This is a genomic window from Catellatospora sichuanensis (assembly GCF_007483665.1).
Lineage (GTDB): Bacteria > Actinomycetota > Actinomycetes > Mycobacteriales > Micromonosporaceae > Catellatospora > Catellatospora sichuanensis.
The window spans coordinates 1-102,921 of record NZ_ML660184.1 but is presented as its reverse complement, the minus strand read 5'-3'; the positions used below and the strand labels follow the sequence as shown (position 1 = coordinate 102,921).

The window sequence follows — 102,921 nt, the reverse complement described above, 5'->3', positions numbered from 1 at the left end:
CACCCCCGCCCCCACTTCCCCCCCCCCCCTGCCCCGGGGGGGGGGGGGCCCCCCCCCCCCCCCCACCCCGGCCATGGCAGTCGCAACCATCTGGGTCGCCCGCTACCGCAGTCCCTTGACGGCGGCCCTCCCGCTCGCTGCGGGGGTCACCGAACGGACGGCGACCGCGGACTCCGCCGGCCGGCAAGCACAGGAGTGGTCATGACAGTGCAATCCTCCACGCGACCTGAGGTCGCGCCGGGGCATCGCAGGGGTGGGTCGAAGCCGCCCACGGAACCGCAGCGGAGCAAGGGAGTGCTCGGGCGGCTCGACATCAAATACTCCCCGTACCTCTACATCGCGCCGTTCTTCGTGGTGTTCGGGATCTTCGGCCTCTGGCCCCTGATCTACACACTGCGGATGTCGCTCTACGACTGGGATCTCGGCTCCACCGTCGAGACCGCGAAGTTCGTCGGATTCGAGAACTTCGAGATGTTCCTCGGCGACGAGGACTTCTGGAACTCGGTCGTCAACACGATCGCGATGTTCCTCATGTCCACGATCCCGCAGCTGATCCTCGCGCTGATCCTGGCGAACGCGCTGAACAAGCGCCTGCGCGGCCGGACGCTGCTGCGGATGGGCGTGCTGATCCCGAACATCACCTCGGTCGCCGCGGTCTCCATCGTCTTCGCCCAGCTGTACAACCGCGACTTCGGTCTGATCAACTGGGTCCTCGGCCTGGTCGGCGTCGATCCGATCGACTGGACGGCGCACAGCTGGTCGTCGTGGGTGGCGATCTCCTCGATGGTGGACTGGCGCTGGACCGGCTACAACGCGCTGATCTTCCTGGCCGCGATGCAGTCCATCCCGCGTGACATCTACGAGTCGGCGTCGATCGACGGCGCGTCGGCCTGGCGGCAGTTCTGGACCATGACGGTGCCCATGCTGCGGCCCACGATCATCTTCGTGACCATCATCTCGACCATCGGCGGCCTGCAGCTCTACGGTGAGCCGCTGCTGTTCACCGGTGGCGGCAACCCGCTGCTCGGCGGCTCGGACCGCCAGTCGCAGACGGTGACCATGTTCCTGATGGAGCAGTTCTACATGAAGTTCGAGCTGGGCCGCGCCGCCACGGTCGCCTGGCTGCTCTTCATCATGATCATGATATTCAGCATCGTCAACTTCCTGTTCACCCGGAGTCTCCGGTCGGCGGACGGGAAGATCGCGAAGAGGAAGGGCGTGAAAGCATGACCGCCACCGCAGTCCGGACCGGCAGCACCACGCCCGCCCCGAACCGGCGTCGCCGCCGCAAGGGCGGGGGCGCCGCCGAGCGGCTCTGGCAGGCCAGCCCGCTCACGTACATCACGCTGCTGGCCGCGGTGGCGCTGTCGATCTTCCCGCTGTACTACATGTTCGTCATCGCGACGCGCACCAACGACGCGATCGGGCAGACCCCGCCCCCGGTGACCCCGGGTGGCGAGATCGGCGGCAACATCGACCGCCTGGTCAACAACGAGAGCGCCGCATTCATGACCGGCCTGATGAACTCCGCGATCGTCGCGACGGTCATCACCGTGTTCGTGGTGTTCTTCTCGTCGCTGGCCGGCTTCGCCTTCGCGAAGCTGCGGTTCAAGGGCCGCAACGGCATGATGCTGGCGATCCTGATCACGATGATGGTGCCGACGCAGCTCGGCATCGTGCCGCTCTACCAGATGATGTACGAGTGGGACCTGCACAACAAGCTGCCCTCGATCATCCTGCCGTTCCTGGTCAGCGGCTTCGGCGTGTTCATGATGCGCCAGTACGCCAGCCAGGCCGTGCCGGACGAGCTCATCGAGGCCGCCCGCATGGACGGCTGCAGCACCTTCCGCACCTACTGGAACGTCGTGCTGCCGGGGTTGCGTCCCGCCATCGCGGTGCTGGGCCTGTTCACCTTCATGGAGCAGTGGAACTCGTTCCTCTGGCCGCAGATCGCGCTGGGTGATCCGACGAACCCGACCGTTCAGCTGTCCCTGCAGCGCCTGTCGCAGGGTTACTACAACGACTACTCCCAGGTGTTCGCGGGTACGCTGCTCAGTGTCGTGCCGTTGCTCGTGATCTTCATAATCTTCGGTCGTCAGATCATCGGCGGCATCATGGAAGGTGCAGTAAAAGCGTGACCACTCAGCAACACCCTCAGCTCGCCACGCCGACCGTGTCCTTCCCCCAGGACTTCCTCTGGGGTGCGGCCACCGCCTCCTACCAGATCGAGGGCGGCGCGTTCGAGGACGGGCGCACCCCGTCCATCTGGGACACCTTCGCCCGCACCCCCGGCAAGGTGCTCAACGCGGACTCCGGCGACGTCGCCTGCGACCACTACCACCGCAGGGCCGACGACGTCGCGCTCATGGCCGAGCTCGGGCTCCAGTCATACCGCTTCTCCGTCGCGTGGCCCCGGGTGCAGCCCGGGGGCCGCGGGCCGGCCAACGCCAAGGGCCTCGACTTCTACCGCGGCCTGGTGGACGACCTGCTCAGCAAGGGCATCGAGCCCTGGCTGACGCTCTACCACTGGGACCTGCCGCAGGAGCTCGAGGACGCCGGCGGCTGGCCGGAGCGGGACACCGCCTACCGGTTCGCCGAGTATGCGGGCCTCGTCCACGACGCGCTCGGTGACCGGGTGAAGTTCTGGACCACGCACAACGAGCCCTGGTGCAGCGCGTTCCTCGGCTACGGCTCGGGCGTGCACGCGCCCGGCGTGACCGACGGCGCGAAGGCGCTGGCCGCCGCCCACCACCTCAACCTTGGCCACGGCCTGGCGGTGCAGGCGATCCGGGCCGCGGTGCCGGACCGCCAGATGGGCATCACGCTCAACCTGCACTCGCTGCAGGCGGCCACGGACGCGCCCGAGGACCTCGACGCGGTGCGCCGCATCGACGGCGTCGGCAACCGGATCTTCCTGGACCCGGTCTTCCGCGGCGAGTACCCGGCCGATCTGCTCGCGGACACCGCGGAACTCACCGACTGGTCCTTCGTGCAGGACGGCGACCTGGCGACCATCAACCAGCCGCTGGACATGCTCGGCGTCAACTACTACACCCGCCAGGTCGTGGCCGGTCCGGCCGACGACGGCGCGCCGCAGTCGCACTGGCGGGCGCCGTCGGCGTGGCCGGGCAGCGGGCATGTCCGTTTCCTGACCCGGGAGCTCCCGGTGACCGAGATGGGCTGGGAGGTCGATCCCGACGGGCTCGTCGACCTGCTCAAGCGCACGCACGAGAACTACGGCCCGATCCCGATGTACATCACCGAGAACGGCGCGGCGTACGACGACCAGGTCGCCCCCGACGGCTCGGTGCCGGATCCGGACCGGGTCGCCTACCTGGACGCCCATCTGAAGGCGTGCCATGAGGCGATGGCGTCCGGAGTGCCTTTGCGGGGATACTTCGCGTGGTCGCTGCTGGACAACTTCGAGTGGGCCTGGGGCTACTCGCGGCGGTTCGGCATCGTCCATGTCGACTATGACACCCAGGTTCGCACGCCCAAGACCAGTGCACACTGGTACTCGGACGTGATCCGGCGCGGCGGGCTCGCCGCCTGACGGCACAGCATTGCCGGGGCCGGCCACCGGTCGGCCCCGGACCTGCTTATAACGAGGAGCATCGATGACGACGCAGCGCACCAGGTCTGCGGGGCGGCCCACGCTTGACGAGGTGGCCGCGCTCGCCGGCGTGGGCCGGGGCACCGTGTCGCGTGTCGTCAACGGCTCACCCCAGGTCAGCCCGGAGGCCCGGTCGGCCGTCCAGGAGGCGATCAAGGAACTGGGCTACGTGCCCAACCGCGCCGCCCGCGCCCTGGTCACCCAGCGCACCGACTCCGTCGCCCTGGTCGTGTCCGAGTCGCAGGAACGCGTCTTCACCGAGCCGTTCTTCGCCGGCATCGTGCGCGGCATCAGCTCCGCGCTGGCCGACACGTCGCTGCAGCTGTGGCTGGCCATGGCGCAGACCCAGGGCGAGCGCCAGCGCATCGAGAACCACCTCACCAGCCAGCACGTCGACGGCGTACTGCTGGTCATGCTGCACGAATCCGACCCGCTGCCGCAGCTGCTGCGCCAGCGCGGCCTGCCCACCGTGCTCGGCGGCCGCCCCGTCAACGTCGACCCGCAGATCTCGTACGTCGACATGGACAACGTCAACGGGGCCCGCGCCGCCGTCGAATACCTGCTGGCCTCCGGCCGCAAGCGGGTCGCCACCATCGCCGGCCCGCAGGACCTCGGCGTCGGCGTCGACCGCCTCGTCGGCTACCGCGCCGCCGTGCAGAACGCCGCCGTCGAGCCGCTCATCGAGTTCGGTGACTTCAGCGAGTACAGCGGCGTCGACGCCATGCGCCGCCTGCTGGCCCGCCGCCCCGACCTGGACGCGGTCTTCGTCGCCTCCGACCTGATGGCCGCCGGTGCGGTGCGCGCCCTGCGCGACAACGGCCGCCGCATCCCCGAGGACGTCGCCGTGATCGGGTTCGAGGACTCGCCCGTCGCCCGGCAGACCGACCCGCCGCTGACCACCGTCTACCAGCCCGTCGAGGACATGGGCCGGCACATGGTCCGGCTGCTGCTCAGCCGCATCCGCGGCGAGGACCAGCCCAGCCACGTCCTGCTCGACACCCACCTGGTCCACCGCAACTCTGCATAGCTGGCAGCCGCCTCCGCGGCTGCGGCGTTCGGCCTCTCAGCCGGCGTCACGCGCCAGTCGTCGGCTTCGCTGTGCTGCTGGCACCCGCCTTCGGCGGGCGCGGCGTTCGGCCTCTCAGCCGACGTCACGCGCCAGTCGTCGGCTTCGCTTCGCTTACCTCCTTGGTGGCGCGTGACGTCGGCGGCCGAACGCGTTGGGGGCACGGCCCTTGGTGGGCGCGGTGGGAATTCATTCGTCGTCCGCGTGGTGGACACGCGTTGACGGCGGTCCGGGTGGGCGTGGAGGATATGAATCCGCCCCTTGTGGGGCGGTGCATCTCATTCAACATGGTCGTTGTGTGTGGAGCTAGGGGTGTGGTGTTACCGCACCATTCGCCGGTGATCGGCGATCATGGGTAGGCCCGGGTGGCGGCAATGGCGGCGCCGGACCGGTGAAGGCGGGCGCTGACCTGCGGGTATGCGGTGGAGATTGTTTCCCGCGGATACGGCGCTGCAATGCGTACGAAACGGTAATAGGGCAAGGTCGGGCAGAGTTCCGGCACAAGCCTGCGTGCCGTCGTGGAGAGGAGCCGCCATGCTGCTGAGGGTCAGAGTCGCCCTGCCCGATCGTCCCGGCTCGCTGGGGCAGGTGGCCCGGACTCTGGGCGTGGCCGGCGCGGACATCGTCCAGGTGGTCGTGCTCGAGCGCCTCGGCGGCCGGGCCATCGACGACTTCACCGTGGTGTGGCCCGGCGGGGCCGGTGTCGAACGGCTGCGCGCGGGTCTGGGTGCGATGCCGGGGGTGCGGGTGGACGGGGTCTGGCGGGCGATCGGCGCGCCGGTCGCCGGTGCCTTCGATGCCGAGCTGCTCACCCAGGTCGCCTCGAACCCGAACGAAGGCCTGGCCACCCTGGTGGACACGGTGCCGGCGCTGCTGGCCGCGGACTGGGCGATGGCCCTGCGGGTGCCGGCCGACTGGGCCGCCCGCGGCTCCGTGGGCATCGACGCACGGCACGGCGCCGACGACATGGCCGTGTTGGGTGCGGCGCGCAAGCGCCCGGTGCCCCCGGTGGTGTACGCGAGCTGGCGCGCGCCGGATCAGCTTCAGTTGCCCGAGGTCACGCCGCTGCGAGCGCGCGCGATCACCGGCGCCGACGGCACGCGGTATGCGCTCGCGCCGTTCGGACGGGCGGGCCTGGTGCTGGTGGTGGCACGGTCGGCAGACGCGGAGCTGCCGGTGGCGGCGTTCCATGCGACCGAGGTCGACCGGGTGGCACAGCTGGTGCGGGCCGCCGCGGCGATCGTCGGCGACCGGCTCGACGCGGCGAAGGCACCCGCCCAGCGGGAGTCGCAGCGTTCCTCGGAGGAGCCCGCATCAGCGGTCTGACCTGGGCAATCTCTCCTGCCGTGTGACCTCGGGCATAGCGAGATCTTGACAAGGCCGTGTAACCGACGCGAAACACGGCAGGCGCACCCTGAATCCTGTCGGTGACCGCCCTCATCATGGAGGAGCGTCCACCGGCAGGTAGTGCCGCCGCAAGAATCGGAGCAGGTCATGGCGTTGTGGCGAGTGAGGGCGACCGTCGACGATCGTCCTGGGTTCCTGGCGGTGCTGACGGCGAGCCTCGCCCTCCGGTCGGTCAACATACTCGCGGTGCAGGTGCACACCACCGAGGCCGGTGCCGTCGACGATTTCCTGGTGGACGCGCCCGACGCGCTGTCCGAGGACGAGCTGGTCGCCGCGATCGAACGAGGCCGCGGGCGCGACGCCTGGGTCAGCCGCACCGACGTGTACGGGCTGATCGATCCCCCGACGCAGGCGCTGGGCCTGGCCGCGCGGCTCGCCGCCGATCCCGACGGCCTGCACGGCGCGCTGTCCGGGCTGCTCGGCGGCAGCCTGGTCCGTCGGGAGCAGGGCGGCGCGACCGTCACCGGCCACTCCGACACCACGATGCGCCTGGCGGACCCGTTCACCGACAACGGTGTGCTGGTCGTGACCCGGCTCGCCCCGGCCTTCACCCCGGCCGAGTTCGCCCGCGCGCAGGCGCTGGTCGAGGTCGCGCGGGCGGCGCTGACCCGGCGGCTGGCCAACGCGGTCGCGCTGCTGCCCGACGGCACCGAGGTCGCGTTCCGCCCGGCCGGTTCGGCGGACGTGTCGGCGGTGGACGAGATGCACGCCCGCTGCGGCGACCGCAGCCTGTTCATGCGTTACCTCGCCGGGACCCGCGGCCCGAGCCGCGGCCGGCTGTCGCGCCTGCTGACCCCGGCCCGCGGCTGCACGCTGGTCGCGGAGACTTCGCCAGTGGCGCTTCCCGGTGGTCTGCCTGGACGGCAGACCACCGACGACTTCCCACCGGAGCCGGTGCCGGGCACCGCCGGCAGCCGCATCGTGGCCGTGGCGAACCTGATCGGCGAGGGCGAGACCGCCGAGGTGGCGCTGCTGGTCGAGGACGGCTGGCAGCGGCGGGGCATCGGCACGGCGCTGCTGCGACGGCTGCTGACGCTGGCGGGTCCGGCCGGCTTCCGGTCGGTCACCCTGCACACGCACTGCGACAACGACGCGATGCTGCGGACGATGAAACGGCTGCCGCACCCGACCCGGACGGATCGTGACGGCACCCTCATCAGCGCCACGATCGCGGTGTCTGAACTGCGTGCGGCCGTGTGACCTGGTGGGTGACGTGATCGACCGTAGGTAGGCGATCGCACACATTGTGCGATAGCCATACTTGCGGTCGTCACACCATTTCACTCATGACCGCCCCTCACACAGCTCCGCCGGGATACCGTGACGCTCCGTTGACCGACTGGCACCCGGATCGGCCGGTCGACTTCGCCGAGGCCGAGGAGTTCCTGCGTGCCTGCTACGCCGAGCTGCCGAAGCTCGGCCCGGTCGAGCCGCGGCTCGCCGTGGTGCGCGAACAGATCGCCGCGCTGGGGACCTACACGCACACCCACGCCGAGCTGGTCCACGGCGCCCGGATGGCGTGGCGCAACGCCAGCCGATGCATCGGCCGGGTGTACTGGCGCAGCCTGACGGTGCTCGACCGGCGTCAGCACCGCGTGCCTGACCAGATCTTCGACGACCTCGTCAGCCACCTGCACATGGCCACGGGCGAGGGGCACAACCGGGGCAAGCTGCGGGCAGTCATCTCGATCTTCGGCCAGGCGGTGCCGGGCCGCCCGGTCACCCGCCTGTGGAACGACCAGCTCATCCGGTACGCCGGCTACCGCGGCGACGACGGCATGACCGGCGACCCGCAGTACGAGCAGTTCACCTCTGCGGTCACGAAGCTCGGCTGGACCGGCAAGGGCAGCGCGTTCGACCTGCTGCCGATCGTGCTGCAGACCGGCGACGGTGAGCCCCGGCTCTACGAACTGCCCGAATCGGCGGTGCTGGAGGTGCCGTTGGCGCACCCGGAGTTCGGCTGGTTCGCCGAGCTCGGCCTGCGCTGGCACGCGGTGCCCGCGATCGCCAACTTGCGGCTGTCCATCGGCGGGGTCGACTACCCGCTGGCCCCGTTCTCGGGCTGGTACATGGGCACCGAGATCGGCGCCCGCAACCTCGCCGACGCCCACCGGTACAACCAGATCCCGGTGGTCGCGGCGCGGCTGGGCTTGGACACCAGCAGCGAGTCCACGCTGTGGCGGGACCGGGCGCTGGTGGAGCTGAACCGCGCGGTGCTGTGGTCCTTCGAGCGCGCCGGGGTCCGCGTCACCGACCACCACAGCGAGTCGCGCCTGTTTCTGACCCACGTCGAGCGCGAGCGCCGCGCGGGCCGGGACACCCCGGCGGACTGGACCTGGATCGTGCCGCCCATCTCGGGCGGGCTCACCCCGGTGTTCCACCGCTACTACACCGAGGCCGACCAGCGGCCGAACTTCTACCTCGACCGGTCCGCGCAGCAGCTGTCGCTGACCGGGTTGCCGCAGGTGACCGTGCCGGCCCAGCGCACCTCGCCGGAACGGCGTACCCCCGCCGACCCGGCGGCCGCGGTGTGCCCGATCACCGGCCGGAGCGGGCCCATGCCCGACCCGGTACCGGAGCTGCTGCCCGCCGACCAGGACTTCAGCCCGGATGTCGACCCGAGTCCGGCGTACGCCGATCCGGAGGCGACCGTGCCGATCCCGGCCGGGCCCGCGCCCGCGCCGATCACCGCCGAGCCGGTGCCGGCCCGCAAGCGCGGACTGCGCCGCCTCCTCGGTTGAGCCGCGTCACCAGCCCCGGATCTTGTGCACTTCGTGTCGCTCCAGCAGCACGAAGTGCACAAGATCCGAAGCACCGGTTCACCGCCGCGAGATGCCGATAGGCGCTGACCTGCAGTTATCTCGCAAGGCGTGATGAGGCTGTCGGCGGACCACCGGGCCCCGATGGCCGAGTATCGATCTTGGCGAAGGCTGCGATCGGGGGCGGGGATGGACTATGGTCGGTGAACGCTGAACCCCCTCCCCCCAGGAGTTCGCATGCAACGACGCATCGCGGTTGTCGCTGTGTTCGTCCAGATCGCGCTCGCGGCCTGCGCCTCCCCCTCCGAACCTGCGGCCGGTGGCACCACCCCGACCCCGTCGCCCGCCCCCGCGGTGACTCCCACGGCGGCCCCGTCGCCGTCCTTCGCGACGCCGAGTGCCTCTCCGACGGCGGCCCCGTCGGTGACCCCGGCCCCGCCGACGCCCAAGCCGGCCCCGCCGGTGACAACGGGCAAGCCGATCAGCTGCACCGGCAAGATCGCGCAGACCCGGCCCGTCGCGAGCGGCACGGGCCCCGGCGGCTCGGTGGTGCGGACCGGCTCTCAGGCGGTGGCGCTGACCTTCGACGACGGGCCGGACCCGATCAACACCCCCAAGATCCTCGACGCGCTGAAGCAGTGTGGCGTGAAGGCCACCTTCTGCGTCGTCGGCTTCCGGGCCCGGGACAACCCAGAGATGATCGCCCGGATCGCCGCCGAGGGGCACACCCTGTGCAACCACTCCTGGCAGCACCTGTTCGACCTGGCCAAGCGGGATGACGCATACATCCGCAAGGACCTGGACAACACCAACAAGATGATCCTGCGGGCCGCCCCCGGCGCCCGGGTCGCCTACTTCCGTGCCCCCGGCGGCAACTTCACCACCAAGCTGGTGAAGATCGCTTCCGACCTGGGCATGGAGTCGATCTACTGGCACGTGGACCCGCGGGACTGGGAGAGCGCCAAGTTCGGCAAGGGCACGGCGATGGTGAACCACATCATCGCGGCGGTGGAGCGGGACGTGCGCCCCGGCTCGATCGTGCTCTCGCACGACAACGGCAAACCCGACACCATCGTCGCGTACCGGACGCTGCTGCCCTGGTTGAAGGCCCGCTACACCCTCATCGCACTGCCCGACGCGCCGCCCCCGCCACCGTCGCCGGCTCCGGCCACACCCCTGCCCTGACGTCCTGCGCCCTGACGCCCCCGAGCGCCCCCGCTGGCGCAACTCTTGAAGAGTCGCGCCGTCCGGGATGCGCGCTGGCCGCAACTCTCTGCGAGTTGCGGCCAGGGGGCGGGACCGGCGGCGAGGTGCGCGGTCGGTGGTCAGCGGTCGGTCAGGGTGCCGTGCTCGACGCAGGTCGCGGTCCAGCCGGTGGGCACGACCTGGACCTTCATCCGGCGGCGGCAGTGCGTGCAGAAGCGTGGCGGCTCCAGCTCGCGGGCGGCCTGGCAGCCGTCGTGGCCATCCCCGTCGGCCGGTTCGCCGCAGCGGTCGCAGTACGTCGTCTCCACGGCCGGCCTCACAGCGTCGCGGACAGCGCCTTGACCGGCATCTTGAGCTCGGCCAGCAGCTCAAGGTCCGAGGTCGCGGGGCGCCCCAGGGTGGTCAGGTAGTTGCCGACGATCACCGCGTTGATGCCGCCGAGCAGGCCCTCACGGGTGCCCAGGTCGCCGAGGGTCAGCTCGCGACCACCGGCGTACCGCAGGATGGTGCGCGGCAGCGCGAGCCGGAACGCGGCGATGGCGCGCAGCGCGTCCTTGGGGTCCATCAGCGGCTGGTCGCCCAGCGGCGTGCCCGGCCGCGGGTTGAGGAAGTTCAGCGGCACCTCGTCGGGCTGCAGCTCGGCGAGCTGCGCGGCGAACTCGGCGCGCTGTTCGAGGGTCTCGCCGAGGCCGATGATGCCGCCGCAGCAGACCTCCATGCCGGAGTCGCGCACCATCTTCAAGGTGCCCCAGCGCTCCTCCCACGAGTGCGTGGTGACCACGTTCGGGAAGTAGGACCGGCAGGTCTCCAGGTTGTGGTTGTAGCGGTGCACGCCCATGTCCACCAGGTCGTCGACCTGCTCCTGGCTCAGCATGCCGAGGCTCGCCGCGACGTTGATGTCGACGGCCTCCTTGATCGCCTTGACGCCGTCACGCATCTGCTGCATGAGCTTGGCGTCCGGGCCGCGTACGGCCGCCACGATGCAGAACTCGCTCGCGCCGGTGGCCGCGGTCTGCTGGGCGGCCTTCACCAGCGACGGGATGTCCAGCCATACGGAGCGTACGGGGGAGGAGAACAGCCCGGACTGCGAGCAGAAGTGGCAGTCCTCGGGGCAGCCGCCGGTCTTCAGCGAGACGATGCCCTCGACCTCGACCTCGGGGCCGCACCAGCGCATGCGGACCTCGTGGGCCAGCTGGAGCGCGGCGGGGATGTCGGAGTCGGGCAGCCGGAGCACCTCGAGAATGTCGGCCTCCTCGAGGCCTTGTCCCTCGGCGAGGACACGGGTGCGGGCGCGGTCGAGTACCGATACTGAGCTGGTCGACATGGGCGTACCCTACAACGCGGCCTGTTCGGGTCGGCCAAAGGCCGAGTGACTGAGACATGGATGGGTTGAATCATGGGCGACTGGCTGGCGACCCTGCGGCGCAAGGCCGACCTGCGCGAACGCGCCGGGTTGCGCCGGGAACTGCGCCCGCGCGCCGGTGACGACGCTCTCGTCGACCTCGCCGGCAACGACTACCTCGGCCTGGCCCGCCACCCGCGGGTGCGCGAGGCCGCGGCGGCCGCGCTGGACGAGTACGGCCTTGGCGCGACCGGCTCCCGGCTGGTGCGCGGCAGCACCGACGTGCACACCGCGCTGGAGGCCGCGCTCGCCTCGTGGCTGGGGGCCGAGCAGGCGCTGGTCTACTCCAGCGGCTACCTGGCCAACCTGGGCGCGATCCGGGCCCTGAGCGGGCCGAACACGCTGCTGGTCGCCGACGCGCACAACCACGCTTCGCTGATCGACGGCTGCCGGCTGGCCGGGGCCGAGACCGTGACGTACGCCCACGGCGACCCGGCCGACGCGGCCCGGCTGCTCGCCGTCCATCCGGGGCGGCCCGCGGTGGTGCTCACCGAGTCGGTGTTCTCCGTCGACGGCGACCTCGCCCCGCTCGCCGAGCTGCACGCGGCCGCCCGCACGCACGGGGCGCTGCTACTGGTCGACGATGCGCACGGGCTCGGCGTGGTCGGCCCACGTGGGTCCGGCGGCGTGGTCGCGGCCGGTCTCGCGGGCGAGCCCGACGTGATCGTCACGGCGACCCTGTCCAAGGCGCTGGGCGGCGCGGGCGGTGTGGTCGCCGGACCGGCCGCGCTGATCCGGCACCTGGTCGACACCGGCCGCACCTTCATCTTCGACACCGCGCTGCCGCCCGCGATCGCCGCCGGGGTCGCCGCGGCGCTCGACCTCGCCCGCGACGGCGAGGCGCTGCGGGCGGTGCTGGCCGAACGTGCGGCCGCGATCCGCGACACGTTGCGGGCGGCGGGCCTGGCCGTCACCGACCCGGCGGGCGGCGTGGTTTCGGTCGAGGCCCCGTCGGCCGAGCAGGCCTGGGCCTGGGCCGGGGCCTGCCGGGACAAAGGGGTGGCGGTAGGGTGCTTCCGCCCGCCGTCCACGCCGGACAGTCGATCGCGGCTGCGGCTGACGGTCAACGCAGGCGTGCCCGCCGCGGATTTCGCGCGGGCCTTGGAGATCATCGTGGAGGTGCGGCCGTGACGGCGCTGACGGGGATCGTGCTGGTCACGGGTACGGACACCGGGGTGGGCAAAACCATCACGACGGCGGCGATCGCAGCCGCGGCGACCGCTTCGGGGGTACGCACCGCGGTCGTCAAACCCGCCCAGACCGGCATCGACCCCTCCTACGGCGAGGTGCCGGACATGGCGGTGGTGGCCCGGCTGGCCGCCCCCGCGACCACGGTCACCCTCGCCGAATACCCGGACCCGCTCGCGCCGACCGCTGCCGCCCGCGTCGCCGGCCTGCCGCCGCTGGACATGTTCGCGGTCATCGAGCAGATCAAGAGCATCGCGGTCGAGCACGAACTGACCCTGGTCGAGGGCGCGGGCGGGCTGCTGGTGCCGATGGGTCTGCACCCCGGCGGCGCGGTGTGGTCGCTGGCCGACCTCGCGGTGGCGCTGTCCGCGCCCGCGGTCGTGGTCGCGCGGGCCGGGCTGGGCACGCTCAACCACACCGCGCTGACGCTGGAGGCGATGGCCCGCCGCAACATCGCCGGCCGGGTCGTGCTGGGCTCCTGGCCCAGCCGCCCCGAACTGGTGCACTTCGCCAACCTCGCCGACCTGCCCGAAGAACTCGACGGCCTGCTACCCGAGGGCGCGGGCGCCATCGAGCCCGGCGTCTTCCGCCGCAGCGCCCCCGGCTGGCTCACCCCCGCCCTGCACGGCGACAATGACGACCCCCGCACCCTCGCCGACCTCGACGAAGACTGACGCTCACGCGCCCGTCCCTTGATCACCCGACTTGCCTGGCACCTGGCCGAAAGCGCGCCCAAGATACGCCCACCTGCCAGGCAAGTCCGTCGACCTTGACCCGCCTCGCGCCGGCGCGCCGCCACTCTTGAAGAGTGCGGCCTTGAGGGCCGTCCATCGCGGCGAGTCTTTAAGAGTTGCGCCAGGTGGGGCGGTGGATGGTGAAGGTGTCGGGCATGCGGAAGCTGAGGTTGTCGGGGCACCAGGGGGCGCGGAGGACCTTGATGTCGCGGAGCAGGGGTGCCGTCTCGGTGACGACTACGGCGGCTTCCATGCGGGACAGTTGGGCGCCGACGCAGCGGTGAGCGCCCGCGCCGAAGGCCAGATGGCGGCGGGAGCCGCGCTGGCCGGGCACGAAGTCGTGCGGGTGCTCGGCGACCGCGAGTCCAGCGCGGGCCAGCCAGAGCACGATGCTCGCGCCCCGGCGCACCGGGAGGCCGTCGAGCTCGGTGTCCCGAGCGGCGACTCGCCGCCAGGTGGGGATCGGCGGGACGAGCCGCAGGCCCTCCTCGACCACGTCGTCTACGCCGACAGTGCCCCGGGCCAGGCCGTCGAGCACGGCGGGCTCGCCGGACAGCCGGTGCAGCAGCAGGGTGAGGAACTGCGACGTGGTCTCCTGACCGGCGACGAGTAGGAAGAACAGCGCCCCGACCGGGGTGTCGCGGGGCAGCCCGGCGGCGGCGGTGTGCGCGCGGAGTTCGCCGACCATGCCACCGGCCGTGGCGGCGAAATCGCGCAGCACGGTGTGGAAGCGGCCGACGGTCTCGGCCAGTGCAAGCTGCCGCGGCGCGTCGAGCGGGGCCCAGAACAGCTCCAGCGCGGCCCGGGAGAACTCCTTGACCACGGCCGCGTCGGCGTCGGGCAGCTCGACGAGCTTCGCCAGCACCAGCAGCGGCAGGTCGGCGGCGAGGTCGGCGTACAGGTCGACGGACTCGCCCGCGCGCAGCCGCGCGGCCAGCGTCGCGACGCGACGGCGGACCACCCCGGTCAGCCAGGGTCGTAGCGCCTCGACCCGGGCCGGGTGCAGGGCCTGTGCGGTGATCTCGCGGATCGCCGGATGGGAGACGCCGCCGTTGTTGGCCAGCGTGGCGGGCAGCTTGAAGCCGTACGAGGTGAGCACGCGCAGCGCGCTGACCGGCATCGGGCTGATCGCGTCGAGGGCGTTGTCGGGCCGGAAGGTGTCCGGGTCGGCCAGCACCTGCCTGACGAGGCGGTGATCGCTGACGACGACATGGGTGACGCCGACGTGGTCGGTCACCGCGACGGTCGCTTCGGCCCGCCCGTCGTTGTCGAAAGGCTGGTCCCAGGTACGGAACAGCACTCGGACACCGTACTAGGCGAAGTGAGCGACCGTTCAGGCAAGGGCTTGCGGGGTGATGACGGTGATGCCGGTCGGGGGCGTCTCGCCCATCGCGGTCAGCGCCGCGGGCACCTCGTCGAGCCCGATGAAACGGGTGACCAGCGCGTCGGGTCGCAGCCGCCCGGACACCACGAGGTCGAGCATCGGCCCGTAGTCGGCGGCGGCCATGCCGTGGCTGCCCAGGATCTCCAGCTCCCAGCCGATGACCCGGCCCATCGGCAGCTCGGGCGCGCCCTGGGGGAGCAGCCCGACCTGCACGTGGCGGCCGCTGCGGCGCAGGCTCAGGATGGCCGCGGTGCAGGTGGCGGGGCTGCCCAGGGCGTCGAGGGTCAGCTGCGCACCGCCGCCGGTCAGCTCGCGCACCGCCGCAACGGGGTCGGTCTCGCGGCTGTTCACGCAGGCCACGGCTCCGTGCTCGCGGGCCAGGTCGAGTGCGCCGGGGGAGACGTCGACGGCGACGACCTGCGCGCCGTACGCGGCGGCGATCATCACGGCCGACAGCCCGACGCCGCCGCAGCCGTAGACGGCGACCCACTGCCCGGCGGCCACCCGGCCCTGCGCCACCACCGCGCGGTACGCGGTCGCGAACCGGCAGCCCAGCGCGGCCGCGGCGGCGTACGACAGCTGCTCGGGCAGGCCGACCAGGTTGAGGTCGGCGTGGTCGATGGCGACGTATTCGGCGAACGAGCCGCGGTGGGTGAACCCGGGCTGGGTCTGGTTTTCGCAGACCTGTGGCGCGCCCCGGCGGCACGGCTCGCAGCCGCCGCAGCCGCAGACGAACGGCACGGTCACCCGGTCGCCGACCCGCCAGCCGGTGACGTCCGTGCCCGCGGCGTGCACGGTCCCGGCCAGCTCGTGGCCCGGCACGTGTGGGAACGCGGCGATGTCGGGGTCGTGGCCCATCCAGCCGTGCCAGTCGCTGCGGCACAGCCCGGTCGCCTCGACCTTGATCACGCAGCCGTGCGGCGGCGCGCTCGGCTCGGGCAGTTCGCGCACGTCGGGCTGCTGTCCGAAGGCGTCGTAGGCGACGGCGCGCACGTTTTCCCCTCCCACCGGGCCCGCGGCCGGTGCTCCGGTCGCGGTGCCCAGCAGACTACGTCGCGGACCCGGCCGCGGGTAGGCCGCGCCGGCCCGCGGCGCTACTAGGCCGCTGAGCGGGGCTCCGGGCGGCGGTACGCGACACCGAGCGCGTCGAAGCGCGCCAGCATCACGTCGATCCGTTGCCGGAAGTCGCCCAGGTCGCCGCGGGTGCCCCAGCCTGCTTCGGCCACCGCGGACATCCGTGGCAGCAGGTTGTACGCGGCCCGGCCGACCGTAGGCAGGTATTCGCCCCACAGGTTGCCCTGCACGCCGAGGACCCGGTTGTCGCCGGCCGACGGCTCGTCGGGTTCGGGCTGGTAGGCGTAGACCTTCTCCAGCGGCAGCAGCCCGCCGATGCTCAGCGGCTCGCCGGGCGCGTCGGACTCGTAATAGTCGAGGTAGACGTGCTCGCAGGGGGAGGCGACGACGTCGTGCCCGGCCTGGAGCGCCGCGGTGACGTAGTCCTGGTTCCGCCACGCCATGATCACGGCTTCGGCGGGCGCGCCCCGGCCGACCAGCTCGTCCCAGACCACCACGCGCCGGCCATGCTGGCGCAGGTGGGCGGCCAGTTCGGAGATCCACCAGCCGAGCAGATGCTCCGGGTCGCTCAGCCCGAGTTCCTTCATCCGCGCCTGCGCGCCCGGGTTGGCCGACCACTCCGCGGGCGGCACCTCGTCGCCGCCGAGGTGGACCAGCGGGGACGGGAACACGTCGACCAGCTCGTCCAGCACGTGCTTCATGAACTGCACGGTGTTGTCGTCGCAGTTGAGGACGGTGTCGTAGATGCCCCACCGGGTGCCGGTGGCCAGCTGCGTCCCGGGGTTGTTGCCGAGTTCCGGGTAGGCGGCGATGGCGGCGGTGGTGTGCCCGGGCAGGTCGATCTCCGGCACGACGGTCACCCCGCGCCGGGCCGCGTACGCGACCAGTTCGCGCAGCTCGTCCTGGGTGTAGTGGCCGCCGTGCGGGGTGCGGTCGGCCTGCTTGACGTTCTCGTGCCCGATCGGCGACTCCTGCCGCCACGCGCCGACCTCGGTCAGCCGCGGGTAGCGCTTCACTTCGAACCGCCAGCCCTGGTCCTCCGTGAGGTGCAGGTGCAGCGTGTTCATGCGGTGCATCGCCAGCAGGTCGATCACCGTGCGCAGCCAGGACACCGGCTGGTACCAGCGGCCGACGTCGACCATGATGCCGCGCCACGGGTACCGCGGCCGGTCCTCGATCTGCACGTACGGCAGGGTCCACGCGACCCCGGTGACGGGCGTGGCGGCGTACGCCTGCGGGGGCAGCAGCTGCCGCAGGGCCTGCACGGCCCAGCGCAGCCCGGTGAGGGTGCCCGCGACGGCGCGCACGCCCGCGCCGTCGACGGTGAGGCGGTAGCCCTCGTCGCCGACCCCAGCCGTGTCGTCGACGGTGAAGAGCAGCTCGGCGTCATCGCCACCGGCGGGCAGCGGCAGGCCCGTGGCCGGGCCGAGCAGTTCCCGGAGCAGGTCGGCGATCTCGGTCGGCGCGTCGACCGCGGTCTGCGGCGTGAGCGTCCGCTGTCCCGGGGCCGGCGCGTACGAGACGGGTGACGGGATCAGCACAGCGGCTCCTCAGAAAACGATTTCAGGAACAACCCTAGGACCGTAGTACAGCTTCTTAACAGTAGTCAAGATCCACAATGCTGGTGTCGCCGGTGTCGGGCAATGGTCAGCGGCGGTGCGCCCGGCCGAGGGAGAGAACGTTTTCCGATATCTCTTGTGTGGCTGAGAGCACATGCCCTATCTTCTGCGTCATCGATGGGGGAAACGGTTACGTAAGTCCGCTGTAGTACTGACGTAAAGAGGATGGACCATGCACCTGTCCCGCCGCCACGTCCTACAGGCAGGTAGCGCCTCCGTGCTGGGCGCGCTGACCCTGCCGCTGCTCCCGGCCGGTCCGGCGCACGCCGCCGACGAGTTCGACACGCTGCGCCTGCGCTACCGCGCCGGCATCACCGGCACCGGCTTCAACCCGGCGGTGGAGCCCTACGCCTCCCGCCTGGCCGCGATCGGCGAGGTCGCGACGCAGCGCCGGGCCACGATGACCCCCGGCGGTGCCGCGCTGTGGCCGGACCTGCCGCTCGACGTCTCGTCGTCGGTCACCAACAGCTACTCCCGCCTGCGCGCCATGGCGCTGGCCTGGGCTCAGCCCGGCACCGGCCTCACCGGAAACGCGACCCTGCTGAGCGAGGTCATCGCCGGTCTCGACCACCTGCACATGGAGATCTTCAAGCCGTCGACCAGCTGGTTCGGCAACTGGTGGGACTGGAACATCGGCACCCCGCAGACGCTGCTCGACATCATGGCGCTGGTCTACGACCACCTGACCGCCACCCAGGTCGCCAACTGGCTCGCCGCCGTCGACACCTTCACCCCGTCGGTGTCGCCGCTGCTCAACGGCGGGGCGAGCACCGGCGCGAACCGCTCCGACGTGTGCGTCGTGGTGGTGCGGCGCGGCATCCTCGGCAAGAACGCCGCGAAGATCATCGCTGGGCGGGACGGCCTCTCCCCGATCTTCACGTACGTGCGTACCGGAGACGGATACTACGAGGACGGCTCCTTCATCCAGCACGGCGTGGTGCCCTACCAGGGGACCTACGGCGCGGCGCTGCTGTCCGGGCTCGCGGGGCTGTTCGGCCTGCTGGCCGGGTCGACCTGGGCGGTCAGCGACCCCAACCGGCAGATCGCGTTCGACGCGATGACCCGGTCCTGGGCCCCGTTCCTCTACAACGGGCTGGTCATGGACTGCGTCAGCGGCCGGGGCGTCAGCCGCGGCCTGTCCCTGCAGGACCCGCTGGGCGTCCAAGGCGACGACCACGTGCGCGGGCACGGCATCGTCGCGAGCTTCGTGCGGATGGCCGACGCCGCGTCCCCGGCCGAGGCGGCGCTGTGGCGCGGCATGGTCAAGGGCTGGATCCAGCGCGAGTACTGGGGCAACCTCGCCGACGACCAGACGCTCGGCGTGCCGACCCTCGCCGCCTGCCTCGCGATCCGCGACAGCGCGTCGGTCACCGCCGTCGCCGAGCCGGTCGACCACCGCCTGCTCGCCGCCCAGGACCAGGCGGTGCACCGCCGCGCCGGCTGGGCCGCGTCCATCGCCATGTGCTCCAAGCGCACCACGTACTACGAGACCGGCAACGGCGAGCACCTCAAGGGCTGGCACACCAACAACGGCATGCTGTCCTACTGGGGCTCGACGTGGGGCAACGGGCAGTACTCGGACGCGTTCTGGCCGACCGTGGACCCGTACCGGCTGCCCGGCACGACGGTGTCGAAGAAGGCGCTCGCCGACGGGGCGGGCGGCACGTGGGGCGCGCCCGATCCCGGCACCAGCTGGGTGGGCGGCGCGACCGACGGCACCTTCGCCGCGCTCGGCCAGGACACCCGGGGCCTGGAGTCCACGCTGCAGGCCAAGAAGTCGTGGTTCTGCCTCGACGACGGCATCGTCTGCCTCGGCGCGGGCATCAGCGGCACCGACGGCGTCGCGGTCGAGACCATCGTGGACAACCGCAACCTCGGGGGCGGCACCGGCAGCCAGCCGCTGCACATCAACGGGACCGCGCAGCTCGCTTCGCCCGGCTCGGCCACCTTCACCGGCGTGAGCTGGGCGCACAACTCCTTCGCCGGGATCGTCTTCCCCGGCGGCGCGACGGTCAAGGCGCTGCGCGAGTCGCGCTCCGGCAGCTGGTCGCAGATCAACACCGGCGGCACCACCGAGGTGCTGAGCCGCAAGTACCTCACCTTGTACCTCGACCACGGCGTCAACCCGACCGCCGGCTCGTACAGCTACCTGCTGCTGCCCGGCGCGGACACCGCCACGACGGCCGCCCGCGCCGCCTCGCCCACGGTGGCCGTGCTCGCCAACACGGCGAACGCGCAGGCGATCAGCGACACCGCCACCGGCGTGACGGCCGCGAACTTCTTCGCCGCGGGCACCGCCGGGCCGATCACCGTGAGCGCGCCCTGCTCGGTGCTGATGCGCGAGTCCGGCGGCCGGCTCAAGGTCACCGTGGCCGACCCGACCCGCAACGCCACCACGATCACGGTCACCATCGCCCGCAGCGGCTACAGCACCGCCTCCGGCGACGGGCGCATCAGCGTCACCGGTCTCAACCCGATCAAGCTGGTCGTCGAGGTCGGCGGCGCGCTGGGCGGCTCCCGCACCATCACCTTCGGCACCGGCAGTGCCGTCACCGGCGGACAGCACCTGTCCCTGTCGCCCACCGCCGACGCGCACACCCGCGACGGGAGCTACGCCACCACCAACTACAACGGCACCGCCCTCGAGGTGAAGAACGACGGCGTCGGATACGCCCGCAAGGCGTTCCTCAAGTTCGACCTCACCTCGCTGGCAGCCGCGCCGAAGCGTGCGGTGCTGTGGGTCAGCGGCAACACCGCCGACTCGGTGGGCACCCACACCAGCATCAGCGCGTACGCGGTAAGCGCCGACAGCTGGACCGAGACCGGCCTCACCTGGAACACCGCACCGGCGCTGGGCGCGCAGCTGTCCACGTCCCCGCTGTGCCAGGTCGCCGACTGGATCCCGCTCGACGTGACGGCGTTCGTGCAGGCCGAGTACGCGGGCGACCAGACCGCGACCATCGGTCTGTGGCAGGCGGCGGGCGGCCGGGCGACGGTGCTCAACAGCCGCAGCAACGCCACCCGGCCCGCGTTCCTGCAGGTCGTCACCGGCTGAAGGAATCCTCCACGCGGAACGATCTTCGTGGCGACCGGCGTGGACAGAAGCGATGAGGACGCGTAGGGTAAACGCTTTCTAGAATCGTTTCCCCTGCTCTCCTCATCCTTCTGGGGTTCCCATGAACAAGCGGCCCACCATTCGCGACGTCGCGGCGATGGCCGGGGTGTCGGTGGCGACCGTGTCCCGGGTGCTCTCCGGCGACTACCCCGTCGCCAACGCCACCCGGACCAAGGTCCAGCGGGCCGTCCGGGAGCTGGACTACGTCGTCAACGCCCACGCGCGGGCGCTGTCCGGCTCCACCTCCAACGTCGTCGCCCTCGTCATGTACGACGTGGTCACCCCGTTCTTCGCGTTCATCGCCTCGGGGGTGGAATACCAGGCCACCGAGTCCGACCGGTTGTGCCTGGTGTGCACCACGCACGGCGACCCGGACCGTGAGCTGGAGATCGTCAAGCTGATGCGCGAGCAGCACGCGGACGCGGTGATCCTGGTCGGCGGCGTGAACATGAGCGACGACTACCGCGAGCGCATGTACCGCTATGCCAAGGGTCTCGAGGACGCGGGCAGCCGCCTGGTGCTCTGCGGCCGCCCGTCGCTCGGCCCGGACTTCCCGGCGATCACCGTCGAGTACGACAACGCCGGTGGCGCCTTCTCGGCCACCAGTCACCTGCTCTCCTCCGGCCACCGCCGGATCGCGATGCTGGGCGGCCCGATCGGCAACACCACCTTCGACGCCCGCCTCGACGGCTACCGCCGGGCGCTGGAGGCGTTCCGGGTGCACGTCGACCCGAAGCTGATCATCCATGGCGACATGAGCCAGGAATCCGGCTTCCGCCAGGTCCAGCGCCTGCTGGCCGACGGCGTCGAGTTCACCGCGATCTTCGCCGCCAACGACTTCGTCGCCGCCGGGGCGATGCGCGCCCTGCGCGCGGCCGGCAAGAGCGTGCCCGACGACGTCTCCGTCATCGGCTACGACGACACCCCCTTCGCCCCCGAACTCACCCCGGCCCTGACCAGCGTCCACCTCCCGCACGAGGAACTCGGCCGTACCGCCGTCAAACTCGCCCTCCAGCGCGGCGAAGGCTCCGCCCGCCAGCACGTCATGCTCGGCACCCACATCGCCATGCGCGACTCCGTCCGCCCCCTGATTTAGAGCAAGGAAGGGCACCTTCTTAACGCTCCGCGTTATAGAAGGTGCCCTTCTTAACGCCTTCCGCGGGCGGGTCCGGCCGGACATCGCTGTTTCGTGTCGAAACCTCAGGTCTGACCGCAGTTCTCGACGCGAAACGGCGATCTCGAACGGCGGTCCGCGGCCGCTGCGGGCGGAGACGGCACGACGCCCGCGACCGGGTAGGTCGCGGGCGTCGGCCTTACGGGAGGGAGAAAGCCCTACTTCACCGCGCCGGCGGTCAGGCCGGCCTTCCAGTAGCGCTGGAGGCTGAAGAAGGCGACGATCAGCGGCAGGATCGCCACCAGCGAGCCCGTCATCAGCAGCGGGTAGTACAGGTCCTGGTCGGTGTTGATCAGCTGCCGCCACATGAACAGGCCCAGGCCGACCGGGTACAGGTTGTGGTCGGACAGCATCAGCAGCGGCATGAAGAAGGCGTTCCAGCCGCCGGTGAAGCCGAACAGGAACAGCGTTGCGAAGGCCGGGCGCAGCAGCGGGAACGCAATCTGCCAGAAGGTGCGCAGCTCGCCCGCGCCGTCGACCCGGGTGGCCTCCAGCAGCTCGTCCGGCACGTACGCCTGGCTGAACACCCGGCCCAGGTACACGCCGAACGGGCTGGCCAGGCCGGGCAGGAATACGCCCCAGAAGTTGTTCGTCAGCCCCAGGTCCGAGGCCATCAGATACAGCGGCACGGTGGTCACCGCGGCGGGCACCAGCACACCCACCAGCACGAGCCCGAACCAGCGCTCCTTGCCAGGGAAGCGGAACTTGTCGAACGCGTATCCGGCCAGGATCGAGATCATCGAGCTGACCAGCGCGCCGACGCCGGCGTAGAGGAAGCTGTTGAGCAGCCAGCGCAGGAACAGCCCGTCGCCGAAGGTGAACAGCTCGACCAGGTTCTCCCACAGTTGCACGCGGGCGAACTCGAACCCGCCGGTCTGGTACAGGTCGGCGTAGCCCTTCGTGGCAGCGATGACCAGCCAGGTCAGCGGCAGGACCGTCCACAGCATGGCGGCCAGGAGCACGCCGTTGACGACGCCCTTGGACAGCAGCGGCGTGGCCGAGCGACTACGCCGCCGCTCGGCGGGTCCGGCGGGCCGGTCGGGCGAGACCGCCGCGTCGGGCCGGGTCAGGGTCTGCGAGGGGCTCACAGCGTCGCCCCCTTCTTGGAGAATCGGGTGACCAGGAACGACGCCACGGCCAGCACCACGGTCAGGATCAGCGAGGCAGCGGCCGCGCCGCCCATGTCGTAGGCCTTGGTGAGCTGGTAGATGTACAGGCTCGGGGTCCACGCCTGGTCGATCGTGGTGGCGGCGTCGCGCACGATGAACGGCTCGGTGAACAGCTGCATCGCGCCGATGACGGTGAACAGGACGGCGAGCACGACCGCGCCGCGGATCATCGGCGCCTTCACCGACCACGCGATGCGGATCTGCCCGGCGCCGTCGACGGTGGACGCCTCGATGACCTCGCGCGGCACGGCCTGCAGCGCGGCGAAGAAGATGATGACGTTGTAGCCGGTGTGCATCCAGGTGGTCAGGTTGGCCACCGCGCCGATGGCCCCGGCGTCCGAGCCGAGGTTGAACGGGATGCCGAACTTCTCCAGCGCGTCGATGATCGGGGACAGGCCCGGGGTGTAGAGGTACGTCCAGATCATCGCGGCGATCAGGCCGGGCACGATGTTGGGCAGGTACAGCGCAAGCTGGAAGAAGCGCTTGGCGCGGGCGTACGCCGAGTCCAGCAGCAGGGCCAGCACCAGCGCGATGCCGATCATGATCGGGATGTAGACCAGGCAGTAGAGGCCGACCGTCGCGAAGCTGCCGAGGAACCGGGGGTCGGTCAGGGCCCGGGTGAAGTTGTCCAGGCCGACGAAGACCTGCTCGGGCTCTCCGCCGAGGCCGAGGCCCGACGTCTGCTCGCGGTGCAGGCTCAGCCAGCCGCCGTAGCCGATGGGTGCGAGGGTGAAGGTGAAGAACAGCAGGAAGAACGGGGCGGTGAAGAGCGCGGCGACGCCGTACTGACGGCGGGCCAGGCCGGAGCGGGTGGGGGGCATGAGCGCACCTCCTTTCAGCAGCGAGAGCGGGGCGGGCGCCGCTGCCGGGTGACAGCGCCGCCCGCCCCTGCGGTCGTCAGGACGCGTTGATGCCGCGGCCCTTCAGGTCCTCGATCGTCTTGGCCTGCACCGGCCCGTACACGGCCGGGAGCTGCTGCTTGCCCGTCTGCACGAGCTTGAACTGCTCGCCGATGCCGTCGAACACGCCGCGCATGCCCGGGCCCCACACCCAACCGGTCTTGATGGTCGGCAGCGCGGCCTTGGCCACGGCGTAGATGTCCTGGCCGCCGAAGAACTTGGTGTCGAAGTTCTTCGCCGCCACGTCGGCGAGCTCCGGGATGGCGGGCAGCGTCGAGCTGGCGCCGCTGGACAGGCGGGCCTGGATACCCTCCGGGGTGGTGGTCATCCAGGTGATGAACTTGAGCGCGGCTTCCTTGTTCTTGCTGGTCTTGCTCACGCCGAAGGACGAGCCGCCGACCATGGCCGACGCCGGGGCGGCGTCCCACGAGGGCAGCGCGGCCGAGGCCCACTTGCCGGACTGGTCCGGCAGGCCGGCCTTGAGGCCGCCTGCGGCCCACGCGCCGCCGAGCTGGGTCCAGACCTGGCCGGCGGCCTTACGCTTCTGCACTTCCTCGGCCGGGACGTTGGTCACCAGGTCCTTGGTGATCAGGTCCTGCCAGTAGCCGGCGACCTTCTGCGACTCGGGGGAGTCGAGCGTGACCTTCCAGGAGTCGCCCTGGATGCCGAACCACTTGGCGCCGGCCTGCCAGTTCAGCGACACGAAGTTGGCCGAGTCGGTCTGGTTCCAGTCGGTGATGCGCGACTTGGCGTCGGCCTTCTTCACGGCCTCGGCCGCGGCCTTGAACTCGTCCCAGGTCTTCGGCACGGCGATCTTGTGCTGCTCGAAGAGGTCCTTGCGGTAGAACATGACCATCGCGCCCGCGTCCAGCGGCACGGTCCAGGTCTTGCCCCCCAGCGTCACCAGCTCCTGGATCGGGGCCGGGTACTTCGACTTCACCAGGTCGGTGATGTCGCCGGAGATGTCGGCCAGGTTGCCCTGCGCCAGCATGTCCGGGAGCATCGCGTACTCGACCGTGGCCACGTCCGGCGCGTTGCCCGCCTTGACCGCGTTGGTGAGCTTGCCGTAACCCTCGGCGCCGCCCGGGATCTGCTCGAACTTGACCTGCACATCGGTGTGGGCCTTGTTGAACGCGTCCGTGACCTCCTGCGAGGCGCGCAGCCAGGACCAGAAGGTGATCTCGGTGACGGCGGGCTTGCCGGCGGGGGTGTCGGCGCCCTTGCTGCAACCGGTCGCGACCAGAGCCATGGAAACCATGGCGCCGGCGAGCGCCGCGGCTGCCTTCATCGATCGGGTCTTCATGACCGCTCCTTTGCGGGGGGAATCGGATCGTAGCGGAATGTTTTCGCAGTTCAGAGCCCCGGCCCTGGGGCCCGGAGGTGATGCCGGGGGAGTGGTTCAGATCACCGTCCCTGGCGGAGATCGAAACTAAACCGTTTTCTACGATGGCGTCAAGTCACCGTTTCCATCTCGTTGCAAAACCGGCGGATACCCAGTGTTGACCTCGTAAACGGATGCGGCTACGGTCCTGAATCCGTACAGCAAACGTTTACTAAAGATCGTTTGGGAGAAGCCGTGAGCCAGCCGGACCGCCCTGCCGGGCTCATCGTGATGTCGCCGCAGGCGGCAGGCGCGGTGTTCCCCGGCGACCTGCTGACCCGGCTCGACGGCTCGTTGCGGCTGCTCACGGCCGGTCCGGTGGGTGACTTCGGGGCCGCCGCCGGAGTGCTGTCCGAGGCGGAGATCCTGCTGACCGGGTGGGGCTGCCCCCGGCTCGACGAAAACGTGCTCGACGCGATGCCCCGGCTGCGCGCGGTCGTGCACGCGGCAGGCTCGGTGAAGCTGCACGTCGGCCCGGAGGTCTTCGCCCGCGGCATCGCGGTCTCCTCGGCCGCCGACGCCAACGCGGAGCCGGTCGTGGACTTCACGCTGGCCGTGCTGCTGCTGGCGGGCAAGCGCGCTTTCGCCTTCGCCCGCCGGTACGCCGAGGGACGCCAGCCGACGTTCGCCGTCAACGAGCGCGCCGGCAACGACGGCCGGGTCGTCGGGGTGGTCGGTGCGTCCCGCATCGGCCGCCGCGTCATCGTGCGGCTGCGCGCGGCCGGGTTCCGGGTGCTCGTCAGCGACCCGCACCTGGATCCGCTGGACGCGGCCGCGCTGGGTGCGGAGCCGGTGGGACTCGACGAGCTGTGCCGGCGCAGCGACGTGCTGACCCTGCACGCGCCGGAGCTGCCCGAGACGGTCCACATGATCGACGAGCGGCGGCTGGCCATGCTGCCCGACGGCGCCATCGTCATCAACACCGCGCGCGGGGCGCTGATCGACACCGAGGCGCTCACCCGCGCCTGCGCCGACGGCCGCATCGACGCACTGCTCGACGTCACCAGCCCCGAGCCGCTGCCCGCCGGGCACCCGCTGTTCGCCATGCCCAACGTCTGGATCACCCCGCACCTGGCCGGCGTCCAGGGCACCGAGGCCCGGCGCCTGGGCGCGTACGCCATAGCCGAGGTCGAGCAGTTCCTCTCCGGCCGCCCGCTGTCCGGCGAAATCCGCGCCGAACAGCTCGCCGTCCTGGCCTGACCCGCGGTCCGCGCCCGGCTCACGGGTCCATGCGGGACGCGGTTCGCGCCCGGCTCACGGGTCCATGCGGGACGCGGTTCGCGCCCGGCTCGGTCCGGGCAGGACGCGGTCCGCGCCCGTTTGGGCGGCCGCGCAGGCGTGCAGGTCCGCTGCCGCACCATGATCGTTCGACTTGCCCGGCACCTGGTCGAAAGCGCGTCCAAGATACGCCCGGGTGCCAGGCAAGTCCGACGATCTAGGGGGCGGGCCGGAGGTGGGCGAGGATGAAGGTGGTGATCTCGGCTTCGTAGCGGGCGTGGGCGTAGCGGCCGGCGGGGCCGGTGTGGGCGCCTGAGCCGAGTTCGGTGCGCAGGTAGAGGGGGCCGTCGTCCGGGGTGGCGGTGGCACGCAGGCGGGCCACCCACTTCGCGGGCTCGTGCACCATAACGCGCGGGTCGTGCAGCGCGCCGGTGGCCAGCAGCGCCGGGCGAGGGCCCGCCGGCAGGTGGTTGTAGGGGGAGTACGCCCACATCCAGTCGAACTCGTCGGGCTTGCGCGGGTCGCCCCACTCGTCCCACTCGGTGACGGTCAGCGGGATGTCCGGGTCCAGCATGGTCGTGATGACGTCCACGAACGGCACCTCCGCGACCACCGCGGCCCAGCGTCCGGGACGCTGCGTGTAGACGGCGCCCTGCAGCAGTCCGCCCGCCGAAAGCCCGCGGGTGGCCAGGCGCGACCCGTCGGCGATGCCGTCGGCCAGCCAGTCCGCCACCGCGAGGTGGTCGGTGAACGTGTTGGCCTTCGCGGCGAGGTGGCCGTCGTGCCACCAGCGGCGGCCGTTCTCGCCGCCGCCGCGCGGGTGGGTCAGCGCGTACACCACACCGCGGTCGAGCAGGCTGGGCAGCACCGGGTCGAACTCGGGGTCCAGCACGGACTCGTAGGCGCCGTACCCGTAGAGCAGGGCGGGGGCGGTGCCGTCGAGCGCAGTGTCCGCGCGCCAGGCCAGGGTGACCGGCACGGCGGTGCCGTCCGGGGCGGTCGCGTGCCGCCGCGCGGTCCGGTACGCCGACGCGTCGTGCCCCGGCACCTCGCGGCGTTTGCGCAGCTCACGCTCGCCGGTGCACAGGTCGACGGAGTGCCAGGCCGGCGGTTCGATCAGAGATTCGACGACGACCGTGACCGTGGTGTCGCCGTACTCCACCGGGGTGGCCAGGCGGACGTGCCCGGCGTCGATCTCCGCACCGATCTCGACCACGGCCCCGCTCACCCGGTCCACGGCGCGCAGCAGCGGGAAGCCGTCACGGCGCAGTTCGACCAGCCAGTGCCGGCGCAGCGCATGGCAGGCCGTGATCCGCTCACCGGGCCGCGGCGCGAGCAGCTCGGTCCAGTGCTCCGCGCCGGGGGTCTCCGCCGGCGCGGACATCACCCGGAACTCGGGCGCGCCGTCGTCGGTGACGATGACCAGCCGTCCGTCGGTGTGGTCGACGGTGTAGTCGACGCCCTTGCGGCGCGGTGCGACGACCACGGGTGGGGTGTGCGGCGCCTCGGCGGGGATCAGCCGCCACTCGGCGGTGTCCCGGCTGCGTGCCTCGATCATGATCCAGCGCAGGTCCCGAGTGGCCTGCACGGTGAGGTCGAACTGGGCGTCGTCCTCCTGCAGGACCAGCACGTCCGCCTCGGGCGAGGTGCCGATGACGTGCCGCCAGACCTGGTGGGGGCGGAACAGCTCGTCGTGCACGGTGTAGAAGAACGTGCTGGAGTCCGCGCTCCACGCGCCGGTGTAGTACGTACGCGGGAGCTCCTCCGAAAGGTCAGTCAACGTGGCCAACTGGAGGAACTTCAATCGATACACCTCGTTGCCGGTGGTATCCACTGAATACGCCAGGAGCGTGTTGTCGGGGCTCAACTCCCGCAATCCGATCTCGGCGAACCCGTCGGGACCTGCCAGCCGGGCCCCGTCGAGCAGCACCCGGTCGGAGTCACCGTCATGACCAGCTTGTAAGAACTGCTCGTACTCACTTCCCGCAACGGTCCGGGTGTAGTAGAAACGTGAACCATGTCTCCAACTGACTGAGTCATCAGTCGGAAGGAGGCGTCGCTCCACCTCGTGAAAGACCTCGGTCTGGAGGCCCTCCAACCGGTTCGCGGCGGCATCGTAGTACCCGCGCTCAGCGCGCAGGTAGGCGAGAAACCGCGGGTCGGAGTGGTTGCGCATCCACCCGTAGTCGTCGGTCCACCGGCGTCCGTGCAGCTCGTGCTCGTAGGGCTCGCGCGGGGCGACCGGCGGGACGGCGATGTTGTCGAGATCGTGCGGCATGACCGGGCACCATACCCGCCACGCCCCCGGGCACCAAGGAGAGAACCGATGAGCAGCACCCCTTCTGCTCCCAGATCCTGGTTGACCAATCAGTCAGTGCGCCGTTTGCGTGCCGGGGTGGCGTTGGCGGCCGCGGCCGCGCTGACGGCCCTCGGCGCTCTCGCCTCGCCTGCCGCCGCCGACGGGACGCCCACCCCGGGCTCCTCCGCGCAACGCAGCAAGACCAGCTTCGTCATCGGCGTGAAGCAGGACATCGACTCGCTCAACCCGTACGTGGGCGTCGTGGCCAGCGCGTTCGAGACCTACCAGCTGATGTACGACTACCTCACCACCTCCAGCGCGGGCGACTTCTCCCCGGAGCCGTGGCTGGCGGAGAAGTGGGAGACCTCGGCGGACGGCAAGACCTGGACGTTCCACATCCGCAAGGGCGTGAAGTGGTCCGACGGCGTCGACCTGACCGCCAAGGACGTGGTCTACACGTTCCAGCGGGCCAAGGACGACGAGACGGCCAACGGCCAGTACAGCAACTACGTCGACAACATCACGAAGATCAGTGCCACCGACGACCACACCGTCGTGATGGAGACCGAGAACCCCAGCCCGATCATGCTGCGGCTCGCCGTGCCGATCCTTCCGGAGCACGTCTGGTCGAAGATCAGCGCCAAGGACGCCGGGACGTTCGCCAACGACAAGAACGTGGTCGGCTCCGGCCCGTTCCAGCTGGCCGAGGCGAAGAAGGGCCAGTTCTACCGGTTCTCGGCCAACAAGCAGCACTTCGCGGGCGCGCCCAAGATCGATGAGCTGATCTTCACGGTGTTCGCCGACGACTCGGCGCTGTCCCAGGCGCTGAAGCAGGGCGAGATCGACATGGCCCAGGACCTGCCCGCGGCCATCGCCGACACGCTGGTGAACACGCCCGGCATCACCGTCAACGACGCCAAGTACTACGGCTTCAACGAGATCGGCTACAACCTCGGCGCCGCGACGACCGACGGCAAGGCGATCGGCGACGGCCACCCGGCGCTCAAGGACAAGCAGGTCCGGCTCGCCATCGACCACGCGATCGACCGCAAGACGCTGGTGTCGAAGGTGCTCAGCGGTCACGGCACCACGGCCACCGGGGTCATCCCGCCGATCTACGCCGACACGCACTGGAATCCCGGCTCGGCCGAGCGCGCGTTCGACCTGGCCAAGGCGAACTCGATCCTGGACGCGGCCGGTTATGCCAAGGGCGCCGACGGCATCCGGGCCAAGGGCGGCAAAGCGCTGAAGTTCCGCCTCTTCGGCCGGGACAGCTCCGAGTACTCCAAGCAGAGCGTCGAGTACGTGCGCTCCTGGCTCAAGGAGATCGGCATCGACGCGGTCGTGTCGATCATGAGCGAGGACAACCTGACCGCGGTGCTCGGCAAGGGCGAGTTCGACCTGTTCGAGTGGGGCTGGGTCGTCGAGCCCGACCCCGACTTCCAGCTCTCCGTGATGACCTGCGACCAGCGGTCCTACGAAGAGGACGGCGAGATCGCGGCGGGCTGGTCGGACAGCTTCTACTGCAACGAGGCGTTCGACAAGCTCTACGCCCAGCAGCAGACCATGATCGACGCCAAGGCCCGGGCCGAGGTCATCAAGCAGGCGCAGCAGATCCTGTACGACGACGTGGCCTACTCGCTGACGTACTACTACAACCAGACCGAGGCGTACCGGTCGGACCGGTTCACCGGCTTCGTGCCGCAGCCGTCCCAGGGCGGCATCCTCGCCTTCCAGTACGGCACGCACAGCTACCGCAACATCATGCCGGTGGCCGAGCGGCCGGCCGACGAAGACTCCGGCCCGGGCGTCGTGCTCTACGTCGTCGGCGGCGTGGTGCTGCTGGTGATCGTGGCCGGCGTGGTGCTGGTGCTGGCGCGACGCAAGAACGCGGACGACCGGGAATGACCGGCCCGTCCAGCGGGGCCGGCGCGGTGACGCGCCGGCCCTCCCGGCTCCCCTCGCCGCTGTTCGTGCTGCGCAAGCTCGGCTCGGCGCTGCTGATGCTGGCCTTCGTGGTGGTGGTCAACTTCTTCCTCTTCCGGGTGCTGCCCGGCGACCCGGCCAAGGCCTTCGCCCCGCGCGGGCGCAACGCCGACCCGGAGGCGCTGCGCGAGCTGCGGGAACGGCTCGGCCTCAACGACCACTGGACGGTCGCCTTCGGCAAGTACGTCGAGAGCGTGCTCAGCGGCGACCTCGGCGTCTCGTTCAGCCAGCACGCCGAGGTCACCGATGTGATCATGGAGCGGCTCTGGCCGACCGTGCTGCTGTCCGGCACGGCGCTGGTCATCGCCGCGGTGCTCGGGGTGTGGCTGGGCGCGCGGGCCGGCTGGCGGCAGGGCAGCCGCTTCGACAAGCTCAGCTCGAACGCCGCGGTCACCTTCTACTCGATGCCCGAATGGCTGCTCGGCCTGGTGCTGCTGGTGTTCCTCAACCGGTACGGCATCTTCCCCACCCGGGGCATGAACGACCCCCGCTCGACCCTGCCCGCCTGGCTGGACGTGCTCTGGCACATGGTGCTGCCGGTGACCGTGCTCGCCGTCGTCTACGTCGCCGAGTACTCCCTGATCATGCGGTCGTCGATCCTGGACGAGCGGCGGGCCGACTACCTCACCACCGCGCGGGCCAAGGGGCTGCGCGACGACCTGGTCATGCGCCGCCACGCGATGCCCAACGCGCTGCTGCCGTCGATGACGCTGTTCTTCCTGAGCATGGGCTTCGTCGTGGCGGGGGCGATCACGGTGGAGACCGTGTTCTCCTGGCCGGGCCTGGGCCGGCTCACCTACGACGCGCTGCGCGGCCCGGACATCCCGCTGCTGCAGGGCCTCTTCCTGGTCTTCTCGGCAGGAGTGATCATCATGAACCTCGTCGCCGACCTGCTGATGCCGGTGCTCGACCCCCGGGTGCGTGCCTCATGAGCGCTCCGGCAGCCGCCTCGCGGCGGCGCAGCAGCCCGTGGCGGGCCTTCCTGCGCGACCGCGAGGGCATGTCCGGCCTGATCGTGCTGACCCTGTTCGGGCTGGTGGCGATCTTCGCGTCGCTGCTGGCCGACCCCGCGGGGCTGGAGGTCACCAAGGCCGACGGTCCGCTCGCAGCCGCGCCGTCGTGGGACTACCCGCTCGGCACCGACCACGCCGGCCGCTCCGTGCTGACCATGGTCATCCACGGCAGCCAGGTGACGCTGCTGGTAGGTCTCGCCGCCACCGTCATCTCGATGCTGCTGGGCACCCTGATCGGCATCGCGTCGGGGCACTTCAGCGGCCTGTTCGGCGGGGCGCTGAACAGGTTCACCGAGTGGTTCCTGGTGATCCCGTACCTGCCGCTGGCCATCGTGCTGGCGACGGTGTTCCCGCCGGACGTGCCCAAGCTGATCGCGGTCATCATCGTGATCGGCGTGACGTCCTGGTCGGGCACGGCACGGCTGGTGCGGGCGCAGACCATGGCCATCGAGGCCCGCCCCTACCTGGAGCGGGCCAGGGCGCTGGGCGGCGGGCACTGGCACCAGATGTCCCGGCACGTGCTGCCCAACGTGATGCCGCTGGTGCTGGCCAACACCACGCTGACCGTGTCCATCGCGATCATCGCCGAGACCACGCTGTCGTTCCTCGGCCTCGGCGATCCGCTGCGGGTCTCCTGGGGGCGGGTGCTCGACGAGGCGTACGCCCTCGGCGCGATCGACCGCGGCGCCTGGTGGTGGGTGCTCGGCCCCGGCGTCGCCGTGGTGCTGGTGGTCCGCGCCTTCAACATGTGCGGCCGCGCCCTGGAACGCATCCTCGACCCGCGGCTGGAGGGCAGATCATGAACGGCGAGCAGCGAGCCCCGCAAGCGCAGCCGGACAGTGGTACACAGGCACGGGTTCCGCACGCGCGGACCGCGGGTGCCCCCGGCCTGCTGGAGATCAGGGACCTGCGGGTGTCCTACCGCGACCGGGGCGTGCCGCTGCCCGCCGTGCGCGGGGTGGATCTCACGCTCGCAGCGGGGGAGACGCTCGGGCTGGCCGGGGAGTCCGGCTGTGGCAAGTCGACCCTGGCGGGCGCGATGCTGCGGCTGCTGCCCGGCAACGCCGAGGTGTCCGGCGAGATCCTGCTCAACGGCAGCGACGTGCTGAAGATGAGCTGGGGACAGCTGCGCGCGGTGCGCTGGAACGAGGCGTCGATCGTCTTCCAGGGCGCTATGCACGCGCTCAACCCGGTGCGCAGCGTCGGCCGCCAGATCGCCGAGGCGATTCTGCTGCACGCTCCGAAGGCGTCCGCGGCCACCGCCCGCAAGCAGGTCGGCGAGCTGCTGGAGCAGGTGGGCGTGCCCGCGTGGCGGGCTGAGTCGTATCCGCACGAGCTGTCCGGCGGGCAGAAGCAGCGCGTCATGATCGCCATGGCGCTGGCCTGCTCGCCGCAGCTGATCATCGCGGACGAGCCGACCACCGCGCTCGACGTGATGGTGCAGGCCCAGGTGCTGACCCTGCTCAAGCAGCTGGTCCAGGAGCGGGGCGTCGGCCTCATCCTGATCAGCCACGACCTGTCGGTGCTCGCGTCGACCTGTGACCGCGTCGCCGTGATGTACGCGGGCCGGATCGTCGAGCAGGGGCCGGGGCACCGGCTGTTCGCCGACGCCGCCCACCCGTACGCCCAGGCGCTGGCCGCGGCGTTCCCGGTGATCGGCGACATGGCCTCGCGCCGTGCGCCGCGGGGGCTGCCCGGTGACCCGCCGGACCCGCGCGAGCTGGGCGGCGGGTGCGCGTTCGCGCCGCGCTGCCCGGTCGCCGTGGCGGAGTGCGTCGAGTACGACATCCGGCTGCGCACGGTCGACACCGAGCGCAGCGCCGCCTGTGTACACGTTGGGGTGTCAGCATGAGTGTCTCCCTGCATCCGGTGCTGGAGGCGCGGAACCTGCACGTCGGGTTCGGTGGCCGCGGCAAGGGCGTGCCGCCGGTGCGCGCGGTGGACGGGGTCGAGCTGTCCGTCGACAAGGGGCAGATCGTGGCGCTGGCCGGGGAGTCGGGCAGCGGCAAGACGACGCTGGCCCGTACCCTGCTGGGCCTGCAGCGGCCGTACGAGGGCCAGGTGCTGCACCACGGCAGGCCGCTGGACTACAGCAGCCGCGGTCTGAAGGCGCTGCGCCGCAAGGTCCAGCTGGTGCTGCAGGACCCGACCGGCGCGCTCAACCCGCGCCGCACCGTGTACGAGGCCGTAGCCGAGGGTTTGCGCATCCACAAGGTGCCCGGCAACGAGCGTGAGCTGGTCGCCAAGGCGCTGTCGCAGGCCGGGCTGCGGCCCGCGGAGCGCTTCTTCCAGCGGTATCCGCACGAGCTGTCCGGCGGCCAGCGCCAGCGCGTCGTCATCGCCGGCGCCCTGGTGCTGGAACCCGAGCTGATCATCGCTGACGAGCCGGTGGCGTCCCTGGACGCGTCGGTGCGCGGCGAGATCCTGGCGCTGCTGCTGTCGCTGCGCGACGAGCTTGGCCTGTCCGTGCTGGTGGTCACGCACGATCTCGGCCTGGCCTGGAACATCGCCGATCGGCTGGCGGTGATGTATCTCGGCCGCATCGTCGAGGTCGGCCGGACGGAGCAGGTGCTCGCCGCGCCGAAGCACCCGTACACCGCGGCGCTGCTGTCGGTGCTGCCGGAGGCGACGGGGCGTACCCCCGTGATCCTGTCCGGCGAGTCGCCGGACCCGTCGCGGATCCCGCCGGGCTGCCGCTTCCACCCGCGCTGCCCGGCGCTGGCGAGCGGCCTTGCGCAGCGGGCCGGCATCGCCGAGCGCTGCGTCGGCGAGACCCTGCCGGTGCTGCCGCTGCACGGCCCGCACGCCGCCGCCTGCCTGCTGTCCGGCCACATCGGCGACGGCATCGCCGGCGCGGCTGGAGGTTCGCCGACCGGGCTCATGTCCGTCTGACCCGCGGCCCGCCGGAGCTGCCACGCGGCGGGACGGGCTGATGATCGCTGTTTCGTGTCGAAAAGTGCGGTGGACCTTACTTTTCGGCACGAAACAGCGATCGTCGCTGTCGACGGCCGCCTGGGGTGCCACCGGGATAACCGGGAGACGCTGCCGGGAGGGGTGTCATAGGGTCGGCTTTTTCGGCGCGGGGCGTTCGGGGGCAGGATGGGCGGTCATCAGGTGCGGGCGGCGACTGTGGCCGAGTTGCCGCTGCTGGTGGAGGTGGAGTTGGCCGCCGACCGGGTGTTCGACGGGACCGGCATGGGCCCGCTGCCGCCGCCCGGCAGCGTAGAGGAGCTGGCTGCGGCGGAATGCGTGCTCGTCGTCGGGGATCCGCCGGTGGGGTTCGCCCGGCTGGGCCGGGTCGACGGGCAGGCCCACCTGGAGCAGCTGTCGGTCCATTCCGACCACGGCGGCCGGGGTGTCGGCACCGCGCTGCTCGAAGCCGCCTGCGACTGGGCGGCGCGATCGGGCTACCGGGCCGTCACGCTGACGACCTTCGCGGAGATCGCGTGGAACGGCCCGTTCTACGAGGGTCGCGGCTTCCTGCCGGTCACCGACCTCAGCCCCGGCCTGCGGGAGATCCGCCGCCACGAGGCGGCGCTCGGTCTGGACGATCTCGGCCCCCGGATCGCGATGCGCAGGCCGCTGTGAAGGCCCTGGCGCTGATCGACGTCGACGGCGTGCTCAACCCGCACGGCTCGGCCGCCTGCCCGCCCGGCTACACCGAGCACGAGCTGTTCCCCGGGGAGCTGGTGCGGCTGCGGCGCGAGCACGGTCCGCTGCTGCTGCGGCTGTCCACCCGCTATGAGCTGGTCTGGGCCACCTACTGGGAGCACGAGGCGAACCGGCTGCTCGCCCCGCTGCTGGGACTGCCGCAGTTGCCGGTGATCCCCTGCGCGGGGCCGCCCGGCAGCCACCAGGACAAGCTGCTCGGGATCGCCCCCTGGGTCGCCGACCGCCCCCTGGTGTGGTTCGACGATCTGCACAGCGCGGCCGCCCACGAGTGGGCCGCGAGCAGGCGCGCACCGACCCGGCTCGTCCACGTCGATCCTGTCGGGGGCCTGACCGGCGGCCATATCGAGCAGGCGCTGCTGCCGTGAACCGTCGGCGGCGGTCACGGAGCGCCTGCTCGCCGCCGTGCTTGCCGACTGCCTCGGTGCGTGCTCGCGCAGCGGCGGGCGATGACGGACCCGCCGCCGAGCGGACTCCCCGGCCTGCTCCTCGTCAGGAGGCGGTCAACCCGATCAGGACGGCGATCGCGGCCACCGCGGCGATCGGGACGCCCGCTATCCAGCCGATGACGAGGCCGACGCCGTTGGCGCCGTCACGGCGTACGGTGCGGGCGATGCCCAGCGCGACGACCGCGGCGGCGAGCAGCAGCTGGGCGACGACGCCGGTGACGACGTAGACCGTCCCCGGCTCGCCGGCCAGGACCGCCGGGAGCAGCGGCAGGGTCACGGCCAGGCCATGACCCGACAGCGCGGCCCAGATGCCGGAGCGCACCCGCTGCACGCGCCGCGTGGGGTGGGCAGCGGCGGGCGGCATCGCTGCGACGGGACGGTCCCGGCTTTCGAAGGCCGCGGCGACGGGCGGCCGAGCCGGAAGGTGTGGCGCCCGGTAGGGGTTGAGGGTCACCTCCTCATTGCACCAACCCGGCGGGCGGACGGCGTCTGGCTGCACGATGTCTTCACAGCATCCGCACGAACCGTGCGTCGCCTGCGGCAAAGCGCGCGGAGCGTCAGGAAGGGCACCTTCCACAACGCGGAGCGTCAAGAAGGTGCCCTTCCTTGTACTGGGGTCAGGAGAGTTCGGCGAGGACCAGTTCGGCGATCTGGACGGCGTTGAGGGCGGCGCCCTTGCGCAGGTTGTCGCTGGAGCAGAACAGGGCCAGGCCGTTGGGGGCGGTCTCGTCGCGGCGGATGCGGCCGACGTAGGTCGGGTCCTGGCCGGCGGCCTGCAGCGGGGTGGGCACCTCGGCCAGGATCACGCCGGGCGCGTGCGCCAGCAGCTCGCGGGCGCGCTCAGGGCTGAGCGGGTTGGCGAAGCGGGCGTTGAGCTGCAGCGAGTGTCCGGTGAAGACGGGCACGCGCACGCAGGTGCCGGAGACCGGCAGACCCGGGATGTCGAGGATCTTGCGGGTCTCGTTGCGGAGCTTCTGCTCCTCGTCGGTCTCGTTTGAGCCGTCGGCGACCACGGCCCCGGCGAGCGGGAGCACGTTGAAGGCGATCGGGTGGGCGTACACCTTCGGCTCCGGGTAGTCGACGGCGCGGCCGTCGTGGGCGAGCGCGCGAGCCTCGCCGACCACGGCGGTGGCCTGCTCGTGCAGCTCGTCGACGCCGGTCAGGCCGGTGCCGGAGACGGCCTGGTAGGTGCTGGCGATCAGGCCGGTCAGCGTCGCCTCGTCGTGCAGCGGGCGCAGCACCGGCATGGCGGCCATGGTGGTGCAGTTCGGGTTGGCGATGATGCCCTTGGGGCGCAGCTTGGCGGCCTCCGGGTTCACCTCGGCGACGACCAGCGGCACGTCGGGGTCCAGCCGCCAGCCGGAGGAGTTGTCGATGACGACCGCGCCCGCCGCGGCGACCTTCGGCGCGAGCGCGAGCGAGGTGGTCTTGCCGGCGGAGAACAGCACGATGTCGAGACCCGTGTAGTCGGCCGTGGCCGCGTCCTCGACGGTGACCTCGCCGTCGGCCCAGGGCAGGGTGCGCCCGGCGGAACGGGACGAGGCGAACAGCCGCAGCTCGTCGACGGGGAACTTGCGCTCCGCGAGCACCCGGCGCATGACGCCGCCGACCTGGCCCGTGGCTCCGACAATGCCGATTCTCATACGCACAGATTACTCAATCGGTTGATCTACCAGGGCCGCCGTCCCGTCATCCGGGCCGTGCCGACCCGTGACGAGCAGCACGTCAGCCGGGATTCGCGCCCGGCCGCGGGTGTGGTCGCGGCCGGGCGCGAAGTCAGCCGCGGCCCAGCGTCACGCCGACCGCGCCGACGACCACGCCGAGCGCGGCGATCAGCCGCCGCCACATGTCGCGCTCGCCGAGCAGCCGCGCCCCGAGGAACACCACCAGCAGCACGCTGACCTCCCGCAGCGGGGCGACGACGGTCACCGGGGCCATCGTCATCGCGGTCAGGGCCAGCATGTACGCCCCGGGCGAGCAGATCGCGGTGCCGAACACCTCGCGGCGGTGCTCGCGCCACACCTGCTTCACCCTTGCCCGGTGCCGGATCAGCCACGGCGCCAGCAGCAGCGCCCGGCCGGTGTCGCCACCCCAGTTGACCAGGATCGGCGACAGCGCGGCGACCGCGACCGCGTTGCGGTCCCAGAGGGTGTACGCGGCGATGAACACGCCGGTGGCGAGCGCGTACAGGATGGGGGCCCTGCGTTTGAGGGCGCCGGGGGAGGGTTTGCCGATCAGGGCGACGCTGACCGACAGGGCGAGGGTGCCGGCCCAGCCGAGCAGGCCGGGGTCCTCGTCGAAGAGCGGCACCGCGACGGCGCAGATCAGCACCGGGCCCAGGCCCCGGGCGACGGGGTAGACCACCGACAGGTCGCCGACGGCGTAGCCGCGTTGCAGCAGCAGGTAGTAGCCGGTGTGCAGCAGCGCCGCGCCGCCGAGCAGCACCAGGCTCCCCCAGCCGAGCGCGTCCCAGCCGGTGACCAGCGCCCAGATGCCGAACGGGGCCCAGATCAGCGCGGCGACCACCGACCACACGGCGACGAAGGCGGTGCCCGCGACCGCGGCCCGCTTGGACAGCAGGTTCCACGTGGCGTGGCACAGCACCGATGCGGCGACCAGCGCGAACGCGGTTGCCGACACGTCAGGCCGCCACGACGGCCGGCCGCTCGGGCACCAGCGAGGTGCCCGCGAGGTGGCTTTCGCCGATCAGGGGCTGCCCCAGCACGGCGAGCACGGTCGGCGCGACCGAGACGTGGCTGACGTCGGCGGGCGGCGTCGCCCCTATGCCCGCGCCGCAGGCGGCCAGCCACGCGGTGCGCTCCCAGCGGCTGCGGCCGCCGTGGCCGCCCTCGTCGCGGTGGCCGTGGTCGGTGACGACGAGGACCGTCCAGCTCTCCGCGGCGTACCGGGGGCGGCCCCGGACGGCGTCGAGGACCTGGCCGAGGCGGCGGTCGGCGCGTTCGATCGCTGCGGTGTACTCCGGTCCGGTGCCCAGCTCGTGCGCGACCTCGTCGGGTTCGCCCAGGTAGACGAAGGAGGCGTGGAACGTGCCCTGGCCCAGGGCGCGCACGGCGGCGTCGGCGACGTGCTGGTCGGCCACGTCGTGGCCCAGCGTGTGCCCGTCGGCGAAGGTCAGCAGGCTGGGCGAGGTGAACATGGGGCCGCCGTACGCGGTGGTGACCAGCGGGGCCCAGCTCGCACCGACGAACGTGGTGAAGCCGCGGCGTTTGGCCGTGGTGAACACGTCGGGGAACGCGTCGAGGCGGTGCCCGGTGAACACGTTGCCGTAGATGCCGTGCACCCGCGGCCACAGCCCGGTCGCCACCGACGCCCACGTCGGCCCCGACAGGGTGGGCGCGTCGGTGCTCAGCTCGAATTCGGCCAGCCACCCCTGCTGCTCGATCGCGTCCAGGTGGGGCGTGTGCGCGGCACGGGCGGTGTCCAGCCGGACTCCGTCGATGCCGACGACCAGGATGTGTGCGCTCATGCGGTGACTCCAGCGGTGTTCGGGGCGTGGTCGTGCGGACCTGCCCGCCGCAGGTGGGCGGGCAGGTGGGTCGGTCCGGGCAGGATCAGGCGACGCGCAGCCAGATGGCGCTGTTCGGGGCGATCTTCAGGTCTTCCAGCGGATCGCTGGTGAGCAGGAGGTACTCGTATGGCGGCAGGTCGGCGGGGGTGTCGCCGAGGTTGACCAGGCAGGCGAAGCCGTCACCGCGCCGGAAGTGCAGCACGCCCTCGGGCGCGGGCAGCCAGTGCAGCGGGCCGTCGCCGAGGTCCGGTTCGGTGCGGCGTACGTGCAGGGCGCGGCGGTACAGCTCGAGCATGGAGCGCCGGTCGCCGGTCTGCGCCGCGGCGGACAGCTCGGCCCAGCTCGCGGGCTGCGGCAGCCACGGGTCGGCGACCGCCCGGTCGGGGCTGAAGCCGTACGGCTTCGCCTCGCCCGACCAGGGCAGTGGCACCCGGCAGCCGTCGCGGCCCCGGTCGGTGAACCCGGAACGCAGCCAGCGCGGGTCCTGCAGCAGCTCGTCGGGGATGTCCTCGACCTCGGGCAGCCCCAGCTCCTCGCCCTGGTAGACGTAGGCGGAGCCGGGCAGGGCCAGGGTGAGCAGTGCGGCGGCGCGGGCCCGGCGGGTGCCGAGCACGAGGTCACTGGGCTCGACGTGCTTGGCGTCGTCGAACGAGTGCGCGGTGTGCGCCCGGCCGTAGCGGGTGGCGTGCCGGACCACGTCGTGGTTGGACAGCACCCACGTCGCGGGTGCGCCGACCATCGCGTGCGTGGCCAGCGTCGTGTCGATGACGTCGCGGAACGCGGCGGCGTCCCAGGGGCAGGACAGGAACGGGAAGTTGAAGCCGGTGTGCAGCTCGTCCGGGCGCAGGTAGCGGGTGAACCGGTCGGGATCGTCGTCCCACAGCTCACCGACGAACACCCCGCGCTGCGGGTACGAGTCGGCGATCTTGCGCCACTCACGGTAGATCTCGTGCACGCCCTCCTGGTCGCGCCAGGGCCGGATCACGTCCGGGCCGAGCGTGGCCACGTCCGGCAGGGACGGGTCCTTGACCAGGTGGTCGGCGACGTCGATGCGGAAGCCGTCGACCCCGCGGTCCAGCCAGAAGCGCAGCGTGGCCTGGAAGTCCTCGCGTACGGCCGGGTGGTCCCAGTTCCAGTCGGGTTGCTCGGGGGCGAACATGTGCAGGTACCACTCGCCGTCGGGGACCCGGGTCCAGGACGGGCCGCCGAAGTGCGAGCCCCAGTCGGTCGGCGGCAGCTCGCCGCCGACGCCGCGGCCGGGGCGGAACCAGAACAGCTCCCGCTCGGGCGAGCCGGGGCCCGCCGCGAGCGCGGCCTGGAACCGCGGGTGCCGGTCGGAGCAGTGGTTGGGCACGATGTCGACGATCACGCGCAGCCGGTGCTGGTGCGCCTCGGTGATGAACAGCTCGGCTTCGGCGAGGGTGCCGAACACCGGGTCGATGTCGCGGTAGTCGGCCACGTCGTAGCCGGCGTCGGCCATCGGGGAGACGTACCACGGGCTCAGCCAGACCGCGTCGACGCCGAGGTCGCGCAGGTACGGCAGGCGCTCGCGCAGGCCGGCGAGGTCGCCGAGACCGTCGCCGTTCCCGTCGGCGAAGCTGCGCGGATACACCTGGTAGATGACGGCGTCACGCCACCAGGGGTGTTCGTGTCGTGAGGACATGTCGGCTCCGAGGGGCGAGTGGGGGTTCCGTGGCCCGATAGTAACAAGATGGAAAACGCTTTCCATCGCCATCGCCACCCTACCGGGGCACTTCACTCACGGTCAACGGTCCGCCCGCGGCCGTGATCGCTCGACTTGCCCGGCACTCGTGCGTATCCGGGGCCGGGCTTCTCCCATGTGCCTGGCAAGTCGAGCGATCTCGGCGGCTACGAGTGCAGGGCGAGCAGGGCGGCGACGCGGTCGACCGGCAGGCCCTCCGCGGTGTTGCCGCCGCGGCCGACCACGGTCGGGGCGTTGAGCAGGCTGTTGAGCACGCTCTCCTCGGTCGCCTCGACCACCGCCGCGAAGAACGGGTCCAGCTGGCGGCCCTGCAGCGGGGTGACCGGGGAGACGGTGCCGCGTGGGGCGCGCAGGCCGGTGGCCAGGGCCAGGAAGATCTCGCCGCTGGCGTGGTGCGCGGTGGAGCCGGTGCGGGCCAGCCCCAGCCCGGCTCGGCGGGCCAGCCGCTGGCATCCCGCGGGATCGATCGGCGCGTCGGTGATCACGACGACGATGCAGGAGCCCGCCGGCGGCGCGGTCGGCGCGGGCGCGGGCGGCAGCAGCTGTCCGACCGGGACGCCGGACACCGTCAGGCGGCCCCGCTCGCCGAAGTTCGTCATCACCAGCACGCCTACGGTGTGGCCGGACGGCACGACGCGCGAGGCGGTGCCGATGCCGCCCTTGAAGCCCAGGCAGCTCATCCCCGCGCCGCCCGCGCGGCGTCCAGCGCGGCGGCCACGTCGTCGCGGGTCACCTGCATGCGCCGGGACTCGGACAGGAAACTGTCGTCGCACTCGGCCACCACCGGGATGACCACGTCGTCGTCGCCGATGCCCGGCTCGGACTCCATCAGCAGCTCGCAGGCGGCGTCGTAGACCCGGCCCAGCTGCATCGTCGAGGTCAGGAAGATCGGCGTCTCGGCCAGACCCCACTCCTGCGCCGACATGAAACCGGTGCACTCGCCCGCACCGTTGAGGATCGCGCCACCCGCCGGGATCGGCTCGCGGAACGCGTTGCCGCCCGGGTCGAGCACGGTCACCCCGGTCCGGGCGATCCCGCGGCCGACCGGCGGCGGCTCCTCGTCGCGCCAGACGGTGGAGTGGCCGACGCCCACGCCGGGTACGTCGAGGATGGAGCGGCTGGGGCCGCTGGGCAGCTCACCGATGGTGATGCCGAGTTCGGTCACGCGAGGCATGGGCGCAGCCTAACTGAGTCTCGACTCAGTAACGATCGGTGTCGCGGGCTCGCCGGGGCTGGCATCATGCCGGGATGGCGAAGCTGGACCTGCCCGTGGTGTGGAGCGACGAGGTGCTGCGGCACGTGCCGGAAGCGGAGATCTGGATCGGTGTGCGCACGCCCGGCACCGAGCTGCCCGAGCGGGCCACCGTGCTGCGCTCGGCGCTGGTGCGCGCCGGGGCCCGCCTGGTCGAGGCCCGCCCCCTCGGTGACGACCTGCTCGCCCTGGCCCACACTCCCGAGCTGCTGGCGCACCTGGAAAGCGTTTACGGCCAGTGGGCCGACGGAGGTTACCTGGAGTACCAGGACCGGGTGGTGCCGTACGTCTTCCCGACCCCCGCGATGCTGGAAGGGCTGCCGGTGCGCCGGCCCACGGCGACCCACGCGCGGGCGGGACAGTTCTGCTACGACACGATGACCCTGGTCGGGCCGGGCACCTGGCCCGCGGCGCGGGCCGCCGCACACGCCGCCGCGACCGCGGCCGACCTGGTCGCCGCGGGGGAGCGGGCCGCGTACGCCATCTGCCGCCCGCCGGGCCACCACGCGACCCGCAGCGGGTTCGGCGGTTCGTGCTATCTCAACAACGCCGCGGTGGCGGTGCTCGCGCTGCAGCGCGCCGGGGTGGCCCGGGTCGCCGTGGTCGATGTGGACGCCCACCACGGCAACGGCACCCAGTCGATCTTCTACGACCGCGCCGACGTGCTCTACACCTCGGTGCACGTGGACCCGGGCGAGGGCTGGTTCCCGCACTACGCGGGCTTCGCCGACGAGACCGGCACCGGCGCGGGCGAGGGGGCGAACCTGAACGTGCCGCTGGCGCCGGGCACCGGTGACGAAGGCTGGCTCGCCGGGGTGCGCCGCCTCGTCGAGTTCATCGGCGAGCGCGCCGACGCGGTGGTGCTGTCCCTGGGCGTCGACGCCGCCAAGGACGACCCGGAGAGCCCGCTGCAGGTCACCGCGGACGGCTACGGCCGCACCGGCGAACTGGTCCGTGAGCTGGGCCTGTCCGTCGTCGCCGTGCACGAGGGCGGCTACCACCTGCCCACCCTCGGCCCCCTCACGGTCGCCACCCTCGCGGGCGTGACCGGAACCCGCTGACCCCCGCCCGACCACCACGCTCGCGGGCCTCATCGGAACCCGCGAGACCCCCGCCCGACCACCACCCTGGCGGCGGCCCCCGGAACCCGCTAACCTCTACCGCGGTAAGCGCTTTCCGCACCCTTCCCCGTGCGACGCGCCCCGCCGCGCCTTCCCGGCCCGGCTTGATCACGTCGATCTTGCGCGAACTGTTGGCGGTATGCCCGGAAAGGGCCTGTCGTACCCACAGTTCACGCAAGATCGTCGCAGGGTGGAGAGGGCGGTGGCGCGTGGAGTTCACGGTGGCGGGGCGGGTGGTGGCGGAGTACTGCTCGGGGGCGGAGGTCGAGGCGACGTTGGGGCCGCGGCCTTATCTGCATCCTTTGCGGACGCTCGCGGGGACCGTGGTGAGCGATGCGGTGCCGGCGGACCATCGGTGGCATCTGGGGCTGTCCTTGGCGATGCAGGACGTGAACCGCAACAACCTGTGGGGCGGGCGGACGTACGTGCGCGACCAGGGGTACACCTGGCTCGACGACCACGGGTCGATCACCGGGGAGGGCTTCGACGAGGTGCGGGCGGGCGGGTTCGTGCAGCGGCTGGCCTGGCGGGGGGCAGACGGCAAGGTGTTGCTGTCGGAGCGGCGCACGATGACGGCGGCGTACCTCGACGAGCGGTCGTGGGTGCTGGAGCTGGGCTGGGCGCTGACCGCGGACGAGACCGTCACGCTGGGCAGCCCGGCGACGAACGGGCGGCCGGGCGGGGCCGGGTACGGCGGGTGCTTCTGGCGGGTCGCGCCGGGGGCGAATCTGGCGCTGACCGCGGGGGAGCTTTCCGGCGAGGAGCAGGTCAACGGGAGCGCGGAGCCGGAGCTGGTATGGCGGGGCGAGTCGGGCGGCGCGGCGTACACCCTGCGGTTCTCGGGTCTGGGCGAAGGCGACCGCTGGTTCGTGCGCACCAGCGAGGGTTCGACCGGGTATCCGGGAGTATGCGCGGCGTGGGCCTACGAGCAGACCCGGGTCATCGAAGCGGGCGAGACCCGAACCGGCGCGCTCCGTGTGGTGGTCAGCGACTGAGCCGTGCTCAGGCCAGGTCGGCCGGGTCGAGGCCGACCTCGCGGGCGGCGACCATGCGCATCCACTCGAAGGCCTGCTTGCGGGAGATCGCCTTCTCGTGCACGGTGAGCTGCACCGCGAGCCCGTCGATGATGGCGTTGATGCGCCACGCCGCGCCGGCCGGGTCGTCGCAGATGAACGAGCCGTCCGCGACGCCGTTGGCGATGACCTCGGTGAGGCCCTCTCTCCAGCGCAGGTCCATGCGGCGCGACACCTTCTCCAGCTCCGGCGTGCGCAGCGCCTCCGACCAGCCGTCGATCCACATCATCCAGGACTTGGAGCGGCCGGTGGGCGCGAGCAGCTTCACCAGCTTCTTCAGCTTCTCGACGGACGTCGTGTTGGAGTCGACCACCGCGTGCAGCCGGGCCATGTCCTGCTCGGCGGCGTACGCGAAAGCCTGCGCCAGCAGCGCGTCCTTGCTGGTGAAGTGATAGAAGACCAGTGCCTGGCTGACCCCGGCCGCCTTGGCGACATCGGCGGTGCGGGTGTTGGCGAAGCCGCGCTCGACGATCACGTCCACTGCGGTGCGCAGCAGCGAGTCCAGGCGCACTTCAGCAGTTCGTCGAGCCACCGCTGAACCCTAACCCACGCCTGTCCATGCCCCGCCATCCACCAACTCGCCGATCAAGCCGTTCGCCCGACCCGCGCGGGCCCTGCATGATCGGCCGACTTGCCTGGCAGATGGGCGAATGCGGGGTCAAGGCACGCACAGGTGCCGGGCAAGTTCGACGATCAAGGCGGCGGGCCGCGGGGCCGCGGGGCCGCGGGTCAGTGGGTCAGTGGGCGGCGGCGGGGGCCGGAAGGGCGGCGGGGTCAGGGTTGGCGTGGGCGTCGGCGGCGATGCGGCGGCTGGCGGCGACGGCCAGCAGGGCGCCGGTGGCGACCATCGCGGTGGCGATCAGGATGACCGTGGTCAGGCTGGTGCCCTGGTTGATGATCAGGCCGGAGATGGACGAGCCGGCCGCGAAGCCGACGTAGATGCCGGTGCCGACCCAGGTGAAGGCCTCGGTGCTGCGCCCGGCCGGGGCGATCCGGGTGACCAGCGCGCACTCGACCGCGGTGGTCGGGGAGATGACCATGCCGCCGAGGAACAGGATCAGCGCCAGGCTGGGCAGGCCGAAGGCCAGCAGCATCGCGCCGAAGCCGACCGTGTTCAGGCACAGCAGCAGCGCGAACAGCTTCGGCTGGCTGAGTTTCGGGTTCATGCCGGAGAACCAGACGCCGCCGACGATGGAGCCCGCGCTCCAGGCGGCCACCACCGCGCCCGCGGCCTGCGGTGCGCCCAGGTCGGCGGCGTACTTCGGGATCGCCACCTCCATGACGCCGTAGGCGGCGGCCTCCAGCGCACCGACGATCAGCACGACGACCAGGCTCAGCCGCATCAGCCGGTTGGCCCGCAGTGCGCGCTTCAGGGCTGCCGCGCTGACGGTGACGCCGTTCGACGCGGACGCCGCGCGGGCGAGCGCGGCGGTGCGCACCTCGCGGTAGCGGGCGGTCAGCCCGGGCGCTGCGGCCAGGCCCACCGAGCCGGCGGTGGCCAGCAGCGCGGTGACGATCACCGCGACGTACGGGTTGGTCGCCGCGGTGACGAGCGCGATCAGCACCGGGCCGAGCACGTAGGTGAGCTCGACGGTGATGGCGTCGAAGGCGTACGCCGTCTGCACGTGCGCCGGGGCCAGGCCGGGCAGCACGACCCGGGTGACCGCGCCGACGGGCGGGTTCGCGGCGCCGGCCAGCGCGGCCAGGCCGATGATCAGCGCGACCGGCTGGTGCGTCCACAGCGCGGCGACCATACCGGACAGCAGCAGCGCGTAGAGCACGCCGGTGATGCGCAGCACCGCGACGGCGTATCCGCGGTCGCACAGGCGGCCCAGCCATGGCGAGGTGAACGCGGTGATCGCCGAGTGCGCGCCGGTGGCGATGCCGGCCACGGCGTACGAGCCGGTGCCGTGCTGGACGGCGAGGATGAACACGAGGGTCGCCATGCCGTAGGGCAGGCGGCCGATCAGGGACGGCACCGCCACCCGGGCGACACCCGGGCTGGCGATGAGGGCACGGTAACGGCGGGCAGCGGTGACGACCGCGAGGCCGGACATGGAAAGGGCTCCAAAGAAGGGAGTAAAGGTGGTCGGCGTCGGCGCGGTGGGCGACGTCAACCGAAGCGGCGGGCCGCCTGGTGGTTCCAGCAGCGCTTCACCACGACGGCGGCACCGTCGTACGCCTGCAGCGTGATCGCGACCGTCAGGTGGTCGGCGTCGGCGGTCAGCTCGACCGCGCATTCGGTGCTCACGCTGGTATCGCCCCAGGTGAGCGCGAAACGGGCGGTGGACGTCGACGTCTGCCGCCAGGTGCGCCGGTCGACGGTGACCGACCCGGTGTACCGGTCGGTGCAGGTGCCGCCGGTGATGTCCCAGGTGGAGCCGTGCTCCACGGTCGCCGTGGTGACGCGGCCGAGCACGTCGTCGCTGATCCGCCACCCCGCCGGGTCGCCCTCGACCGCTTGCTGCCCCTGGTCGTAGCGGGGCGCGGGGTCGGTGGCGTGCGGCGGGGGCAGCGAGATCGCACTGGCGTCGCCGTCGACGGCCAGTGTCACCGGCCGCGGCGGCGCGATGGTGTTGGGCCAGTCCACGCCGGTGACGGACAGCCGCAGCCGCCGTCCGGGCAGCACGCGGTAGGCGCAGGTCTCCAGTTCGACCCCGGCGTCGACGAACTCGCCGGGCACGAGCGGCACCGGGTCGGTGTGCCCGTCGCGGTGGGTCAGGTTGAGGAAGCCGCGGGTGATCAGCGTCGAGGTGCCGTCGTCGGCGACGTCGCACAGCTTCACCGATACGCTCGCCACGGGCTGGTCCGCGGCGATCCGCAGGTCGACGCGACCGGGGCCGATGAGCGTCAACGGCTCGTCGGCGACGGGGAAGTCCCACGTCAGCGAGGCGGCGTCGTCGAAGCGCTGGTCGGTGGGCTGGCCCCAGGGCAGCCGTCCGGCGCAGCTGTTCCAGGCGGCGGTGCCGGTGTCGGGGCGCACAGCGAGCACTCGGGTGCCACCGCCGATCGCCCAGGACCGCGGGCAGCGCCAGGTCGTGTTCGGCCAGTCCGGCATGCTGTGCCAGGACCCGGCGGCCTGCGCCGCGTCCGGCTCCGGGGTGCCGCCGGATTCGCGCAGGAAGAAGGTGTACGGCGGCTCCGTGTCCACCCCGTTGTCGGCTCCCCGCAGCCAGCGGTCGAACCAGCGGGCCAGTTCGGCGGCGAGGTCGACGTGCGGGCCGGGCAGTGCGGACTCGGCGGACATGTGGCTCCACGGCCCGGCCAGCAGCCGCGCGTGGGTGCCCGCGTCGCGCAGGAACGCCACGGTGCGGAAGCTGGTGTTGCGGTAGCCGTCCGCCCAGCCCGCGACGATCATCGTGGGCACGGTGATGCGCTCGTAGCCGAGGTGGTAGCGGCCATCCGGGTCCGGCAGCGACGGATCGCGCAGCGAACCGTGCCGCCAGTAGGGGCCGTCGCTCGCCTCCTCGAGCCAGCGCAGCAGCCAGGGCTCGGTGCGGTCGAGCCGGTCGAGCCAGCGCTCGCGCCAGTCCGGCCCGGCGATCGAGGGCACCGGCGGCAGCGCGTTCATCGCGATCATGTACGTCGGGTAGTCGACGACGTCGAGCAGCCGCAGCGAGCCGCCCATGTGGTGCACGTCGTCGGTGTACCGGTCGTCGGTCGCGTAGATCGGCGCGATCGCCTTCAGCGCCGGCGGGTGGCGCATGGCGACCTGGATCGCGTTGAACCCGGAGTAGGACGTGCCGTACATGCCGACGTTGCCGTCGCAGAAGGACTGTGCCGCCAGCCAGCCGATGACGGCGACCAGGTCGTCCTGCTCGCGCAGCGGGTACTCGTCGACGGCGACGCCCTCGCTGGAGCCGGTGCCGCGCAGGTCGACCCGGCAGACGGCGTAGGAGAACTCGTCGCGCAGGCGCTCGTACTCCTCGGTGTACGAGGAGGTGATGTCGTCCTTGCGGTAGGGCAGCGCCTCCAGCAGGCACGGCTGCGGGGTGTCCATGGCGGGGAGGTGGAGGGTGGCGGCCAGCCGGACACCGTCGTCCATGGTGATCCAGACCTGCTCGCTGCGCCCTGCGGCCCGCGTGGCCATGGTGACACCCCTCCCGGTTTCCCCAGCAAGGCTACTGGCTGACTGAGTCGTCAGTCAACAAAGCCCGCATGAACCGCAGGAGTCCCCCAGGTCACAGCTGTATGGCCCGGACTCAGTTCTTGTCAGGAGCGTGCAGCAGTGCCGTGATGCCGGAAAGGAAGGTCTCCGGATCGGGGTGTCCCAGCAGGACCCGCTGCAGCGCATAGCCGGGGATCATGCTGAACAGCACCGCGCCGACCGCCTCGGGGTCGGCGTCGGCCGGCAGGCGCCCGGCGGCCTGCTGGTCGCGGGCGATCTCGACGAAGTGGCCGCGAACCCGGCCGTAGATGCCGCGGACGAACTCCGCCAGGTCTGGATTGCGCAGGGACTCCGCCCAGACCTGCAACGCCATCGGGAAGACGCCGTCCGGGCCGAACTGCGGATCGACGGTCTGCAGCAGGCGGCGCATCACGTCCTCGATCGGCGGTGGGGGGTCCACCGCGCGGACCTCGTCGAGCAGGTCGCTCACCCGGCCGATCACCTGCTCGGCGATGGCGGTGACGAGCTCCTCCTTGCTTTTGAAGTAGCGGTAGAACGCGCCGACGGACAGCCCGGCCTCGGAGATCACGTCCTGCATCGAGGTGGCATGGAAGCCGTTGCGCGCGAAGCAGGCCCTGGCGGCGTCGAGGATCTGCTGGCGGCGGGCGGCGAGGTGGGCTTCGGAGACGCGTGGCATGGCTCTCATCGTAAAACGAACGATCGTTCTTGACAGGTGCCGGTGCGTGAGGGCATCGTTGCCCAAAGAGAACGAACATTCGTTTTAAAGGAGCCCCCATGCGCCGCACCCTGCCCCCGGCGGTCCTGGCGGTCGTCCTCGCCGTAGCGGTGATGACCCTGCAGGCCCTGTTGCTGCCCCTGTTCGCCGGTCCCGCCGCCAACGCGGCGCCGCGCGACCTGCCCGTGGTCGTCGCCGGCCCGGCCCCGGCCGTCGCGGCGTTCACTTCCAAGATCGAGACGATGAGCCCGGGTGCGTTCGAGGTCACCGCGGTCGCCGACGCCGACGCGGCCGACGCGGCGGTGCTCGACCGCGAGGCGTACGCCGCCTTCATCCTCAGCCCGACCGGTGTCACCCTGCACACCGCTTCCGCCGCAGCCCCGGCGGTCGCGAACCTGTTCAACGCCGTCGCCGCGCAGCTCGGCGCGGGCAGCGGCATGCCGGTGACGGTCACCGACCTGGCTCCGCTCAGCGCCGACGACCCGCACGGCGGCGGCTTCGCGGCGGGCTTCTTCCCCCTGGTGATCACCTCCATGCTGGCCGCGATCGCGCTCTACTTCGCCGTGGCGGGCTTCGCCGCCCGGGTGATCGGACTGTTCGCCTTCGCCGCGCTGTCCGGTGCGGCGGGCGCGACCGTGCTGCAGAGCTGGCTCGGCGTGATCGGCGGCGACTGGTGGCCGGTGGCGGGTGTCATCGCGCTGCTCACCCTGGCCATCAGTGCCGCGGTGCACGGCCTGGCGAGTGTCGCGGGCCCGCGCGGCATCGGTCTGGGTGCGGTGCTCATCCTGCTGGTCGGCAACGCGCTGGGCGCGGTCGGCGCGGCCCCGGAGCTGCTGCCGCAGCCCTGGGGCGAGTTCGGCCAGTGGCTGCCCATCGGGGCCGGGGCAACCCTGCTGCGCTCGGCCGCCTGGTTCGGCGGGTCCGGTGGCGGTGCCGCGGCCTGGGTGCTGGCCTCGTGGGCGCTGGCCGGCCTGGCCCTGCTCGGCGTCGCCTGGCTGGGGCGCAAGGAGCAGGTGGAACCGGACGACGCCGAGGCCCATGAGGCAGCCCGCCGCCTCGGCGCTACGGTGACTGCCTGAGCTGACGTACGCCGGGCGCGCCCGCCTGCGCGCCCGGCGTATCCCCGTACGGCGCGGAGCGGGAAACGAGACGATCGTGTTCCGGAACAGGAATGCGCTCCCCGCGCGCGTTGTTGGCTCCGGTGGAACGACCATCTGCAGGAGGCGAACGACGTGCTCGACCCACAGAAGCTCTACCAGCTGAGCGACGAACTGCCCGAGCTGGGCCGTCCGGTCCTGCTGCACGCGCTCTCGGGGTTCGTCGACGCCGGTGCGGCCGGCAAGCTCGCCCGCGAGCACCTGCTCGACTCGCTCGAGTCGACCGTGGTGGCCGAGTTCGACCTCGACCAGCTCTACGACTACCGCTCCCGCCGGCCGCTGATGCACTTCTCGGCCGACCACTGGGAGGCGTACGACCAGCCCAAGCTGGAGCTGCACGCCCTGCGCGACCACGACGACACCCCCTTCCTGCTGCTCACCGGCCCCGAGCCGGACTTCCAGTGGGAGCGGTTCGTCGGCGCGACGACGGGCCTCATCGAGCGGCTCCAGGTGCGGCTGACCATCGGCATCCACGCCATTCCGATGTCCGTGCCGCACACCCGCCCCGCCGGCATCACCGCCCACGGCACCCGGCCCGAGCTGGTGGTGGGGCACGAGCCGTGGATCGCCGACGTGCAGGTCCCGGCGAGCATGACCAACCTGCTGGAATTTCGGCTGGGCCAGTCCGGCCACGACGCCATGGGCTTCGCCGCACACGTGCCGCACTACCTCGCCGACAGCGAGTACCCGCAAGCCGCGGAGCTGCTGCTGACCTCGGTGTCGCGGGCCACCGGCCTGCTGCTGCCGACCGAGGACCTGCGCGAGGCCGGGGACCGGGTGCGCGCCGAGATCGAGCGCCAGCTGACCGACAACCACCAGGCCGCGGCCGTGGTCAAGGCGCTGGAGGAGCAGTACGACGCGTTCATGCGCGGCCGCGGCAGCAACCTGCTGACCGAGCCCGCGCCGCTGCCCACTGCCGAAGAGCTGGGCGCGGAGTTGGAGCGTTTCCTCGCCGAGCACAGCAAGGGCGACAAGAGCGAGGGCTGAACCCGGGCACGACAGGCTGCCGAACGGCGGCGAGGCCCCCACCCGTACGGGTGGGGGCCTCGCCGCCGTGAAGGGCTCCTGCTACGGGCACGCCGTGCCGGGTGTCAGGAGGCCAGGCTGAACAGCATGCCTGCCGATACCGACTTCGGGTCCTTCAACCCGGTTCGTACGGTGACCGGAACCGGGCTGCTCACGGGCAGATTGCCGTCTCCCAGCTGGCCGTAGTTGTTGTACCCCCAGGCCTTCACCGTGTTGCCGGCGACCGCCAGGCTGTGTCCCAACCCGGCGGCGGCTGCGGGCGCGCTGCCGGCGGAGATCGCCTTCACCCCGGTCAGCCCGACGGCGTCGACCGGAGTGAGCCGAGGGCTCGTGGTGGTGCCGTCGCCGAGCTGCCCGCTCGCGTTGGCACCCCAGCCCTTGACCCGGCCGTTGGTCAGCAGGGCCAGGCTGAAGTCGCTGCCGCCGGAGACGGCTTTGACCCGCACGCCCCCCAGGCCGAGGACGTCGACCGGGGTGGGCTGCGGCGAGACCTGGTTGCCGTTGCCGACCTGCCCGAACTGGTTGCTGCCCCAGCCCTTGACGCCGCCGGCGGCGGTGACCGCGAGGCTGTGTGTGTCGCCTGCGTCGATGGCCTTGATCTTCACGCCGGTCAGGCCGGCGACGACGACGGGTGTGGGCTCCGGTGCGGTGCCGGCAGTGCCGGTGCCCAGCTGGCCGAAGGTGTTGTCGCCCCAGGCCCGGAGCGTGCCGTCGGCCAGCAGGGCCAGGCTGAAGTCGGCGCCGGCCGCGATGGCGGTCACCTTGCGGCCGGTGAGGGCGGTGACGGCGACCGGTCGGTTGCGCTGCACCGTGGTGCCGTCGCCGAGCTGCCCGCGGTCGTTGGCGCCCCAGGTCATGACGGCGCCGCTGCCCAGCAGAGCCAGGCTGTGCGCCCGGCCGGCGGCGACGGCTTTGACGGAGCCCAGCCCGGCCACGTTGCCCGGCTCCGGCTGGCTGGTGTCCGCCCCCGCGGGGTTGCCGTATCCCAGCTGGCCGGACGTGTTGAGACCCCAGGCCTTGACCGTGCCGTTGGTCAGCAGGGCCAGGCCGTGGTCGTGTCCGGCCGCGACGGAGAGCACGTGTTCCGGGATGTGCACCGTCACTGCCGTGTCCCGCGGACGCTCCTCGCCGGCGGTGCCGATGCCCAGCTGGCCGGTGGCGTTGCGGCCCCACGCCTCGGCGCCCTGGGTCGCGGCCGGCTTCGGTTTGCCGGGGCGTCCACCGCCGTGCTGGCCGCCGCCCTTGTCCTCGGCGGCGGCGGTGTGTGGCGCCGCCAGCGCGAGCATGCCGGCGACCGCGACGGCCCCGAGCCCGCGCAGTCCTGTCCTGATAGGTCGCATGAACGTTCCCCCGAATGTCGCGACATGAATCGTCCTCACCGTGAGTGCGGGTGTATGCGCAGCTCAACGGCGTTGTCCAAGTTGTACTGGACGTCCGTACCGCGGTGCGCGATCGACACGCGACCGCAACGGACAGCGGTGCGCGCAGCTGACCGAGGATCTGCGTCAGGCCGGGGATCGGGTGCGGAGCTGGAGCGTTTCCTCGCCGAGCACGGCAAGGGCGACAAGGACGAGGCTGAACCGCTGTACGGCCGAGCCGTCCGCGTCACCTGATCGTGATTCCCCGCTGCCACCCTGGGCCGCATGGACAACGGGGAACAGCGCGACGCCCTGCGGCGTGCGCTCGGGTGGCTCGCCCACCCGGTCAGCCTGGCCGGGCTGCTCCTGCTGCTGGTCAACGATCATCTGCTGAAGGAATGGCAGCCGGGCCTGATCACCGGCAAGCTCAGCGACATCGCCGGGATGCTGATGTTCCCGCCGTTGCTGGCGGTGCTCGGCGCGCTGGTGGCCCCGCGGATGCCGGTCCGTGGGCTGGCGGTGGCGGCGCTGGCCGTCACCGGCGCCGGGTTCGCGTTCGTGAAGTCCACGGCGTACGGCGCCGCACTGGCCGCCCAGGCTTGGTCCGCCGTGAACGGATCGTCGGTGGTGCGCGCCGACCGGACCGACCTGCTGGCGCTGCCCGCACTGGTCCTGTGCTGGTGGGCTTGGCGGCGATCGCTGCGGCGTCCCGCCCCGGGCCGCGGTGTCGCCCGGCTGGTCCGCGGGGCGGTGCTGGTGCCCGTCGCGCTGCTCGCCACCGTGGCGACCTCCCCGCCGAACTGGCCGGAGATGACCGGCGTCGCCGAGGCGGGCGGCCAGGCCGTCCTGATGGTCGAGGACCGGAACGGGCAGCAGTACGCATTCAGTCCCGACGACGGCCTCACCTGGGGTCCCGTCGAACACTGGCCGGACCTCGCCACCACCTCGCGGAACTGCGCGGGCGACACCTGCTACCGGGCGGTGGCCGGGCGGCTGCTCGTCGAGTCCAGTCAGGATGGTGGCGCGACCTGGCGCACCGAGTGGGAGATCAGCGGTAAGCAGCTCGCCGTGCTGACGGACGAGTACGAGGACAGCGGAGTCTTCGGCATGCTGGGCACACCCGCCGGTGACCTGTCCTCGCGAATGCTGGTCGTGCTCGAACGCGACGGCGGGCACGTGGTGCTGGTCGCCAACGGGCGCGACGGGCTGCTGCGGCGGGACGTCGACGGCAGGTGGACCCGGCTCGGCATGTGGTGGCATGGCGTGTGGACTCCGGCTCCGCCGCTCGCCGAGGTGTGGCGGCCCACCCCGTCCGACCGGGCCCTCAGCGCCGGGTTCACCGTGGTCGGTGTACTACTGCTGGTGCTGATCGCCGGCGCGATAGCCGCCGCCGCGGGCCGGCGGGTGAGTACGACACTTCAGTTGGTCCTCGCCGGACTGATCGCCGCCGCGACTACCATCACCTGCTCGGTTGCCGCGGCGGCCGCAGGAATCTCGCCCGGCGCCGGCCCGGCGCTGTCGGCGTTGCTGTGCGGTGGGCTGGCTGCGGTCGCGCTGGGCGTGCTGACGGCCCGATTGCGGCGCGCCCGACAGCTGTCCGGCCGCCGGGTCGCCGCGGTGCTGGCGGTCGGCGCGGTCGGTGCCCTGATGGCGGAGCTGTCGCGGGCCGCGATCCTCGGGGACGGCATCGTGCTCGGAAGGGACGGCCTCACGCAGTACTGGGCCGGGCTGGTGGTGTGCCTGGTGGCGCTGGTCGCGGCCGGGCTGGGCGTCGCCGCAGGGCGGGCCCGGCTGCCGCGCGGCGAACCCTACCTGCCGTGAACACAGGACAGGTCGAGAACCGGATGACGAAGGGGCGGCACCACCACGCGTGCCGCCCCTTCTCGCTGTGCAGCGCTCAGGTGGCCAGCGCGAATTGGTAGCCGGTCGACACGTCCTTCGGCTTGTCCAGCCCGGTCGCCACGAGCGCCGGGGTGAGGATCGGGTCGAAGCCGGTGAACCCGATGCCGACCTGCCCGGAGCTGTTGTCGCCCCAGGCCTTGATGACGCCGTTGGTGATGGCGACGGTGAAGCCGCCGTCGAGGGTCGCGCCGGACCCCGCGGTGGAGATGTCGATGACGCCGGTCAGGCCGACCGCGTCGACGGGGCTCAGCCGCGGCGTCACCGTCGTGCCGTCGCCGAGCTGACCGTCGCCGTTGGCGCCCCAGCCCTTGACCCGGCCGTTGACCAGAATCGCGAGGCTGGAGAAGCCGCCCGCGTTGACGATCTTCACGCCGGTGAGGCCGACCACCGGCGTCGGGGTCGGCACCGGGGTGAGGCCGGCCACGCCGTTGCCGACCTGACCGCGCGAGTTCTCGCCCCAGCCGCGCACGGTTCCGTTGCCGAGCACGGCCAGCGCGTGGCTGTCACCCGCGTCGACGTGCTTGACCCGGACGCCGGTCAGGCCGGTGACGGCCACCGGGGTGGTCTGCGGGTCGGGGCTGACGGCGCCGGTGCCCAGCTGGCCGGAGCGGTTGTCGCCCCAGGCCCGCAGCGTGCCGTCGGCCAGCAGCGCGAGACTGAACTGCGAGCCGGCCGCGATGGCGACGACCCGGCCGGTCAGCCCGGTGACCGCGACCGGTGTGGCGCTGTCGTCGGTGGTGCCGTTGCCGAGCTGGCCGCGGGCGTTGTCGCCCCAGGCGAGCACGGTGCCGTTGTTGAGCAGCGCGAGGCTGTGCGCCCCGCCGGCCGCGAGCGTCTTGACGCCCGTCACGCCGGGCACGGAGCCGGGGACCGGCCGGTCGATGGTGGTGCCGTCGCCGAGCTGGCCGTCGCTGTTGGCGCCCCATGCCTTCACGGTGCCGTTGTGCAGCAGTGCCAGGCTGAACCGGCCGCCGCCCTCGACGTCGCGGACCTCGTCCGGAACGCGGGCGGTGACGGCGCTCGGCCGGGTGATCAGCGTGCCGTCGCCGAGCTGGCCGGAGTCGTTGTAGCCCCAGGACTCGACGCCCGCGACGGGCACCTCCGGCTTGGGCTTGGGCTTCGGCTTGCCGTGGCTGCCGCCGCCGCCGTGGTTGCCGCCGCCCTGGCCCTCCACCGCTCCGGCGGCGTGTGGCGCCGCCAGGGCGATCATGGTGCTGACCGCGACGACCCCAAGGGCGCGCAGTCCTGTCGTGATAGGTCGCATGTACGTTCCCCCGCAAGTTTGCGACATGAGTCGGCCCGTCCGAGCGCGCAATGACCGCGCAGCTCACGGCCTCGTCCTAGTTGTATCGCAGGGTGGTCCGGCGACCCTGGCGACGCGCAGCGGCCGTCCGGACCGGATCGTCGCCGGAGGTTGCCGGGGTATTGCCGAACCGTGAACGTGCACGCATGATGACGGAACTTCGACGTGCACCGCGTACGAGAGTGAGGCGACGATGCCCTTTTCCAGCCCTCTGGCCGACGTCGGGATCCCCGAGGTCTCCGTCCCCCAGCTCGTCATCGGCCCGGCGGCCGCACGGGGCGAGCATCCCGCGTTGATCGACGGCCGCACCGGGCAGACGCTGACGTACGCGCAGCTGGCGCACATGGTGGACCGGCTCGCCGCGGGGCTGGCCGGTGCCGGGCTGCGGCCCGGTGACGTGCTGGCCCTGTTCAGCCCGAACACGCTGCTCTACCCGGTGGTGTTCCACGCCGCGCTGGCCGCGGGGGCCACGGTCACCACTGTCAACGCGCTGGCCACCGAGAAGGACCTGACCACCCAGCTCAGCGACTCCGGCGCGAAGCTGCTCGTCACCGTGTCGCCGTTCCTGGATCGCGCCGCGGCCGCCGCCGCGCAGGTGCAGGAGATCCTCGTCTGCGACACCGCCGAGGGATACCGCTCGGTGCAGGAGCTGATGGCCACGGCCGAGCCCGCGCCCGCCGTCACGCTCGACCCGGCGACCGCGCTGGCCGTGCTGCCCTACTCCAGCGGCACCACCGGCGTGGCCAAGGGCGTCATGCTCACCCACCGCAACCTGGTCGCCAACATCGCGCAGACCCAGCAGGTGGTGAAGTACGACCCCGCCGACCGGGTGCTGGCGGTGCTGCCGTTCTTCCACATCTACGGCCTGACCGTGCTGATGAACATGGCGCTGTCCGAGGGCGCCACGCTGGTCGTGCTGCCGCGGTTCGACCTGGTCGAGTTCCTGACCGCGATGCAGGACCAGAAGGTCAGCCGCGCGTTCGTCGCGCCGCCGATCGTGCTGGCGCTGGCCAAGCACCCGCTGGTCGACCAGTACGACCTGTCCGCGCTGCAGGTGGTGTTCTCCGGCGCGGCCCCGCTCGACGGCGACCTGGCCCAGGCCTGCGCGGCCCGGCTGGGCTGCCTGGTGCAGCAGGGCTACGGCATGACCGAGCTGTCGCCGGTGTCGCACGCGCAGGCGCACGGCGACACCCGGGTCAAGCCCGGCACGGTCGGCCCGCTGATCCCGAACACCCTGGCCCGGGTGGTGGACGTGGCCACCGGCGACGATCTCGGTGTCGGCGAGCCCGGTGAACTCTGGATCAAGGGCCCGCAGGTGATGCAGGGCTACCTGGGCCGCCGCGCCGACACCGACGCCACCGTCGACGCCGACGGCTGGCTGCACACCGGCGACGTCGGCCTCGTCGACGCCGAGGGCGACTGGTTCATCGTCGACCGGGTCAAAGAGTTGATCAAGTACAAGGGCTACCAGGTGCCGCCGGCCGAGCTGGAGGCGGTGCTGCTGGGCCACCCGCAGATCGCCGACGCGGCCGTGGTCGCGGGCCACGACGCGGACGGCGAGGAGATCCCGCACGCCTTCGTCGCCGCGGCCCCCGGCGCCGACCTCACCGCCCAGGACGTCAAGGACTACGTCGCCGAACGCGTCGCCCCCTACAAGCGCGTCCGCGCCGTCACCTTCGTCGACGCCATCCCCAAGAGCGCCTCCGGCAAGATCCTCCGCAAGGACCTCCGCGCCCAGCTCTGAGTGCAAGGAAGGGCACCTTCTTAACGCTCCGCGTTATAGAAGGTGCCCTTCTTAACGCGCCATGGGGTGTGACCAGCGAGGATCGGCACGGCTGGGGAGGCTTGCGGATGTCGCCGCCGCGGACCGGTCGGATCCGCCATCTATCGGGCACAGGGGTATCCCGGCTGCGTGGCCACCTCGGGTCGAGGACTAGCGTGACCAGGTGTTCGCCGCCTTCGCTCCGATCTGGATGATCACCGCCCTGGGCTGGGGCACCATGCGGTTCGGGGTGCTGACCCGGGCCACCCAGCAGGCGCTGGCGAACTTCACCTTCGTCATCGCGATCCCGTGCGTGCTGTTCACCTCGCTGGTCAAGGTGCCGCTCGGGGACCTGCCGCTGCGTCCGCTCGCCGCGATCGCGGCCAGCACGCTGCTGATCGGGCTGTCGGTGTACTTCGTCGCGCGCCGCCTGATGCCCGGCCGCGACGGCGACCGGGTCATCGCGGCGATGGCGTCGGCCTACCTCAACGCGGGCAACCTCGGCGTGCCGGTCGCGGTGTACGTGCTCGACGACGTCTCTCTGATCATGGCGGTGCTGGTCTTTCAGACCATGCTGCTGACCCCGCTGATCGTCGGCCGGCTGGACGCGTCCGCGCACCGCGCCGACGTGGAACTGCTCGCCGCCGAGACCAGCGTCGCCCAGGCCGGGACGGCCGACGCGGCTGGGAGCGGCGCGGCGGTCGGCGCGAGCGAGGCCGGCCGGTCCGAGAGCCGATCGGGAACGGTCGTGTCTTCGCGCTGGCGGCGGCTGGCGATGCTGCCGCTGCGTACCCCCGTGATCCTGGGGTCGATGGCCGGGGTGATCGCGAGCGCGGCCGGGTGGCTGCCGCCGGAGTGGCTGCTGCGGCCGCTGGAGCTGCTGGGCGGCGCGGCGGTGCCGGCGGCGCTGTTCGCGCTGGGCATGTCGCTGCACCAGACCGACGCGTCGTCGTGGCGGCTGCCGGGGCGGGAGGTGACCGTGGCGGTGCTGCTCAAGGTGGTCGCGCAGCCGGTGGCGGCCTACCTCATCGGGCGCTATCTGCTCGATCTCGACGGCGCGGCGCTGCTGGCGGTCACGCTGGTCGCGGGCCTGCCGACGGCGCAGAACACCTTCGTGTACGCGACGGAGTTCCGTGCCTCGACCGCGCTGAGCCGGGACGCGATCCTGTTCTCCAGCCTGCTGTCGATGGGCACCCTCACGCTGATCCTCTGGCTGCTCGGCCCCGCCTCCTGACGCTGACCCGCTCCGCCCCTGCTCACGGCCGGTCCAGCGTTAAGAAGGTGCCCTTCCTCTACATATAGCGATGTGAAGGTGCCCTTCCTTTCCTCGCGGGGGCGGGTGATGATGGGGGCGGAGTTGAGGCGTTGCCGTGCGAAGGGCAGAACCATTCGGTCGCACGGGTAGCGCAGGCCGTGACGTCTGTCGTAGCCGGGTCCGGGCAGATACCTGCACGTCGACCATGCACAGACGTCCCTAGGAGACGCGTTGACCCCCGATCTCACGTCATCGCCGCGCCATCGCCGCCACCGCGACCGCCGCCTGGTCGCGCTCGGCGCGGCCGCCGCGATGACCGCCGCCACCGCCCTGGCCGGCGTGCTGCTGGCCACCACCGAAGCCTCGGCCGGCACACTGACCGGCAGCTTCTACCGCGATCCCACGTCCGCCGTGAACCAGTGGCTCGCGGCCAACCCGAACGACTCCCGAGCGTCGCTGATCAGCCAGCGCATCGGCAGCCAGCCGCAGGCGCGCTGGTTCGCGTCGTACAACCAGAGCACGATCCAGTCCCAGGTCACGTCGTACGTGAACGCCGCGAACAGCGTGAACCAGATCCCGGTGCTGGTGCCGTACATGCTGCCCAACCGCGACTGCGGCGGGGCGAGCGCGGGCGGCGCGCCGACCATCAGCGCGTACCGGACCTGGGTCGACAGCTTCGCCGCGGGCCTCGGCACGCGTACCGCTGTGATCATCCTGGAGCCGGACTCGCTGGCCCTGCAGACCTGCCTGTCGTCGACCGAGAAGGCCGACCGCAACTCCGCGCTGAGCTACGCGGTGACGAAGTTCAAGCAGGTCAACCCGAGCGTGAAGGTGTACCTCGACGCGGGCCACTCGGCCTGGAACAGCGCCGCCGACACCGCCTCGCGGCTGCAGGCGGCGGGCGTGGCCAACGCGGCCGGGTTCTACTCGAACGCGTCCAACTTCCGCTGGACCGCCGACGAGGTCAACTTCGGCCGCAACGTGCTGAACGCCCTGGGCAACGGCAACCTGCACCAGGTCATCGACACCGCCCGCAACGGCAAGGGCGCGCTGGGCAGCGAGTGGTGCGACCCGGCCGGCCGGGGCACCGGGCAGGCGCCGACGACCAGCACCAACGAGTCGACCGTGGACGCCTTCGTCTGGATCAAGCCGCCGGGCGAGGCGGACGGCTGTGCCGCGGCCGCAGGGCAGTTCGTGCCCGATCTGGCGTACTCGCTGGCGCAGAACGGCATCGTGACCAGCCCGCCGCCGAGCCCGTCCACGGTCCCGTCGCCGTCGGTGTCCCCGTCGCGCTCGGCCACCCCGTCCCCGTCGGTCTCGCCGTCTGCCCCGCCGTCGCCCTCCGTGTCGCCGTCGCCGTCGGCCAGCCAGGGCACCGGTTCCTGCTCGGTGAGCTACCGGGTGGACAGCCAGTGGGGCAACGGCTTTGTCGCCTCGGTGGTCATCACCAACCGCGGCCCGGCCCTCAGTTCATGGACGCTGACCTGGACCTATGCCGGCAACCAGGCGGTCACCAACGCCTGGAACGCCACGGTCACGGCCAGCGGGGCGAACATCACGGCCCGCAACGTCGCGCACAACGGCAGCATCCCCACGAACGGGACGGCGAGCTTCGGCTTCCAGGCGTCGTACAGCGGGACCAACACCAACCCGACCGCCTTCAAGCTGAACAACATCACCTGCAGCTGAGCAGGGACGAAGGGCCGGCGCGCGACGCGCCGGCCCTTCGCCGTCGCGGCGTCGAGCCATTGCCTGCGCACCGCGTGCCCCCGGGCTTAAGGTCGATAAAGGGCCTTTCGGGCGTACACCCGTGCGCTCGCTCGCTGAGGGAGGCGGCTGCCATGAGCGGCATGGAACTCAAGAACTTCGACCGGCCCGACGAGTCCCGGCAGTTCGAGGGCCTTGGCCGGATGGATCTGGTCCAGGTCGCCGGGAAGGCGGTCGGCCGGGCGCGGTTCGAGCCGGGCTGGCGCTGGTCGGTCAACGTCGGGCCGATCGTCGGCACGGCCACCTGCCAGACCTCCCACCTCGGCTACTGCGTGTCCGGCACCATGCGCATCACCATGGACGACGACGGCACCACCCAGGACTTCACCGCGGGCGACATGGTCGCCATCAAGCCCGGCCACGAGGCCGAGGTGGTCGGTGACGAGCCCGTCGTCTTCGTCGACTTCGGCGAGATCAGCGACTACGCCAAGCGGCGCTGACGGGTCGGCGGAACAACCGGCACCGGGAGTGCGTTCGGCCGAACGGACACGAATACGATTCGGGTCCGACGGCGGATGATCCGGTGACAGTGGAGGCAGGCATGGCGAAGGTACGCGGTCCGCAGGTGGGCGAGGTGGCGCCCGACTTCGAGCTGCCCTCGCAGGGCGGCGACACGGTTCGGCTCAGCGACTTCCGGGGCAAGCAGACGGTGGTCCTGTACTTCTACCCCAAGGACAACACGACCGGCTGCACCGCGGAGGCCTGCTCCTTCCGGGACAGCTACGAGGTCTTCACCGAGGCCGGCGCCCAGGTCATCGGCGTCAGCTCCGACTCCGTCGAGTCCCACGAGGGCTTCGCCCAGCGTTACAAGCTCCCGTTCCTGCTGCTGGCCGACGCGGGCGGCGAGGTCCGCAAGGCCTACGACGTGCCCGCCACCTTCGGCCTCCTGCCCGGCCGGGTCACCTACGTCATCGACCGCGAGGGCGTGGTCCGCCACGTCTTCTCGTCCCAGGCCAACATCGGCAAACACGTCTCCGGCGCCCTCGCCGTAGTCCAGACCCTCGCCTGAGTGCAAGGAAGGGCACCTTCTTAACGCTCCGCGTTATAGAAGGTGCCCTTCTTAACGGGCCAAGCCAGGGGAGCAGGGAGAACGCGGCGGCGTGACGCGGGTCGTCTTGGCCCAGCGGGGCGGTCTCGCCTAGGCTCGATCCGGACTTCGAAGGCGAAGGGCTGCGCGCCGTGCCGACGGACCCCTTCGCACGCGGGCCGCCCGGCGAGGCAGGTAACGACATGGCGCTGGCCCAGCACCCCCTTGACCACCGCTACCGCGGCGAACATCCGGTACGCACCGTCGCCTACCTGCTGCGCGAGGACCGCTGGCGGCTGCTGCTCGGGGTGCTGGCGTTCGCCGTGAAGCACAGCCCGACCTGGCTGCTGCCCCTGGTCACCGCGAACGTGATCGACGTGGTGGTGCGGCACAAGCCCATCGAGCAGCTGTGGTGGAACGCAGGCCTGATGGTCGCCTGCCTGAGCCTCAACTACCCGTTCCACGTCCTGTTCGTACGCAACCACAGCGGCTCCGTACGCCGGATGGGCACCCGCCTGCGCTCGGCCCTGTGCCGCCGCATGCAGGAGCTGTCCATCGGCTACCACTCCCGCTCCAGCGCCGCGGTGCTGCAGTCGAAGGTGATCCGCGACGTCGAGGCGATCGAGCAGATGGTGCAGCAGGCCGGCGACGTCGGCGTGGGCGCGCTGATGATGCTGCTCGGCGGTGCGGTCGTGATCGCGCTGCGGGTCCCGCTGTTCCTGCCGGTCTTCCTGGTGCTGGTGCCCTGCGCGGCGTTCCTGGTGATGAAGCTGCGCAACCGGATGCGCACCGACAACGAGTCGTTCCGCCGCGAGGTCGAGCGCCTGTCGTCGCGGGTCGCCGAGATGACCACGCTGATCCCGATCACCCGGGCGCACGGCCTGGAGCGCGACGCGCTGCGCCGGGTCGACGGCTCGCTGGACCGGGTACTGCGCGCGGGCCTGCGCCTGGACCTGCTCAACGGCCGCTTCGGCGCGCTGGCCTGGACTCAGATGCAGGTGCTGAGCGTGGCCTGCCTGGCCGGCTCGGCGCTGGTCGCGTACCACGGCTGGGTGCCGATCACCGAGGGCGACGTGGTGATGCTCAGCGCGTACTTCACCACGCTGACCGGCTCGGTGATGACGCTGATGAGCCTTGGGCCGATCTTCGTCAAGGGGCTGGAGTCGGTGCGCTCGGCGGGCGAGCTGCTGCAGGCACCCGACCTGGAGGTCAACGCGGGCAAGCAGCAGGTCGACGAGGTACGCGGCGCGGTGCGGTTCGAGGGCGTCGGGTTCGCGTACGACGGCGCGGCAGGCAGTGCGGTCCGCGACTTCGACCTCGACGTCGCGGCGGGCGAGCGCATCGCGCTGGTCGGCCCGTCCGGCGCGGGCAAGTCCACCATCCTGAACCTGGTCATCGGCTTCCTGCGGCCCACCTCGGGCCGCATCCTGCTCGACGGCCGGGACATGGAGACCCTGGACCTGCGCACCTTCCGGCGGTTCGTATCGGTGGTGCCGCAGGAGCCGATCCTGTTCGAGGGCAGCATCTTCGAGAACGTCACGTACGGCATGACCGACGTGCCCCTGGACCGGGTGCGCCGGGCGCTGGCCGACGCGAACGCGCTGGACTTCGTCGACCAGCTCACCGACGGCCTGGACACGGTGGTGGGGGAGCGCGGCGCACGCCTGTCCGGCGGCCAGCGTCAGCGCCTGGCGATCGCGCGGGCGCTGATCCGCGACCCACGCGTGCTGATCCTCGACGAGGCCACCTCCGCGCTGGACACCCACTCCGAGGCGCTGATCCAGCAGGCGATGGAGCGCCTGGTCACCGGGCGCACCGTCTTCGTCGTCGCGCACCGGCTCTCCACCATCCGCAACGCCGACCGCATCATCGTGATGCGCGACGGCCGCATCGAGGAGATCGGCGCCCACGACGAACTTCTGGACCGCCGCGGCGCGTACGCCCGCCTGCAGTCCGCCCAGCTCGCCTGAGCCGCCTCAGTCCGGCGGGGCCGTGACCCACAGCGCCACCGGGAGCAGCACGCCCACCACGAGCGGGGTGAGGCCGGCGGCCCAGTCCGGGTCGGTGAGGACGCCGCGGTGGGTGGCGTGGAACGCCAGGTGCAGCGTGTCGAAGACGATCGCGCCGGCCAGCGCCAGCCGGGCGACGGCCCGGCGGTAGCGCACCGCAGGCACCGCCAGCAGGATGCCGATGGTGAGGAAGGTCGCCCCGAGATCGACGACGAGGTGCTCGTTGTACGGCGGGTAGCCGGCGGTCCAGTGCTGCCCGAGGCCGGGGAACACGGTGAAGAAGTGGTGCGGTGCGGCGTACGCCCACAGTCCCCACCACAGGTGCACCGCCGCCATGCCCGCCAGTCCGAGCCGGACGATCAGCTGTCGCCTGCCCGCTCGCTGCCGCTCGCTCATGCCCGCAGTGTGCCCCTAGACCTCGAGCTGCTGCACGGCCGCCTCGATGGCGCGGTGGAAGGTCGGGTACGCGTAGATCATGTGCTGCAGCATGTGCACCGGGACCTGCGCGTGCACCGCGACGACCAGCGCGCTGAGCACCTCGCCGCCGGTCGGCCCGGCCGAGGTGGCGCCGACCAGCACGTCCCGGTCCCGGTCGGCGACGAGCTTGATGAACCCGTCGTTGCCGGCCTTGTGGATCCAGCCGCGGGTCGCCTCGGGCAGCTTCGTGTACGCCGTCTGCACGTGGATGCCCTGGTGGCGCGCGGCCTCCTCGGTCAGGCCGACCGACCCGATCTCGGGGTCGGTGAAGGTGACCCGGGGGTGGGCCCGGTAGTCGGCGGGCGGCCCCTCCTGCCCGAGGATGTCGCGGATCGCGATGGCCGCCTGGTACATCGCCATGTGCGTGAACGCGCCGTGGCCGGTGCAGTCGCCGACGGCCCACAGCCCGTCGGCGGCCCGCATGTGCCCGTCCACGGTGATCGCCTGCGCGGCCGGGTCCAGGCCGACCGTGTCGAGCCCGAGTTTGTGCAGGTCGGCGGTACGGCCGGTGGCGACGAGCAGCTTCTCCGAGGTGACTGCCGTGCCGTCGTCGAGGTGCACGGTCATGCCCTCGACCCGCTCTGCCCGATGCCCGGTGTGCACGGTGACGCCCTCGCGCCTGAACACCTCGGCGATCAGCTCGGAGGACTCGGGCTCCTCGAAGTTCATCAGCCGGTCCATCGCCTCGACGACGGTGACCCGCACCCCGAAGCGCTGGAACATCTGCGCCAGCTCCAGGCCGATCGAGCCACCGCCGAGCACGGTCAGCGACGCGGGCAGCTCGGCGACCTCGATCGCCTCCTTGTTGGTCCAGAATTCGGTCTCGGCCAGCCCCGGGACCGGTGGGATCGCGGCCTTGGTCCCGGTGCCGACGACCACGCCCTTGCGCGCGACGTACGTCTGCCCGTCGACCTCGACCGTCTTCGGGCCGGCCAGCCGGCCGGTGCCGCGGACGAACCGGCCGCCGCGCTTGACGAACCGGTCGACGGCCACCTTGTCGTCCCAGAAGTCGGTGGCCTCCTCGCGGATGCGCTTGGCGACCGGGGCCCAGTCGGGGAAGACCTCCGCGGAGCCCGCCATGCCGTTGATCCGGCGGCCCTCGGCCAGCAGGTCGGCCGCCCGGATCATCATCTTGCTCGGGATGCAGCCCCAGTACGGGCACTCGCCGCCGACGAGCCGGTTCTCGATGCCGACCACGCTCAGCCCGGCGTCGGCCAGCCTGCCGCCGACCTCCTCACCGCCGACGCCCATGCCGAGAACGATGACGTCCACTTCTTCAGCCATGAGTCCTGTATATCCGAATCCGGTCAGGCTGATGCGCGTACCACGAGTTCGGTCGGCAGGACCACGGCCGGGGGGACCTCCTCGCCCGCGATGACCCGCAGCAGCTGGCGGGCCAGCTCCCGGCCCAGCTCCAGGATCGGCTGCCGGACGGTGGTCAGCGGCGGGTCGGTGTAGCGGGAGATGTCGAAGTCGTCGAAACCGACCACGGCGACGTCCTCGGGGATGCGCCGGCCCAGCTCGCGCAGCGTGGTGATGGCCCCGTGCGCCATCAGGTCCGACGCCACGAAGACCGCGTCGAGCAGCGGATCGTCCTCGAGCAGCTGGCGCATCGCGGTGGCGCCGGACTCGCGGGTGAAGTCGCCGACCGCCACGATCGAACGCCGGTCCGACCCGCGCAGCTCGGCGCGGTATCCGGCGAGCCGGTCGATGCCGGCGACCATGTCCTGCGGCCCGGCGATGGTGGCGATGCGGGAGTGGCCGGTCTCCAGCAGGTGCCGCACCGCGGCGCGTACGCCGCCGACGTGGTCGACGTCGACGTAGGGGACCGCGGAGCGCCCCAGCGGCCGCCCGGTGACCACGACGGGCACGCCGAGCCTGGCCAGCTGGCCGGGCAGCGGGTCGACGCCGTGCGTGGAGGCGAACAGCACCCCGTCCACGTGGCGGGCGGTGGTGTAGCGCTCGACGCGCTCGTACCCGGCGACGGTGTTGGTCATCATCAGCACGAGCTGCTTGTCGGCGGCGTCGAGCTCCTGGCTGACGCCGTGGATGATGCTCGGGAAGAACGGGTCGTCGGAGAAGACGCGGCTGGCGCTCTCCGGCAGGACCAGCGCGATGGAGTCGGTGCGCTGGGTGACCAGGCTGCGGGCGGCCGCGTTGGGGATGTAGCCCAGCTCCTCGACGGCGCGGCGCACCGCGCTGCGGATCGGCTCGGCGACCTTGGGTGAGCCGTTGACCACCCGGGACACGGTGGCGCGGGAGACTCCGGCCAGGCGCGCCACAGCCTCCAGCGTCGGCCGCTCGTGTGCCTGGCTCATGCTTGCTCCTCGTTGCTGTGCGATCCGCCTCGGGCGGGCCCGGCGAAGGTGACCTTACCCCTTCGCAGTTACGGCACGAAGCCGCACGTGAGAGCGCTTTCAGGGAGAGAGCGGTTGCACAGCTCGGTAACGAGACGGCAATAGACCCTTGACATGGCCGGTGTGCGACTCCATTCTCTGCTGTGAGAGCGCTCTCTCAACCCGGCCGCGAATTGCCCTGATGAGCGGCCGGGTTCCTACTGACACCCCCAAGGAGGGTCGTCATGCGTGCCTCCCTGCGCCGCCTGCTGGTCCCGATCATGGTGACCGGACTGCTGGCGACCGCTGCGTGCGGTTCGGACGAGCAGCCCGGCGGCAACGAGAAGATCACTTTGAACGTCGCACTCTTCGGCGACTTCGGCTTCAAGCCGCTGTACGAGGAGTACTCCAAGGCGCACCCGAACGTCACCATCAAGGAGCGGATCTCCGACTATGCCGCGCACCACCAGAGCCTGATCTCGCACCTGGCCACCGGCAGCGGCGCGGCCGACATCGAGGCCGTCGAGATCGGCTACCTGTCCAGCTTCACGGCCACCCCGAACCGCTTCCACAACCTGCTCGACCTGGGTGCGGGGTCGCTGGAGAGCCAGTGGCTGCCGTGGAAGTGGCAGCAGGGGCTGTCCACCGACAAGAAGACGCTGATCGGTCTCGGCACCGACGTGGGCGGCATGGCCATGTGCTACCGCACCGACCTGTTCAAGGCGGCGGGCCTGCCCACCGACCGTGACGCGGTGTCCAAGCTGTGGCCGACCTGGGACGAGTACGTCGCCACCGGCAAGAAGTACAAGGCCGCCGCGCCGAAGTCGTACTTCATGGAGGCTTCGGGCAACATGTTCCGGGCCATGGTCGAGCAGGCCTCGACCGGCGTGTACGACAACGCCGACAAGCTCATCGTGGACAGCAACCCGTCCGTGAAGAAGGCCTGGGACCTGACCGTCGACGCGATCGCCTCGGACCAGTCCGCGAAGCTGGCGGCCTGGACGCCGGAGTGGAGCGCGGCGTTCGGCAAGGGCACCTTCGCGACCATCGTGTGCCCGGCGTGGATGACGGCGTACATCGAGACCAACGCCAAGGACGCGGCCGGCAAGTGGGACATCGCCGCGGTCCCGGGCGGGGCGGGCAGCATGGGCGGCTCGCACCTTGCGCTGCCCAAGCAGGGCAAGAACGCGCAGGCGGCGTACGACCTGATCAAGTGGCTGACCGCACCGGAGCAGCAGAAGAAGATCTTCAAGGCGACAGGCAACTTCCCGTCGACCCCGTCGCTGTACACCGACCCGGACCTGACCGGGTTCAGCAAGCCGTTCTTCAACAACGCGCCGCTCGGCAAGATCTTCACGGCCTCGGCGCAGGCGGTCCAGCCGCAGCACCAGGGCCCGAAGCAGGGCGACGTGTTCAACACGATCGGCGCCGGTCTGGGCCGCATCGAGCAGGGCAAGCAGAAGCCCGACGACGCCTGGAAGCAGGTCCTGTCCGACGTGGCCAAGCTCGGCTGACGCGACGCGCGTCCCATCGGGCCGGTCGGCGCGACCGGCCGGCCCGATGACCCATCGACTTCCGGAGGCCGGGCGGCGCACCTCGCTTGCCCGCCCGGTCACCGGGCTCCCGCTGGTGACGCGTCCTCGGCGGCGCACCGCCGAGGACGGCTCACCGGCGCCTCTTCACGGAAGGGGAGCGCTCCGTGCGCACCTGGCTCTACAAGGCGGACACGCAGCTGTCCCCGTACCTCTACATCTCGCCCTTCTTCCTCCTCTTCGCGGTCTTCGGCCTGTTCCCGCTCGGCTACACCGCCTGGGTGTCGCTGCACGACTGGAGCCTGCTCGCCGACGAGCACGCCTTCGTGGGCCTGGGCAACTACGCCGAGCTGCTGGCCGACCCGTACTTCTGGAACGCCCTGCGCAACACCCTGTCCATCCTGGCCCTGTCCACGATTCCGCAGCTGATCCTGGCGCTGATCCTGGCGCACCTGGTGAACCGGCCGCTGCGGGCCAGGACGCTGTGGCGGCTGGGTCTGCTGCTGCCGAACGTCACCAGCGTGGTCGCGGTCGTGGTCATCTTCAGCCAGCTGTTCGGGCGCGACTTCGGCCTGATCAACTGGCTGCTGGAGAGCTTCGGCCTGGGCCGCATCGACTGGCAGGCGGGCGTAGCGTCCTCACACGTGGCCATCGCCGCCATGATCACGTGGCGGTGGACCGGCTACAACGCGCTGATCTTCCTGGCTGCGATGCAGGCCGTGCCGAAGGAGCTGTACGAGTCGGCCACCCTCGACGGGGCCACCGCGGGACAGCAGCTGCGGAAGATCACCATCCCGTCGATCCGGCCCACCATCATCTTCGTGGTCATCGTGTCGACCATCTACGGCCTGCAGGTCTTCGCCGAGCCGCAGCTGTTCGCCGGGGGCGGGCCCAACGGCATCATCGGCGGCCCGGACCGGCAGTTCCAGACCCTGACCCTCTACATGTACGAGCACGGCTTCAACCGCGGCTTCGAGTTCGGCTACGCCTCCGCCACCGCCTGGGTGATGTTCGGGCTGATCGTGCTCGCCGCCGCCGTCAACTACCTGATCACGCGCCGGATCCGGAGCTCCCGATGACACGCAGACTCGTCTACCTGACGCTGACCGGGGTGCTGATGCTGACCGCGTTCCCGCTGTACTTCAGCGTCGTGGTGGCCAGCCAGGACAACTCCGCGCTCTCGCACGTGCCGCCGCCGGTGCTGCCGGGCGCGAACCTGTTCGAGAACATCAAACGGGTCTTCGACACCGTGCCGTTCGACCAGGCGCTGCTCAACTCGCTGATCGTGTCGGGCATCAACACCGCGTCGGTGGTGCTGTTCTCGACGCTGGCCGGGTTCGCGTTCGCCAAGCTGAAGTTCAAGGGCCGTACCGCGCTGCTGCTGGCCGTCGTCGGCACCATGATGGTGCCGATGCAACTGGGCATCATCCCGCTGTTCATGCTGATCACCAAGCTGGAGTGGCACGACACGCTGCTGGCGGTGACGGTGCCGGCCCTGGTCAACGCGTTCGGCGTGTTCTTCATGACGCAGTACCTGTCCGAGGCGCTGCCGACCGAGCTGCTGGAGGCCGGGCGCATCGACGGCGCAGCCACGCACCGGCTGTTCTGGCACGTGGTGCTGCCGGTGGCCCGGCCGGCCGCGGCTGTGCTGGGCATGCTGACCTTCCTCAACGTCTGGAACGACTACCTCTGGCCGCTGGTCGTGCTGGCCTCGCCGGAGAACCAGACGGTCCAGGTCGCGCTCTCCCAGCTGCGGGCCGGCTACGTGCAGGACTACTCGCTGGCGCTGACCGGCACGATGCTGGCCACGCTGCCGCTGCTCATCGTGTTCGGGCTGCTCGGCAAACAACTGATCGGCGGCATCATGCAGGGAGCGATCAAGGGATGAGTATCGAGCAGATCGAACAGGCTGTGGCGGCAGGGCCGTTGCGGTTCCCGGACGGGTTCCGGTGGGGTGCGGCGACGGCCGCGTACCAGATCGAGGGGGCCGCGGCCGAAGACGGGCGGGGGCCGTCCATCTGGGACGCGTTCGCCCGCAAGGACGGCCGGGTCTTCGCCGGGCACACCGGGGACGTCGCGTGCGACCACTACCGGCGCTACCGCGAGGACGTCGCGCTGATGGCCGAGCTGGGCATCGGCACGTACCGGTTCTCGGTGGCGTGGCCGCGGGTCAAGCCCGACGGCACGGGCCCGGTCAACGTACGCGGCCTGGACTTCTACGACCGGCTGGTGGATGAGCTGCTGGCGCACGGGATCGAGCCGATGGTGACGCTCTACCACTGGGACCTGCCGCTCGCGCTGCAGTCCCACGGGCGGGGCGGCTGGGGGGACCGGGACACCGCGGCGTACTTCGCCGAGTACGCCGCGGTGACCGCGTCCCGGCTCGCAGACCGCGTCGGCACCTGGACCACGCTCAACGAGCCGTGGGTCGCGGCGTTCCTCGGCTACGCCAGCGGGGATCACGCGCCGGGACACACCGACAACCGGACCGCCTTCCGGGCCGCGCACCACCTGCTGCTCGGGCATGGGCTGGCGGCGCAGGCGCTGCGCGCGGCGGGCGTACGCGAGCTGTCGCTCACCCTCAACCTCGCCCGGGTCAACCCCGAGGACCCGGGCGACCCGCACGACGTGGCGGCGGCGTGGCGCGTCGACGGCGTGCTCAACCGGATCTTCCTGGACCCGGTGCTGCGCGGCCGGTATCCGCTGGACATGCTGGGGCTGTTCGAACGGTTCGGCGCCGCGGACGCCATCGTCGACGGGGACCTGGCGGTCATCTCCGCCCCGATCGACCTGCTGGGCATCAACTACTACCAGCCTGCCCTGGTACGGGCGCAGGTCGGCGCGGCGGCGCACCCGATGTACCCGGGCAGCGAGGGGGTCGCGTTCGTGCCGCAGCCCGGCCCGGTCACCGACATGGGCTGGACGGTCGACCCGAGCGGCCTGTCCGACCTGCTGCTGCGGCTGGCCCGGGAGTATCCGGGCACGCCGCTGATGGTGACCGAGAACGGCGCGGCGTATGCCGACGAGCTGATCGGGGACCGGGTGGCCGACCCGGACCGGATCGCGTACCTCGACGGGCACCTGCGCGCCGTGCACGCGGCCCTGTCCGCCGGCGCGGACGTCCGCGGCTACCTCGCCTGGTCCCTACTGGACAACTTCGAATGGGCCTTCGGCTACGACAAGCGCTTCGGCCTCGTCTACGTCGACTACGAGACCCAGCGCCGCCACCCCAAAGACTCCGCCCTCTGGTACCGCAACACAACCCGCACCAACACCCTCTAACCCCCACCCGCGACGATCTTGCGTGAACTGTGGGTATGACACGCCCGGAACGGGCAAATCATCAACGGTTCGCGCAAGATCGTCGTGATCTTGGAGTGGAGTTCGGTGTTTACAGGTCGAAGATGAGGCAGGAGGAGGTGGCGTGGGCGAGGAGGCGGCCCTGGGCGTCGGTGAGTTGGGCCTGGGCCAGGGCGGTGCGGCGGCCGCGGGAGATGACGGTGCCCTCGCAGCGCAGCATTCCGGAGTCGACGCTGACCGGGCGCAGGAACTTCGTGGTCAGGTCCAGGGAGGTGTAGCCGACGCCGGCCGGGAGGGTGCTGTGCACGGCGCAGGCGGCGGCGGTGTCGAGCAGGGTGGCCAGTACGCCGCCGTGCACGCCGCCGAGCGGGTTGTAGTGGAACTCCTGGGCGCGCATGGTGACCACGACGCGGCCTTCCTCGGCCTGCACGCTGTCCATGCCGAGCAGGTGCATCACCGGTGGGGCCGGGAGCTCGCCGCGGGCCATCGCGTGCAGCAGCTCGAGGCCGCTGAGCCGGCCCAGCTCGGCGGCGTTGCGCCGGGGGTCGGACCAGGAGAAGGTGCGCGTGCGCTCCACGGTCGCGAGATCCGCGGTCGGCTCGGTCTGGGTCTGCGTCATGGACTCAGCCTGGCAGGCGGTTGCTGAGTCTGTCAACGAGACTTAGCCTGGTGGAGTGAGACCTACCGCACTCGACTGGTCGGCCGAGAACTGCACCGTCGCCCGCGCCATGGCTGTGCTCGGCGAACGCTGGACCCTGGTGGTGCTGCGGGAGGTCTTCAACGGCATCCGCCGCTTCGAGGACATGCGCGAGCACAGCGGCATACCCCGGCAGGTGCTCACCAACCGGCTCAACATGCTCGTCGAGCAGGGCGTGCTGCGCCGCGTGCCGTACCGGGAGCCCGGGGAGCGCGAGCGCCACGAATACCGGCTCACCGAGAAGGGCTTCGACCTGTATCCGGTGCTGGTCGCCGTGCGGGAGTGGGGCGACCGCTATCTCGCCGACCCGGCCGGGCCGCCCGTGGACATGGTGCACCGCGACTGCGGGTCGCCCGTGCACACGTCGCTGGCCTGCGCCGAGGGGCACGAGGTGGGCTCGCCCCGCGAGGTGGTCACGCGGCCGGGGCCGGGGGCGATCCGGCGTGGGCGTACGCCCGCCGCCGCGGAAGCGGCCTGACCCACCGCCCGGCGGCGGCCCGCGGCGCTCTCCTGCGGTGATCATGAACTTGTGGGCCGGTTCGACGGTGTGTCGCTGCCACAACTTCATGATCACCGCGGGGTGTGGTGGCCCCGAGCCGTGCGGGCTGGCAGCATGGCGCGTCGTGGACCGAGTGCTGATACTGCCGCCGCGGGTGACCGAGACCGGGCTGGCCTTCGCCGACGCCGCGCGGCGGCGCGGCATGCGAGTCGAGACGCTGCACACCTGGCGGTTGCCGGAGCACCTGGCCGGGCACGTCGGGGCGCACCTGTACGCCGGGCCGCTGTTCGCCGACGCGGTCGGCGCGGAACTCGGCGTCGGACTGCTCGAGCCTGACCAGGACTGGCTCGCCCGGCTGCCGCGTGCGTGGACGCGCCGTGAGGTCGTCTTCACCACGCTGGCACAGGCGCGCTCGCTGGACCGGCCCGCGTTCGTGAAGCCGCCGGACGACAAGAGCTTCCCCGCCCGCGTATATCCCTCCGGGGCCGGCCTGCCCGGCCCGGACGTGCTGGAGGACGACACTGCGGTGCTGGTCAGTGAGGTGGTGTCGTTCGAGGTGGAGTTCCGGCTCTTCCTCGCGGCGGGCCGGGTCCGGGCCGTCAGCAGGTACGCCGTGGACGGCGAGCTGGATCTCGCCGGGCCGGTGGAGGACACCCGGTGTGCGGACGCGGCCGCCTTCGCGGCGGGGTTGCTGGGCACGGGGATGCCTGAGCTGCCGAGCGCGGTGGTGATCGACGTCGGGCTGCTCGCGGACGGGGGGACCGGGCGTCCTGAGTGGGCGGTGATCGAGGCGAACGCGGCCTGGGCCAGCGGCCACTACGCGGCCGACCCGGACGGGGCGCTCGACGTGGTGCTGCTCGCGAGCCGCCCGTCGGCCGAGGTGGCGCCGGCGGACCGGCCTTTCCTGCGCCGGCTGCCGTCGGTGACACGCTGAGCACCGGCCGGTGGTTCAGGCCCGGGTGCTGCCACCGCAGGGGGAGACGGTGATCGAGGTGTAGCCGGGCTGCGCCGCGCCCTGGATCGTAACGGTGACGAAGATGTTCGTCGCCGCACTGGTGAAGTGCTTCTTCTCCAGCTTGGGCAGGGTCGCCGTGTAGCGGGCCATGGTGGCGTCGCGGGTCAGCGTGACCTCGCCGGTGTAGCTGCCCCCGGTCATGGCGTAGCGCGCCTTGGCGGTCACCGGTGTGCCGCCGTCGGCGATCTCCGCGGTCACCGTGACGGTCGGGGGAAGGGCGCCGCCGCAGGTCGGGTTGCCGACGGCGGCCACATTGGACTCCACCCGGCTGATGGTGGCGCTCGAAGCCGTCGTGGCGGCGGGCGCGCTCGCGCTGGGTCGGGCGGCGGCCGGCGAGGTGGCGACGCTCGGCGCAGCCTGGTCACGGGTCCACGAGTCACCGACGCCGATACAGCCCTGCAGGCTGAGCATGGTCACCACCGCGAGTCCCACCGTCGCCGGCGCACGGAATCTGATCACCACCAGAGCTTAGTCAGGCTGACGGCACTCGTGGGACCGGCACGGCGACTCATCCGGCCCGCCGGGCGATCTGTCCGCGCCTCCACTCCGGCTCCCATGCGCCCCGGCTTGCCGTTGATCATGAAGTTAAGGCAGTGACACGCCGCCGAACCGGGCCATAAGTTCATGATCAACGCGGTCAGGGGTGGCGGGTGAGCCAGCGGGTGTAGTTGGGGCTGAGGCGGATGGCGTCGGCATAGGACTCTTCGGCGTAGGCGACGAGGCGGGGGGCCACGCGGGCGGCGGGGGAGGCGGGGTGCCAGCCGATGAGGTGGCGCCAGCGGAGCGGGGTGTCGGCGAGCGGGACGGCGCGTACGCCGGCTATCTCGCGGAAGGTGGGCTGGCAGAGGGCCACCACGCTGCCGCCGCGGACGAGGTCGGCGCAGCCGCCGAGGTCGCTCTCGTGGATCGGGCTGGGGGTGAAGCCGGCCCGCGCGCAGGCGGCGGCGAAGCAGTCGGCGAAGCAGCCGTCGCCGGGAGTGGCCGCCCAGCGGGAGCCGGCCAGGTCGGCCAGCTCCACCTCGTCGGCATCGGCGTACGGGTGGGAGGCGGGCAGCAGCACGAACACCGGGGCGGTCGCCACGGTGTGCCAGGCCAGACGGCCGTCGTCGGGCGGGGTGGCCTCGCCGCAGGTGCCGATGAGCGCGAAGTCGAGCCGGGCGTCCAGCAGCATCGCCGACAGCTCCGCCGACGACCACGACGGATACGTGCTGAGCTGTGCGCTGGGCTGCGCGGTGGCCAGCCGGTGCACCACCCCGCCGATGAGCGGGCCGTTCACCGCGCCGATGCGGTAGCCGGGCAGCCCGTCGCCGCCGGAGTCCCGGGCCAGCCCGGCGAACCGGGTCGCCTCGTCCTCCAGGCCCTGCACCGCGGGCAGCAGCACGCGGGCCCGGGCCAGCACCAGCTCGCCGAGCGGGGTGGGCCGGGCGCCGCGGCGGTCGCGTTCGAACAGCTGCCCGCCGAAGGCGCGTTCAATGCGCTGCAGCTGGGTGGTGAGGGCGGGCGCGGCCAGCCCGAGCACGGCCGCCGCCTTGGTGACACTGCCGGCGTCGGCTATCGCGCAGACCACCCGCAGGTGCCGCAGCTCCAACCTCACCCGCTGATGTTATGGCCGCACCGGCGGCACGTGAAGGTGTCGCGCCCGGTCACTGCACGATCGGTATGGACGGAGATCGAAACCCGTCGGTAGGGTCGGTGGACCCGACGTGACGGCCAGGCAGAGCGGCGGCGGGCTCGCGCGGCGCTGAGAGTGTTCCAGGAGGTGGCGATGCAGCGCAGAGCGGCGCTGATCGGGCTGCTCGGCGCCGAGCTGGTGTCGACCGTCGGTTCGCGGATGTCGTTCCTGGCCATCCCGTGGCTCGTGCTGGTGACCACCGACGACCCGACGAAGGTCGGCGTGGTGGCGTTCGCCGAGGCGCTGCCGTACATCCTGGCCGGGATCTTCGGCACGCCGCTGGCGGACCGGTTCGGGGTGCGCGAGGTGTCCATCGGCACCGACCTGGGCAGCGCGCTGGTGGTGGGCGCGATCGCGGCGTTCGGCAGCGCCGACTTCACGGTGCTGGTCGTGCTCATCGCGACGCTGGGCGCACTGCGCGGGGTGGGCGACAAGTCGAAGCGGGTGCTGCTGCCGCCGGTGGTGGAAGCGTCAGGCACGCCGATGGCGCGGGTCACCGCGGTCTTCGCCGCGCTCAACCGGATGGCGATGGTGATCGGCGCGGCGGTGGCCGGTGTGCTGATCGCCTGGCTCGGCCCGGTCGGCGCGATCTGGGTGGACGCGGCGACGTTCGCGGGCTGCGCGGGCGTGGTCGCGGTGCTGGTGCGGATCACCCGCGAACAGAACCATCCGGCCCGCGCCGTGCCGGAGTCCTACTGGCAGGGGCTGCGCACGGGGTTCGGCTTCGTCCGGCGGGAGCGGCTGCTGCGCAGCCTGGTCGGCATGATGTTCGTGACGAACCTGTTCAACCAGGCCAGCGCGGTGGTCTTCATCCCGATGTGGGTACGCGAGCACCTCGGCTCGCCGATCGCGCTGGGCTGGATCGGCGGCGCCTTCGCGCTCGGCGCGATCGCGGGTGCGGCGGCTTTCGCGGCGCTGGTGACGCGGCTGCCGCGGTACGCGACCCTCGTCATCGGATACTTCGTCGGCGGTGCGCCGCGGTTCCTGGTGCTGGCGCTCAGCGACGACCTGTGGGTGGCGCTGGCCGTGTCGTTCGTGTCCGGGGTGGCCATGTCCTCGGTGAACCCCACGTACGGGCTGCTGATGTTCGAGCGGGTGCCGCGGGCCATGCAGACCCGGGTGTTCGGGCTGACCGGGGCGATCACGTTCGGCGGCATCCCGCTGGGCGGCATGGTCGGCGCGTGGGCGGTGGAGACGCTGGGGCTGTCCGGCGGGCTGTGGCTGGCCGGGACGGCGTACTTCGCGGCCACGCTGACGCCGGTGGTCGGCTGGCGGCTGTGGCAGCAGATCAACGACATCAAGCCCGGCAAGGCCGCCCCGGCCGCCCCGCTGTGGCAGGAGTACCTGTCCGAGCTGGGCCGCCGGACGGGCCTGGTGGACACCGGACCGGCCGTGCCGGTGTCGGTGACGCTGACCTATGCCGGGGGCGGCTGGACGGTCACCGCACGGCGCGGCCGGCGGCGGCTGGCACGGCCGTACACCGTCTCGTCCGCCGTGGCGCTCCAGCACGTCGCCGCGCTGGAGTTGCCCGAGGTGTACGAGACGGTGGAAGAGGTGCATCTGGCCCGCCGCCGGGCCGCCGAGCAGCGGGTGGCGGCGGTGCGGGCGAACCTGCGCGAGCTCGAGTCGACGCTGACCGAGCTGCGGGCAGTGTCTGCTCAGTGGCCGTCCGGCCAGCCGGGGGAGCGGCCCAGGTAGGCGACGAGCCGGTCGCCGGGCGGGGCTTGCTCGGCCGGCTCGACCATGACGCCGAAGGCCTTGCTGGGCCGGTCGGTGGGCCAGCGCAGTGCGATCTTCATGGCCGCCGCGCTCAGGTCAGGGTCGAGCGTGGCGTCCGCGCCGGTCGACCTGGCCACGTCCCAGGTGTGCACCAGGAAGTCGACGAAGTGCATGCCGAGCACGGTCGGGGCGGTGAAGGTGCCGTACCCGTACACCTCGATCTTGCGGTCCAGCAGCGTCTTCGCGCTGAAGGCCTTGGTGACCAGGGTGACGGAGTCGGCGAACGCCCGGCGGGGGTCGGTCGGCGGGGTCAGGTCGTCCCACACGGCCGGATCGGTGGGTTTGCCCGCCGCCGCCGCGGCGAAACCGCGGTTGTGCCCGATCATGTGCCCGAGCAGCTGGCCGAGAGTCCAGTCGCCGCAAGGCGTGGGCCGGGCGAGATCGGCGCGCTTGACGCGGTTCACGGCGGCCGCGGCCGCGGCGAGGGCCCGCCGGTCGAGATCACGAAGGTCCATGTCTCGCACCCTAGTGCCGCAGCTCGGTGTGCTCCACCGGTGACGCCATCAGGCGAGAAACCTGTCCGGGCCGTCCAATCAGCTGAGTCGGACGATATTGATTTGTGCAAACATATCTTCGTAATTTGAGCGGCGGCCGTGCCGAACGCACCCCCGCGACGGGCAACGGGTCGAAAGGAAGAGCATGACCGTCCACGACGACCGTCCGCTGCTGCTGATGGTCCGCACCGGCAAGCGCGAGTTCCGGGAGTACCTGCTGCGCTCGCTGGCCCCGGCCTACCGGGTGCATCTGTTCACCGGGGTCGCGCCCACCTGGGAGCTGGCATACGTCGACGGCGCCACCGAGCTGGGCGGCCTGCTCGACGTGAAGGCGATGACCGAGGCCGCCCGGCGGCTGCCGGACGGTCCGATCGCGGGCGTGTTCACCTGGGACGAGGCGCGCACGCCGCAGACCGCCGAACTGGCCGCGGCGCTGGGGCTGCCCGGCGACCCGGCCGTGACCGCCCGCTGCCGCGACAAGCTGCTGACCCGACGGGCGCTGGCCGCGGCCGAGGTGGCTCAGCCCGCGTCGGTGCCGGTCGGCTCGCTTTCGCAGGCCTTCGCCGAGGCCGCCCGGATCGGCTACCCGGTGATCCTCAAACCCAGCGACCTGGCGCTCAGCGTCGGCGTGATCAAGGTGGCGGGGCCCGCGGAGCTGGCCGCGGCGTACGAGTTCACCAGCGCGGTGCGCCACGGCGCGCTGCCCGACTGGCGGCCCCAGGTGCTGCTGGAGGAGTACGTCGACGGCGAGGAGATCAGCGTCGACGCGGCGGTGCACCACGGCGAGGTGACCCCGCTGTGCGTGGCCCGCAAGGAGATCGGGCACCCGCCGTACTGCATCGAGATCGGGCACTACGTGCACGGCGACGACCCGTTGCTGCACGATCCGCAGCTGCGGGGGCTGCTACAGGACGCGCACGCGGCGCTCGGCTTCCGCGACGGGATCACCCATACCGAGATCAAGCTGTCCTCGCGCGGGCCCCGGATCATCGAGGTGAACGGGCGGCTCGGCGGCGACATGATCCCGTATCTGGGGCTGCGCGCCACGGGCGTCGACGTGGCGCTGGCCGCCGCCGCGGTGGCCTGCGGCCGGCCGCCGGTAGCCGTGCCCGATCGCCGGCTGGTGGCGGCGGTGCGCTTCTTCTACCCGGCGCAGCCCGACACCGTCATCGAGACGCTGGCCTTCGACCGGGCCGGGCTGCCTCGTGCGGTGGACGAGCTGGCGCTGCTGGCCGATCCCGGCGACCGGCGTTCGCCGCCGCCGAAGGGCACCGTCAACGGCCGGGTCGCGTACGCCACCGCGGTGGCCGCGACCCCGCGCGCGTGCGAGCGGGCGCTGGACGCCGCGGGCGCCGCCCTGCGCATCAACGGCGCACCGCCCGCCGAGCACGGCTGACGGGCGGTGGCCCGGTTCACCACTCGTAGCCGAGGCGCTCCACGAGGTCGCCGTAGCGGGCCCGGAACGCCGTGAGGTGCTCGGCGGCCAGGTGGTTGCGCCAGTCTCCGGCGATCCCGCGGCGGTAGTGGCTGTGCACGTCCTCCTGCCCGCGCTCACGGCCCTTGGCCAGGCGGCTGAACGAGAAGCGCTCGCAGGCGCTGGTCACGTAGACGCCGGGCAGCCGGCGCAGCGGCAGCCGGGGCAGCACCCGGCGCGGGTAGGCCAGCCAGCGCGGGGTGCCCCGGCGGGCGGCGACGTTCCAGCGCACCGCGGCCATCCGCGCCTGCTCCGGTCCGGAGCCGTCGGGGGTGAGCAGCTCGAGGTGGCCGAGGATGGCGGTCCAGGACTTGACCGGGTCGGTGATGGCGTCCTCCATGCGCACCTCGAGCACACCGGGCCGGGCGTAGTCCCATTGCGCCATCGGGTCCAGGAACATGCCGCTGAACTCCACCTCGGCCAGCAGCCCGCCGGCCTCGTCGAGGGTGCGCAGGTTGCGCCGGTGCACCACCAGCTCGGGCCAGGGCACCCCGCCGACCACCTCGGGGTGGCTGTTGAGGTGGCTGAAGTAGCCGGACACCACGATGTCGCGCGGGTCGCGGATGAGGTGGAACGCCCGCGTCTCGGGCAGCGTGTCCACCCATTCCGGCTTCGCGTTCGTCATGATCAGCAGGTCGGGGCGGGTGGCCCGCACGTAGTCGCCGAGGGTGTCGTAGGGCGCCCACTGCTCCGGCACGTGGATCGTGGCGACCTTGAGGTTCAGCGCGTACGCCGCCTCGTGCAGGATGGATCTGGCCCAGGTCGACGCTGACTTGTGACGCGCGAAGTACGCACGAAGCACCGGTTCACTCCTGACGAAAGTCCTGATGAGGCATTATGTCCACGCGAGCTCGATGGCTGCGTTGACAATAAATACATCTATGCAGGAAGCGTCGGGGGTGTCAAGAACATGAATGTGTGCGGCTCAGTCGAGAGGCAGCCCGGCGGCGCGGGCCCGCCCGCTCATGCCGCGGTCCCGGCAGGCGGCAGCTCCCCGGTCTCGCGGGTGCCGCCGGAGCAGGGCGCACCGATCTCGGGCCCGGCGTTCTGGCGGGCGGCGTTGACGAAGAAGTCGATGCGCGGGTCGGCGGCGCTCTCGACCTTGAGCTGGTAGCCCCAGGCCTGCAGCGAGATCGGCGCATCCTGGCCGGGGAACGGGCTCAGCATCAGGTAGTCGCGACCGGACACCTTCGCCGCCAGCGCCCGGACCTCGTCGTCGCCGATGCCGGGGCGGTAGGTGATCCACACCGCGCCGTGTTCGAGGCTGTGCACGGCCCGCTCGCTGGCGATCTGCTCGTCGTAGACGGTGCCGGAGCAGTTCTGCCAGGTGCCGTTGTGCTGCCCGCCGACCGGGGGCTGCTGCGGGTAGGCCACCCCGCCCTGGGCGTGGTCCTGGCTCAAGGGGCCCTCGGCCAGGTAGTTGCGCACCCCGTCGATCGCGGCGAGCTGCTGCTGCCAGGTGCCGGTCGGCGCGACCGCGTTCGGCTCCTCGCTCCCGGGCCGCAGGTAGTAGAACAGCGCGCCGCCCAGACCCAGGCAGCAGCAGAGCAGCACGGCCAGGCCGCCTGCGATCCACGCCCACACGGGCACCGCCGGTCTGCGCGGCGTGTTCGTGTCATCCACCATGGCGTGGCCTCCCCAGGAACTCGATTCGCCGCGGTGATCCTATCGACGCCCGCCAGACCGGCGACAGCCCGTATGCGTGCCGTCACGGTTTTCGCCCGCACCGGCCGGTGGCCAGGTCAGTTGGTGGGGCGGATGTCGAAGCCGGACAGGCCCTCGGGGGTCTCCTCGAAGACCGCGACGCCGTCGACGATGGCGAGCTCGGGGCCGCGCCGGGTCCAGGCGACGAGGCGGTCCACGCCGTCGGGCGTACCCTCGAAAACGGCCTCGACCGTGTGGTCGGGCCGGTTGCGCACCCACCCGGCGACACCGGCCGCCTGTGCCTGCTGCCGGCAGGTGTCGCGGTAGTAGACGCCCTGCACCTCGCCGGAGACCACAACGCGCCTGCGGATCATGTGTCAACCGTAGACTGGACGGCATGGCCCGGCCAAACGAGGTCGTCGCGGCGGCGCTGCAGGAGTATGCCGATCTCATCTCGATCACCGGCGGTGACGCCTTCCGGGCACGCACCTACGAGAAGGCCGCCCGCGGGGTCGCCGGCTACGGCACCGACGTGGCGACGCTTGACCTGAAGGGTCTGGAGCAGATTCCCGGCGTCGGCAAGTCCACTGCCGAGAAGATCGTGGAGTTCCTGTCCTCCGGCCGGATGGACGCGCTGGAGCAGCTGCGCGCGAAGGTGCCCGCCGGGGTGCGTGAGCTGATCGCGATCCCCGGCCTGGGCCCGGCCAAGGCCATGGCCCTGCACCGCGAGCTGGGCATCTCCTCGATGGACGAGCTGGTCCACGCGATCGAGGCGGGTCGGCTGTCCGGCCTGCGCGGGTTCGGCGCGAAGACCGCCGCGAACATTCTGCACGGCATCGAGGTGCTGCGGCACAGCGGCGGCCGGGTGATGGTCTCCACGGCGCTGGAGGTGGCCGAGGAGGTCATCGCGGCGCTGTCGGTGCTGCCCGGCTGCGAGAAGTGCACGTACGCCGGATCGCTGCGGCGCGGCCGGGACAGCATCGGCGACGTGGACATCCTGGTCGCCGCACGCGAGTCGAAGCCGATCATGGCGGCGTTCGCAGACCTGCCGCTGGTCGGCGAGGTCATCGCGGGCGGCCCGGCGAAGACCTCGATCCGCACCACCGGCGGGCTGCAGGTCGACCTGCGGGTGGTGCCGCCGGAGTCGTGGGGCGCGGCGCTGCAGTACTTCACCGGCTCCAAGGAGCACAACATCCGGGTACGCGAGATCGCCGTGCGCAAGGGCCTGAAGCTGTCCGAGTACGGACTGTTCCGCGCCGAGGACGACACGCTGCTGGTGTCGGAGACCGAGGAGGAGGTGTACGAGCGGCTCGGCCTGCCCTGGATCGCGCCCACCCTGCGCGAGGACCGCGGCGAGGTCGCCGCCGCCCGCAACGGCACCCTGCCGCAACTGGTGACCGAGGCCGACATCCGCGGCGACCTGCACACCCACACCGACCTCACCGACGGCGTCTCCACCCTGGCGGAGATGCTGGCCGCCGCGCGGGCCCGCGGCTACCGCTACTACGCGGTCACCGACCACGCCAAGAACATGCCGATGCAGCGGATGACCGACGCGAAGATGCTCGCCCAGCGCAAGAAGCTGCGGGGGCTGGCCGAGGACGGCAAGATGGCGCTGCTGCACGGCAGCGAGCTGAACATCGACCCCGACGGCGGGGTGGACTGGGACGCCGACTTCCTGGCCGGGTTCGACATCTGCGTCGCCTCGGTCCACTCGCACTTCACGCAGACCGGGGCGGAGCTGACGAACCGGTTCGTGAAGGCGTGCGAGAACCCGTACGTCAACATCATCGGGCATCCGACCACCCGCCTGATCGGGCGGCGCAAGCCGGTCGAGCCCGACTGGGACGCGGTGTTCGACGCGGCGGCCGCGACCGGCACCGCGATGGAGGTGAATGCGTTCCCGGACCGGCTCGACCTGCCCGACGAGCTGATCATGCGGGCGCGCGAGCGCGGGGTGAAGTTCGCGGTCAACACGGACTCGCACTCCACGGTGCACCTGGACATGCTGCGCTTCGGCATCGGGATCGCCCAGCGGGGCTGGCTGACTCCGGCCGACGTGATCAACACATGGACGCTGACCAAGCTGAAGGCGTTCGTCGCCGCCAAGCGCCGCGGGGCTTGACCGCCGGTGGGACCGGCCGTTCGCGTTCACCGTTTTCGATGGACGTTGGCCTATCTCGTCGACTCCGATCTTCGTTTCTTCGATGAGATAGGCCAACGTCCATGATGGGCGGGGCGGGGGGCGGGTGCGGGCGGCGGAGCCGTGAGCGGGCTGCCGGGTGGGGGTGGGTCAGGTCAGGTCAGGTGCTGGGTGAACCAGTCGGTGAGTTTGGTCCAGGCCTGGGCGGCGGCGGGGGCGTTGTAGCGGGCGCCGGTGTCGTTGAAGAAGGCGTGGTTGACGTCGGGGTAGGTGACGATCTCGAAGGTCAGGCCGGCTTTGCTCAGGGCCTCGCGGGCGGCGTCGCGGGTGGCGTTGACCCGGTCGTCGAGCTGGGCGTACACGCCGAGCACGGCGGCGGCGGGGGAGCCGGACAGCGAGGCGTTCGCGGGGAACGGGCCGTAGAACGGCACCGCCGCGGCCAGCCGCGGTTCGCCCGCGGCCAGCAGGGACCAGACCATGCCGCCGCCGAAGCAGAAACCCATCGCGCCGACGGTGTGCCCGGGATTGCGCCGCAGCAGCTCGTCGATGCCGGCCTTCATGTCGGCGATGAACCGGGCGGGCGGGGCGGCGTTCAGCGCGGCGGTGGCCTGGGCGGGGTCGGTGAACTTCGCGGTGCCGCCCTCCGCTGAGAGCAGGTCGATCGCGAGTGCGGACCAGCCCGCGGCGGCCAGCCGCCCGGCGATCGAGGCGATGTGGTCGGTCAGGCCCTTGTTCTCGTGGATCACCAGGACCGAACCCTTCGGTGTAGCCGCGGCGGCCCAGCGGCCCTGCAGCTGCCCGTTCGGGCCGGGGAACGTGATCGGCTCGGTGGGCGCGGGGCTCGGGCCTGCCGGACCGGTGACCGCGGGGGTCGGCGCGGCCTGCGGGGGCGTGGCGGTGTCGCGCTGGGCGTCGCATGCGGCCAGCAGGGGTGCCGCCACGGCCGCGCCGACGCCGAGCAGGCCCAGGCGGCGCAGCGCCTCGCGGCGGGAGATCAGGCCGTCGGCGTAGTCGACGACGACCTCACTCGACAGGTATTCGCCCAACTCAGACATGTCTCATTCATACTCCCTCGGCTGGAGGCGGTGCGGGAGCCGGGCGCGACCAGCCGTTGCGTTCCCGGGGGCGGCCATGGTCCGGTCGTGGTCGGACAGGTTGCGGACCGGCGGGGGTCCGTGCCCGCCCGGAGCGTTTTCCGGACGACTGCCGCGTTTCCATGGACCGGCGGGCCGTCGATGCGGGAGGCTGGACGGCATGAGTGCGGACGAGCAGGTATTCGTCATCGTCGGTGCGTCGCTGGCCGGGGCCAGGGCCGCCGAGGCGCTGCGGGCCGAGGGCTTCACCGGCCGGGTGCTGCTGATCGGGCAGGAGGACGAGGTGCCCTACGAGCGCCCCCCGCTGTCCAAGGGCTTCCTGCAGGGCAAGGACCCGCGCGAGAAGGCGTACGTGCACCCCCGCGAGTGGTACGCCGAGCAGGACATCGAACTGATGCTCGGCCGCCGCGTCGTGGCGGTGCACCCCGAGGCACACACGGTGACGCTGGACGGGGAGGAGCAGTTCGCCTACGACAAGCTGCTGCTGGCCACCGGTTCGAAGGTGCGCACCCTGGACGTGCCCGGCGCGGACGTGGACGGCATCCGCTACCTGCGCGCCTATCCCGACTCGGCGGCGCTGCGGCAGGCGCTGACGGCCGACCCGAGGCCGCAGGTGCTGGTCGTGGGCGCGGGCTGGATCGGGCTGGAGATCGCGGCCGCGGCCCGCGGTTACGGCTGCCCGGTGACGGTGGTGGAGACCGACAGCGCCCCGCTGCGGCGGGTGCTCGGCGACGAGCTGGCCGCGCTGTTCCGGACACTGCACGAGGCGAACGGGGTCGAGTTCCGGTTCGGCACCGGCGTGCGGGAGTTCGGCAGCCTGGAGGGGGCGGTGCGCAGCGCCGTGCTCGACGACGGCACCGAGGTCGCCGCCGACCTCGTGGCGGTCGGCGTCGGCATCCGGCCCGCCACCGAGCTGGCCGAGCAGGCCGGTCTGACCGTGGACAACGGTGTCGTCACCGACGCGGGCCTGCGCACCTCCGATCCGTTCATCTACGCCTGCGGGGACGTGGCCTCGACGCTGAATCCGCTGGTGGGCAAGCATCTGCGGACCGAGCACTGGGCCAACGCGCGGGCCGGTGGCAAGGCGGCGGGCAAGGCGATGGCCGGGCAGGACGTGGAGTACGCACAGGTGCCGTACTTCTTCACCGACCAGTACGACCTGGGCATGGAGTACTGCGGCTGGGCCGGTCCGGGTGACTACGCGCGGGTGGTGTTCCGCGGCGACCCGTCCGTACGCGACGGCAAGGCGCCCGAGGTCATCGCCTTCTGGCTCACCGACGACGACCGCGTCGTCGCGGCCATGAACATCAACGTCTGGGACGTCCAGGACGACCTCAACACCCTGGTCAAAGCCGGCTTCTCCGGCACCCCCGCCGACCCCGCCCGCCTCACCGACCCCTCCGTCCCCCTCCCGGAAACCCTCGCCCCAGCGCGTTGATCATGAACTTGTGGCACGGGTCGGCGGCGTGTCGGGGGAACAGGTTCATGATCGATGGGCGGAACGTAGCACCGTCCGATGCGGACGCTGCTGCGCGCGTTCGACACGGTGGTCGCGCCCGGTTCCGTCACCGAGTGGACCGCCGACGGCGACCCCGTCACGTCCCCGCCCACCCGCTGGACCCTGCACCGCTTCAGCGCCTGACCCGCGGCCGTGGCGCGGCGATCCACCGTCATCGCACCGAAGTGGTCAGGGGCGGGGTGGGGTGGTGGTGCTGTTGCGGAGGATCAGTTCGGTGTGGAGCTCGATGCGGGGGGCTTCCAGGTGTTCGCCGTTGACCAGGCGCAGCAGCAGGCGGGCGGCGGAGGCGCCCATCTCGTGCAGCGGCTGGCGGATGGTGGTCAGCGGCGGGGCGGTCCACTGGGCGTAGTGCAGGTCGTCGAAGCCGACCACGGACAGGTCGTGCGGGATCTGCCGGCCGACCAGCCGGGCGGCCTCGTACACGCCGGTGGCCTGCTGGTCGCTGCCCGCGAAGATCGCGGTCGGCGGGTCGGTCAGCGCCAGCAGCTGCTGGGCCGCGCGCAGGCCGCCGCTGTGCTGGAAGTTGCCGTAGCGCACCAGGTCACGGTCGGTGGGCAGGCCCGCCGACTCCAGCGCGGCGCGGTAGCCGGCGATCCGCGCCCGGCTGCACAGCAGCTGCTCGGGGCCGCCGATCGCGCCGATCCGGCGGTGCCCGAGCTTGATCAGGTGCTCGGCGGCGGCGTACCCGCCGGAGAAGTTGGTGGCCCCGACGCTGGGCACGTCCGGCGGGGGCTGGCTGACCCCGTCGACCACGACGAACGGCAGGGTGCGGCGCTGCAGTTCGGCGCGCTGGTCCTCGGACAGGTCCGACAGCACGAGGATCGCGCCCTGCGAGCCGCGTGAGATCAGCCCCTCCAGCCAGCGTCGGGTGAGGCTGGCCCGGTTGTGCACCGCGGACACCACCAGGCCCAGCCCGGCCGCCTCGGCGACCTGCTCGACGCCGGTGAGGATCTCCAGGCCCCAGGCGCTGTCCAGCTCGTTGATGACGAGATCGATCAGGTCGCCGCGCTGGGTCTTGCGGCGCGGGGCCCGGGGGCGCTGGTAGCCGTACCGGGTCAGCAGGGTCTCGATCCGGCGGCGGGTCTGCGGCGAGATGTCGCTGTGGCCGTTGAGGACCTTCGACACGGTCGGCACGGACACGTTCGCCTCGCGGGCGATGTCGCCGAGGGTGCACCGCGGCGGGGTGGTCCGGGCTGGGGTTTCGGGTGCGGCGGTCACCGGGACAGTTTCGCAACACCCGCCACCGGATGACCCCTATGTTTCGAAACTTGTTCTCGTTTGTTTCGGCCGCTCCTACGTTGCTGTCACCGCGCCGCCGCCGGAGTCCCTCGGCATCCCCGGCGGCGCGGCGCTCCCCCCACGACTCACTTTCCGGGCCGCCCGCCGGTCCGTTCATCGAGGAGGAACGCATGGCAGCAGGAGGCGTGTTCGCCCGCAGGGGCGTTCGCCTGGCCGCCGGTCTCGTCGCCGGAGCGCTCGCGCTCACCGGCTGCGGCGGCGGCGACGAGAGCGGCGGTGAGGGCGAGAAGATCACCCTGACCGTGGCCACGTTCAGTGACTTCGGGTACGAGCCGCTGGTCAAGGACTATATGGCCGCGCACCCGAACGTCACCGTCAAGCTCCGGGTCACCGAGTTCGACCAGCACCACAAGCAGTTGGCCACCCGCCTGGGCGCCGGCGCGGGCGCGGCCGACATCGAGGCCGTGGAGGAGGGGTACATCCCGCAGTTCCGCCAGTCCAAGGACAAGTTCGTCAACCTCGCCGACTTCGGCGCGAAGGACCTGGCCAAGCAGTGGCTGCCCTGGAAGTGGGAGCAGAGCCTGGCCGACAGCGGCAACTTCGTGATGGGCCTGGGCACCGACATGGGCGGCCTGGCCCTGTGCTACCGCTCCGACCTGTTCTCCGCGGCCGGCCTGCCGGTCGAGCGGGACAAGGTGTCGGCGCTGTGGACCAGCTGGGACGAGTACTTCGCGGTCGGTGACAGGTTCGTCGGGTCCGGCAGCAAGGCCAAGTGGTTCGACGGCGTCGGCAACATCTACCAGGCCATGATGAACCAGACCCCGTACGGCTACTTCGACACCTCCGACGCCTACGTGGGCGACAGCAACCCGGCCGTGAAGTCGGCGTTCGACAAGGTCGCCGCCGTGGCGAACAAGCCCGGCATGTCGGCCAAGCTCGACCCGTTCAGCCAGCAGTGGAACGTCGGCTTCAAGCAGGGCACCTTCGCCACGCTGCCATGCCCGAGCTGGATGCTGGGCCTGATCAAGGACGGCTCCGGCCCGGAGAACGCCGGCAAGTGGGACATCGCCAAGATCCCCGGCAACGGCGGCAACTGGGGCGGCTCCTTCCTGACCGTGCCGAAGCAGGGCAAGAACGCCAAGGAGGCGTACGAACTGGCGAAGTTCCTGACCTCGCCGGACTCCGAGGCCAAGATCTTCCAGAACGTCGGCTCACTGCCGTCGCAGCCGGAGACACTGAAGAACCCGGCCGTGCTCGGCTTCAAGAACGAGTACTTCAGCAACGCCCCGGTCGGCGAGATCTACGCCAAGTCCGGCGAGACGCTCCAGCCGAACTACCGCGGCACCCGTGACGCCGACGTGCGGCCCGTCTTCGGTCGTGCCCTGGCCCGCGTGGAGCAGGGCAAGCAGTCTCCGGCCGACGCCTGGACGCAGGCCCTGTCCGAGGCCGGCAAGGCACTCGGCAAGTGAGAACCCGGGCGGCACGGCGTTACCTCTCGACGCCGTGCCGCCCCCTTCTTCCCCCTCCAGGAGCTGACATGCGCGGGCGCCTCGACCGGCACCTCACCCCGTACCTGTTCGTCGCACCGTTCTTCGTGCTGTTCGCCGTGTTCGGGGCATACCCGCTGCTGGCGACGCTGTGGATGTCGCTGCACGACTGGCACCTCATCAACGGCGACGGCGGCTTCACCGGCCTCGCCAACTACAGCGAGCTGTTCGCCGACCCCGACTTCTGGAACGCGCTGGTCAACACGCTGAGCCTGTTCGTGATCTCGACGGTGCCGCAGCTGTTCATCGCGCTCGGGCTCGCGGCGCTGCTCAACACGAAACTGCGCGGGCGCACCTTCTGGCGGGCCGGGGTGCTGGTGCCCAACGTCGTGTCCGTGGTGGCGGTGGCGCTGGTCTTCGCCCAGGTCTTCGGCCGCGACTTCGGCATCGTCAACTGGCTGCTCGGTCTGGTCGGCCTGGAGCCGATCGACTGGCCCGCGAACGTGTGGTCCTCGCACCTGGCCATCGCGGCCATCGTGACGTGGCGCTGGACCGGCTACAACGCGCTGATCTACCTGGCCGCCATGCAGGCGGTGCCGAACGACCTGTACGAGTCGGCGCGGCTGGACGGCGCGTCCACATGGAAGGCGTTCTGGACCGTCACCGTGCCGATGATCCGCCCGACGATCCTGTTCACCACGGTCGTGTCCACCATCGGCGGCCTGCAGCTGTTCGCCGAGCCGCTGCTGTTCGAGTCCAAAGGCGCCTCGACCGGCACCGGCGGCTCCGACCGGCAGTACCAGACGATCACGATGTACCTCTACGAGAAGGGCTTCACCCTCTTCGACGCCGGCTCGGCCGCGACCATCGCCTGGGTGCTCTTCCTGATCGTCGCCGTCTTCGCACTGATCAACTTCGCGGTGGTACGCCGCGCCGTCGCGAGCCGCTGAGGAGCCCTCGATGACCACCACCACCGCAGTTTCCGCCGTGCCACGCCGACGCCGCCGGGCCCGCCCCGCCGGCGGCCGCGGCCGCCCGCTGATCTACCTGCTGCTGGCCGCCGTGCTCGCCTCGTCCGTGTTCCCGCTGTACTGGACCTTCGTCGTCGCCAGCTCCGACAACAGCGCCATCGGCGAGGCCACCCCGCCGCTGGTGCCCGGCGGCAACCTGATGGAGAACATCAGCCGGGTCTTCGAGAGCTCCGAGTTCTCGCTAGCGCTGATGAACTCGGCGATCGTGGCCACCACCGTCGCGGTCGGCAACGTGTTCTTCTCCGCCCTGGCCGGTTTCGCCTTCGCCCGGCTGCGCTTCCGCGGCCGCAACGCGCTGCTGGTCACCGTCGTCGCCACCATGATGGTGCCGACCCAGCTGGGGATCATCCCGCTCTACCTGCTCACCACCGAACTCGGCTGGACCGGGCACCTGCAGGCGCTGATCGTGCCCGCGCTGGTGTCCGCGTTCGGGGTGTTCTGGATGCGCCAGGCCGTCGACGAGACCGTGCCCAACGAGCTGGTCGAGGCCGCGATGATGGACGGCTGCTCGCTGGTGCGCATCTTCTGGCACGTGGCGCTGCCCGGGATCCGGCCCGCCGCCGCGGTGCTGGGCCTGTTCACCTTCATGGGCGCGTGGAACGACTTCTTCTGGCCGCTGATCGTGCTCAACCCGGAGAACCCCACCGTGCAGGTCGCGCTGTCCGTGCTGGCCAGCGGCTACTACACCGACTACGCGCTGATGCTGACCGGCGCGCTGCTCGGCGTGCTGCCGGTGCTGGCCGTGTTCCTGCTGCTGGCCCGGCAGATCGTCGGCGGCATCATGGCCGGCGCGGTGAAGGGATGATCCGCAACCCGATCCTGCCCGGCTTCCACCCCGACCCGTCGATCCTGCGCGTGGGCGAGGACTACTACCTGGCCACGTCGACGTTCGAGTGGATGCCGGGGGTGCGCCTGCACCACTCGCGCGACCTGGCGCACTGGCGCGCCCTGGGCGGAGCGCTCACCGAGCCGCGGCTGCTGGACCTGACCGGCACGCCCGACTCCGGCGGCGTGTGGGCGCCCTGCCTGTCCTATGCCGATGGCGTGTTCTACCTGGTGTTCACGAACGTCGCCGGGTACGCGGGCGGGTTCTGGGACGTGCCCAACCACGTCGTCACCGCGACGTCGATCGAGGGACCGTGGTCGGATCCGGTGCCGCTGCACGCCCGCGGCTTCGACCCGTCGCTGTTCCACGACGACGACGGTCGCAGCTGGCTGCTCAGCAACGACCTCGACTGGCGGCCGGGGCATCACTGGTCGGCGGGCATCATCGCGCAGGAGTTCGACCGGGGCACCGGCAAGCTGCTCGGCGAGCCGGTCACGATCTTCACCGGCACGCCCGCGCGGTACACCGAGGGTCCGCACGTGTACCGGCGCGACGGCTGGTACTACCTGCTCACCGCAGAGGGCGGCACCGGCTGGGAGCATCAGGTGACGGTGGCGCGTTCGCGGTCGCTGCTGGGGCCGTACCAGGTCGATCCGGTCACGCCCATGCTGAGCGCGGCGGGCGAGCCGCGGCTGGCGCTGCAGAAGGCCGGGCACGGCAGCCTGGTGCAGACCCCCGCCGGGCAGTGGTACCTGGCCTACCTGGTCGGGCGGCCGCTCACCGAGCGCGACGAGTGCGTACTGGGGCGGGAGACCGCGCTGGCCCCGGTGACCTGGACCGCCGACGGCTGGCCGCGCATCGAGGGAGCACGGCCTGCCCTGACCGTCCCGGCCCCGGACCTGACAGCGCACCCGTGGCCCGCCGAACCGGAGACCGACGACTTCGACGCGGCCGTGCTCGGCCCGCAGTGGAGCACGCTGCGGCGGCCGTTCCACGCCGACTGGGCGTCGCTGCACGCCAGGCCCGGCCACCTGCGGTTGCACGGCGGGCGGTCGCCGTCGTCGAAGTTCGACACCAGCCTGGTGGCGCGCAGGGTCACCGCGGCGAGGTGCGCCTTCACCACCTCGGTCGAGGCCGATCCGCGCAGCCCGCAGCAGCTCGCCGGGATCACCGCCTACTACAACACCCGCAACTGGCACTACGCGTACCTGACCTGGCGGGAGGGCCTCGGCCGCTGCCTGGAGCTGCTGTCCTGCGACCGCGGCCGCCTGCACCGCCCGCCGCACGTCCCGGTCCCGGTCCCGCCGACCGGTCCCGTCCACCTACGCGCCGACCTGGACCTGCCCGATCTTCGCTTCAGCTGGTCACCTGACGGCGACACGTGGCACGGCCTGGGCTCCGCGCTGGACGCCCGCATCCTGTCCGACGAGCACGCCATCGAGGCGAGCCCCGACGGCGTCTTCCAGATCTGGGGCTTCACCGGCGCGTTCCTCGGCCTCTGGTCCCACGATCTCGCCGGCAACGCCATGCCCGCCGACTTCGCCCACGCCACCTACACCGTGTGAGTGCGCCACCGGTAAAACCGTGACAGGGCGGGCCGGACGACCGGCCCGCCCTGTCACGTCATCGGCACGTCAGCGCCACAGGCTCAGGCGCTTCGGCTTCTTTGCTCGTACGATCGCGTTCAGCACGTTGGCGGTCGCCCGCTGGATGCGCTGGTCGACCCGCTCGGGCCGGTTCAGGCCCGCGGGCCAGTCCAGCGACCCGGCGGCGAAGACGATCGCTCCGTTGGGCGTTTCGTAGACGCTCGTGTTCTGGATCAGGTCGGTCCCATTCCGCAGCTGGTAGGGCGAGCGGGACAGGATCGTCTGGGACACGCCCTCGGGGGTCGGGTGGCGGCTGTCGACGCCGTCGGCCTCGCCGCCGACCATGCCCTCGATCTCGTCGCCGTCGGCGACGCCGGTGCCGGCCCAGAACCAGTGGTCCGCCTGCGCCACCACCAGCGGCACGGGGGCCGGGATGATGCCGTTGTACTGGACGCCGAGCAGCCGCTGCTCGGCGTCGCCCGGACCGGGCCGCGCGACGCGGAACTGCACCGTCGCGCCGCGCTCGTCCGGGTTCGGGTCCAGGCCGACCTCGCCCTTGTAGCAGGTGACGACACGGTCCGGCCGGCCGTCGGAGGCCGCGCCGATGCGGACGTGCCAGTAGACGTTGTTGGCGGTGAGGAAGGCGAGGCTGGTGCCGGCGGTGACGGCCGCCTCGGCGGCGTCGCGCATGGCGCCGGACCAGTACTCGTCGTGGCCGGGGAAGACCAGGCCGGCGTACTTCGTCGGGTCGATGCGGCCGAGGTGCAGGTCGATGCTGCTGGCGTAGACGAGGTCGTAGCCCTCGCGCTCGGCCCACTGGATGAAGTCGAGGTCGAAGTCGAACCGGCTCGGGATGCCGTCGCGGTGGTACGGCCGGTCGAACGAGACCTGGTGCGCCCGCCGCGTGTGGTCCTGGCGTCCGGGCTGTCCGGGCTCGAACCCGTAGTACAGGTTCTTGCCGCGGATACCGTCGAGCGGCCAGAAGTTGTAGGCCTGGTAGGTGGTGAAGGACATGACCACGCACAACTGCGCGCGGCGCTCGTCCTGGCGCACCACGAACGGGGTGAAGCAGCGCCAGCCCGCGGCGGAGGTGAACACCGCCATGTACGTGCCGGAGACCCAGTCCTGCGGGACCTCGAGGGTCCAGCCGGGGGTCCAGTCACACGTGATCATTCCGTTGTCCGGATCGATGCTGGGTGGAGGCTGGACGGAGCCGGTGAGCTCCGGGCTCTCCGTCATCAGCCGGGCGCCGGCGCCGTCGTAGTGGCCGAGGCGGTGGATGGCGATGCGGTAGGGCTGCGCGCCGGCGACGGTGGCGTGGAAACTGATCGACTCGCCGACGTTGACGCTGGTCGCCGAAGCGTACGCATTGATCTGCTGGGCGATGTCGTTGGCGGCCCGGACGCCCTGCGCCTTGCGCCAGTTCGGCGCGCCCGCGAGCCGGTTCTCCGCGTCCGTCGGGTTGCTCGGGTTGGGCCGCGCCTGAGCGGGCGCGGTGGAGGCCCCGGCTCGTGCCCGCGCGGCCGGAGAAGCGGCGGCCACGGCGAGCCGTCGAGTGCTCTGCCGGTGCTGCTCCGAGCGCTGGTGGAACATCAGCCGCCGCCGCAGGATCCGGTCCAGCAGGTTGCGGGTCGCCCGCTGGATGCGGGGATCGGCGGTGCCGTCGTCACCGAGGGCCAGCGGCCAGTTCAGCACTCCGGCGGCGAAGACGATCGTGCCGTCGCGGAACTCGCCGAGGGACGTGTTCTGCGTGTAGTTGTTGCCGCGGTCCGTGAACGGCGACGCGGCGAGGATCGCGTGGTGGGCGAACGCCGGCTTGGCCACCGCCGTGACGTGGCCGTCGGCTTCACCGGTGACCAGATTGTCGATCTTGTCGCCGTTGGACAGTCCGGTGCCGTCCCAGAACCAGTGGTCCGCGGATCGGATCACCAGCGGCGCGACCTCCTTGGTCGACCGCAGGTGCTGGACACCCAGCAGCGCCTGCTCGGTGCGGTACGGCCCCGGGCTCTTGATACGCCAGGCCGTGGTGGCGCCGGGCGCCTCAGGTGCGGGATCGGCCGGGGTCTTGTAACAGGTGACGACGCGGTTCGGCCGTCCGTCCGGCGCGGGTTCGAGCCGGACGTGCCAGTGCACGTTGTTGGCGGTGAGGAAGGCGAGGCTGGTGCCGGCGGTGACGGCCGCCTCGGCGGCGTCGCGCATGGCGCCGGACCAGTACTCGTCGTGGCCGGGGAAGACCAGGCCGGCGTACTTCGTCGGGTCGATGCGCCCGGTGTGCAGGTCGACGCTGGTGGCATAGGTGAGGTCATAGCCCTCACGCTCTGCCCACCGGATGAAGCTGTGGTCGAGGGCGAGCTGAGCGGGGAGGCCGTCGCCGTCGTAGGGCCGGTCGAACGAGACGCGCATGGCCCGGTGCGTGAACAGCCGCCGGACCTTGGTGCCCTCGTACACGTCGTAGCCGTAGTCCAGGCTTCGGCCGAGTTCGTCCTTGCGCGGCCACATGTTGTCGGCCTGGTAGGTCGAGAACGGCAGGATGACGCACAGCCGCGCGCGGCGCTCGTCGTCGCGCACCACGAACGGGGTGAAGCAGCGCCAGCCGGAGGCGGAGGTGAACACCGCCAGGTAGAGCCCCGACGTCCAGTCGTCAGGCACGTCGAGGGTCCAGCCGGCCGTCCAGTCGCAGCTGACCATCCCGGTGTCGGCGTCGATGCTCGGCGCGTTCTGGACGGTGCCGGTGAGCTCGGGGCTCTCGACCAGCCGGCGGGCACCCGCGCCGTCGTAGTGGCCGAGGCGGTGGATGGCGACACGGTAGGGCCGCGCGTCAGCGACCGTGGCATGGAAGGTGATCGAATCGCCGACGTTGACGCTGGTCGCCGAGGCGTACGCGTTGATCTGCTGGTCGACGTCGTTGGCGGCCCGGACGCCCTTGGTCCGGCGCCAGTCCTTCGTCCCCTCGTGCAGGTTCTCGGTGACGGTCCGGTTGCTCCGAGCGGGGCCGAATGCGGCCACGCTGGCAATCCGCTGCAGGGGAGCACGTAGCGAAACGCGTACGTCCTCTACCTTCCGGTGCATCACCGTCCGCGCCTTGCGGACCCTTCTGCGCAACATGCTTGCTTCTCCCCGGCTGGGTCGTGGATTGGTCGGTGACGGGTGGCCGGATCAGTACTCGGGATCCGAGAGCTCGAACGGACGGTGGAGCTGCCACTCCACGCGGTGGCCGACGAAGCCCATCTTCCGCTTGAAGAACTGCAGGCCAGGGGTGCCGCTGTCGTGCACGTAATAGACCGCGTAGCGGGTCCCGGAGTGCTCGCGGCGGTGCTTTGCGGCCTCGTACACCAGGAGGTTCATGATGCCGTCCTCCATGTGCGCGCCGTGGCCCAGGATGCGCGAGAACAGCATCATCTCGCCACAGGCGGGGGCGAGCGTGTACGCCAGGAGCTTGCCGTCCTTGAGGACGCCGAAGTGGTCCGACCGGTGCCGAGGGCAGGACTGGTCGTCCTGCGGGCCGAACTCCGACGGCCGAGTGCGGTAGCTCTCGCTCATCGGCCGGCCCTGGCGCTCGTCCAGGGAGAGGTTGATCTCGTGGATGTCGTCGAGGTGGTCGTCGTGCTCGAACAGCGCGAACTCGTAACCCAGCTTGAGCGCGCGGCGGACCTTCTGCCGCATCCAGTACGAGTCAGGCGTGCCCCACCACTCCTTCTCGATGTCATCGGGAAGAGCGAGCACGCTCGCGTTGACCTCGAGGAAGCCGTACCCCGGGTAGTTCTTGTGCGGCGCGGTGAACTGCGTGTGGTACTCGAGCGGCAGCTGGAGGCAGGTCGCCGCGGCACTGTCGCCGTACTCGAGGTTGATCGTGAGCGCGGGCAGGTCTTGGGGGTCGATACGAGTCATTGCTGAACCTGTCGTTGAGCGGGCGGAGAAGGTGCGGGCCGACCTGCGGATCGACCCGCGTGCCGGACGGAATCGGCCGTCGCGGATTGGCCTGTGGCGCAGCCGTGGTCAGGCGGTGCGTCCGGCAGGCGCGGTGGCTGCCGGACGTCGTCCTCGGCAGCCACCACGGGCTGACTACCGGCCGATCAGGTCCCGCTTGACCCGGCGCGCGACCTTGCGCAGCGTCACCGGCGCGACCTCGATCACGAGCCGGTCCCGGCTGTCGCGGAACGGGCGCAACCGGTACGGCCGGGCACCGTGCCGCAGGAACTGGCTCGGCATGTCGATCGGTGTGGCCAGCAGCGGCACGTCGCAACTGGTGCCGTCCAGGTCGAGCTGGACCCGGACCTCGCGGCGTGCGCCGCCGTCCGGGGTCCGGTCCAGCAGGCCGCCCAGGTCGAACGTCGCCCGCAGCAGCGTGCCCTCGTTGCCGGGCAGGCTCTGCAGGGTGACCCGCCCGGCCACCTGGCCGATGGTCATGCGCGGCACGGACTGGCCGAGCCCGGCCGGCTCGGCGGCGCTGTGCGAGGTGACCACGAGCGTCCGGCCTTCCCTGCCGGACTGCCAGGCCACCTCGGCGACCCGCAGGCGGGACGCGATCCACTCGGCCTGGCCGCTGAGGATCTCGAACAGATCGTCCGGCAGGCCGAAGTCCGTGTCGCGGAAGCCGCGGTACTGCGCGAAGAGCCGGCCGTCCTTGGCCATGACCGCGACCGTCTGGGGCGTCGCCTCCTGGAGGATGGCCTCGGCCAGCGCGTCGTAGTGGCCGCCCGCCGCGAGCGCGATGCGCACCCGGGTGGTCACGTCGAGGCGCCGGTTGACCGCGTCGGTCAGGAAGGCGCCCGCGACACGCCGGACACACGCACCGACGAGCTCTCGCGACTGCTGGTCCTGCGCGATGAACCCCTCGCCGACCAGGTCCGCCACCTCGACCGCGAACAGGCGGTGGGTGATGGCATCGCGCTTGGCGCCGGACTCGAGCAGCCATGCCGTCTCATCGAAGATCGCCTCGATGGCGCGCAGCCGGCTCGTGAGGTCGACCGGCACCTGGTTGGCCCCGTTGAGCCGACGAACGGCGAAGTGGTGGTTGTGGTCGCCCAGCGCGGTGATGCGCTCGGCGTGCGCCCAGGCCTGCAGGGCGAAGTGCAGCTCGCTGTGCGGTCCGAAGTCCTCGCGGTGTCGCAGCGACCGCCGGGTCAGGGCGTCGCGGCGGTAGAGCGCGGTCCCGGACAGCAGGAACGGCAGCGTCGACCCATACAGGTCGGCCGAGTTCTCGGTCTCGGTGAACACGGCGCTGGAGATCGGCTCCCCGCGCAGGTCCACGGCGCGCGGGACGACGACGTCCGAGCCGTGCTCGTCCGCGGCGGCGACCATGAGCTCGAGCGCCTTGGCGTCCAGGTAGTCGTCGGGCTGCAGGAACAGGACGTACCGTCCGGTCGCGGCGTCCAGCCCGGCATTGACCAGGTGCGCGTCGCCGCCGGCCGGGGAGTCGCGGTTGATCAGCTTGAAGGCGCCGCGGTAGGCGCGGGAGAAGCGGTCCAGGCGGATGCGGCTCTCGTCCGACGACACGTCGTCGATCGCCACGATCTCGATCGAGTCGAGGCCGATGGACTGCCCGACCAGGGAGTAGAGGCACTTCGGCAGGTACGGCATCGCATTGCGCACCGGGACCACGATGCTCACGTCCGGCGCGGTGGACCGGATCCGCCGGCGGTTCGGGACGAGGCGGCTGTAGATCTCGTCCATGATCTCGGCCTGGGCTTCCCAGGTCCAGTTGCTCAGCAGGTCCGGTGTGTCGTAGGCGGCGCGGTAACGCGCGGGGTCCGCCAGCACGGCCCGCACGGCCCGCACGTAGTCGGTGAGGTCCTCCGCCCGGAACACCTCGCCCTGGCGGATCTCCCGGGTGGTCTTGGCCATGGTCCGCACGTCGCTGACGATCATGGGCAGCCGGGCGTGGGCGTACTCGAAGAACTTGGTGATCAGCGCGATCTCGTGGTTGGGCCAGTGGTGGATCGGGATCACGCCCGCCGTGGCCCCGGAGAGGAACGAGATGACCTGCTGGTGCGGCACGTACGGGACGAGGTGGAGCCGGTTGCTGACGCCGAGCTCCACGGCGCGGGTGACCAGGCCCTGCACGTAACGGGACGGCGGCTGCGCGACCACCAGGGCCACGTGCACGTCCTCCAGCTGGGTCAGCGCCTCGACCATGAGGCCGCAGCCGCGCTGGGGCGCCGCCGCTCCGCTGTAGACCAGCAGGGGCGTGTCCGGACCGACTCCGCACAGCGTGCGCAGGTCCTTCGCCGGCTTGCTCGCGTCGCTCTCGGCGATCATCGGGGCGTTGAGGACCACGGCCGGCCGCTCCGGCAGGCGGTGGACCCGCTGCAGGGTGTCGGCCAGCTCGTCGGAGACGGTCATCGCGGCGTCGGCGTAGCGGGCGTACTCACGCTCGTGGGCCACGTGCGCCGGCAGCCAGCGGTGGTTGTCCGCGCGCGCCTTCAGCCCGGAGACGAGTTCGTGGGCGTCCCAGACCAGCTTGACCTTGCGGTTGGCGGCTCGGGCGCGCATCGTGGCACGGGCGCCGACACCGAGCATGTAGAAGTCGTTGGCGTGGATCAGGTCGGGCTTGAGCTGGTCGATGACGCTTCCGAAGGCGAGCTCGAAGTCCCACAGCCGCGGCTCGAGACGGCGCCACGACCGGTCGCCCTGGATGGTGTGCCAGAACAGCGTGTATGCGCGGTCCCAGGGGCCCTTGAGGCGCTTGCGCGACCGCAGGCCCTCGTTGAGGTGCCGGGTGCGCAGCCCGACCCACCGGCTGACCGCGGTGGCGGCCAAGGACTCGACGCGCAGGGCCTGTCGCCGTACGGACGTGCGTCCCTGGGCGTTGACGGCCAGTTCGGCCCGCCGGGCCGCGAGATCCGCCTGCCACGCCTTCATCCGGTGCGCCCGGTAGCTGGCGATCCCGGTGGGCGGGTAGCTCAGCGGGCCGCGCAACCAGCTACGGCGGAACTCGAAGGGCCGCTTCGTCAGGACCGGCGGCATCGGGATCAGGCGAACCTGTGCCTGGCCGATCATCCAGGTCTTCGGCTTGTCCTCGTTGGTGCGGCCCAGCAGGATGACGTCCCAGCCGGCCTCAGCGGCCGATGCCGCCGCCTTTTGTACCCGTGAGTCGCCGTTGACGCCGTTGTCGACCAGCATCACCACGCGACCTCGAGTGGCGCGCGGCGCGCCTGGATCGATGGGCACAGCGGCATCCATGTGGTATTTCCTCCCCGTGGCAATAATCCACCATGTGGACCGCGGAGAGTGTACGGCATCACGACCGCGTCGCCTACCTGCCGAAATGGCCGATTACGCGGACTCGGACCGCCCGTTACACGAGCGGCCATCCTGGAAATCGCTGCGAGCACTATGCTTTCCCATCGCCAGTCACCGACGTCCCCTCACGTCATCAGTCGCCGGTTCGCCGGGAGGAGCAGCAGATGCCTTTGTTCTCGCGGCGCGCGGCAATCGGTGCCATCGCCGGATCGGCCGTCGTCGCCGCCGCCGTAACGCTGGCCGAAAAGGACGGCCTTCCCTGGCAGGACACGAATCGGAATGTGCCGGACAACCCTGTCACCAGGGAGAACCAGCAGCAGGGCAGTGGCGACTGGCGGGTGGGGAAGAACGGGACCAAAGCCGCGGACGATGTGCGGATGCAGGTAAAGGCCTACGCCTCTGCGGAGAGCGTGAACCGCGGGGACTCCATCGATTTCCACGTCTCGGTCGCGGCGGCGGAGACCTACCTTGTGGAGATCTATCGGATGGGGCACTACGGCAAGGCGGGATCGCGGCTCATGCTGCGCGGCCCGCAACTGCGCGGGATGGCCCAGGCTGCCCCCACGACGGACGTACAGACCGGGATGGTCTCATGCGATTGGGTGCCGTCGTGGTCTCTTTCGGTGCCCGAAGATTGGACGTCCGGCTACTATCTGGCCGTCTTTACGACCGAGTCCGGATGGCGGAACTTCGCACCCTTTGTGGTACGCGATGACAGCCGAAAGGCTGATGTCTGCGTCGTGCTTCCCTTCTCCACCTACCACGCCTACAACCAGTGGCCGGTGGACGGGCGGCGCGGCAAGAGCCTCTACAACGGTTACGACCCCGCGGCCGTGCTGCCCGCCGAGCCCACGGTCAAGGACTTCAAGCGGATCCCGGCGTTGCGCGCGGCCAAGGTCTGCGCGGACCGGCCGTTCGCCCTCGACGGCCGGCCGACGAACTTCGACCTGGACCACGACTTCCTGCGCTGGGCCGAATCCTGCGGGTACGACCTCACCTACGCCACGACCGGCGACCTCCATGCCGGGCGGATCGACGCCTCGGCGTACCGCGTGCTGACCTTCAGCGGCCACGACGAGTACTGGAGCCGGGAGATGCGCGACCGCGCGGCGGCGGCGTTCGCCGGCGGCACCAGCCTCGCGTTCATGTCGGCCAACAACGTCTACTGGAACATCCGCTACGAGCCGTCATCCCTGGGTGCGGACCGAGTGGTGGTCTGCTACAAGGGCTGGGACGACCCAGAACCGGGCATATCGGGTGCAACGAAGCAGTGGCGCGCGGGCAGCCCCGGTCCCGCAGAACCCGAGCAGCGGCTGCTCGGGGTGCAGTACAACGGCATCCTGCCGAAGCCGGTGCCGCTGGTGGTGCAGAACGCCGGCCACTGGTTCTGGGCGGGCACCGGGGTGAAGGACGGCGACACGATCGACAGGATGATCGGCGGCGAGGCGGACGGCCTCTTCCCGGACGCCGACCGCCCCTCCGGCGTCAGCCAGACGCTGCTGTCGTCCTCGCCGTACGCGCTGGCCGACGGCACCCCGATGATCCAGAACACCAGTGTCTGCGAGGCGGCCAACGGCGCGATCGTCTTCGCCGCGTCCTCGCTCACCTGGAACTACGGGCTGAGCCACAACGGCTGGACCGACGGCAGGGTGCAGCGGGCGACCGCCAATCTCTTCGACCGGATGGTCCACCGCGCGTAGGCGGCACTCCGCTCAGGACAGGGCGGACGACATCTCGTGATCGGGCGGGATGGCCGTCCGCTGCTGCTCCGACGGTGTCTTCTCGACCTCGCGATCGACCTGCTCCCAGGCCGTGGGCGGTCGCTGACCGGGCAGCGGGTTCTCCACCAGGTGGCTGTACACCGCGTCGAGCGTGCGGGCCTGGGCCTCCCAGGTCCAGTTCTCGAGCAGGCCCGGGGCGTCGTACGCGGCGCGGTAGCGCTGCGGATCGGCGAGGACCGCCTTGACCGCGCGTACGTAGTCCGTGATGTCCTGGGCCCGGAAGACCTCGCCCTGACCGGTCGCTCGCGTCGTCTCCGCCATCGCCTTCACGTCGCTGACGACGATCGGCAGGCGGGCGTGCGAGTACTCCATGAACTTGGTGATGAGCGCGATCTCGTGGTTGGGCCAGTGGTGGATCGGGATGACGCCGACGTCCGCGCCGGACAGGAACTCGATCACCTGGTGGTGGTGCACGTAGGGCAGCACGTGGAAGCGGTCTGCCGCGCCGAGCTCGGCGGCGCGGGCCGCCAGACTCCGCAGATATGCCGACTGCGGCTGGGCGACCACCAGCGCGACGTGCGCGCCGGCCAGTTGCGGCAGGGCCTCGACCATGATGCCGACGCCCCGCTGGGCCGCCGCTGCGCCGCTGTAGACCAGGACCGGCGTGTCCGCGTCGACGCCGCACAGGGCGCGGAGGTCGGGAGCGCGGACGTCGTCGTCGCGCCGCCCGACCGGTGCGTTGAGGACGACCGTGGGCTTGACGGGCAACCGGTGTACGCGCTGGAGGATCTCGGCCAGCTGGTCCGAGACGGTGATCGCGGCGTCGGCGTAGCGGGCGTACTCGCGCTCGTGTGCGATGTGCGCGGGCAGCCAGCGGAGGTTGTCGACCCGCGGCTTGAGACCCGACACCAGCTCGTGGGCGTCCCAGACCAGCTTGACGCGCCGTCCGGCCGCCCGCGCGCGGAGCATGGCCCGCGCGCCTACGCCCAGCATGTAGAAGTCGTTGGCGTGGATCAGATCCGGCCGCAGCTCGTCGACGACCCCCGCGAAGGCGAGCTCGAAGTCCCACAGCCGCGGCTCCAGGCGGCGCCAGGCGCGGTGGCCGAGCACCAGCCGCCAGAACGCCGTGTAGGCGCGGTCCCAGGGCCCGCTCAGCCGGCGCCGACCACGGCGTCCGAAGGCCAGCTGGCGGCAGCGCATACCGACCCAGAGCTTGGTCAGTCCGGCGGCCGTCTCGCTGACGGCCAGCACGGTGCGCCGCCAGGCCCGGCGCAGCCCGCCCTGGTCGAAGTGGTTCACGGCGAGTTCGGCCCGGCGTGCGGCGAGGTCCGCCCGCCAGGCCTTGACCTGCCGGACGCGGTGCTCGGCGATGCCGGTCGGCGGGTAACCCAGGGGTGCCCGCAGCCAGCTGCGCCGATGCTCGAACCGGCGTTTCGTGGGCGGGTTCGGCATCGGGACGAGGCGGACCTCCGCCCCGCCGACCTGCCAGGTCTGCGGCTTGTCGTCAGCAGAGCGCCCGAGCAGGACGACGTCCCAGCCGGCTTCGGCGGCGGAGGCCGCTGCCTTCTGCACGCGGGAATCCCCGGTGACGCTGTTGTCCACCAGCATGACGACGCGTCCCCGGGCAGGCGGGGTCGTCGGTTCAGGCACGGCGAAATCCATGCGATCTTCTCCCGTTGTGCCCACCCCGTGATGGACCGGTCGGAGTTTACGACAAGGTAGCCCGCCGATTACGCCCTGAGGCCGTGCCATCGGAAAGCCGTCAGTGTTCCGGCGCAGGACGGCCGCCGCACCCGCGGGCGCGGCGGCTGTGGAACCCGCGCCGATCAGCCGCCGATGACGATGCGGTCGGTGTCGGCCCAGCGGGCCGGGTCGGTGACGCGGCGGCCGTCGACGAGGACCCGGACGCCGGGCAGCTCGGCCGGGCCGAGGTTGCGGTACTCGGCGTGGTCGGCCTGGATGATCGCGGCGGTGACGGCCTCGCCCTGGTGCGGCGGCAGGCCGTGCGCGGCCAGTTCCTCGCTGGTGTACATCGGGTCGCTGACGAACGCGTTCGCGCCGCGGGCGCGCAGCGCCTCGACGGCCGGGAAGACGCCGGAGAACGCGGTCTCCTTGACCCCGCCGCGGTAGGACGCGCCGAGCACGAGCACGTTCGCGCCGGTCAGGTCGCCGTAGGCGTCGG

Annotated in this window: 84 protein-coding genes and 2 pseudogenes; 47 read left to right on the top strand and 39 right to left on the bottom strand. The window is 71.5% G+C overall.

Going from position 1 to position 102,921, the window contains the following annotated elements; translation table 11 throughout:
* Nucleotides 1–201: 201 nt before the first annotated feature.
* The 8 genes from FLL47_RS02460 to FLL47_RS02425 all read left to right on the top strand — a co-directional run bounded on the left by FLL47_RS02460 (nucleotide 202) and on the right by FLL47_RS02425 (nucleotide 10,030).
* Complete coding sequence (locus tag FLL47_RS02460; RefSeq protein ID WP_144118758.1) at nucleotides 202–1,230, top strand: carbohydrate ABC transporter permease; 1,029 nt, start codon at nucleotides 202–204, stop codon at nucleotides 1,228–1,230.
* Entirely contained in the window at nucleotides 1,227–2,138 is a 912-nt protein-coding gene (locus FLL47_RS02455; protein WP_144118757.1) for a carbohydrate ABC transporter permease, read from the top strand. The genes FLL47_RS02460 and FLL47_RS02455 overlap by 4 nt, the downstream gene beginning before the upstream one ends.
* The gene (locus FLL47_RS02450; RefSeq protein WP_144118756.1) at nucleotides 2,135–3,553 is read left to right on the top strand and encodes a GH1 family beta-glucosidase; all 1,419 of its coding nucleotides are present in this window, start codon (nucleotides 2,135–2,137) and stop codon (nucleotides 3,551–3,553) included. Before FLL47_RS02455 ends, FLL47_RS02450 begins: the two co-directional genes overlap by 4 nt.
* 64 nt (nucleotides 3,554–3,617) lie before the next feature.
* Nucleotides 3,618–4,640: a LacI family DNA-binding transcriptional regulator gene (locus FLL47_RS02445; protein ID WP_144118755.1), complete on the top strand. Its 1,023-nt coding sequence runs from the start codon at nucleotides 3,618–3,620 to the stop codon at nucleotides 4,638–4,640.
* Between the two features lie 573 nt (nucleotides 4,641–5,213).
* On the top strand, nucleotides 5,214–6,005 hold the full coding sequence (locus FLL47_RS02440) for an ACT domain-containing protein (protein WP_144118754.1): 792 nt from the start codon (nucleotides 5,214–5,216) through the stop codon (nucleotides 6,003–6,005).
* Between the two features lie 168 nt (nucleotides 6,006–6,173).
* The gene (locus FLL47_RS02435; protein ID WP_144118753.1) at nucleotides 6,174–7,286 is read left to right on the top strand and encodes a GNAT family N-acetyltransferase; all 1,113 of its coding nucleotides are present in this window, start codon (nucleotides 6,174–6,176) and stop codon (nucleotides 7,284–7,286) included.
* Nucleotides 7,287–7,372: 86 nt separating this feature from the next.
* Nucleotides 7,373–8,827, top strand: a complete 1,455-nt coding sequence (locus tag FLL47_RS02430) for a nitric oxide synthase oxygenase (RefSeq protein ID WP_144118752.1) — start codon at nucleotides 7,373–7,375, stop codon at nucleotides 8,825–8,827.
* A 255-nt stretch (nucleotides 8,828–9,082) separates the two neighbouring features.
* Complete coding sequence (locus FLL47_RS02425; protein WP_246157451.1) at nucleotides 9,083–10,030, top strand: polysaccharide deacetylase family protein; 948 nt, start codon at nucleotides 9,083–9,085, stop codon at nucleotides 10,028–10,030.
* A 140-nt stretch (nucleotides 10,031–10,170) separates the two neighbouring features.
* Here the strand turns inward: FLL47_RS02425 and bsaP are convergent, their stop codons facing one another.
* Nucleotides 10,171–10,371, bottom strand: coding sequence for a biotin synthase auxiliary protein BsaP (gene bsaP / locus FLL47_RS02420; protein WP_342780290.1), 201 nt, complete (start codon nucleotides 10,369–10,371; stop codon nucleotides 10,171–10,173).
* On the bottom strand, nucleotides 10,368–11,375 hold the full coding sequence (bioB, locus tag FLL47_RS02415) for a biotin synthase BioB (protein WP_144118750.1): 1,008 nt from the start codon (nucleotides 11,373–11,375) through the stop codon (nucleotides 10,368–10,370). The genes bsaP and bioB overlap by 4 nt, the downstream gene beginning before the upstream one ends.
* Before the next feature lie 72 nt (nucleotides 11,376–11,447).
* Between bioB and FLL47_RS02410 the strand changes: the two genes are divergently transcribed.
* Both FLL47_RS02410 and bioD read left to right on the top strand, forming a co-directional pair.
* Complete coding sequence (locus tag FLL47_RS02410; protein ID WP_144118749.1) at nucleotides 11,448–12,584, top strand: 8-amino-7-oxononanoate synthase; 1,137 nt, start codon at nucleotides 11,448–11,450, stop codon at nucleotides 12,582–12,584.
* Between the two features lie 17 nt (nucleotides 12,585–12,601).
* On the top strand, nucleotides 12,602–13,315 hold the full coding sequence (bioD, locus tag FLL47_RS02405; protein WP_144119006.1) for a dethiobiotin synthase: 714 nt from the start codon (nucleotides 12,602–12,604) through the stop codon (nucleotides 13,313–13,315).
* 169 nt (nucleotides 13,316–13,484) lie between these two features.
* Here the strand turns inward: bioD and FLL47_RS02400 are convergent, their stop codons facing one another.
* From FLL47_RS02400 to FLL47_RS02390, 3 genes are all read right to left on the bottom strand, one after another.
* A complete protein-coding gene (locus FLL47_RS02400; RefSeq protein WP_144118748.1) occupies nucleotides 13,485–14,675 on the bottom strand; it encodes a cytochrome P450 in 1,191 nt (396 codons plus the stop codon).
* A 33-nt stretch (nucleotides 14,676–14,708) separates the two neighbouring features.
* A complete protein-coding gene (locus tag FLL47_RS02395; protein ID WP_144118747.1) occupies nucleotides 14,709–15,752 on the bottom strand; it encodes a zinc-dependent alcohol dehydrogenase family protein in 1,044 nt (347 codons plus the stop codon).
* A 104-nt stretch (nucleotides 15,753–15,856) separates the two neighbouring features.
* The gene (locus FLL47_RS02390) at nucleotides 15,857–17,374 is read right to left on the bottom strand and encodes a beta-N-acetylhexosaminidase (protein WP_144118746.1); all 1,518 of its coding nucleotides are present in this window, start codon (nucleotides 17,372–17,374) and stop codon (nucleotides 15,857–15,859) included.
* Between the two features lie 250 nt (nucleotides 17,375–17,624).
* On the opposite strand from FLL47_RS02390, the gene FLL47_RS02385 reads away from it, so the two are divergent.
* Both FLL47_RS02385 and FLL47_RS02380 read left to right on the top strand, forming a co-directional pair.
* Nucleotides 17,625–20,507, top strand: coding sequence for a polysaccharide lyase family 8 super-sandwich domain-containing protein (locus FLL47_RS02385; RefSeq protein ID WP_144118745.1), 2,883 nt, complete (start codon nucleotides 17,625–17,627; stop codon nucleotides 20,505–20,507).
* A 121-nt stretch (nucleotides 20,508–20,628) separates the two neighbouring features.
* A complete protein-coding gene (locus FLL47_RS02380) occupies nucleotides 20,629–21,663 on the top strand; it encodes a LacI family DNA-binding transcriptional regulator (RefSeq protein ID WP_144118744.1) in 1,035 nt (344 codons plus the stop codon).
* Nucleotides 21,664–21,899: 236 nt separating this feature from the next.
* On the opposite strand, the gene FLL47_RS02375 is transcribed toward FLL47_RS02380, so the two are convergent.
* From FLL47_RS02375 to FLL47_RS02365, 3 genes are all read right to left on the bottom strand, one after another.
* Nucleotides 21,900–22,829 carry a carbohydrate ABC transporter permease gene (locus tag FLL47_RS02375; protein ID WP_222105940.1) on the bottom strand — a complete coding sequence of 310 codons (930 nt, stop codon included), beginning with the start codon at nucleotides 22,827–22,829 and terminating at the stop codon, nucleotides 21,900–21,902.
* On the bottom strand, nucleotides 22,826–23,731 hold the full coding sequence (locus FLL47_RS02370) for a carbohydrate ABC transporter permease (protein ID WP_144118743.1): 906 nt from the start codon (nucleotides 23,729–23,731) through the stop codon (nucleotides 22,826–22,828). The genes FLL47_RS02375 and FLL47_RS02370 overlap by 4 nt, the downstream gene beginning before the upstream one ends.
* 76 nt (nucleotides 23,732–23,807) lie before the next feature.
* Nucleotides 23,808–25,112, bottom strand: coding sequence for an ABC transporter substrate-binding protein (locus FLL47_RS02365; protein WP_144118742.1), 1,305 nt, complete (start codon nucleotides 25,110–25,112; stop codon nucleotides 23,808–23,810).
* 273 nt (nucleotides 25,113–25,385) lie between these two features.
* On the opposite strand from FLL47_RS02365, the gene FLL47_RS02360 reads away from it, so the two are divergent.
* Nucleotides 25,386–26,390, top strand: a complete 1,005-nt coding sequence (locus tag FLL47_RS02360; protein WP_246157450.1) for a hydroxyacid dehydrogenase — start codon at nucleotides 25,386–25,388, stop codon at nucleotides 26,388–26,390.
* A 235-nt stretch (nucleotides 26,391–26,625) separates the two neighbouring features.
* Here the strand turns inward: FLL47_RS02360 and FLL47_RS02355 are convergent, their stop codons facing one another.
* The gene (locus FLL47_RS02355) at nucleotides 26,626–28,686 is read right to left on the bottom strand and encodes a S9 family peptidase (protein WP_144118741.1); all 2,061 of its coding nucleotides are present in this window, start codon (nucleotides 28,684–28,686) and stop codon (nucleotides 26,626–26,628) included.
* Nucleotides 28,687–28,782: 96 nt separating this feature from the next.
* Here FLL47_RS02355 and FLL47_RS02350 point away from each other — a divergent pair, with 96 nt between their 5' ends.
* The 7 genes from FLL47_RS02350 to FLL47_RS02320 all read left to right on the top strand — a co-directional run bounded on the left by FLL47_RS02350 (nucleotide 28,783) and on the right by FLL47_RS02320 (nucleotide 35,743).
* Nucleotides 28,783–30,615, top strand: a complete 1,833-nt coding sequence (locus FLL47_RS02350) for an ABC transporter substrate-binding protein (protein WP_186315527.1) — start codon at nucleotides 28,783–28,785, stop codon at nucleotides 30,613–30,615.
* The gene (locus FLL47_RS02345; protein WP_144118739.1) at nucleotides 30,612–31,625 is read left to right on the top strand and encodes an ABC transporter permease; all 1,014 of its coding nucleotides are present in this window, start codon (nucleotides 30,612–30,614) and stop codon (nucleotides 31,623–31,625) included. The genes FLL47_RS02350 and FLL47_RS02345 overlap by 4 nt, the downstream gene beginning before the upstream one ends.
* Complete coding sequence (locus FLL47_RS02340) at nucleotides 31,622–32,509, top strand: ABC transporter permease (protein WP_144118738.1); 888 nt, start codon at nucleotides 31,622–31,624, stop codon at nucleotides 32,507–32,509. Before FLL47_RS02345 ends, FLL47_RS02340 begins: the two co-directional genes overlap by 4 nt.
* Complete coding sequence (locus tag FLL47_RS02335) at nucleotides 32,506–33,558, top strand: ABC transporter ATP-binding protein (protein WP_144118737.1); 1,053 nt, start codon at nucleotides 32,506–32,508, stop codon at nucleotides 33,556–33,558. Before FLL47_RS02340 ends, FLL47_RS02335 begins: the two co-directional genes overlap by 4 nt.
* Nucleotides 33,555–34,598: an ABC transporter ATP-binding protein gene (locus FLL47_RS02330; RefSeq protein WP_144118736.1), complete on the top strand. Its 1,044-nt coding sequence runs from the start codon at nucleotides 33,555–33,557 to the stop codon at nucleotides 34,596–34,598. Before FLL47_RS02335 ends, FLL47_RS02330 begins: the two co-directional genes overlap by 4 nt.
* 222 nt (nucleotides 34,599–34,820) lie before the next feature.
* Complete coding sequence (locus FLL47_RS02325; RefSeq protein WP_246157449.1) at nucleotides 34,821–35,294, top strand: GNAT family N-acetyltransferase; 474 nt, start codon at nucleotides 34,821–34,823, stop codon at nucleotides 35,292–35,294.
* Nucleotides 35,291–35,743, top strand: coding sequence for an HAD domain-containing protein (locus tag FLL47_RS02320; protein ID WP_144118734.1), 453 nt, complete (start codon nucleotides 35,291–35,293; stop codon nucleotides 35,741–35,743). The genes FLL47_RS02325 and FLL47_RS02320 overlap by 4 nt, the downstream gene beginning before the upstream one ends.
* A gap of 124 nt (nucleotides 35,744–35,867) precedes the next feature.
* On the opposite strand, the gene FLL47_RS02315 is transcribed toward FLL47_RS02320, so the two are convergent.
* The 6 genes and pseudogenes from FLL47_RS02315 to FLL47_RS43870 all read right to left on the bottom strand — a co-directional run bounded on the left by FLL47_RS02315 (nucleotide 35,868) and on the right by FLL47_RS43870 (nucleotide 42,250).
* A complete protein-coding gene (locus FLL47_RS02315; RefSeq protein WP_144118733.1) occupies nucleotides 35,868–36,278 on the bottom strand; it encodes a hypothetical protein in 411 nt (136 codons plus the stop codon).
* A gap of 163 nt (nucleotides 36,279–36,441) precedes the next feature.
* A complete protein-coding gene (locus tag FLL47_RS02310) occupies nucleotides 36,442–37,467 on the bottom strand; it encodes an aspartate-semialdehyde dehydrogenase (protein ID WP_144118732.1) in 1,026 nt (341 codons plus the stop codon).
* Nucleotides 37,468–37,600: 133 nt separating this feature from the next.
* Complete coding sequence (locus FLL47_RS02305; protein WP_144118731.1) at nucleotides 37,601–38,464, bottom strand: DMT family transporter; 864 nt, start codon at nucleotides 38,462–38,464, stop codon at nucleotides 37,601–37,603.
* Between the two features lies 1 nt (nucleotide 38,465).
* The gene (locus FLL47_RS02300; RefSeq protein ID WP_144118730.1) at nucleotides 38,466–39,311 is read right to left on the bottom strand and encodes an alkaline phosphatase family protein; all 846 of its coding nucleotides are present in this window, start codon (nucleotides 39,309–39,311) and stop codon (nucleotides 38,466–38,468) included.
* Between the two features lie 85 nt (nucleotides 39,312–39,396).
* Complete coding sequence (locus FLL47_RS02295) at nucleotides 39,397–41,016, bottom strand: glycoside hydrolase family 13 protein (protein ID WP_144118729.1); 1,620 nt, start codon at nucleotides 41,014–41,016, stop codon at nucleotides 39,397–39,399.
* A 206-nt stretch (nucleotides 41,017–41,222) separates the two neighbouring features.
* Nucleotides 41,223–42,250 (bottom strand): annotated as a pseudogene (locus tag FLL47_RS43870) (P1 family peptidase).
* Between the two features lie 74 nt (nucleotides 42,251–42,324).
* Between FLL47_RS43870 and FLL47_RS02280 the strand changes: the two are divergent.
* Complete coding sequence (locus FLL47_RS02280; RefSeq protein WP_144118726.1) at nucleotides 42,325–43,389, top strand: arginase family protein; 1,065 nt, start codon at nucleotides 42,325–42,327, stop codon at nucleotides 43,387–43,389.
* A gap of 269 nt (nucleotides 43,390–43,658) precedes the next feature.
* Nucleotides 43,659–44,444, top strand: coding sequence for a DUF6807 domain-containing protein (locus FLL47_RS02275; protein WP_144118725.1), 786 nt, complete (start codon nucleotides 43,659–43,661; stop codon nucleotides 44,442–44,444).
* A gap of 7 nt (nucleotides 44,445–44,451) precedes the next feature.
* On the opposite strand, the gene FLL47_RS02270 is transcribed toward FLL47_RS02275, so the two are convergent.
* The 4 genes from FLL47_RS02270 to FLL47_RS02255 form a co-directional block, all read right to left on the bottom strand.
* On the bottom strand, nucleotides 44,452–45,054 hold the full coding sequence (locus FLL47_RS02270) for a TetR/AcrR family transcriptional regulator (RefSeq protein ID WP_144118724.1): 603 nt from the start codon (nucleotides 45,052–45,054) through the stop codon (nucleotides 44,452–44,454).
* Nucleotides 45,055–45,259: 205 nt separating this feature from the next.
* Entirely contained in the window at nucleotides 45,260–46,579 is a 1,320-nt protein-coding gene (locus FLL47_RS02265) for an MFS transporter (RefSeq protein WP_144118723.1), read from the bottom strand.
* 56 nt (nucleotides 46,580–46,635) lie between these two features.
* Nucleotides 46,636–48,612 carry a CocE/NonD family hydrolase gene (locus FLL47_RS02260; protein WP_144118722.1) on the bottom strand — a complete coding sequence of 659 codons (1,977 nt, stop codon included), beginning with the start codon at nucleotides 48,610–48,612 and terminating at the stop codon, nucleotides 46,636–46,638.
* A gap of 112 nt (nucleotides 48,613–48,724) precedes the next feature.
* Nucleotides 48,725–49,327 carry a TetR/AcrR family transcriptional regulator gene (locus FLL47_RS02255; protein ID WP_144118721.1) on the bottom strand — a complete coding sequence of 201 codons (603 nt, stop codon included), beginning with the start codon at nucleotides 49,325–49,327 and terminating at the stop codon, nucleotides 48,725–48,727.
* A 98-nt stretch (nucleotides 49,328–49,425) separates the two neighbouring features.
* On the opposite strand from FLL47_RS02255, the gene FLL47_RS02250 reads away from it, so the two are divergent.
* Nucleotides 49,426–50,445 carry a hypothetical protein gene (locus FLL47_RS02250; protein ID WP_186315526.1) on the top strand — a complete coding sequence of 340 codons (1,020 nt, stop codon included), beginning with the start codon at nucleotides 49,426–49,428 and terminating at the stop codon, nucleotides 50,443–50,445.
* 153 nt (nucleotides 50,446–50,598) lie between these two features.
* Nucleotides 50,599–51,510, top strand: a complete 912-nt coding sequence (locus tag FLL47_RS02245) for a proteasome assembly chaperone family protein (RefSeq protein WP_144118720.1) — start codon at nucleotides 50,599–50,601, stop codon at nucleotides 51,508–51,510.
* A gap of 104 nt (nucleotides 51,511–51,614) precedes the next feature.
* Here the strand turns inward: FLL47_RS02245 and FLL47_RS02240 are convergent, their stop codons facing one another.
* Nucleotides 51,615–52,889, bottom strand: coding sequence for an RCC1 domain-containing protein (locus FLL47_RS02240; RefSeq protein ID WP_144118719.1), 1,275 nt, complete (start codon nucleotides 52,887–52,889; stop codon nucleotides 51,615–51,617).
* A gap of 303 nt (nucleotides 52,890–53,192) precedes the next feature.
* Here FLL47_RS02240 and FLL47_RS02235 point away from each other — a divergent pair, with 303 nt between their 5' ends.
* Nucleotides 53,193–54,728: a hypothetical protein gene (locus FLL47_RS02235; protein ID WP_144118718.1), complete on the top strand. Its 1,536-nt coding sequence runs from the start codon at nucleotides 53,193–53,195 to the stop codon at nucleotides 54,726–54,728.
* A gap of 76 nt (nucleotides 54,729–54,804) precedes the next feature.
* Here the strand turns inward: FLL47_RS02235 and FLL47_RS02230 are convergent, their stop codons facing one another.
* The gene (locus FLL47_RS02230; protein ID WP_186315525.1) at nucleotides 54,805–56,073 is read right to left on the bottom strand and encodes an RCC1 domain-containing protein; all 1,269 of its coding nucleotides are present in this window, start codon (nucleotides 56,071–56,073) and stop codon (nucleotides 54,805–54,807) included.
* Between the two features lie 232 nt (nucleotides 56,074–56,305).
* Here FLL47_RS02230 and FLL47_RS02225 point away from each other — a divergent pair, with 232 nt between their 5' ends.
* The 6 genes from FLL47_RS02225 to FLL47_RS02200 all read left to right on the top strand — a co-directional run bounded on the left by FLL47_RS02225 (nucleotide 56,306) and on the right by FLL47_RS02200 (nucleotide 63,893).
* A complete protein-coding gene (locus tag FLL47_RS02225) occupies nucleotides 56,306–57,856 on the top strand; it encodes an AMP-binding protein (protein WP_144118716.1) in 1,551 nt (516 codons plus the stop codon).
* Between the two features lie 202 nt (nucleotides 57,857–58,058).
* Nucleotides 58,059–59,108, top strand: a complete 1,050-nt coding sequence (locus FLL47_RS02220) for an AEC family transporter (protein ID WP_144118715.1) — start codon at nucleotides 58,059–58,061, stop codon at nucleotides 59,106–59,108.
* Nucleotides 59,109–59,360: 252 nt separating this feature from the next.
* On the top strand, nucleotides 59,361–60,818 hold the full coding sequence (locus tag FLL47_RS02215; protein ID WP_281286633.1) for a glycoside hydrolase family 6 protein: 1,458 nt from the start codon (nucleotides 59,361–59,363) through the stop codon (nucleotides 60,816–60,818).
* Nucleotides 60,819–60,970: 152 nt separating this feature from the next.
* On the top strand, nucleotides 60,971–61,336 hold the full coding sequence (locus FLL47_RS02210) for a cupin domain-containing protein (RefSeq protein ID WP_144118714.1): 366 nt from the start codon (nucleotides 60,971–60,973) through the stop codon (nucleotides 61,334–61,336).
* A gap of 101 nt (nucleotides 61,337–61,437) precedes the next feature.
* Entirely contained in the window at nucleotides 61,438–61,905 is a 468-nt protein-coding gene (locus FLL47_RS02205) for a peroxiredoxin (RefSeq protein ID WP_144118713.1), read from the top strand.
* 170 nt (nucleotides 61,906–62,075) lie between these two features.
* On the top strand, nucleotides 62,076–63,893 hold the full coding sequence (locus tag FLL47_RS02200; RefSeq protein ID WP_246157448.1) for an ABC transporter ATP-binding protein: 1,818 nt from the start codon (nucleotides 62,076–62,078) through the stop codon (nucleotides 63,891–63,893).
* A 6-nt stretch (nucleotides 63,894–63,899) separates the two neighbouring features.
* On the opposite strand, the gene FLL47_RS02195 is transcribed toward FLL47_RS02200, so the two are convergent.
* Genes FLL47_RS02195 through FLL47_RS02185 form a run of 3 tightly spaced genes read right to left on the bottom strand, consistent with a single transcriptional unit; the run spans nucleotide 63,900 to nucleotide 66,727 of the window.
* Nucleotides 63,900–64,328, bottom strand: coding sequence for a hypothetical protein (locus FLL47_RS02195; protein WP_144118712.1), 429 nt, complete (start codon nucleotides 64,326–64,328; stop codon nucleotides 63,900–63,902).
* Between the two features lie 15 nt (nucleotides 64,329–64,343).
* Entirely contained in the window at nucleotides 64,344–65,693 is a 1,350-nt protein-coding gene (locus FLL47_RS02190; RefSeq protein ID WP_144118711.1) for a dihydrolipoyl dehydrogenase family protein, read from the bottom strand.
* 23 nt (nucleotides 65,694–65,716) lie between these two features.
* The gene (locus tag FLL47_RS02185) at nucleotides 65,717–66,727 is read right to left on the bottom strand and encodes a LacI family DNA-binding transcriptional regulator (protein ID WP_144118710.1); all 1,011 of its coding nucleotides are present in this window, start codon (nucleotides 66,725–66,727) and stop codon (nucleotides 65,717–65,719) included.
* A 263-nt stretch (nucleotides 66,728–66,990) separates the two neighbouring features.
* Here FLL47_RS02185 and FLL47_RS02180 point away from each other — a divergent pair, with 263 nt between their 5' ends.
* The 4 genes from FLL47_RS02180 to FLL47_RS02165 all read left to right on the top strand — a co-directional run bounded on the left by FLL47_RS02180 (nucleotide 66,991) and on the right by FLL47_RS02165 (nucleotide 71,559).
* Nucleotides 66,991–68,259 (top strand): ABC transporter substrate-binding protein, encoded by a 1,269-nt coding sequence (locus FLL47_RS02180; RefSeq protein ID WP_246157447.1) that lies wholly within the window; start codon nucleotides 66,991–66,993, stop codon nucleotides 68,257–68,259.
* A gap of 185 nt (nucleotides 68,260–68,444) precedes the next feature.
* Nucleotides 68,445–69,356, top strand: coding sequence for a carbohydrate ABC transporter permease (locus FLL47_RS02175; protein ID WP_246157446.1), 912 nt, complete (start codon nucleotides 68,445–68,447; stop codon nucleotides 69,354–69,356).
* Nucleotides 69,353–70,165 (top strand): carbohydrate ABC transporter permease, encoded by an 813-nt coding sequence (locus tag FLL47_RS02170; RefSeq protein ID WP_144118709.1) that lies wholly within the window; start codon nucleotides 69,353–69,355, stop codon nucleotides 70,163–70,165. The genes FLL47_RS02175 and FLL47_RS02170 overlap by 4 nt, the downstream gene beginning before the upstream one ends.
* Entirely contained in the window at nucleotides 70,162–71,559 is a 1,398-nt protein-coding gene (locus FLL47_RS02165) for a GH1 family beta-glucosidase (protein WP_144118708.1), read from the top strand. The genes FLL47_RS02170 and FLL47_RS02165 overlap by 4 nt, the downstream gene beginning before the upstream one ends.
* Nucleotides 71,560–71,668: 109 nt before the next feature.
* Here FLL47_RS02165 and FLL47_RS02160 read toward each other — a convergent pair whose 3' ends face one another.
* Nucleotides 71,669–72,196 (bottom strand): PaaI family thioesterase, encoded by a 528-nt coding sequence (locus FLL47_RS02160; protein WP_144118707.1) that lies wholly within the window; start codon nucleotides 72,194–72,196, stop codon nucleotides 71,669–71,671.
* A 55-nt stretch (nucleotides 72,197–72,251) separates the two neighbouring features.
* Between FLL47_RS02160 and FLL47_RS02155 the strand changes: the two genes are divergently transcribed.
* Nucleotides 72,252–72,752, top strand: coding sequence for a winged helix-turn-helix transcriptional regulator (locus FLL47_RS02155; protein WP_144118706.1), 501 nt, complete (start codon nucleotides 72,252–72,254; stop codon nucleotides 72,750–72,752).
* A 145-nt stretch (nucleotides 72,753–72,897) separates the two neighbouring features.
* Nucleotides 72,898–73,707, top strand: a complete 810-nt coding sequence (locus FLL47_RS02150; RefSeq protein WP_246157445.1) for an ATP-grasp domain-containing protein — start codon at nucleotides 72,898–72,900, stop codon at nucleotides 73,705–73,707.
* 15 nt (nucleotides 73,708–73,722) lie between these two features.
* Here the strand turns inward: FLL47_RS02150 and FLL47_RS02145 are convergent, their stop codons facing one another.
* Nucleotides 73,723–74,247 (bottom strand): hypothetical protein, encoded by a 525-nt coding sequence (locus FLL47_RS02145; protein WP_144118704.1) that lies wholly within the window; start codon nucleotides 74,245–74,247, stop codon nucleotides 73,723–73,725.
* 178 nt (nucleotides 74,248–74,425) lie between these two features.
* A complete protein-coding gene (locus FLL47_RS02140) occupies nucleotides 74,426–75,382 on the bottom strand; it encodes a LysR family transcriptional regulator (protein ID WP_144118703.1) in 957 nt (318 codons plus the stop codon).
* 171 nt (nucleotides 75,383–75,553) lie between these two features.
* On the opposite strand from FLL47_RS02140, the gene FLL47_RS02135 reads away from it, so the two are divergent.
* The gene (locus tag FLL47_RS02135; RefSeq protein WP_144118702.1) at nucleotides 75,554–77,158 is read left to right on the top strand and encodes an MFS transporter; all 1,605 of its coding nucleotides are present in this window, start codon (nucleotides 75,554–75,556) and stop codon (nucleotides 77,156–77,158) included.
* Here FLL47_RS02135 and FLL47_RS02130 read toward each other — a convergent pair.
* A complete protein-coding gene (locus FLL47_RS02130) occupies nucleotides 77,119–77,694 on the bottom strand; it encodes a TIGR03086 family metal-binding protein (protein ID WP_144118701.1) in 576 nt (191 codons plus the stop codon). The genes FLL47_RS02135 and FLL47_RS02130 overlap by 40 nt on opposite strands.
* A 184-nt stretch (nucleotides 77,695–77,878) precedes the next feature.
* Between FLL47_RS02130 and FLL47_RS02125 the strand changes: the two genes are divergently transcribed.
* Complete coding sequence (locus FLL47_RS02125) at nucleotides 77,879–79,129, top strand: ATP-grasp domain-containing protein (protein ID WP_144118700.1); 1,251 nt, start codon at nucleotides 77,879–77,881, stop codon at nucleotides 79,127–79,129.
* A gap of 16 nt (nucleotides 79,130–79,145) precedes the next feature.
* Here the strand turns inward: FLL47_RS02125 and FLL47_RS43865 are convergent, their stop codons facing one another.
* The 3 genes from FLL47_RS43865 to FLL47_RS02110 form a co-directional block, all read right to left on the bottom strand.
* Entirely contained in the window at nucleotides 79,146–80,009 is an 864-nt protein-coding gene (locus FLL47_RS43865; protein WP_246157444.1) for a sulfotransferase domain-containing protein, read from the bottom strand.
* Between the two features lie 161 nt (nucleotides 80,010–80,170).
* The gene (locus tag FLL47_RS02115) at nucleotides 80,171–80,833 is read right to left on the bottom strand and encodes a thioredoxin-like domain-containing protein (protein WP_144118699.1); all 663 of its coding nucleotides are present in this window, start codon (nucleotides 80,831–80,833) and stop codon (nucleotides 80,171–80,173) included.
* Nucleotides 80,834–80,949: 116 nt separating this feature from the next.
* Complete coding sequence (locus FLL47_RS02110; protein ID WP_186315524.1) at nucleotides 80,950–81,225, bottom strand: acylphosphatase; 276 nt, start codon at nucleotides 81,223–81,225, stop codon at nucleotides 80,950–80,952.
* Nucleotides 81,226–81,248: 23 nt separating this feature from the next.
* On the opposite strand from FLL47_RS02110, the gene polX reads away from it, so the two are divergent.
* A complete protein-coding gene (gene polX, locus FLL47_RS02105) occupies nucleotides 81,249–82,976 on the top strand; it encodes a DNA polymerase/3'-5' exonuclease PolX (RefSeq protein WP_144118698.1) in 1,728 nt (575 codons plus the stop codon).
* Between the two features lie 173 nt (nucleotides 82,977–83,149).
* Here polX and FLL47_RS02100 read toward each other — a convergent pair whose 3' ends face one another.
* Entirely contained in the window at nucleotides 83,150–84,049 is a 900-nt protein-coding gene (locus FLL47_RS02100; protein ID WP_144118697.1) for a dienelactone hydrolase family protein, read from the bottom strand.
* A gap of 199 nt (nucleotides 84,050–84,248) precedes the next feature.
* On the opposite strand from FLL47_RS02100, the gene FLL47_RS02095 reads away from it, so the two are divergent.
* The gene (locus FLL47_RS02095) at nucleotides 84,249–85,526 is read left to right on the top strand and encodes an NAD(P)/FAD-dependent oxidoreductase (protein WP_144118696.1); all 1,278 of its coding nucleotides are present in this window, start codon (nucleotides 84,249–84,251) and stop codon (nucleotides 85,524–85,526) included.
* 78 nt (nucleotides 85,527–85,604) lie between these two features.
* On the top strand, nucleotides 85,605–85,730 hold the full coding sequence (locus FLL47_RS44625; RefSeq protein WP_281286632.1) for a hypothetical protein: 126 nt from the start codon (nucleotides 85,605–85,607) through the stop codon (nucleotides 85,728–85,730).
* Nucleotides 85,731–85,775: 45 nt separating this feature from the next.
* On the opposite strand, the gene FLL47_RS02090 is transcribed toward FLL47_RS44625, so the two are convergent.
* Nucleotides 85,776–86,825 (bottom strand): LacI family DNA-binding transcriptional regulator, encoded by a 1,050-nt coding sequence (locus FLL47_RS02090; RefSeq protein ID WP_144118695.1) that lies wholly within the window; start codon nucleotides 86,823–86,825, stop codon nucleotides 85,776–85,778.
* A gap of 191 nt (nucleotides 86,826–87,016) precedes the next feature.
* Here FLL47_RS02090 and FLL47_RS02085 point away from each other — a divergent pair, with 191 nt between their 5' ends.
* The 4 genes from FLL47_RS02085 (at nucleotide 87,017) to FLL47_RS02070 (ending at nucleotide 91,755) form a co-directional block, all read left to right on the top strand.
* On the top strand, nucleotides 87,017–88,315 hold the full coding sequence (locus FLL47_RS02085; protein ID WP_144118694.1) for an extracellular solute-binding protein: 1,299 nt from the start codon (nucleotides 87,017–87,019) through the stop codon (nucleotides 88,313–88,315).
* 68 nt (nucleotides 88,316–88,383) lie between these two features.
* Nucleotides 88,384–89,283: a carbohydrate ABC transporter permease gene (locus tag FLL47_RS02080; protein WP_144118693.1), complete on the top strand. Its 900-nt coding sequence runs from the start codon at nucleotides 88,384–88,386 to the stop codon at nucleotides 89,281–89,283.
* 10 nt (nucleotides 89,284–89,293) lie between these two features.
* Nucleotides 89,294–90,169 (top strand): carbohydrate ABC transporter permease, encoded by an 876-nt coding sequence (locus FLL47_RS02075; protein ID WP_144118692.1) that lies wholly within the window; start codon nucleotides 89,294–89,296, stop codon nucleotides 90,167–90,169.
* Nucleotides 90,166–91,755: a glycoside hydrolase family 43 protein gene (locus tag FLL47_RS02070; RefSeq protein ID WP_144118691.1), complete on the top strand. Its 1,590-nt coding sequence runs from the start codon at nucleotides 90,166–90,168 to the stop codon at nucleotides 91,753–91,755. The genes FLL47_RS02075 and FLL47_RS02070 overlap by 4 nt, the downstream gene beginning before the upstream one ends.
* Nucleotides 91,756–91,824: 69 nt before the next feature.
* Here the strand turns inward: FLL47_RS02070 and FLL47_RS43520 are convergent, their stop codons facing one another.
* The 4 genes and pseudogenes from FLL47_RS43520 to FLL47_RS45095 form a co-directional block, all read right to left on the bottom strand.
* On the bottom strand, nucleotides 91,825–94,881 hold the full coding sequence (locus tag FLL47_RS43520) for a N,N-dimethylformamidase beta subunit family domain-containing protein (protein WP_222105939.1): 3,057 nt from the start codon (nucleotides 94,879–94,881) through the stop codon (nucleotides 91,825–91,827).
* Nucleotides 94,882–94,932: 51 nt separating this feature from the next.
* Nucleotides 94,933–95,664: a hypothetical protein gene (locus FLL47_RS02055; protein WP_144118690.1), complete on the bottom strand. Its 732-nt coding sequence runs from the start codon at nucleotides 95,662–95,664 to the stop codon at nucleotides 94,933–94,935.
* A 174-nt stretch (nucleotides 95,665–95,838) separates the two neighbouring features.
* Nucleotides 95,839–96,750, bottom strand: a complete 912-nt coding sequence (locus FLL47_RS45100; protein WP_425457650.1) for a hypothetical protein — start codon at nucleotides 96,748–96,750, stop codon at nucleotides 95,839–95,841.
* A 162-nt stretch (nucleotides 96,751–96,912) separates the two neighbouring features.
* A pseudogene (locus tag FLL47_RS45095) lies at nucleotides 96,913–98,898 on the bottom strand (glycosyltransferase); the annotation flags it as partial.
* A gap of 92 nt (nucleotides 98,899–98,990) precedes the next feature.
* Between FLL47_RS45095 and FLL47_RS02045 the strand changes: the two are divergent.
* Entirely contained in the window at nucleotides 98,991–100,718 is a 1,728-nt protein-coding gene (locus tag FLL47_RS02045; RefSeq protein ID WP_222105938.1) for a N,N-dimethylformamidase beta subunit family domain-containing protein, read from the top strand.
* A gap of 12 nt (nucleotides 100,719–100,730) precedes the next feature.
* Here FLL47_RS02045 and FLL47_RS02040 read toward each other — a convergent pair whose 3' ends face one another.
* Both FLL47_RS02040 and FLL47_RS02035 read right to left on the bottom strand, forming a co-directional pair.
* Nucleotides 100,731–102,347, bottom strand: a complete 1,617-nt coding sequence (locus FLL47_RS02040; RefSeq protein ID WP_144118996.1) for a glycosyltransferase family 4 protein — start codon at nucleotides 102,345–102,347, stop codon at nucleotides 100,731–100,733.
* A gap of 218 nt (nucleotides 102,348–102,565) precedes the next feature.
* The coding region (locus tag FLL47_RS02035; RefSeq protein WP_281286631.1) for a UDP binding domain-containing protein at nucleotides 102,566–102,921 on the bottom strand (356 nt) is incomplete at its 5' end.

Coding starts and splice junctions, on each gene's coding strand:
- FLL47_RS02370 (WP_144118743.1), bottom strand. CDS start 23,731: ATGCCCCCCACCCGCTCCGGCCTGGCCCGCCGTCAGTACGGCGTCGCC.
- FLL47_RS02260 (WP_144118722.1), bottom strand. CDS start 48,612: ATGGCCACGCGGGCCGCAGGGCGCAGCGAGCAGGTCTGGATCACCATG.
- FLL47_RS02195 (WP_144118712.1), bottom strand. CDS start 64,328: ATGAGCGAGCGGCAGCGAGCGGGCAGGCGACAGCTGATCGTCCGGCTC.
- FLL47_RS02135 (WP_144118702.1), top strand. CDS start 75,554: ATGCAGCGCAGAGCGGCGCTGATCGGGCTGCTCGGCGCCGAGCTGGTG.
- FLL47_RS02310 (WP_144118732.1), bottom strand. CDS start 37,467: ATGAGAATCGGCATTGTCGGAGCCACGGGCCAGGTCGGCGGCGTCATG.
- FLL47_RS02295 (WP_144118729.1), bottom strand. CDS start 41,016: ATGTCCTCACGACACGAACACCCCTGGTGGCGTGACGCCGTCATCTAC.
- FLL47_RS02225 (WP_144118716.1), top strand. CDS start 56,306: ATGCCCTTTTCCAGCCCTCTGGCCGACGTCGGGATCCCCGAGGTCTCC.
- FLL47_RS02185 (WP_144118710.1), bottom strand. CDS start 66,727: ATGAGCCAGGCACACGAGCGGCCGACGCTGGAGGCTGTGGCGCGCCTG.
- FLL47_RS02380 (WP_144118744.1), top strand. CDS start 20,629: ATGAACAAGCGGCCCACCATTCGCGACGTCGCGGCGATGGCCGGGGTG.
- FLL47_RS02205 (WP_144118713.1), top strand. CDS start 61,438: ATGGCGAAGGTACGCGGTCCGCAGGTGGGCGAGGTGGCGCCCGACTTC.
- FLL47_RS02230 (WP_186315525.1), bottom strand. CDS start 56,073: ATGCGACCTATCACGACAGGACTGCGCGCCCTTGGGGTCGTCGCGGTC.
- FLL47_RS02365 (WP_144118742.1), bottom strand. CDS start 25,112: ATGAAGACCCGATCGATGAAGGCAGCCGCGGCGCTCGCCGGCGCCATG.
- FLL47_RS02300 (WP_144118730.1), bottom strand. CDS start 39,311: ATGAGCGCACACATCCTGGTCGTCGGCATCGACGGAGTCCGGCTGGAC.
- FLL47_RS02265 (WP_144118723.1), bottom strand. CDS start 46,579: ATGTCCGGCCTCGCGGTCGTCACCGCTGCCCGCCGTTACCGTGCCCTC.
- FLL47_RS02335 (WP_144118737.1), top strand. CDS start 32,506: ATGAACGGCGAGCAGCGAGCCCCGCAAGCGCAGCCGGACAGTGGTACA.
- FLL47_RS02460 (WP_144118758.1), top strand. CDS start 202: ATGACAGTGCAATCCTCCACGCGACCTGAGGTCGCGCCGGGGCATCGC.
- FLL47_RS02410 (WP_144118749.1), top strand. CDS start 11,448: ATGGGCGACTGGCTGGCGACCCTGCGGCGCAAGGCCGACCTGCGCGAA.
- FLL47_RS02430 (WP_144118752.1), top strand. CDS start 7,373: ATGACCGCCCCTCACACAGCTCCGCCGGGATACCGTGACGCTCCGTTG.
- FLL47_RS02085 (WP_144118694.1), top strand. CDS start 87,017: ATGGCAGCAGGAGGCGTGTTCGCCCGCAGGGGCGTTCGCCTGGCCGCC.
- FLL47_RS02255 (WP_144118721.1), bottom strand. CDS start 49,327: ATGCCACGCGTCTCCGAAGCCCACCTCGCCGCCCGCCGCCAGCAGATC.
- FLL47_RS02075 (WP_144118692.1), top strand. CDS start 89,294: ATGACCACCACCACCGCAGTTTCCGCCGTGCCACGCCGACGCCGCCGG.
- FLL47_RS02130 (WP_144118701.1), bottom strand. CDS start 77,694: ATGGACCTTCGTGATCTCGACCGGCGGGCCCTCGCCGCGGCCGCGGCC.
- FLL47_RS02355 (WP_144118741.1), bottom strand. CDS start 28,686: ATGCCGCACGATCTCGACAACATCGCCGTCCCGCCGGTCGCCCCGCGC.
- polX (WP_144118698.1), top strand. CDS start 81,249: ATGGCCCGGCCAAACGAGGTCGTCGCGGCGGCGCTGCAGGAGTATGCC.
- FLL47_RS02250 (WP_186315526.1), top strand. CDS start 49,426: ATGCGCCGCACCCTGCCCCCGGCGGTCCTGGCGGTCGTCCTCGCCGTA.
- FLL47_RS02045 (WP_222105938.1), top strand. CDS start 98,991: ATGTGGACCGCGGAGAGTGTACGGCATCACGACCGCGTCGCCTACCTG.
- FLL47_RS02240 (WP_144118719.1), bottom strand. CDS start 52,889: ATGCGACCTATCAGGACAGGACTGCGCGGGCTCGGGGCCGTCGCGGTC.
- FLL47_RS02115 (WP_144118699.1), bottom strand. CDS start 80,833: ATGGTGGATGACACGAACACGCCGCGCAGACCGGCGGTGCCCGTGTGG.
- FLL47_RS02340 (WP_144118738.1), top strand. CDS start 31,622: ATGAGCGCTCCGGCAGCCGCCTCGCGGCGGCGCAGCAGCCCGTGGCGG.
- FLL47_RS02210 (WP_144118714.1), top strand. CDS start 60,971: ATGAGCGGCATGGAACTCAAGAACTTCGACCGGCCCGACGAGTCCCGG.
- FLL47_RS02235 (WP_144118718.1), top strand. CDS start 53,193: ATGGACAACGGGGAACAGCGCGACGCCCTGCGGCGTGCGCTCGGGTGG.
- FLL47_RS02440 (WP_144118754.1), top strand. CDS start 5,214: ATGCTGCTGAGGGTCAGAGTCGCCCTGCCCGATCGTCCCGGCTCGCTG.
- FLL47_RS02070 (WP_144118691.1), top strand. CDS start 90,166: ATGATCCGCAACCCGATCCTGCCCGGCTTCCACCCCGACCCGTCGATC.
- FLL47_RS02095 (WP_144118696.1), top strand. CDS start 84,249: ATGAGTGCGGACGAGCAGGTATTCGTCATCGTCGGTGCGTCGCTGGCC.
- FLL47_RS02345 (WP_144118739.1), top strand. CDS start 30,612: ATGACCGGCCCGTCCAGCGGGGCCGGCGCGGTGACGCGCCGGCCCTCC.
- FLL47_RS02180 (WP_246157447.1), top strand. CDS start 66,991: ATGCGTGCCTCCCTGCGCCGCCTGCTGGTCCCGATCATGGTGACCGGA.
- FLL47_RS02160 (WP_144118707.1), bottom strand. CDS start 72,196: ATGACGCAGACCCAGACCGAGCCGACCGCGGATCTCGCGACCGTGGAG.
- FLL47_RS02435 (WP_144118753.1), top strand. CDS start 6,174: ATGGCGTTGTGGCGAGTGAGGGCGACCGTCGACGATCGTCCTGGGTTC.
- FLL47_RS02055 (WP_144118690.1), bottom strand. CDS start 95,664: ATGACTCGTATCGACCCCCAAGACCTGCCCGCGCTCACGATCAACCTC.
- FLL47_RS02425 (WP_246157451.1), top strand. CDS start 9,083: ATGCAACGACGCATCGCGGTTGTCGCTGTGTTCGTCCAGATCGCGCTC.
- FLL47_RS02385 (WP_144118745.1), top strand. CDS start 17,625: ATGCACCTGTCCCGCCGCCACGTCCTACAGGCAGGTAGCGCCTCCGTG.
- bioB (WP_144118750.1), bottom strand. CDS start 11,375: ATGTCGACCAGCTCAGTATCGGTACTCGACCGCGCCCGCACCCGTGTC.
- FLL47_RS02110 (WP_186315524.1), bottom strand. CDS start 81,225: ATGATCCGCAGGCGCGTTGTGGTCTCCGGCGAGGTGCAGGGCGTCTAC.
- FLL47_RS02280 (WP_144118726.1), top strand. CDS start 42,325: ATGGCGAAGCTGGACCTGCCCGTGGTGTGGAGCGACGAGGTGCTGCGG.
- FLL47_RS43520 (WP_222105939.1), bottom strand. CDS start 94,881: ATGTTGCGCAGAAGGGTCCGCAAGGCGCGGACGGTGATGCACCGGAAG.
- FLL47_RS02445 (WP_144118755.1), top strand. CDS start 3,618: ATGACGACGCAGCGCACCAGGTCTGCGGGGCGGCCCACGCTTGACGAG.
- FLL47_RS02040 (WP_144118996.1), bottom strand. CDS start 102,347: ATGCTGGTGGACAACAGCGTCACCGGGGATTCCCGCGTGCAGAAGGCA.
- FLL47_RS02330 (WP_144118736.1), top strand. CDS start 33,555: ATGAGTGTCTCCCTGCATCCGGTGCTGGAGGCGCGGAACCTGCACGTC.
- FLL47_RS02455 (WP_144118757.1), top strand. CDS start 1,227: ATGACCGCCACCGCAGTCCGGACCGGCAGCACCACGCCCGCCCCGAAC.
- FLL47_RS02125 (WP_144118700.1), top strand. CDS start 77,879: ATGACCGTCCACGACGACCGTCCGCTGCTGCTGATGGTCCGCACCGGC.
- FLL47_RS02100 (WP_144118697.1), bottom strand. CDS start 84,049: ATGTCTGAGTTGGGCGAATACCTGTCGAGTGAGGTCGTCGTCGACTAC.
- FLL47_RS02080 (WP_144118693.1), top strand. CDS start 88,384: ATGCGCGGGCGCCTCGACCGGCACCTCACCCCGTACCTGTTCGTCGCA.
- FLL47_RS02165 (WP_144118708.1), top strand. CDS start 70,162: ATGAGTATCGAGCAGATCGAACAGGCTGTGGCGGCAGGGCCGTTGCGG.
- FLL47_RS44625 (WP_281286632.1), top strand. CDS start 85,605: ATGCGGACGCTGCTGCGCGCGTTCGACACGGTGGTCGCGCCCGGTTCC.
- FLL47_RS02190 (WP_144118711.1), bottom strand. CDS start 65,693: ATGGCTGAAGAAGTGGACGTCATCGTTCTCGGCATGGGCGTCGGCGGT.
- FLL47_RS02170 (WP_144118709.1), top strand. CDS start 69,353: ATGACACGCAGACTCGTCTACCTGACGCTGACCGGGGTGCTGATGCTG.